The following is a 101,368-nucleotide window of genomic DNA, read 5'->3' as shown; positions in this document are numbered from 1 at the left end:
CGCGGGGTGGAGCAGCCCGGTAGCTCGTCAGGCTCATAACCTGAAGGCCGCAGGTTCAAATCCTGCCCCCGCAACCACTGAAACTTGTAACAGCTTCCAGTCAGCTTCCGCCTCTGCGAGAACAGCACGGAAGCGTTCAAGATACGCCAGCTTCTCCGACTGATCATTGAACTCACCCGCCCTAACCCGGCGGGCGAAATCGTTTCTATGACGCTCAGTCAAACCGGCACTATATTCCTGGAACGCCTGCATCGACGCCAGGACGGCGGCCAGATGGCCGTGAATGGTCAGGTCGGCCGATTTGCCGTCCGCCGATGGCGCGATGACGACCTTCTGAACCAATTGCCTCACGAAGTTGAAATGTCGCTGAACGTCATCGTGTTCGCTTACACCGGTGCGCACCATTGCCGTTAGGGCGTCGATGGCTGCGGAATACATGGATGGGTTCACGACAAAAGTCTTCGGCGGCCCTTTTCTCTTTCGGGTCGTTTTTGCAAGGCTGGCCTCAAGCTCTTCACGCTGTTTCTGGAGGTCATCGAGCATCTTGTTGAAGGCTTCGATCTGCGGTTGGCCATTCATGATGCGCTGGGTAATCTGCCCTGCGACGACATCCTGTTTGTGAGAAATCTCTCGTAGATTGGCGCGCAGCTTTGCCTCATTACGTTCGCCGCCCTTACTGGTAGCTGACAGCTGCCTATTAATCTCGTCCTGGATCGATGCCGTGCTCTCGACTGAAAGCAGACGCGCGGGAATAGCGTCGAGGATTCGGCTTTCCAACTCGTGCCGGCTGATCGTTTTGGAGTTGGTGCAGACGATGTTGCCCTGATGCTCGATCGGTAGTTTCTTCTGACGATTGGTACAGCCATAGCGGTCCTTCGCCATGATAGCGTAGGGTCCGCTGCAATGCTGGCACTCAAGCAATCCACTGAGCAGGTAAGATGGGCGGTGGGTTCGGTTTAGGCGGTTGGTCGTCGTGTGGCTGAAACTTGCCTCGACTTCCAATTGGCGCTTCTTGACCTTCGCCCACAGTTCGTCGGACACGATCCTGAGTGCCGGTACTTCACCGACAACCCACTCGCTCTTGTCATTCATCCGTGCTTCGCGGTTCTCTGTTTCCGGGTTCTTCCGAAAATTGCGCCGGTTGAAGACGAGCCTACCGACATAGGTCTCGTTGTTTAGGATGCCGGCACCTCGGTCTCGGTGACCGCGGATTGCTGTGTCCCGCCACTTTAGCCCTCGTGGGCCTGGAAGCACGGGTGCGCGGTTGTTCAGATCGAAGGCGAGTTCCTTCGGCGACCTCCCAAGTGCGTACTGCTCAAAAATCCATCGGACGATCTCGGCTTGCTCTTCGTTAACCTCGCGGAGCCCGGGAATGCGGTCGCCATTACCGTCATATTCAAGCTTTACTCGATAGCCGTAGGCCAGACAGGTTGTCGCCTTGCCCTTACGAACGGCGGTCTTCATGCCTTCCCGGGTACGGTACCTGATCTGCTCGATCAGTTCCTGGCTCAGGGTGACGCGCAGGCCCATCTCAATGTCCGTTACCGCTGTCCCCCCGTGGACCGTCCATAGTTCGATATCCTCGAACTTTAATCGCTTGAGGAAGCCGTTCCCGTGTTCGGCGTCGCGCGAGATGCGGTCCACCGTGACGCACAGGACAATATCGATATCTCGTTTTTTGGCTCTTGCCAGTAGAGCCTGAATGCCGCGGCGCTTTGTATAGCTCGTACCGCTCACCGCGTGGTCGGTGAAGACTTCGATCAGCTTCCATCCGCGGCTCTGGATGAAAGCGCGGCCGAGTTCGATCTGGGTTTCGATCGACACCTCGTTCTGACGTTCGGTCGAGTAGCGAGCATAAAAAAGGACGTTCTTGGTCATGAAGGCTCTACGAAAGACAATTGTGGACGAAACCTAGTGGGAAATTTTGCCGTTCCAAGCCGGCGCACGAAATTTGTGACGCACCGGCTCGGAGAGGTCTATTGATCAGGGGGCCACGTTACGAAAGATGCCCTGTTCGAAAAGCTCCGGCGTTCCGTAGTGTCGGCGCATGCCCGCCACATCTACGAGGATACCGGCGCTCTTTTTGTTCCGTAGCAGGTTGATGACGAAGTCCGTCTCGAACACGACCCCGAAATACAGATTGTCGGCCACGTCGCGCCATGTGGGATCGATCACCTTTCCATCGGCGTCGACAAGCCAGGCGTGTTGCATCGGAATCCCCAATTCGTCCATCGCATAGCCTTCGGCGTAGTGGATGCTGGTATCGCCAGCATCCAGTCGTTCGATGACAATCCGCGTGACGTTATCGAAGCATTGCTTCGCAGGCCCAAGTGTAAACCAGCTGGGATTGGTGTCCGCCGGCTCGAAGGTCTTTGCGTGTTGCAGCAAGGCGGTTGCCGGTCCGAAGCCTCGCTCCATCTCGGCGTTCATCTGGATGAACGTAAGGAGGTGTTCGAGATAGGGATCGGACGTCGTGTCAATTTGGTGGTTGGGGTATAAGGTGTCAGCCATCGTCGTCTCCCTGCGCATAGCGCATCGTTTGATCTTCGGAATTGTCGGAAAAAAACGATGACGGGACCGTGTGAGCCGGTATTTACCGTCGAGAGCTCTCTGACGCAGGATCGGTTCTCTCTCACGCTCACAACCGCTTGGGACGACACTGTCGTGATTGCTTACATAGCGGTCATTGCTGAAGTTGCAAGCCGTTTCGGACGGTTGATGCCGACCAATCTGATCGCTTGGTTAAGAATGGCCTGCGGTTTCGTTAACCATACCGGAGCTCTTTGTTCCGGGTGTGTTCTAACCGGCTTGCCGGACACGAATCTCCGGGCTATGTCGATGGTGTCAGCAGAAACTGAATGTCTGCAGACACTTAGCGGCCCCCGCCGATGCGCCAACATCGAACGAGGGCCTGACCCGTAACCTTCTTTGGAAAGGCCTTGGGCTATGTCGACCCTTACCTGCTTTGCTTCCGAACGGGAAGCTTCTCCGTCTCCTGATCCTGTTGATGAACGCCTGTCGCCGCAGCGGTGGTTGGCTTCTCGTGTTTTTGGGCGTGCCTCTGCACCGGCAATCGCTTGACCCACTCAACTGATCATCCCTGACTTCGACACGGCTTCGATTGAAGCTTGCTGGCTGCCGGATACGGAAATCATTTCCGCGTCGGAAGCCGCGCGCCTGAAGTCTGCGGGCTGATCGTCATCGTCAGCAGGAGTACTATCATGACGACCATTCTTTCGGGCGCGCCTAGCGCGCCAGCCTATCCGCATGCCGTCGATCTCGACGCCCTGAAGCTTCGCTTCGACATTCTCATTGGCGAATTGTCTGCGCAGCCGTTCTCGGCAGGCGCACTTTCCAACGCACTTGCCGGAGGCGTCAATGAAGCCGCCGCAATCCTGCGTGCCATCCCGATCCAGGAAGGTCGGCTGCTTGAGCGCGGTATCGGCATCATCGCCGGCCTCAACCCCGACCTCGTGGTACTGACGCAAAACCTGCGGCTGCCGGTCACGAAGACGGCGCTTGAGCTCGTCGAGAAAAACGACCCAAAGCACTTTCGTTCCCTCACACTCGATGCAGATACCGGCGGGCGCAAAACCTATACGCCTGATCTGATCCTTGTGAACAGGAAGACGAAGCTCGCGCATGTCATCGACGTAAAACGCAGCCTTGGCTCGTACGAACTCTCCCGCATCAACGACCTCAAATCTCGGATGCTGGCGGCGGCGCTCGTTGTTCCCGATCTTCTGTACCGCGAGCATCATCGGCTCGTGGCCGAAGAAGTCCGCGTCGTCATTCTGAACGCAGAAAACCAGCGCTCCGACATCGACGGTGGTGTGTGGCCGCTGAGTGATCTCGATCATCTCGTCGAGGTTGGCGGGGCCGGTCAGGCGCTTGGCATGCTGCGTGAATGCTTCCATGCCAGGATCGACGAGAACTGGACACTGGCAAGGCATGCCTTGGCCCCAGGAAAGCAACCGGATCACCGCGGTGCCATAGCCGATGTCGCCGAGGGCGAGGGAAACGCGTCGCTGGTCGTAGCAGAACAAGCGGTCACCGAGAACGAAAGGGCTGCTGATCGTGGCCAAATTCGCGTCGGTTTTGCCCGCAGTCCGAAGACCGGCACGGGCTGAGCGGCCCCACCGACCGTCTTTCCACTTTCCGTTTCATCATTCACGCCGGACAGTCAGGTTCGGCGGCAGGAGACGTCTGCCATGCGCCGACCCACATCCAATGTCATCGCTTTCCCCAATACCCCTTCAGAACAGCTATCCTCGACACCCGTGGCATCCAGCCGGTCGAAGCGACTGGCGAAGTTGCAAGGCGCGACCAGCCAGAGTGCGACATCCAGGTCGCAGGCCATTCCTCGGGCGATCGCAATGTGTGCGGCAACGCCAACATCTTTGCCCGATCCGGCCATCGTCGCGCAGGTCGTGATCGGTTTTGCCCGACGCAAGGGCATTGCGATGAGCAGCGTCCCCAAAATCTTCCGAGAGCAACTGCTGGCATTGTGTGCCGCTGGCGATCCAACGGCGCTGATGTTGCGTGACTGGCTGGAGGGCAATCGACAGCTGCTCGCCATCGATGGGGTGCCGGACCTTGGTAAGGCCCGTGGAAACGGGGAGGGCGCATGATGGAAACGCTGACGGATCGTATCACCCGTTATCTGCTGGCCCGCATTCGGCGGCTGTCCATCCTCGATCTCTACGAGCGGGCCGCCGTTGTCGGATTGCTGGAGGCGGACTTCATCATTGAAGGCGATGAAACGTCAGGCACGATCTGGCGCGTCCCTGAACAGTGCTTGCGCCTGCTCGACGCTGAACCTAGCAGAGTGCGGGCCGAACTCGAGCGACGTCTCGGAAAAGCGCCATACAAGACGACAACACTCGACATGCTGCTTCAGGACCTTCCAGGGGAGCCGCCTCGTGAAAAGGCTCGCTCGGGCGGGAATGTCAAAAGCAAACGGAATACCTCGACCGCTGCTGCCCGCCTGAAGCCGACCTCGGGCGATGCAATGTCGGTTCCGGAAAAGTCGTCATCGACGTCCAGGCAATTCCTGGCGCTGCTTCGTCAGCACATTGCGCCGCCAAGCGTTGCCCATGTCGCGGTGGCTCTGTTGGTTGCCCGCGCGGTTGGTACAAGCGTCCCTGACCTGTCGGCGCTGTCAGCCGTTCTTCGGCAGCCAGGAGCCTTCGTGCTGATCAAGGCACCGGTTGGCCGTTTCGAACGGCGTTTCGGCCTGATGCTTGAAGATGGCTTGATCCTGCCCTACTGGACGAAACTCGAAGATGTCCATCGAAGCAGCCCGCTTTCGGACGGATATGGTGATCGCCGCCGCGGAAAGACCCGCAAGACGATCAAGACATTGGCCGGAACAGATGTGCCGAAAGCAGTCGAACGTTCGCTCAGCCGGTTTCTTGTGGATGTCCTGCTTGAGCGCTCGGCACCCGTCGTCCTTGCCGATGAAACGGAGTCAGCGCTTCCGCCATTTGTGTCGATGACGGCCGACATCGTGCTTGAGACTGGTGGGCTCGACCATGAGCTGATTGCCGAACTTCTGCATATTTGTCTCGGCATCGCGCCAACGCAGTCGCTGCGACTGATGGAAAAGATGGCGCTTGACCTGGAAGGTTTGTCGATCGACACGCTGGCACTGGCCATTCGTTCAGGCCACGGTCTCGAACACATCCTGTCGGTCCTCAAGGCTCTCGGTGAGCGGGCACGTTCCAAAACGTCTGACGATGATGACGACGATCGTGGTTCGGGGCGTGGCAGTGACCGATCAGGCCGACCGAAGGTCAAAAGCCGTTTCTTGATCGAGGACGGTGATGATGAACCAAAGTCCTTGGATGGGATCGACGTTGTTCGGCCTGTGAAGCCTGCTGAGGCATCAGAGAATGAAGGCAGCGGCAGCGCATCCGTCGATCCTGTCAATCCGGAACACAGCCGTCTGCGTGCGCTGCGGGTCGAAACACTGTCGGGCTATGGCGAGGCGCGCGATTGGGCGCTCGATCTCAAGACCGACCTTCAGCTATGGCGCGATGGCGGGCTGGCCTGGAGCGAGATGAGTACGAAGCTGATGCTGTCAGGGCCACCAGGCACAGGAAAGACGACCTATGCCCGCGCTCTTTGCAATACGTTACAGGTTCCTTTGCTGGTAACGTCCGTCGCCTCGTGGCTTGAGCCCGGTTATCTCGGTGATGTCCTAAAGCGCATGTCCAGGGCATTTGAACTGGCGCGGGAGAATGCGCCGGTCATCTTGTTCATCGATGAGATCGACAACATCAACAGCCGTTTTGGAGACCGACGGGGCCCAAATGATGACTATTGGCACTCGCTGATCAATCGGCTGCTTGAGCTTCTCGATGGCGCATCGAAGACCGAGGGCGTGATCGTTGTTGCGGCGACCAACCTGCCGGAAAAGATCGATCCGGCATTGTTGCGGTCGGGGCGGTTGGAGAAACATGTGGCGATCCCCATGCCGGACACTGAGGGGTTGGTCGGCATTCTTGCGTACCATCTCGGAGCTGATCTCGCCGACGTCTTGGCAACTGCACCGTCGGGCGGCTCCAGAGCGATCAAGGCCGACCGCCAGCGTCGAGCCCTTGCCACCAGTGATGAGGCCGATGTCATCGACCAATCCAATCGCGGAGTATCCCAAAATGTCTGAAGCCAGTTCCATGACCACACCAAACCAGAATGCCGATCTTCAACGGCTCGCCTTGCTGGCGTCTGGCAGCACCGGAGCCGACATCGAGCGGCTTGTTCGTGACGTCAGACGGCAAACCAGACGGCAGCAGAGGTCGCTCACTTGGAGCGATCTTGAGCAAGCCCTGCTGGCCGATCAGCTGAAACTCTCGGACGAGGTGCGCTGGCGCAATGCCATTCATGAGGTCGGTCATGCGATCGCGTTCTGTGACACCGGGATTGCCGAGGTCATGACCGTCAGTATTGGGATCGGTGGTATGGGGCAAGTGGTCAGCCGGCAGCATCGGCATCTCGTTCAAAACCAGGACTGGTTGATGCGCAGCATCGCCTGCATGCTGGCAGGCCGAACGGCAGAGCTGCTTGTATTTGGCGATACAGTTGCCGGCGCGGGTGGCTACGACGATAGCGATCTCGCACGGGCGACCGACCATGCCGTTGCCGCCGAGACCCGCCTCGGGTTCTCCGATCATCAGCCGCTGCTTTATCGATCCGTGGCTAGCTCGATCAATGAGCTCAGCTTTGATCGGCATCTTGCTGAGCTAGTCAATGCTCGCCTGGTGACCGCCGAAGCGACAGCGCGAAACCTGCTTGAGAACAGACGGGACGAACTCATTACCATCGCCAAACGGCTGAAGGAGGTCGGGGCCATGACCGGTGAGGAGGTCAGGGCGCTGCTCAGGACCTCGAACGAGCCTGAAACCTGACGAAAATGAGCGGAGTGGCTCCGAAACCGCGATTCCGACCGGCGCCACTCCGATTCCGAATTCCCGAACGCCGATTCCAAAATCGCGGACATCGATTCCGATTTACGGAAATGCGATTCTGGCGCCGGTCCCGACGTCGTTCGGGCGTGGTCGGGTGACCCGTCGTCGGTGTGCGTCATCCTGATCTGACGGCAACCGGCTTTACATTGGATGACGTCATCTGCATGTCAGCTCACGTCGGATCAAGGTAGGCATACCCTGTCCTACGTTCCCGGCAATTCGAAACACATTGTCTCAATTTACCCTTCCGCGATTCCTGATCCAATTCTGTCGTTGCCAATGTCCCGAATGCCGATTCCGATGCAAACCACGTTTGCGGAACAACGGTTGCTCGACCGGCGATCCAGATTCCTCCTCCGAAATGTCAACACAGGCAGCCGCGCTTGTTCCTTGCATCGCCGACAATGACGCTGAGGCTCCACAACAAGGAGACAACGCAATGACCAGGAAATCGAAGAAGCAGCGCAATGCCGAGCAGGCGGCACGTCAGCAGAGTGTCAGAGACGAGGCCAAGGCTCGACGCCGGCCATCGCGGGACGATCTCGCGCGAGTGCTTTTGTGGCAAATGATCGTGGCGGCTCAGGGTCGGAAAGATGCACGGCTCGCTCTGGACAAGCTGTCCGAAGCCATCGTCGCTGACTTGGAGCGCCAGGGATTCGATGTCCGAGAGAGCGAGGACGTCTTCGAAGCGCTTACCGATAGGTACTCGGATGGACTGTTTCCGTTCCGGCCCAAATGGCATCTCAAGTCTCGACCTATGGTCTCTCAACCATGATGTTGATGGCACAGTGCAGCGGTGTCAGCTCACATTTCCTTTGCAGGCGTGCAGCATCATTCCGCGAACGGCGTTCCATTATTTCCCAACGTCTTCCCTCCATTACTCCTGATCACGCCGTTTGCAGAGGAATCGATAATACTCAGCAATTCATGATTGCCTGTTCTCTGGGTTGCAATCGCGCTGCGAACACTATTCATATTCGTAATCAATGGGAATGCGGGGGAACGGCAACCGGATGGACAAGCGCTCTTTGACAGAACGCGATATCTGCACGAAATTCATCTTGCCGGCCGTAAAGCAGGCCGGCTGGGATATGATGCTGCAGGTCCGCGAAGAGGTCTTCTTCACCAAGGGCCGGATCACCGTGCGTGGTAAGCTCGTCGCTCGCGGCAACGCCAAGAAGGCAGATGTCGTTCTCTACTACAAGCCGAACATCCCGATCGCTCTGATTGAGGCGAAGGACAACAATCATGCGGTGGGCGACGGCCTGCAACAGGGGCTGGAATACGCCGAGACGCTCGCTATCCCCTTCGTGTTTGCCTCGAATGGCGACGGCTTCGTGTTTCATGATCGCACTGGCCTGCGGGACCTGAAGGAAGAAAATCTCCATCTCGACCAGTTCCCGACGCCGGATGAGCTTTGGCGGCTCTACCGCCGATGGAAAGGTCTGGACACGTCCGCCGAAGCACTGGTGCTTCAAGACTACTATGATGACGGCAGCGGCAAGGCTCCGCGCTACTATCAGGTAAATGCCGTCAATGCCGCGATCGAGGCCATCGCTAAAGGGCAGGATCGAGTCCTGTTGGTCATGGCAACCGGGACCGGCAAGACCTACACCGCCTTCCAGATCATCTGGCGTGTGTGGAAGGCCGGCCGCAAGAAGCGCATCCTGTTTCTGGCAGATCGCAACGTGCTCATCGATCAGACCATGGTCAACGACTTTCGCCCCTTTGGTGGCGCGATGGCCAAGCTCTCCACCAAGTCGAAGACGATCGAGCGCTCGGACGGAACTGAAGTGGATGTGCCGCTGGCGTTGGATCGCAAGCGTCGTATAGACACCTCTTTCGAAATCTACCTCGGTATCTACCAGGCGATCACCGGCCCCGAGGAGCGGCAAAAACTGTTCCGCGAATTCTCGTCGGATTTTTTCGACCTGATCGTCATCGACGAGTGCCACCGCGGCAGTGCTGCCGAAGATTCCGCCTGGCGGGAAATCCTGGAGTATTTCTCCGCTGCCAGCCAGATCGGTTTGACGGCGACGCCGAAGGAGACGGAATATGTGTCCAACACCGCCTATTTCGGCAAACCGGTGTTCACGTACTCCCTGAAGCAGGGCATCAGCGACGGCTTTCTCGCACCCTACAAGGTGATCAAGGTCCATATCGACCGCGACGTTGAAGGGTATCGGCCGGAAAAGGGCCAACTTGACCGTGACGGCGAGGAAGTCGAGGACCGCATCTACAATGCCAAGGATTTCGACCGCACGCTGGTGCTGGACGACCGCACCAACCTGGTTTCTGCCAAGGTGACAGAATTCCTGAAGGAGAGCGGCGACCGATACCAGAAGACGATTGTCTTCTGCGTCGACGAGGAGCATGCCGCCCGCATGCGCCAGGCGCTGATCAACGACAACAAGGACCTCTGCGACGAAAACGGCCGCTATGTCATGCGCATCACCGGAAGTGACATGCTCGGCCAGGCGCAGATCGGCAACTTCATCGATCCGGAATCGCGCTACCCGGTGATCGTCACCACGTCGCGCCTCCTGTCTACCGGCGTCGACGCCCAGACCTGCCGTCTCATCGTGCTGGACCGCCCCGTCGGCTCGATGACGGAGTTCAAGCAGATCGTTGGCCGCGGCACGCGCGTGCATAAGGATACGCAGAAATTTTACTTCACCCTCATGGATTTTCGCGGGGCTACGAACCACTTCGCCGATCCCGAATTTGATGGCGATCCGGTGCAGATTTATGTGGCGGGCGAGAACGATCCCATTACTCCGCCGGATGCGGAGCCTCCCGGCTTCGAAGACAACGACCAGGACGGCTACACCACCGAGCCGCCGACCACCGGTGACGAGGACGTGACGTTCCCGGGCGGAGGCGGTGAACGCCAGAAGAAGGTCTATGTCGACGGTATCAGCGCAAAGGTCATCGCCGAGCGGGTCGAATATCTCGATGCCAATGGCAAGCTCGTCACCGAAAGCCTGCGCGATTTCACCAAGGCGGCCCTTCTTCGGCATTTTGCAAGCCTTGATGATTTCCTGCGTCGGTGGAAGTCGGAAGAGCGTAAGGATGCGCTGGTGAAGGAACTGGCGGCCGAAGGACTGCCACTAGACATGATCGCCAAAGAGCTTGGCATCGACCTCGATCCCTTCGACCTCGTCTGCCACATCGCCTTTGATCGCAAACCGCTGACGCGGCAGGAGCGTGCCGACAATGTGAAGAAGCGCGACGTCTTTGCCCGCTATGAAGGCAAGGCGCGCGCCGTGCTTGATGTGCTCTTGTCCAAGTATGCCGATGAAGGCGTTATGAACCTCGACGACACGAACGTGCTGAAGATACCGCCAGCCAACACGCTCGGCACCGCTATCGAACTTGTCCGCGCCTTTGGCGGCAAAGCCGCATTTGAACAGGCGGTCCATGCCATGCAGGCCGCGCTTTATCATGAAACCGCTTAGAGGGAGGAGCCGTGATGTCTACACTGAGAATTGCTACATACAACATCGAATGGATGAATAACCTCTTCTTGAAAGGTGAAGCTAAGCTTCGAACTGAGCCCGCGAAAGGTATGGGACGCTTCCCGACTGATCCGCGCGGTGTCGCCGAACGGATCGCCGGTGTAATAAAGGGTTTAGATGCCCACATCATTGGCGTGCAGGAAGGGCCTTCGAAACTCAGCCAGATGCAGTTCTTTTCGGACGAGTTCCTGGACGGCCGCTACACAGCGTCGGGAATCGAATCCGGTTCGCAAAGCATCTATGCGCTGGTTCGAAATGATTGCCCCATAAAAGCAACGCCATACGATTCAAGTAGTGTCTACTACAAGAGGCTCTTGAAACCGGTTCAGTTCCAGCCGTGGGGCGAAATGAACAACGCCAAGAAATACAAGATGGCGCGTCCTCCAGCGCTGATCAGGTTGGCAGGCGAAGACGACAACAAGCCGATACACCTTGTCGTCGCCCACACCAAGAGCCAGTTCACCAGCGGCTTTAGCAAGGCGAAGTTTGCTGCGCGAGAGCCAGCAGCAATGCGTGAGGCGATCCTATCACGTCAAAAGCTCAGCGCTGATGTCGCAGCACTGCGACGCCACATAACAAACGTGATCCTGGAGCGGCAGAATGCCAGCGGCGTGATCGTCATGGGGGACTTAAACGACGGCTTCACTCGGAGCGTCTTCGAGAAGGAGTTTCTGATGCAGAGCCTGGTCGACGAGCTGCGTGGCAGCTTTCGTCGGCAGAGTGCTTTGCTCGATCATGTGCTCGATGAGGCGCAGCTCCGCAGCACAGAGGCCTACACCGTCGAGTTCAGAAGTCCCGAAAAGCGCGGCATTACGCGCGAACTGATTGACCACATTCTGGTAACACCAGCGCTTAGAGACCCTGAATTCTGGCTGACGTTGCAGCCGGGCGCGGCAACGATTGCCCACGAAATCTCGAAAGCTCATACCTCGGGCACTGGTGCGAAGGCTGATGATCGACCGAGCGACCATATTCCGGTCTATGCTGATTTCATCGTTACATAGGAGCACGACAGTGTCCTGGGCGGGAAGATTTCCTGCTGCAATCGTAAAAAAGGCTGCGGCCCCCGCGTCGAGTGTGTATTTGTCGCTGCCGGTATCCAAAGTAATCAAAGAGAATAGAAATGTCAGTCCGTAACACCGTCAAATCCATCCAGGATATCATGCGCCAGGATGCGGGCGTCGATGGCGATGCCCAGCGCATCAGCCAGCTATGCTGGATGTTCTTCTTGAAGATCATGGACGATCAGGACCAGGAACTGGAGCTGACTCACGACAGCTATGTCTCGCCGATCCCGGAGAGGTTCCAGTGGCGCAACTGGGCGTCAGACCCGGAAGGCATCACGGGAGAGGCACTGCTGAATTTCGTCAATGGCGAACTCTTCCCGGCGCTGAAAGGACTCCCTATCTCGACGAAACCCGGTGATCGTCGCCGTGTCGTGCGCGATCTGTTTGAAGATGCCTATAACTACATGAAGTCCGGTCAACTAATCCGACAGGTGGTCAACAAGATCAGCGACGTCGATTTCAACAGCCTGGCGGAGCGCCAGCATTTCGGCGAAATCTACGAACAGATTTTGAACGACCTGCAATCGGCCGGCAATGCAGGCGAATATTACACCCCGCGCGCGCTTACATCCTTCATGGTCGACCGCATTGATCCCACACCGGGAGAAACGCTGTTCGATCCGGCCTGCGGCACGGGCGGTTTCTTAACCTGCGCCATACGCCACATGGAAAAACATCACGTTCGCACCCCGGACCAGCGCGAGAAGATGCAGGCCGGTCTGCGTGCCGTGGAAAAGAAGCCGCTGCCGCATATGCTCTGCGTCACCAACATGTTGCTGCATGGCATCGAGGACCCGAGCTTCGTACGCCATGACAATACGCTCGCCCGCCCGCTGATTTCCTGGGGCAAGGATGAGCGCGTCGATATCGTGCTCACCAACCCGCCCTTTGGCGGGCGTGAGGAAGACGGTATCGAGAACAACTTCCCGACCTTCCGCACCAAGGAAACCGCTGACCTGTTTTTGGCGCTGATCGTGCGCCTGCTGAAGGATGGCGGGCGTGCCGCCGTCGTCCTGCCGGATGGATCGCTGTTTGGCGAAGGCATCAAGACGCGGCTGAAGGAGCATCTCCTGGAGGAGTGCAATCTCCACACCATCGTGCGACTGCCCAATTCCGTCTTCAAACCCTATGCCTCGATCGGCACTAACCTGCTGTTTTTTGAAAAGGGCACGTCGACCAAGTACATCTGGTATTGGGAACACCGGGTGCCTGAGGGCCAGAAGGCCTATTCCATGACCAAGCCTATCAGGCAGGAGCATCTGCAAGATTGTGTCGATTGGTGGGGTGGCAAGGAGCGCAAGGGCCGCGAGGACGGCCCGCAGGCATGGCGCGTGAGCCTGGAAGAGGTGAAGGCGCGGGGCTACAATCTGGACTTCAAGAACCCGCACACGGTGGACGATGACCATGGGGACCCGGAGACCCTGCTGGAAGAGCTGACAGCTGCCGAAACCAGTGCGGCCCGTCTGCGCGACCAGTTGAAGAACATCCTGGCCGAGGCGCTGGCCCGATGAACGCCGATCGCCTGTTGCAGCACTACGAACAGATTGCCGATGCCCCGGATGCGATTGCCCGTCTGCGGCGGTTTGTTCTCGATCTGGCGGTGCGGGGCAAGCTCGTGCTACAGGACCCTAAGGATGAGCCGGCGTCGGAGTTGTTAAGGCGGATCGCGGTGGTGAAGTCACTGTCGCCCCGAAAAGAGCGAGCTAAGGGGCGAGAAGAGGGCCTGTCGAAAGGTGGGACAGATTTTCCACTCCCGGTAGGCTGGGCATCAGCTCCGTTTTCCGACTTGGTCGCTGTGCTTAATGGACGTGCCTACAAGCAGCAGGAGCTCCTCAGCGCAGGGGTGCCTGTATTGAGAGTTGGAAATCTCTTCACTTCTGACAAATGGTACTACTCTGACCTTCACCTTCCCGAGGATAAGTACTGCGACAATGGGGATTTGATTTTTGCGTGGTCTGCCTCCTTCGGTCCTTTCATTTGGAGCGGCGAGAGGGTGGTCTACCACTATCATATTTGGAAGCTGGTCCTTCACAGTGAAGCTGATCTAAGCAAGCTCTACTTGTACAATTTCCTCCTGCAAAAGACCCGTGAGATCAAGAATGCCGGGCACGGTATCTCCATGATTCATATGACCAAAGAGAAGATGGAGCAGCTGTCAGTTCCTTTGCCACCTCTCGCCGAACAACACCGTATTGTCGCGAAGGTCGATGAACTGATGGCGTTGTGCGACCAGTTGGAGGCGGCGCGAACGGAGCGGGAGACGAAGCGGGACCGGCTGGCGGCGGCAAGCCTTGCCCGCCTCAATACTCCCGACCCGGAAACCTTCCGCGACGACGCCCGCTTCGCACTCGATGCCCTGCCGGCGCTCACCGCCCGGCCGGACCAGATCAAGCAGCTGCGCCAAACCATCCTCAACCTCGCCGTCCGCGGCAAGTTGGTAGCCCAAGACCCGGCGGATGAGCCGTCAAATAATTTCTTGAAGCGTATCCAATTGAGCAAGGCGAGAAGCCGGAAGCCAACAGCCGAAATCGACGGGAGGAACATCCCGTACGACATACCGAAGACTTGGAACTGGGTGACGCTCGAGCAGATTCTCGTTTTTGGGCCACAAAACGGCATATCGCCACGACCGACAGACCGTGAAGACGCACCGAAGGCGATCACGCTTACTGCTACTACGAGCGGAACATTCAACCCCGCATACTTTAAGCGGGTAGACGGGAAATTTCCGCCAGAATCGGATTTTTGGTTATCTGAAGGCGATCTTCTTTTTCAGCGCGGAAACACTCCGGAATACGTGGGAATGGCCGCAGTCTATCATGGCCCGCCTCAAACATTCTTGTTTCCGGATTTGATTATCAAGGTTCGTGTGTCTGACGATGTTGATCTTTCCTATGTGCACCTTGCTTCAGTATCTCCTTCCAGTCGTCAATATTTGACAGAGAACGCGTCTGGCGCACAGGCTACGATGCCGAAGATCAATCAGACCACGCTTCTATCGTTGCCCATTGCACTTCCACCGCTCGCCGAGCAACGCCGCATCGTTGCGAAGGTCGAACATCTCATGGCGCTCTGCGACCAACTGGAAGTAAGTCTGACGAGTGCTAACGCGACACGGAAAAAACTGCTCGACGCTCTATTGGCCGAAGCGCTTGTGCCGATGCAGGCCGCGACACTTCGGGAGGCGGCCGAATAGCGTGCCGACATCCGCCGCCGAACAAGTCCTCCGTACCAGATTTGGAACTCCTGCAAAGACGGCGACCGAATACGTGATCGGTTTCAAGACCACGGAAGGTCGGGTTCTGGCCCTTCATCGTACCCTTGCGGAGACGACCTTATGGTTTGAGCCTCCGGCACCGCCCGAGATGGATGGGGTGCGACTGTCCGTGGAGAATACTGTCAAGAACGCCAATGGCCAGCTCGTTCAGCGTACCCTGAAAAACAAGGAACTGCGTATGACAGCGCAGCAGCTTGAGGTCCTGATCCGCCAGCTGCTGGTGCAACAGGAAAACAAGTGTGCGCTGACAGGCATCCCTTTCCAGTTTCAAGGGCAGCACGATGACAACAACCTCCTGCCGTCCCTCGACCGGAAAGACAGTAACGGCCACTACGAGGAGGGTAACCTCCAGGTCGTTTGCCAGTTCATAAATTTCTGGAAGGGTGATGCGGATAACGAGGAATTCCGGAGATTGCTGAACGTGGTACGCGGGATCGACGATTGATCATGACAATATTGCTTAGCGACATATGGAACCTCTCAAGACCCGAGGATTACAAGCTTCACTTTGCCCGTTGGAATCAGGCGACCCAGCCTCTCGACGCGTGGGTGAGAGATAGAGACGAGTGGCAGCAGTGGCAGGAATACAGACCAGGACGGGATGATTTCAATCGCCCTTTCATTTTTTCATTGATGCAATTCTACCACCAGCCGGATGCGTGGCTGTTCGGAGGTGTCTTTGAGGTTCTGCAAAGACATCAAGATCGCTACGAGGTGAAACTGACGCAATTAGGGGAAGGTTTCATAGGGCGTTTGAAGATCGGCTCGCCCTACCGGGAGCGTTCGACGCGCGTAAAGTTGGAACAGCACTATTCTGGATTTGTGGTTCAGGAAATTTTACGGGAACCCTATTCTGGTCGGACTTTCCCAGGGTTTGAGAACATCGACCTCTCTTTCGGCGAACTCGAAGCTCTGGCGCGCAACGCCCGCCCGGATTGGAAGGCAGCGCTATCGAGCGTCAAAGGCATCTATCTGATTTCTGATGTTAACACCGGCAAGCGTTACGTAGGCTCAGCCTATGGCGAGTATGGCATCTGGTCACGTTGGGTCGGTTACGCCGCTTCGGGCCACGGGGGCAACGTCGAGCTTCGAAACTTGGTCAGCGACCCAACGCTTGAATATTGTCGGAGGGCGTTCAGATTCTCTTTGCTTGAGCATCGCCCGGTTATGACTCCAGACTTAGCGATTATCGAACGGGAGACATTCTGGAAGCAGATTCTCCTTACGCGCGGCGATTATGGCCTGAATCGGAATTGATGGTGGCCCAGTTCTCCCGCACTATCGGCATCGACTATTCCGGCGCAGCGACGCCGACGTCCAGCCTCAAGGGGTTGCGCGTCTACATCGCATCCGGGGGGCAGCCTCCGTTGGAGGTGCTCCCGCCTCCTTCAAACAAGAAATACTGGACGAGACGCGGACTTGCCGAGTGGCTGGTTGAGACACTCTCGGACGATATTCCCACCATCGTCGGGATCGATCATGCCTTCTCATTCCCGCTTCGCTACTTCGAAACGCATGGCCTTTTGCCGGACTGGCCGAGATTTCTCGAAGACTTCCGGTGCCATTGGCCAACCGATGAAGATCACGCCTATGTAGACTTCGTCCGCGAAGGCGCGCTCGGCAATGGCGCGGCCCGCAGCGGAAATGCTAAGTGGCGGCGGTTGACCGAAGAGCGAGCGCGGGGAGCCAAGTCTGTGTTCCACTTTGACGTTCAGGGATCGGTCGCCAAGTCCACGCATTCCGGCATCCCCTGGCTGTTGTTCATCCGTAAGCAGCTGGGCGAGCGGGTGCATTTCTGGCCCTTCGACGGCTGGGCCATCCCCGCTGGTCGATCGGCGATCGTGGAAGTCTACCCCGTGCTTTGGTCCCGCGAATTTTCGATGAGTGACCGAACCGGTGATCAACACGATGCCTATTCAATTGCGGCCAAGCTTTCTAAGGCTGACAGAGACGGAACGCTTGAACACATGCTGCAGCCAGCGCTTTCCGAGCCTGAACGGGTGATTGCCGGCGTCGAAGGATGGATTTTGGGTGTGTTGGGACAGCGGGCGTAGCTGACGCTCGAGGGCTGTATTCGGTGATAATACTACGTCTCGTAGTCACCATACAGCAGATTGTTTAAATTTGCGTGAGTTGGGCCGTTATCCCAAGACGACCACTGTGTTGTAGCTGCGTTCATAGTCTGCTGCCAGGCCTGGAGTAACTGCTCCGTGACTTCCGTAAGATAAAGAGCGTCTTTTTTCTCGAAGGTCGCCGAGGTGTGCGCAACGACATTTCTGACCTGCGTAACGAGCTTCGACTGAAGCTTTATGATGTAAGCTTTGTCCGAAAGAATGGTCTCGGTTTCGGATTCTGCGAGAAGCGATGGCACAATCACGAGTAACGCCGTAAGATCCAGCTTTTTGCCAGGATAGGCGCGAATGAAGTTGGGATGACGGAGCGCATTGGTCCATTGGATTCTTCCGAGCGGGACGGCCGGATATCATCGAAGGGCCCGGCCGGTGAAAGGGCAGAAGTACGCCGTCATACGACCTGTGCGGCAAGCTTTACGGCATCTGCGCCCGCTGGGATGCGAAACGGCGAGGAGGCATCGGTCACGGCCTGCCAGACCGCTCTTGCCACGTCGCTCGCAGTGGTGATTTCGGTCGGCTGCGGTGGCGTTGCCGAGAACACCTGTTTCGCCCAGCCGGCATAGGCTTCCGGTATGCCGTTCTGCGAGCGATCGCGGGCGGTCGCGCTGAAGGAGGTTTCTGGCGCCCGACCGGGAGTGACGAGCCGCACGCGCACCCCGAACGGTTCAATTTCCAAGGCAAGGTTTTCGCTGAATGCCTCCACGGCTGCCTTGCTTGCCGTATAAGCGGACAACATTGGCAACGGCTTGAGCGTCACGGCGGACGATACATTGACGATCACGCCCGCCCCTTGCGCCCGGAAGCCGGGCATTGCTGCCTGCGACATCGCCATGGTGCCGAACGTGTTCAGCTCGAAAAGCTGGCGTGTTGCGTCTATCGACACGCCTTCCAGCGCACCCATCAGACCGGCGCCGGCATTGTTGACGAGGGCGTCGATTGGCCCTGCTTCATCCAGAGCACGAGCGATGTTGGCAGCGTCGGTCACATCGAGTGCAACGACACGCAGCCGTTCGGATGCGGGCAATAGATCCCCACGAGGCGTGCGCATCGTAGCAATGACAGTCCAGTCGCGATCAAGGAAATAGCGGGCAGTCTCAAGTCCGAAGCCGGACGAACTGCCGGTGATGAGGATGGTGTTCATCTGAAACTCCTGTTTGTGGCGATGCTATAGGGCGACCGTGTAAGGGGTGGATACGTGTTATGGGGGGCGGAGAAGGCGTGTCCGGCGTCTTATTTCGTCTCGACGCTGCCTTCCGGCGCAGAATCCGCTGCCAACGCCGCTACCGTCTCCGAAAATGCGGGGTCGCCAGGATAGAGCGTGCTGCGGAGGAAGGAGCTTGAAAGGCGCTGGATTGCGGCGACCCGCTGGGGCCGTTCGTCTGTTGTCTCGCGCGCCTCGTAACCGGGGATGCCGCCAAGAGCATGCTCGCCGCCAAAGGCCGTAAATAATACCTTGGGTGAGGGGCTCAAATCGTAGGCATCACGCCACCACTCGGCGCCACGTGTCGAAAGCCTGCCGACATCACGGTCGCCGATGATGACCAGGGTCGGCGCCGTCATGGTCGAGAAATCTGGATACATGAATGGGTAGGTACGGGCTGCATATTCGGTCAGGCCATCGCCTCTGCCTGGCGGCGCCAGCAGCACGCCCGCTTTCACGCGGTGGTCCTTCCTGTCGACTACCGATCCGTCGTCGGGATCGGGATGGGTGGTGCCAAGCAAGGTACTGGCGGTCTGGGCGCCCCATGAATGGCCGGCAACCGCGATACGCGAGTGGTCGAGCCGCCCCCGGATCAGCGATGCTTCGTTCTCTATGCGATCAAGCCCGCCGAGAACGGTGGCTAGGTCTTGCTCACGGAAGCGCCAGAGTTGGGGGCGGCGAGGATCGTTCGCGGCAAGGCCGAGCATCCGCGAATCCAGATGTGTCGGCTGGATTACGGCGAAGCCATGTGCTGCCCAATAATCAGCAAGGGGGCCATAGGCATGAAACGACTGGCCATTGCCGTGCGAGAAGATGATGATGGGCAACGTGTGGCCTGAGATCGGTAAGGAAACCCGAACGTGCAGGTCAACGCCTCGTCCCGGCGACGGTAAAGTAATGGGAGAGATCGAAACAATGGCGGGTAATCCGGCAGTGGGCGCGCGGGTTTCTGCGCACGGGCTGGACATGGGACTGCTAACCTCCGAGCTGGAAACCGGATCAATGATCCGCTATACTATAAATACGGATCATTGATCCGTTTATCAAGAGGTGATCGCAAAAATGTTGTCGACCAAACTCCGCAATGCAGGCGAGGCCCCATCATCGGCTCCTGGCGATGCCGAAGTACCCGCACCGCGAATGCGTGCTGATGCTCGCAGAAACGAGGAAGCAGTTCTGGAAGCCGCCAAAATCGTGTTCGCTCGTTCGGGGGTGGATGCTCCCATCCGGGAGATTGCGACGCAGGCGGGCGTTGGGCTGGGTACGCTCTACCGCCGTTTCCCGACGCGTGCTGACCTGGTGGCCGCGGTGTTTCGCCGGGAGGTTGATGCCTGCGCCGATGCGGCAGCGCTGCTTGCCGGTGAGCAGGGGCCAGCCGATGCGCTGGCAGCCTGGCTGAAGCGTTACACGCACTTCCTCGCCACCAAACAGGGATTGGCCGCGGCGCTCCATTCCGGCGATCCGGCATTCGCCACCTTGCCGGACTATTTCCGAAGCCGATTTGAACCGGCTCTGTCGATGCTGCTGAATGCTGCTGCCGCTGCGGGAGAAGTCCGAGCTGACATTGCGCCCTACGATCTGCTACGCGCGATCGGAAACCTTGCCGTGGCCTCGGGGGAGGATGGGCCGGCGCACACCCAACGAATGCTTATGCTGCTGCTGGATGGCCTGCGTTATGGCGCGGCGAAGGCAAAATAGCCGCGACTGCCAAGAAGACGCTCGATAGGGCCGATACCGGTACTCCATCGCCTCTCGGGGGAAACGACTCTCGCCGATGGATGCTTTCGGTGCTCACCCTCCAAGAGAAGCCTTGCTGGTTTCCACCCCATTGCTGTCTTTTTAAGGATCGCCGAACCGCCCAAGCATTTCACACGTAATCGACGAACAAACGCGGCGAGAAAGTAACTCCGCCAATCGAGGTGTACCTCGAACGCTCCCAAGGTCGACTTGCGGAACTTGCCGTTCCCCTTAGCGCGACACAGCTTCGCGTGAACGGGCGCTACCGCAACATAAATGTAAATGGCACTGTCCTTTGAAGCACTGTCCTTTGAAGCACTGTCGTAAGCGGTTTGTGCCTGCCAAAAGATGTGGTCACCGAGTTCGCCGCCGGGATCTGGCGCTTCCAATCGGCGTGGCGCGGCAATCCGTTGGGGCGTCTGGAAAAACGTGGCCGATCCTGGCCGGGTCGTGGGAGGCTTTGTCATCGATAGCTGGATCGAGCGCCAGTGCGGGCACGTACCTGTCACAAACGCAGGCGCGCTGGATCGGGGACTGCTGAATGACTTCAATATCGGTGAGCAACCCCCAAATCGTCCGCCACCTGTGGCGGCCTCTATTGCCAGTTTGAGCGAAGGAACATGACATGAGCTGGAATCCCACACAGAACCCCGAATGCCCTGAGACTGGCAGTCTCGATGCAATCGAGACCCTCATCATCCCGCGCACCCGCGATCTGGGTGGGTTCGAAGTGCGCCGTGCATTGCCCGCTCCGAAACGGCAGATGGTTGGTCCCTTCATCTTTTTCGATCAGGTGGGACCGGCGGAGTTCCTCACTGGCGGTGGCATCGACGTACGCCCGCATCCGCATATCGGGCTGGCGACCGTGACCTATCTTTATGAGGGCGCATTTCACCATCGCGACAGCACCGGGGCCGACCAGATGGTCTACCCCGGGGAGGTGAACTGGATGATCGCCGGTAATGGCGTCACCCATTCCGAACGCACCACCGAAGAGATGCGCAGCCGTCCTGGCACCGCCTTCGGAATCCAGACCTGGGTTGCGCTGCCGGATCACGCGGAAGACACTGCGGCCAGTTTCGAGCATCACGGCCGCGAGGCGCTGCCGTTCATCGAGGATGAAGGCAAGCAGGTCCGGCTGATCCTCGGCTCGGCTTGGGGCGCGCAGGCCCCGGTCAAAACCTTCACTGAGACCTTCTATGCCGATGTCATTCTATCCGCCGGCGCAAAGCTGCCGCTGCCCGACGATCACGAAGATCGCGGTGTTTATGTCGTCGAGGGCAGCATCCTGATTGCCGGAACTCCGTTTGCCGCTGGACAGATGATGGTGTTCCGTCCGGGGGATCGGATCAGCCTGACCGCGGGCGAGGCAGGCGCGCGCCTAATGGTGCTCGGCGGGGAGACAATGAATGGACCACGCTATATTTCGTGGAACTTCGTCGCCTCGTCGCAGGAAAAAATCGACGCCGCGAAAGAGGCCTGGCGCAAGGGCGACTGGGAGCATGGTCGCTTCCGTCTACCACCCGGCGATGAGGCCGAGTTCATCCCACTGCCCAAACAGCTGAAGTGATCGAATGTGATACCAGATTGGCTAACATACCCATCGACAACAATTAAGAGAGAACAAGAAGTGACAAAACCTCAGGCCATCTTTCCGGTCAACAGACACGCTCTTTACGAAGAACATCGCTACTCGGCAGCGATCCGATCGGGCGATCTTCTTTTCGTTTCGGGGCAAGTCGGCAGCCGCGGCGATGGAACACCCGAACCTGATTTCGAATGCCAGGTTCAACTGGCCTTCGACAACCTGAAGGCTGCACTCGATGCTGCAGGCTGCACGTTCGACGATCTCGTGGACGTCACAACGTTCCACACGGACCCGGACAGCCAGTTCGCAACGATCATGGACGTCAGGCAGAGGAATTTCACCAAGCCGCCTTATCCCAACTGGACTGCCGTCGGAGTAAACTGGCTGGCTGGGTTCGATTTCGAGATCAAGGTGATTGCACGCATACCGGAGAGCAATTAAGTCCCGAGGCTTTTCCTCATCCGCCCACTGTAAGGACAGCCTTTCCCGCGAACTTTCTTTTCAGAAGTTCGCGGGCCGTCGCGTCGATGTCGGCCCAAGGTACAGTCTTTCCGATGACCGGACGGAGACTTCCATCGGACAGCTGCCGCGCAAGATCGGCAAGAATGGCCGACGCATCGGCGGCGTGCTCCGGCCGGGTCAGCTCCTCGAGGAGGAAGAAGCCGTAGAGAACCGTTCCGCCATATGCTCCACCGGATTGAAGGCGGAAGCGACGGGCGTCAAAGGTCGTGAGTGTTTCCTCCGAAGCATCGCCGAAAAGAACGCAGACACCGCGCGATGCCAGCCACATCAGCGCCTCGCCCAGAAGCGAGCCTCCGACACCCTCCAGAATGAGGTCGTATGGCCCACCCTTCTCGCCGGCCTCGACGCCGATCGCGATATCGTTCGCGCCAAGGCTGCGCAGGAATTCCGCTGTCGAGCCATCCCGCGTAAAGGCCGTCACGTGGGCGCCTGCAGCCGCTGCGAGCTGGATCGCATAAATTCCGACACCACCCGTCGCCGCCGTGACGAGAACACGGCTTCCCGGACCAATCGCCTTCTTCTGCAGCGCTACGGCTGCGGTCAGACCTGCGACAGGGAGGGTCGAGGCCGCTTCAAAGCTGACGTCGTCGGGAATTCTGGCAAGCCGGCTTGTCGGCACGGTGACACGTTCTGCCCAGCCACCGCTCCATACCAAGCCCACCACGCGATCACCCGGTTGGAAACCCGATCCTTCCGGGGCCGTCTGGACCACGCCGGATAAATCCCATCCGGGTCGATCGCCATCGTTACCGTCATAGAGTGCACCGCGAACCTCGCCGTTGTTCAGCGAGAACGCTCGTACCGCGACGATTGCCTCGTCCGGCGTGGCCCCAGGTTCTGTGTGTTCGGCAAGAACGAGGTGAGTTTCTGCACCTGTCTTCGAAACTGTAACAGCTTTCAATGTGATACTCCCCAATTCAGCATTCGATCAGATTTTGAAGCTGGTTGCGTATCGTGCCACGGGTGGAAATACGCGCAACGGTGGTCGGATATCGACCGAAAGCAGGCTTATTTCGTAGCCTCTTCGATCAGATCTGTCACAACCTTCGAATGCGAGACCATCACGACATGCGATGCCCCCTCGACTACGACCGTCCGCCTGGAGCCTGCACGCTCTGCCATAAAGGCAAGCGCCTTGGCCGGAATGTTCTTGTCGCTGTCGCCATAGACGAAGTAGGACGGCAGCGTTTTCCAGGCCGGTTCGCCGGACTTGTCCGTCAGGGCGGCTTCAGTGATTGGCCGCTGGCCAACGGCCATTAGTGCCGAGGCCTCTGGCGCAACGTCGTGTGCGAACTGGTTGCGGAACTTGGTCTGGTCGATGTAGAGATCGACGCCGCCGTCAGTGAGCTTGACGGGGGCCGCGAGCGCCTCCCCAAGCGTGCCGCCGGGGAACTTGCCCGCGAGATCGGATGCAGATTCGCCAGAATCCGGTGCGAAGGCAGCCACATAGACGAGTGATCTGACGTTGTTGTGCCCATTCGCAGCGTTGGAGATAATCTGGCCTCCGTAAGAATGACCAACGAGCACCACCGGGCCCTCGATGCTTCCGACAACGTCGGAGACGAGGCGTGCATCATTCGAGACACTCCGCAACGGATTGGCGACAGCGACCGTCTTATAGCCGTCCTTTTGGAGGTTGATGATGACGCCATTCCAGCTTGACGAGTCAGCAAACGCGCCATGAACAAGGACGATAGTGGGCTTGACCGGTTGGGCGATAGCCGTATCGGACAGAAGGGCGGTCGCAATAACAACCGTTGCAGCAAGCTTGAGCATAATCACTTCCTACTCATATCTGGTTTTATGAATTCTCGGACGGAGAATCCGAGGTGCGGACGAAGCTGGGCGTCGGAGGCGGTCCGGCTCTCGTTTAGTGGACATCTGCGGACAGATAAGACTGACCGATGTCGACGAGCGCGGCAGACCAGAGCTGCTGCAAGCAGTCATCGTCAGATCCTTTGCTGCCGTGGTGGCATGATTTTTATTGTTTCCGCGCGAGTTTCTGTAGTCCTTTTTTATGAGGAGCTGTGTCGCTGAAACCGGAACGCTGCACTATGCATTCGTCAGCACCTATGGCAGCGAGCACAGTTATTGAGCCTCGGTATGCGACGCTGGCGCATCACTGCAACTGCTGAGGTTTGCTCCTAGCGACGGCACTCGCGCCGGTCGGAATCGCGTCTGCAGCGGTCCCAGCGGGCGCGATCGGCCATATCCTGAGCGTTTCTTGCGATTTCTTGGGTCAAGCGGGTCCGCTCGAGTGATTCCCGTTGCACGTTGTCGCGCCGCGCCTGTTGTTCCAGCATGCAGTTCGCATAAGCGCGGGACCCGTAGGGTGCCCCAAAGCTCTGGCAGGTATTCGCGTCCCTGTACTGCCGTTCTTCGGCGGAGACACACCCTGTTGCAGCGAGGCCGATCAGGGCTATGGAGAATATGATTATCGTAGACCGACGATGTTCGACGGAAGGACGTTGCAGCATTCTGTTGATCTCCTTGAAAAATGAGCGTTGGATGCGTCTTCGGCGACACGAGCAAGGCGGAGCGGTACCCCGCAAGCCCGTCATCACGGCCCCGTGGCCTCAAAAAACAGGCCAACGTTGCGGCAACATTGTCCGAGTTCGAAAAGGGATCACTGAGCGGCCCGGCTGCGGTTCTCAGCCATAGCGGCGTGTTATTACTGCATCGGTGCGAAGCCGAATGCCGACGCGAGGCTGTTCATCCCGTTATAAACGCAGTGCAGGATGACGCAGGGCCAGATCGATCCGGTTGCCCGCAAAAGGATAGCTGCCAGAAGGCCGACCATGACCGCAAGGGGCATGATCACGCTGACGCCATGCGCCAGTCCGAATATGATCGCGCTTAGAACGACGCCCGCAAACGCGCCGTAGCGGTTGAGTGCATTCGCAACGACACCTCTGAACAGGATTTCCTCGCCGAAGGGTGTGAAGATGGCGCCGCCCAGCAAGGACAAGAAAAACGGAAGCGGGCCACCCCGTGCGGCCGCATGCAGGATGCCCTGAGGATCGCCGGTTCCGAACAGGGCCAGATACGCGAACTGTATGATCAGGTTGAGGCCATAGCCGACGATGCCCGTTCCTGCCGCGATCATCAGCCAGCGAGGCGAGACTGATTTGAAGCCGAATGGGCGTAGATTCCGTATTCGGAGGCTATATGCTGCGGCGAAGGCGCCGAGGCCGACGACTCCCCCTGCTGTCGAGCCGATAATTCCCATAAGAACAGGGTCGTTTCCCGGGAGAAATCCCATCAGCACGCCGAAAGAAAGAAGAAGAAGCACGTATGTTACGAGTCCAATGAGTATTTCCGGCCAGCCGGGTCTTGCCCATCGATCATCTACAGTCATCATTAACCTCACCTATCGCAGAGGGCGCCTGTCGGGGTGCCGCGCACGGCAGATGCGAATCGTGGTGTGGACCATGTAACAACCATCAGCCGGATTTATCGCTTCGTCCGGTTAGCTGTGCATGGAAACATTGCCTTAGCATTGGCTGGGGGGCAGTCCCGAACCGCGGGAAATTTCAACCGCATAATTGTTCCCCCGCTGGACGCCGTTGCTATGGTGACGCTGCCGCGGTGATGGATTACGACCTGCTTCACCAGATCGAGACCCAGGCCGGTGCCGGATGAGCGCGGTCGAAGCCGATGAAATGGCTCGAATACACGCTCATGTTCCTCCCCCGGAATGCCAGGACCATTATCCTCGACCTCCAACACGGGTCCGCCGATCCGCACAATGACCTTGTCGCCGCCGTGCTCCACCGCGTTTTGTATGAGATTGGTGAGCACACGTTCGATCGATCCGGCGTTGCCCATGATAGAACCGGGTTGCACGACAACAACTTCGATTGTTTTCCCCGACGCGATCAGCATCGGCGCCAGGTCTCCAGCGACGCTGCGCGCGAGGACGACGAGGTCGGTCCGGTCGCTCGGCGTGCCATTGTCCAATCTATGAAGATCGAGCAGTTGCTCCGAGAGGTTCGCAAGTCGAGACACATCCGGCAAAAGCGAACGCATGCCTTTGTCTTTCGCTGCGTCGATCTTCATCCGCAATATTGCGATCGGCGTCCTCAACTCATGGGCTGCCGATGCGATGAAGCGGTGCTGACGATCATAGCCTTCATCAAGGCGACCTAGAGCTTCATTGAAGGCGCGAACCAACGGGCCGACTTCACGCGGCACCTTGTCTTCGGAAAGGCGAAGACCGCGACGTTCGGCATTGATCCCCTGCGCTTCCTCCGCGGTCTTGATGACGCCGGCCAGGGCGCACTTGACGATCATTGGCGTCGCGACGATGGAGACGAGCGCCAGGGTCAGGAAAATGGTGATGGCGACGATATTCGACGCCAACGTGATCAGCGCTGTGAAAGGTCTGACCCGACCGTGCGCGATGATCTTCATGTCACCTATGGGACCGGATGCCTGTCGCACGATGGTGGAAAGGGTGAATGGTGCGAACTGCCCGCGCATGTCCGCGGAAGCCAGTTTGTCGAGGTGGTCAACAAGGGAGGCGAACTCCGCTGGCACGCGGCCAAAGGTAACCGTATTGCCGTCGCCAAGCCGGGCCGCGAACCAGATGGCCGGCGCTTCGTTTCGAAGTTTAGCCAGCTCCGGCGTCACTTCCACAACCGCGGTTCCGGTCGCATCACGAACGATCGAATCTGCGGCCACTTTTACGATGATCTCCTCGACATACATCCCGTCGAGCGAGGAATTGACGAAAAAGACGATGAAACCGACGGCGGTAGCGGCGATCGCCAGAAATTGAAGGACGAGGTATCCGGTAACAAGGCGTGTCTTCAATGATGACGGGCGGCGCTTCAATCCTTTTCCCTGAGCAGATAGCCCACTCCTCTGACCGTATGGATTTCGACACCGGCGCCCGCACCGCTGAGTTTCCGACGCAGCCGTGAGATATGGGAATCGAGTGTATTCGACTGGATCATGTCGTCGAAGCCGTAGACCGCTTCCTCAAGGGACTCGCGCACGACGATGCGCCCACGCCGGCGCAACAGTGTGGTGAGCACCCTTACTTCCCGTCGCTGCAAATCCAGACGCGCGCCGCGCACCCTGGCCTCGCCATAAGCCATGTCGAACGCGAGGTCGCCGATGACGATCTCGTCTGGCGCAAGGTCGTTCGGACGGCGCTGAACCGCGCGAATACGGGCAAGCATTTCCTCCAGATCGAAAGGTTTGACCAGATAGTCGTCGGCGCCGTCATCGAGCCCGGCCACCCGGTCGGTCAGTTCGCCGCGGGCGCTTAACACGATGATCGGGACGCCCGGAGTGTTGACCCGCAGTTGCGGAATGAGGCTCAGGCCGTCGCCATCGGGCAGCGTGCGATCGAGCAGAACGAGTTCGTGCACGCGCGACCGCGATGCTTCACTGGCGAGCGACAGGCTCGTTACCCAATCAACCACGAAACGGTCGCGTTCGAGCGCGCTACGTAAGGCTTTGGCGAACTCGACCTCGTCTTCAATGAGAAGTATTCTCACGATGGCGCTCCCGCAACGCGGGAAGGCGCGCCTGAATCAGTGACGTGGAACCTCTTGCCGGCGAGCTGTAATGCCCCAATACCGGAACGCCTCATTTTCCCTTGCGGGTTCATGTCTGAAATCTCACAGGAGCATTCGCAGAAATCCGAATCATCAGAGCGGCTTTTGCACGGGTTGAAGGAGCAGCCGGTTGCTGCCCGACATGATGTCCCCATGAACCTGCTCAGACAGGCGCTCGGCATCTCGCCGACGAATGTCGATTATGGCATCTTCAATATCGGCTTCCCCGTAGCCCAACGCCCGCAAACCTTCGGCTCCCAATAGGTAAGCGGATTCGACCGTTTCGCGTATCTGGTAATCGACGCCGGCGCGGATCAGATCTATTGCGTGGTCACGATCGTAGCTGCGGACAAGAAGCTTCGCTTGGGTGAACTCGTGTTGCGCCAGTTCCACGATCTTCAGCGCGGCCTTCGGATCGTCTACGCAGATCATGATTGCGTCGGCTTCCCCCGCACCGGAGTGTCGCAGTGTGTCGAGCCGGGTTCCGTCGCCGAAGAAGACTTTGAACCCATACCGTCCGGCATCGCGGATGCGGTCAGGGTCCCTGTCGATGACAGAAAGCTCGACGCCCTGCGATAGAGGTATTTGTGACGCGATCTGACCGAAGCGTCCGAACCCGATGACAAGGACCCGCCCCTTGAGATCACGAGCGTAATCGACGCCATCCATCGACTCTTCCGTACGAAGCAGAAGGTCGGTCGCTATTGTGAGCAGCGGGGTCAGCACCATGGACAGGATCACGACAGTGGCAAACAACGCGTTTTCCCGAGTGTCGATCACACCGCCTGAGCTTGCTGCCGCATAAAGGACGAAGGCAAATTCGCCACCCTGAAGGAACATGGATGTGCGATGCAGGGCCTGGTGGTTTGAGCCACCGAACAGACGCGCGACCGCATAGACCACGGCGCCCTTCGCGACCGTGAACGTGCCCAGAAGGGCCAGCAGCAGCGGCCATTCGTCCGCGACGATCGAAAGGTTCAGCGACATGCCGACCGCAAGAAAGAAAAGTCCCATCAGCAAGCCGCGAAACGGCTCGATATCGCTTTCGATCTGGTGCCGGTAGCTCGAACTCGAGAGCATCACTCCGGCAATGAACGCACCCATCGCCATCGACAATCCGGCCGCATCCATCAGCAATGCTGCACCGAGTACGACGAGCAGCGCGCCTGCCGTCAGTACTTCGCGGGTGTGTGTGCGGGCCAGCAATGCGAAGAACGGATTAAGACCCCAGCGGGATACGCCGAGAAGCGCGAGCAGCGCCGCAACGGCCACGAAGGCATCAGTCCATTCTGCCTCTCCATGTGAGAGTGGTGAGAGAAACGCGACCACCGCCAGCAGCGGTACGATCATCAGATCCTCAAACAACAGGATAGCGACCGACTTCTGTCCCTCTGCGCTCGAAATTTCCCCCCGATCCTGCAGTACCGATATGATGACGGCAGTTGAGGATAAGACAAAGCCCGCTCCTGCGATGAAAGCGACGGTCGCGGAAAGGCCAAGGAGCAACGCACCTGTCAGCGTAAGGACGGCTGTGGCTGCGAAAACCTGAGCGAGGCCCAGCCCGAAAATCTGGGTCCGCATCGCCCATAACTTCTTCGGGCGCAGTTCCAGTCCTATCACGAACAGGAACATGACCACTCCAAGCTCTGAAAAGTGGAGGATGGACTGGGCGTCTGTGAAGAGGCCCAAAACCGATGGCCCGACAAGAACGCCAGCGGCGAAGTAGCCGAGTACCGATCCCAGCCCCAGCCGGCGGAACAACGGCACAGCGATGACAGCTGCTCCCATCAGGACAACTGCCGGTCCAATCGTTTGCCCCAGGCTTACCTCAGCCATCTATGTGCCTTTCCTGCTTTGCGTTGTTCATGATCGAAGGGCGACGGGGCGGCCGACGATAAGCCGTCGCCCGTGATTTATATTGGGAAGCGGCACCCGGCAGGGTGCCTGCCCCCCATTGCTCATGCCTTTTCACGGCCTTCGATAAACGCCAGCAGATCGGCATTGATCAGCTCGGGATGCGTGGCGAACAGCCCGTGGGACAGGCCGGGATAGGTCTTCAGCGTACCGTTCGGCAGCAGGTCGATCGCCTTGCGAGCCGAAGCGTCGATCGGGACCACCTGATCGTCTTCGCCGTGCATCAGCAAAACCGGCTGCGAAACGGCCTTCAGGTCTTCGGTGAAGTCCGTCTCCGAGAAGGCGGCGATGCAGTCGTAGTGGGCCTTTGCGCCGCCCATCATGCCCTGCCGCCACCAGTTGCGGATCAGTCCTTCGCTAACTTCGGCGCCTTCGCGGTTGAAGCCGTAGAAGGGGCCGGTTGGGACATCGAGGAAGAACTGCGCGCGATTGCGCAGTAGCGCTTCGCGAAATCCATCGAACACCTGCATCGGCAGGCCACCGGGATAACGCGGCGTCGCCAGCATGATCGGCGGCACCGCGCCGATCAGAACGGCCTTCGACACACGACCCGGCTCGCTGCGAGCGACATAACGGATCACCTCGCCGCCGCCGGTCGAGTGGCCGACGTGAACCGCTTCTTTCAGATCGAGCTCCTGGACGAGCTCCGCGACGTCGGACGCGTATGTGTCCATCTTGTTTCCTGTATCGGTCTGGTCGGAGCGACCATGGCCGCGCCGGTCATGCGCGATGACGCGGTAGCCCTTGCCGAGGAAGAACAGCATCTGGTTGTCCCAGTCGTCCGCGCTGAGCGGCCAGCCATGATGGAACATGATGGGCTGCGCGTCTTTCGAACCCCAGTCCTTGTAGAAGATCCGGGTGCCGTCCTGCATTGTAATCGTCGTCATGGTTTCTTTGCTTTCCTTAGGTTTTCGGATGGGAAGACCGGGTTGTCACATCCCGATGGTGAGTAATCGTCGTTGAAGCCTTCTCTGGTTGATCATCGGCACGCGGATGTTCTTGTCGCTTCATTGGATCAACCCAGGCCGACGAGCTGCAGGCGCAGCGTCCGGACCGGTAGAGCATCTCCTCGGTGTCGTGGCATAAGCCCGTCGTTCAGTTGCAGGCTGTAAGCCGTCGTTTGTCGCGACAGGCCAATTCGAAACATGAGCAGCGTGCGAGTGAAGGCCGTCATGTCCCTGCACTCCAAACAGGCGCATTTCGCTCGAAGGCTTCGATCAGCAACTCTGAAAGGACGCGCACCTTTTGTACCGGATGCGGACTGGGCGGGCGCACGACGTGGACATTGCCGACGGGCAGTGGATATGCGGTCATGACCGGTACGAGCGCGCCGGAAGCAAGATAATGTCGCGTGACACAGTCTGGGAGCCATGCGAGGCCAAGCCCGGCCGCGGCTGCATTGGCAAGTGCCATTCCGTTTTCGGTTTTGAACCGTCCCTGTGGCTGCACGGTGACGATTTTGTCTCCATCCATGAACCGCCACGCTTCAGCTCCCACCAAAGCCTGATGAGAGCTGATCTCATCCGGTTTTTCCGGTGAGCCGTGCATCTTGATATAGTCAGGGCTTGCGACCAACTGCCCATAGATATGACCAACTCGCCTCGCGATCAGGTTTGAATCACGCAGTGCGCCGACCCGGATCGCACAGTCAAATCCCTCTGCGATCAAATCCACGAAGCGATCACTGTAGTCGGCCTGTATTTGCAGCTTTGGATAAAGCCATGCCATCCGGGAAAGCACGGGCGCAAAATGCACCGGCCCCGATGTCAGTGGCACGGCGACCCGCAAGCGCCCGCGAAGATCACCGACTGGCAATATCTCGTCTTTCGCCGCATCGATTTCGGCGCAAACCTTCGCCGCATGTTCCCGAAATACAACCCCGGCCTCCGTCAGTGCGGCACCGCGGGTCGTTCGCGCAAGAAGCTGGATACCCAGGGCGTCCTCAAGCCGGAAAAGGCGGCGACTGACCATTGATTTCGATATCCCGAGCCGCCGGGCCGCGGGAGAAACGCCGCAGGCATCGGCGACTTCGACAAATGTCCGCAGATCCTCGATATCCATATGGTCACCCCGCTTCGATTCCGTTTCCCGATCAGATCTTTCCCGCAGCCCTCACAATTGGCGCGACCTCGGTGCCGAGAAGCTCGATCGAGCGTTTCATTGCCGCCGTTTCCAGAGAGGCGGTGCTCATCTGAAAGGTGATGCGCGATAGACCGCCCAGCGCCTTGCTGGCCTTGATCATCTTCTCGGCAACCGTCGCCGGGGCGCCGATCAGGAAGGCGCCTTGGGGGGCCGCCATGTCTTCGAACTGCTGACGCGTCGGGGGCGACCAGCCGCGTTCGCGTCCGACCTTGGTCGTCAGATGCGCCCAGCCCGGGAAGAAGGCGTCCCTTGCCGCCGCGTCGGTATCGCCGACGAAGCCCATGGCATGAACACCCACCTTGAGCTTCTCGGGATCGTGTCCGGCGCGTATGCCGGCCTCGCGATAGAGATCGACGAGCGGGCGAAACCGTTCAAACGTTCCTCCAATGATCGCCACCATCAGCGGGAGGCCGAGCGCACCGGCGCGCGCGAAGGACTGCGGTGTGCCGCCAACGCCGACCCATAATGGCAGTCGCGGCTGGTGTGGTCTCGGAAAGACCCCATGGCCGTTCAACGCCGGGCGGAATTGGCCTTCCCAGACGGGATTGCTTGTCTCACCAAGCTTCAGGAACAGGTCGAGCTTCTCGGCGAAGAGTTCGTCATATGCCCGTGTGTCCAGGCCGAAGAGCGGAAAGGCCTCGCCGAACGAACCACGGCCGACGACAAGCTCGGTGCGCCCTCTGGAAATCAGGTCGAGGGTCGCGAACTCCTGGAAGAGTCTTACAGGGTCGGCGGCGCTCAATACCGTTACCGCGCTCGTCAATCGAATCTGGCTGGTGCGCGCCGCTGCTGCCGCAAGTATGATCGCCGGTGCGGAATCGAGGAATTCGGCGCGATGATGTTCGCCGATGCCGAATACGTCGAGCCCGACCCTGTCGGCGACCTCTACTTCCTCAAGAAGATCGGCCATGCGGTCGGTCGCCGAAGGGAGCTTTCCCGTCGTCGGATCAGGAAGGATCGCGGCAAAACTGTCGATACCAATTTCCATGAAGGCTCCTTCGAAACTCTTTGGTTGATGGGGTGGCCGCGAGGGAAGGGCGCTGCTAAACCGCTCCGGCACCCAATATCTCTCACCGGAATAGCCGTCGCCTTTGCGACCGTCAGTGCCGTTTCACAATGGCCTGCGGCATCGATGTAAACTCCGCCTCGCTGTCAACCGGCGTTGATGAATGCAACGGGGAGGGCGCTTGCGGTTACGCGCCCTTCCCCTTCCCGATAGCCGGTTCGGATCAGGCGGTTTTGCCCGGCACAGGCGTATTGAGAAGCTGCTGCTCCCAGAGGTAGGCGATGCCGCTGCCGGCGAAGTGCTGGATGAGTATCTCGGTCAGCTGCTCGACATGCCCGGTGCGCGCCCAATCGCGTTGCCATTCGCCAGCGAGCGCCATCACGGTCATCGGGTTCGCGCCGGCGGCGATCATGCGCTGGATGGCAACTTCGTGAGACTCCTTCGAAATCCCACCCGATGCATCGGTGATCACGGTCACGTCCCAGCCTTCGCCGGCTGCCTGGATGACGGGCATCGCCACACAGACCTCGGTCCACAGGCCGGCGATGATCAGCTGCTTGCGGCCCGTCGCCTTGACGACGTTCACCACATTCTCGTCCTGCCAGGTGTTCACCCAGGTGCGATCGATGACTTCCTGGCCGGGAAACACGTCGGTGATCTGCTTGAAGAGAAGTCCGCCGCGCCCCGCGATCACGCTGGTCAGAATGGTTGGAACATCGAAGGCTTTTGCCAGCTTCGCCAGCGCGGTCGTGCTGTTGACCACAGCTTGCGGGTCGTGGCTGTTGAGATTTGCGAGCTGATAGGGCTGGTGATCGATCAGAACGAGAACGGAATCTTCGGGTCGTAGAAGCGAATCAAGGCCGTTACGAAAGGTCATGGAAGCATCCTTTGCTGATGTTGAGGCGTGGGGAAGTCGGCAGGCGCGCACTGCCTCTGAGGGCGCCTTGATGGACAGTGTCATTTTCATTTATGATGCGGTAGCGCCCGATCCCGTGAAGCTGTGTCGCGAAACGAGGAACGCCAGGGCCGGCCCCGTTCCTTCTATTTGTGATACGGTCGGAGCGATTCGAGCACTCATCTTTCGTGAATACAGGAACGTTGATTTGGACATCGAAGACCTGCGGACCTTCGTGGAAGTTGCCGATACTGGCGGGGTTTCTCCAGCCGCGCGGCGGCTCGGCATTTCCAAGTCGATGGTCAGCCGGCGACTTATTCGGCTTGAAAAGGATTTGGGTGTGCAGTTGCTCGCTCGCACGACGCGCGGCGCCGCCCTTACGGAGGCTGGGATCACCTTCCGGGAACACGCTGCAAAAGCCTGCGCCGAGATTGACATTGCCAAGGAGACGATATTGCCCGCCGGCGACCTTCGCGGTCGACTAAGAATAGCAGCTCCGCTCACATTCGGTCCAACGCACTTCGCCCCTGTGCTCGCATCTCTGGCGCAGCGCCATCCGGAGTTACAGGTTCACGCCAGCTATACCGATCGGTTCGTTGACCTGATTGCAGAAGGGTTCGACTGCGCGATAAGAGTTGGCCATCTTGCCGACTCGAATATGCTTGCAAGACGCGTCGGCTGGACGACGGCCAAATATGTTGCAACACCGGATTACATCAAAAAGCACGGTTCACCCGAAACGCCAGAGGAATTCCTCACGCATGAGGTCGTCATGCAGGGAACTGAAACCTGGCTGGCGATGGATGGGGATAAGATCATTACGCTGAAGCCGCAGGGCCGATTCAAAGCCGACAATGCCGTGGCTCTTGTGGCTGCAGCACTTGCGGGAATTGGTCTTGCCGGTGTCCCTGACGAATTAATTAAGGAGCATCTGGCTTCTGGCGCGTTGGTCCCGGTCATGACGCACTATCCGCCGCCCAAATTGGGCATCTATGTGATCCGGCCGCCGGGGCAGCACCCCGCACGCAAGATACGGATGCTCACCGAGATGCTGGTCGAGTGTTTTGAAGACTTTTCGACACACCTTGAAAACTAAGGCCCGAATGACGCGGAGCCGCGTGCGGATTCATGACAATCGTGGAGCGCGTGTTGGAAACGTCTCATAATTGAACGGCTGAATGTCGTCCACCACGTTCAATCTCTATGTCCCGGGCCTGACGTGAGCCGGCGTCTACACACGATTTCTCACCGGTCCGCCAATTATGTCAATTAGCGTCAAGAGGGACAATGCTGCCGCCTTCCGCGTGCAACCGGGAGAGATAGGTGGCGTGATCGAGAACCTGAAAAGGAAAATACAGCCCTGCCGGGGTCGGCCTATTACCGTCTAGCCCGATCAGTCGTTCAAGGATCATGCTGACGCCTAGTGCAGTCAAGGGCGCAGCGCCGCCCGGGTGAAACACTGCATAGCGGTTGTAAAGCGGCTGTCCGTCGTGACCCTCGCCAGCCAGTTCGATGATGATCTCCGTCGACTTGGGTTCGCCGCGGCGACGGGACGTACTCACGCCGGTCGCGATGTTGAACTGTACATTCGGCGCCCCGGTTGCTGCCGCCAGGCCGGCAACATCGATAGACGAAAAGCCTGTCGCAGTTGTTCTGGTACCATCGATTGCATGGAACTCGGCCTTGGCGTCTTCTTCACTACGCCAGATATAGCTGCCGTCACGACGGGTGAGGGCGGCGGGCATCATCCGGTTCAGCCGCTCAAAATCCTCGGCGACGGCTGGACCGCCACCATCCTGCTCATCGACAAGGGCACCGATCCTGATTTCGTGAAGTCGGGCAAATGGTTTGGCGCATGTGAGGGTAGCAACGGTTGTGGCGCCGACCAGCCATTCATAGCCAAGGACGACTGCCGCGGCGTCTGGCGCGTGCATATAGGTCGCAACTTCGGGAGCAATTTCATAGACGCCTGAAGAAATCCCCAGATGTGGTACCCTGCGGCTTTGAGCGAAGCGCAGGCTAGCCAATCGTTCGTCAGTGTAAAAAATCGCAACGGCACTTATCTGGCGATCACCGAGACCGAGATCGTCAGCATGCGTGTCGATCAAGACGCCCTCTGCTCGCCCGATCTCACCAGCGGCGCTGCGGCTTTTGAGCAGATCGCGCCCACCGATCAATAAAGGAACATCCGGGTAAACGGAGCGAAGCGCGCGGGCAGTCAGACGCCCGATCGCGCCCGTGCCACCCATCAGGAGAATAGGATGGGAAATCATTGTCGTATGTCCTCACCTGGGATAACCTACAAATGGTAGGCTGTTGTACCTACTAAAAGTAGGTTACGCAAGGACCCCACAGTGACAGGCACTTCCAATCATGTCGGCATACGGACCTCATCACGTAGGCTTTCGAAAGGAGAAAGACGACGGCAACTGCTCGATACTGCATTGTTGATCGTCCGCGATGAAGGTGCAGACCGTCTGACGCTGGGTAATCTCGCCTCCCGTGCCGGAATTTCGAAACCAGTGGCATACGAACATTTCGGTACCCGTTCAGGTCTGCTCATCGAGCTTTACCGGTGGATTGATGAGGAGCGGGTGAAGGCCTTTCGAACCGCGATGGCAGCCGGTGCGCGGAGTCTGGAGGAAACCATTCGTCTACTGGCTGAAGCCTATATCCGTTGCGCAGCTGACATAACGGATGAATTCCATACCATCGGCGCAGCTTTAACCGGGAGCGAGGAAAAAGCCGTCGTATTTAAGGAATTGCTCGACAACTCGGTCCAGATGTTCACTGCAGTCCTTATGCCCTTCGACATTCTCCCGGCAGAAGAATTAGAGAAGCGTTGCATCGGCTTCGTCGGCGCGGGAGAAGCGCTTTCGTCGGCTGTAGTGCGTCAGACTTTGCATCAGAGGGAAGCCGTCGAGGTCTTCGCATCGCTGATTGGTGGTGGAATGGTTGCACCATAAATTATCAGGCTTGGAGAGATATGGACGGAAGTCCCATCCGAGGCAACGGCTGGGAGAAATCGGCGCTTCTGTCCTTCCTTCAACGTGGATCGTCCGTATGTTGTCAAAATGACGAATAACCGCGCTCGAGACCAGGTGACCTTCCTGTTCGCACCGCCCACCGTTCAGACCGCAGGCTGGTCTTGGCGTGCGTCAAAGCTACGCTGACAGTCCTGTATCACATCGATGTTCTCAATGGTCCATTCGAACAGGATCGAGAACGGCTCTTGCAGTGACCTGCCAAGCGGCGTCAGCGCATATTCGACGCCGAGCACGCGTCCATCCAGAACCCTGCGCGTCACCATGCCGTTGCGTTCCAGTTTGCGCAGCGTCTGGGTCAGCACACGCTGGGTGACGCCATCGAGACGGCGTTTGATCGCATTGAAGCGACGCGGCTCGCTGAGCACCGCCAGCACCATCATCGACCACTTGTCGGCGATCTGGTCGAGGATCACCCGGCTCGGGCAGTCGGCACGGTAAACCGGGTCATTTTCACTTCTTGGTTCATCCATCGGTATCCTCCGGCATCCCTGGGATGCTTCAGGTGTGTAATTGACGCTAGGTATCTGATGAATACTTTAGGATCAATGGCGCGAAACACCAGCACCAGAATTTCCCGAAGAACAGAGACCTTACATATGACAGATACAGATTTCCGCCGCCTCCGGATTTCCCGGGCAGACGGTGTTGCGACGATCACCATCGACAATCCGCCGGTAAACGTTCTCGATGTCTCCTTGATGAGCGAGATGCGGTGTTTTCTTCTCGCCATTCGCGATGACCCTGACACGCGCGCGCTGGTTTTCCAGAGCGCAGACCCGGATTTTTTCATTGCCCATGTCGACATGACATTGATCGATGAACCGCACGCCTTCGACGATTTGGTTCGCGAGGCTCCTGAAGGCCTTAACCCGTTCCAGGCGTTCGGCGAACTTCTGCGCGAACAGCCGCAGGTAACGATCGTAAAACTCGCCGGACTGGCACGTGGGGGCGGTGCCGAGTTTGTCGCGGCGGCAGACATGACATTTGCCGCCGAGGGTCGAGCCGGACTTGGCCAATGCGAAGCGTTGATGGGCATCACACCGGGCGGCGGGGCCACGCAATATCTGTCCAGCCGGATGACGCGCGGCCGTGCACTAGAAGTGATCCTTGGCGCCGATCTCATCGACGCGGCGACGGCGGAACGCTATGGCTGGATCAACCGGGCACTGCCTGCCTCGGAGCTTGATGGCTTCGTCGACCGGTTGGCGCGCAATATCGCCGCTTTACCCGAAGGCGTCATCGCCGCCGCAAAAAAAGCGGTGCCGCCCGTAAACCTGCGGGAAGGCTTCAGTCGCGAGCACGACGCCTGGGCGGGGCTGTTCGCACGTCCTGCGGCCGAGAAGCTCATCCGGGGTGGGCTTAAGGCAGGGGCGCAGACCAAGGACGGCGAGCGAAACCTGGAAGGTCTGCTCCGTGCGCTGCGGGCTTAACGCCACGGCTTCGCCAGACGGGCCGCACTTATACGATGTCCGAGGCGGCACTCACCTCTTTCACCCGCGGGCTGTCGCGCTAACTTGGTCCGAACGGCATTACCGTAAACCTAGTGCAACCCGGGTCGGTGAATACCGACGCAAATCCGTCAGACGGTGCGGCCGCCAACTTCCAGCGCAACCTTACGTCGCTGGGATGTTTCGGCGAGCCACGCGAAATCGCGAACCTTGTGGTCTTTCTTGCAAGTCCTGCCGCGAGCCTGATTACGGGCGCCATCCTGACCGCCGATCGGGGTGCGGTAGCCTGACTGTGCTCGATCTTCCGTATGCCGCGGGCGAACCGTGGCTCCACCCGCGGATGATCAGTGTGTGGATAGCCATCCGGAACAGCAGATCGGGACAGTGCACACTCCCGCACCAGATGATCCCGTATCTCCCGGCCCTGCACTGCCGCGCTGACAGTGAAGGGATGTTCCGCCAAGTGGTCAATCCATCTTCGTAGCGTCGAGGCCGGTCCAATGCGCGGCGAATGCCCAGAGGTCGGTGATTTCGTCGATTGCCTTACCGGTGGGTTTCCCGGCACCGTGGCCGGCCCGCCTGTCGACCCGCAGGATCCGCGGTTTGTCGCCGAGGTTCGCTGCCTGAAGCGCCGCGACATATTTGAAGCTGTGGGCCGGCACGACGCGGTCGTCGGTATCCGCCGTCGTGACCAGGATCGCCGGATAGGGCATCTCCGAGCGGATCGTGTGATAGGGCGAATAGGACAGGAGGTTGCGAAAGTCGGCTTCCTTCCCTGGATCGCCGTAGTCCCCGATCCAGAACTGTCCGCCCGTGAAACGGGCGAAGCGCAGCATGTCCATCACGCCGACGCCTGGAAGGGCCGCGGCGAAAAGGTCTGGGCGCTGGTTGGTCACGGCCGCGACCAATAGCCCGCCATTGGATTCCCCCTGGATTGCGATGCCGTGGGCAGCGGCGATGCCTTCGCGCTTCAGATATTCGGCGGCGGCGACGAAGTCGTCGAAGACGTTCTGCTTGTTCGCGAGCCGCCCGGCATCGTGCCACGCTTTGCCATATTCCCCGCCGCCGCGCAAATTGGCGACGGCGTAGGCCCCGCCTGCTTCCACCCATGCGAGGACGGGAGGCGAATAATAAGGGACCATGCTGATGCCGTAGCCGCCATAGCCGTAAAGGATCGTCGGTACCGACGCCTGAACATCTGCGAGGCGCACGACGAACATCGGAATGCGCGTGCCGTCTTTCGATTGGTAGAAGTGCTGTTCGACGGCGATGCGGCCGAGATCAATCGCGACCTCGGGTTGGGCCCAGACTTCGAGCTGTCGGCTGGCAACATCGTAGCGGTAGATCGTCATTGGCGCGTCGTAACCGGTGAAGACGAAGAAGGCCTCGTCGTCGTCTGGACGTCCGTGAAAACCGCCCGCGCTGCCAATGCCCGGAAGTTCGACTGTTCCATCGGGTTTGCCGTCGGGCATGTATTGGTGGATCTCGGTCTTGGCATGGACGAGATAGGTGATGACAAGCCGTCCACCGAGGAGGGCGGCATCGTTCAGCGTAGCGTCGTCTCGCTCCTCGACGAGATCGACGATGCGCAGCTCGGTCGCGGCGAGGTCGAAAGTGACGATCTTGCCACGCTCGGCCCCATGGTCCGTCATCAGGAAGAACCGGGTCTCCTGATTGCCGGCCACGAACCAGTTATGCCCTTGAGTCTCGATGACAGGGCGCGGCGTCCACGTCGGGTCGCGTAGGTCGATGATTGACAGTGTGTTGCTGCCCGCGCCGGGAGTAGAATAGATCACGCCATAACGCCCGTCCGCTGTCACGCCGACGGTCTGTATGAGGAGCTGACCTTCCGCTGTCGCGTGAACGAGCCGGTCGTCAGCCTGCGCTGTGCCGAGCACGTGGAAATAGATGGCGTGCCCGGTGACTGGCGCTTCGAATCCGTTCGCCGCGGGCGGCTCCGGAAAACGGGAGTAGAAGAACCCGGATCCGTCATGTGCCCAAGCGATGGCGGTGAAGCGCGCCCATGCGATTTCGTCGGCAAGGGTGTTTCCACTCTCGACATCGAGAACCCGGATGGTACGCCAGTCAGTTCCACCTTCCTGGCGGGCAAAGGCAACATGCCGCCCGTCTTCGCTGGCGGCCCATTCTGCCAGGGCCGCCGCGCCATCCTCGGCCCATGTGTTCGGATCTATGAGGATATGCTCCGGGCCGTACGCCCCTTCGCGCATGACGAGAACCGCCTGGTCGTCAAGGCCGGGATTGCGGGTAAAGAAATAGCGGTCTCCGCGCTTTATCGGGGCGGTCAGGCGGGCATGATCAAAGAGCGCCGCCAGCCGCTGCCGGAAGGCTTCTCGGCCCGGCAGCCCGGCCAGATGTGTTCGCGCCAGTTCGTCTTGCGCCTGCACCCACTCCGCGACCTCGGGGTGACTGCGTGCATCGCCTTCCAGCCACCGGTATGGATCGGCAATCATGGTGCCAAAATGCTCTTCCATCGCGTCGGTGCGTCGGGTTTCGGGATAGATCATTTTCGGTTCCTTTGCAGCGAAGGGATGGCCAATGGGTTTAGCAAGCGACCGGATCGCAGATCGGCAGGCTGCTTGCTGCGCGAATGGCAGCGGCCAACCGGTCGCAGACTTCATGGTGTTCGAAGTGACGGCCATGGATGAATGTGGCGGTGCATATGTCTTCATCTACAACGCGCACGGCGGCCATTGCAGCTGCAGCGCAGAGCTTGACGTCGAAGTCTTCGGGCGCGCGCCCGGCGCGCTCGGCAACGATCGCAACGAGTTCGTCTTCTGCTTGCGCGCTCGCCATCAGATAGGCGGTGCGGATCGCCGGTTCGGTTTTCAGGCGGGAGATCAGGCGCGCCACGGCTACGCCGTCGCTGATTTCCTGCTCTGTCTTCAGCATCGAGCCAAGTGTATCGTGCAAATAGGCCTCTATCGAGACGTCACGCGGCCAGGCGCGCAACAGCTCAACGAAGCGCAGACCCGTAGCCATGAAAAGCGGCTCGATGCAGGCTTCCTTCGAGCGGAAATAGCGCCAGACCGTTCGCTTGGAGAGCCCTGATGCGGCAGCAATCGCATCGCCGCTCGTTTTCTCGACGCCGTATTTCCAGAACAGATCGGCCGCGTGGCGCGCGACTTCAATTCGCCCCTTCTCAATCTTCGCCAAATTCCGATATCCTCCTGTCACTTAGTGACAGCTGAATATTTGGCACTAAGTGACATTTTGGTCAAGGGGTCGACGGAAGCTGCTTCGCCCGGCGCATAAGCAAGCGGCTGACCGAGGCTGCGCCTAACATTCCTTTTTTGAAAATTCGATCCGATGGCAAGACGCCGGACTCGTTGGCGTTCAAAGCCCCTCAGATAAAGGGAATCGCAGAGTCGCCATGCATAGTCGTCTGCAGGGCAACGCTTGATTGGGAGTGCTTCCCAGAATGGAGCATGACATCCTTGATGGGCCTGCCGTTCGACGTTTTGCAACAACGTTTCACATTTGGGGAGACTATGCTGCTCGCCGATGCAGGACTAACCTCCACGCCACGAAATTCTGATGAAGGCGGCCATTTTTTGGCGGGGCACTTACTGCCGCATCCATAATAACGGTGGTTCGAACCGGATCTGGAACGAGAAAAATAAAACCCGGGAAATCACATGGAAGATTTCGTCCATCGCCTTCATCATGTCGGTGTCGTCGTCAACGACCTGCAGACTAGCCTTGACTGGTATCGGGATAAGCTTGGGTTCGAGCACCAGTACAGTTTCACCTTGCCTGGCGCGCAGGTGGCCATGCTCGTTCGCGATGAGGCTCGGCTCGAAATCTTTCAAGTCGAAGGTGCTGCCCCGGCAGCAAGCGAGCGAGAAGACATCGAAACACTCCTGAAACGCGGTGGCATCAACCATTTCGCGCTCAATGTCGATGAGCTGGAAGAGACCATAGCCGCGCTGGCGGCTAAGGGTGTCGAAATCGTCATACCGCCGTCCTCCGTCCCCAACCATTCCGGCGATCGTTTCGCTTACATCCGAGACAATGACAGGATGCTGATCGAGTTGTTTCAACCGGCGTCCTGAGAATGGGTGCTGCGATATCGGCACCAGAATGCATGCGCGGCTTTCCTCATCGTACAGCACCGCGTTTTGCATATCTGACGAGCGATCCGTCGTCCCTAAATGTTCGGCACGGCTGTGCATTCGCTACCATGAGTATTTCAATTCCGCTCGAACATAGTTGCTGTCGCTGCCTCCGGCGTCGCGAAGTGCCGACCCGACCTGATAATGGACGGCCTCCAGCGACCCCGTGAGAGCGGGAGTAAAGCGGTAGTCCGCCCTGACCTGCAAATAGGCTCCGGTCCACGCCGGCCCCTGACCCGCCGTGCCAGCCACGGGGACGCTTGGCAGGGTATAGACGGCGTCCTGTGTCGTCTGTCGCCAGAGCAGTCCGGCCCCAGCCATTACGGTCAGATCCTCCAGGGGCTGGACGGTGAGTGAGGGCTTCAAGTGGATGAGGTTGGCGTATCCGGTATGACCGCCGAGCGAGAAATAAAAGCCGTTCGGAAACAGCGGATTGAAAGTGCCGAGCGTGCCGTCGCCCGCATCACCGTCACCCGACGCCACGTCGAACTGCAGACCGATCCGCGGCGACCAGGTGATATCCTCGAACGTATATCCGGTCCTCGCCCCCACGGCCCAGGCCAGAATGTCGGCCGAGCCGACCTTGCCGACCTGGCCCATAGCTTCCGCGTCCCAGTCGAAACCGGCATATTTGCCGGCCGTCCGGATATTGAGGATATGCCTGTCCTCCTCACCTGACGCGCTGAGAAAGGTGGCGTCCTTGCGCTGATAAAGCGCATAATATGCGGAGGCCTCGATATCCGGCGACAGCTGCCATTCCACACGAGCTCCGCTAAACATCGCATCGCCACTCGATCGATCATCGAAAGGGCGGTCATCGCGATACTGGACAGGTCGGCTGACAAGACCATAGAAGCGCCACGCATCCGTCTCCCACCCCGCCCAGACAGCATCGAACGACTGACGGACATTCGGCCCATCGCGCGTCGAAACGAACCGCTCCAGGTCGAACGCAAAGTCTTGACGGCCAACCCTTGCCCTGAACGTTCCGCTGTCGGTCTCTTGCGTATAGCCGATGAATGCTTGCCGAAGGTCAAATCGGTTTGCGTCGTTGGGACCGACTACCGTTTTGTTGAACGCACGTACATCCTCGAACTGTGTGAACAATTGCCAGTTTTCATTCAGGTGAACATCAATATGGAACTGCGCGCGCTGCAGCCAATAGGAGTCTCCGGGATTCGCACGCACGGTTCCCAAAGCCGGCGCATCACTGACTTCGAAGATTTCGCGCAGATTGAGCCCGAGCGAGATGTAGCTGTCAGGATTGGAATGAAACAACGGAATGTATTTGAGACTGTCGAGCGGTTCAGTCCGCAGTTTCGGATCTACGAGAAGCGACCAGTCCTCTCGCGACCTGTCGGCTTTTATCGAGGGCCTCTCCTGCTTCAGGTCAGAATCATCTGCCAAGGCGGAGCGGTAGTCCCATTGAGTAAAGGCGAGGGCAGCAAGAGAGAGAAACGGTAATCGCGCCCTGGATACGGACCGAAGCATGGACACATCCTGTATTATTTTCATGAGTGGTCGCCGCCCTCCGTCGCTGGCACGGCGTGCGATGGACGGAGAAATGAGTTGAAGCGGCTACGAAAGAATATGGAATAAATCCTATATTCGCGGTTGGTGCGGTACGTTGCGAAGATGCCCTCCCGGGAAAGACACCGTCGCCGACGTTGTCATTTGCTTCTTCGCCTTGGTAGCCCCCGGTCGTGTGAAGCCGTGTCGCAAAATAAGGAACGCTTTGTGGAAATTGAGGATCTGAGAATATTCGTCGAAGTTGCTGATGCAGGCGGAATATCATCTGCAGCGCTGCGACTGGGCATCTCCAAGTCGATGGTCAGCCGGCGGATCACCAGGCTAGAAGAACAACTCGGCGCACAGCTATTTGCAAGGACGACCCGTGGCATAGCGCTCACGGAAGCAGGGGCCACATTCCGCGATTACGCAGCCAGAACCTCAGCTGAATTGGATCTGGTACGGGAAACGATCCTGCCCGCCGGCAAGCTTCGAGGCCGAATGCGCGTAGCCGCCCCATTGTCATTTGGTCCGACCTGTTTTGCTCCCGTCCTCTCCCGGATGGCCAGCCAACACCCACAGCTACAAATCCTTTCTTCCTATACTGATCGCTTCGTGGATCTTGTGGGGGAGGGTTTTGATTGCGCAATCCGGCTAGGGCATCTGTCGGACTCGAACCTCGTCGCAAGACGTATCGGACCGATCTTTGGCAAGCTGGTTGCAAGTCCTGCCTATATCGAGGCTCACGGTGCCCCCGAGACACCGGATGAGATTGTGAAGCATCAGGTCGTAATGCGGGACGCGGAGAAGTGGCAATTCATGGATGGCGACGAAATCGTCACGGTGCGGCCCCAGGGACGCTTCATAGCTGATAACGCAATGTCTCTCGTAGCGGCCGCTCTGGACGGAGTCGGGGTCGCGTACTTGCCAGAGCCGTTGGTCGCGGATCATATTCGCTCGTGTGCGCTGGTGCCGATCATGACGCGTCATCCGATTCCGCCGGCCGGCATCTTCGTGGTGAGGCCGCCTGGGCAGTACCCTTCTCGAAAAGTGCGAACCCTCACCGAGATGCTTATCGAACGATTTGGAACGCCCTCTGTTAGTGAGGGGAAGTCGGCTGCCGACAAGGTATTTTAACGATCGGCGCAGGGTAGTGACATTCCCTGTACTGAAGCCGTCAGAGCCGACTGAAGCGAAGACGACAAAACCGCTGCAGCAAAGATATTGCATAGTGGTCCCGTTTGGTGTGGAGACCTGCCGGAAACACCAGCGCGGAATCATGACTACCGTCTGCCGCGGCAAGAGAATCCCTCCAGAGGAGGTCTTCACTCCGCTGACAACGAGTGGAGAGACAGCAATGTGAGAACCCGATTGAGGAGATTTCCAAGCTGCCCGCCGAGTTCTCCCGACCACGCGGCCTCGAGCCGTTCTTCGGAGAAATCCCCATCATCGGCCGAACGGATATGGCGGAGCAGGTAATACCGAAGTGCGTCCGGAGTCTGATAGTTTTGAACGAGACCATCGGGATCGATGCCGTTGCCGGCCGATTTCCCGATCTTCCGCCCGTTGGCGGTCAGGTAGCCATGAAGGTAGATCGACGATGGCAGCGGTAGGCCAGCGGAAAGGAGTATCGCCGGCCAGCAGATCGCGTGGAACCTGGATATCCCCTTTCCGACGAAGTGAATGCGCTCGCCTTGCTGCGCCCAATATCGCCCGAACAGGGTTTCGTCGGAGCCGTAGCCGAGCCCCGTTAGGTAGTTCGCCAAGGCATCGAACCAGACATAGACGACCTCATCGCTGCCGGGCACGGGTACTCCCCAGCCGCGTGCCCGTTCGGCACTGCGCGACACACTGATGTCCTCGAGTCCCCACCGCAGCAAGGCAAGTATCTCGTTTCGCCGGTGAGCCGGCACGACCCGAAGCTCCTCGGTCTCGATGAGATGGAGGATGCGGTCACCATATCGAGAGAGGCGGAAGAATCAGTTTTCTTCTTTGATGACTTCAAGCGGGATACCGTGCTCCGGGCATCGGCCTCGTAAGGCGTGGTGTTTCCCATTGCAAGCAACCGGGCGGTACGCGTTCCGCGTTTGGGGACGGAGTATTGCAAATAGCAGGACTACCGAACCTATGACGCCAACGATATCAACCGTGGTGAAAGGTTGCTCGGCAAGTTGGGAGCCCTCTCGGGTCGTCGCCCGGAAGGCGAGCGACGAGGGAGCACTTCGGAAGGAAAGGGAACGTCAGGAGGCTGTTTCCAAGGATGAGAGTGAACAGCAGCAACAGGCACTCGCTCGGCACATCAACGACCGCGAGTTCACGCAGACGGCAAAAGCTATCCGTCGATTCTCAGCACCCCGCCAGAGTAAGCGCTGTGGCAGAGCATGTGACGTACACTGACAATATGTGAGGTGAACAATGAAAGATACTGGATCTGATTTTACCCCGGCTGAGCGCCAAATCGCTGTCGTCATCAGCCGTGCGGACAGGATGTTGGCTGCTGCCGTTTCGGAGGTTTTGGAAAAGGCAATCGAACAGGCTGCCCATGACCTGCGAGCAATCGGCCAGGAGGACGCCACGCCGGTTCTGCAATATTTTGCAAGCGTCGTTCATCAGCAAATGTATTGTTTGATGTGTGGTGCTGACCCGAACACTCTTCAAGGAGGCGACCCGCATATCGCCTACCACGTTATCCGCAACAGCCAGAATATTGCTAAACACTATTGGTCGGCGGACATCGAGCCTTATCCAGCTAAGTGAGAATAGTATTATTTGGCACCGGCATTCGCGATCTCAACGAGGCTTTGCAAATCGTCGATCCTCTCGCTCGCGTTCCTCGTTGCAGGACACAGTTTCGCGCGCGGCGAGACTACAGTGACCCCCGATCGAACGTTAGAAGAGGGTTATATGCTCGGGATTGCTGCACTTCGCACGCGCTACCGATGACCTCAGTAGAAAGGTTGAAAACGGCGTTCCGCGATGATCTGAAGTCACTTCTTCGTCGAAGCCGGCAAAATCTTTCAATTATTACTTAGGGTTGCGTGACCGGAAATCAGTCTACGATCAGGGTGTCGGAAGCAAGCTGATCCGTGTGATGAGGAGCGGAGAGGGTGACGATCAGGCGCTGTCGATATCCAGGTTTATCGCCGGCGGGCAATTCCGTGCCGGCGCAGCCAATATCGATGACCCCCAAGCTCTCGTCGAGGTGCGGAATTCAAACCTCCGCGTGATCGATATAACCAATCTGGCCACGCGGGTGGGAGCCGGCCACGATAGGTTCGCGGCCTTTGCCTCTATCTATGGCCGCCTTCCGCAGAGCTCGGACGGGAGGGTTGCTTCCGACATCGGTCCGGGCGTCTACGAGCTTGATGTCGCTAACAAGTTCGAAACGCTCGACGCCCGACTGGTCCAACAGGTCGCAGATCCAACGACCACCGAGCGCTAGCACTTCGCAGTCACGCAACTGTACGAAATAGTCCGCTATGGTTGCTGGTAGGAAGTGATTTTAGAAGGGCGTGAGACGGTTGCGACGATCGCAAGTTAAGATGAAATCCTGCCCCGCAACCAAAATTTACCAAGAAATTCAACAAAAAAGCCCTCCCTTCGCGGAGGGCTTTTGCGTTTGTGCAGAAATCATGCTGCCCTGTTCTTTTTATTCGAGCCTGCGGGATAAGAGACCATGCGCAGAAGGGTCGGATCTTTTCGGATGAAATGGTGCCATAGCGCCGCTGCCACATGAAGAAGTACAATTCCTGCTGCGAGATACGCCAGAGTAGCGTGAACATCAGTCCAGAAGGCTTCGGATTGGTCGGAGATTGCCATGGGCAACCCCGGCACGACGATGAGATCGAATACATAGCTGGGGATTTGCAGAGGAGATGTCGACGCGACCGCCCAGCCGGCGAGGGGAACAGCCAAGGTGAGGAACAGCAATGCAGCGTGAGCGGCCCGGGCGCCCAACCGGGAAACTGGACCGTCGCTATCAGGTGGCCGTGGCTTTCTGCTGAAAACTGACCAAATGAAACGCGGCACGGCCAGGGCCAGCACCAGAAATCCAATCGACTTATGGTACTGAAAAAGATCAAACTGAAGCGCCGGGTCGATGTTGTCGCGGCTCATCAGATATCCCAGCGCAAGCTGCGCGAAGAATAGGATCGCGATCGTCCAATGGAAGGCGATCGCCACCAGCCCGAAGGACGTAGGCGAATTGCGCCACAGTGGTTTATCCGTCGGTGCGCTATCGCGATGATCCTCGAAATGTGTCATCGGCTAACTCAGCTGTTGATAGGTGTCTTTGGCAATGGCATCCATGCGGTCGGATGGCAGGTTGCCAACCAGGGCGCAGCGGATCGTCTCGTCGTCCCAGGATACGGTTTCCAGCGAGCCGACATTGGAGCGCCGCATGGCGGTGTCGCTCGAGTTGGCCGCAGCCACGATATAAAGAGTGACGCGCTGTCCACTTTTGTCTTCGTACATAAGCTGGGCTGCGGCGCCTTCGGAACTCGGTAGCAACCGGCCGCCGACAAGGGACAGACCATGGCGCGTAAGGTCCGGGATATTCAGTTTGCGATCGAGCCGTTTCGACAGCCATTTCGGCAGATTGGCAGCGTCCTCGCCATCGGCGCGAACCTCCACGGGATGGAGAACGTCGCTCGCGAACAATTGATGTGCCTGCGCTGCATCCGCCACGATGGAACGGGCAGGCTCCGCGACCTGTGATACAAGCCCGCGCCCGAACCAGCCGCCTGTCAGTCCAACAGCCAGAACAAGGATGGATGCCGCGGCCATATTGCGCCAATCGGCGCGCTCTGAGCGCAATCGCCGCTCCATGCCATAAACATCAAGGCGTTCGGGTAGAACGCCTGTATCAAGAGGAGGATAGAGAGCCGTCAACGTGGCATTTTGCTGCTGCCATAGCTCAACCTTGCGTGCGTCAGCGGGATTGGCGGCGAGATGGGTACGAACGGCGTCACGCCGCTGGTCCTCAAGCTGCCCGTCGACATAAGAGATAAGATCGGCTTCTGTTATCTGCGGCTGGCTGCCAGTCATTTTATCACCTTGAGGTTTGGCTGGTCTTCCTGGGTCATTCGGGTCAAGGCTGTTCGGGCTCGCCCCAAACGGGACATCAAAGTGCCCAACGGAATTTCAAGAATCTTTGCCGCTTCCGCGTAACTTAGACCTTCGACGACGACGAGGAGGAGCGCCTCCCGCTGTTCGCCGGAGAGTTTGTCAATAGCGCGGGCCATTTCGGTAAGTGCTATCCGGCTTGTCTGCGCCGCCGGCACGAACAGCTGTTCCGCAACGTCATCAATCGGGATTTGCGACGGCCGCCGATTTCGACCGCGCAGATTGTTGCGGTAGATGTTGATAAGCACCCGGTACAACCAGGGGCGCAACGGACCCTGCGGTCGCCACAATGCCTTTTTACGGATGGCCCTTTCCAGGCAGTCCTGAACCAGATCGTCAGCTGTGTCGCGGTCGTGCGTGAGCGCATTCGCGTAGCGTCGAAGCGCTGGTATGCAACCTGTAATCTCGTCCAGAAAATCCGGCATGGGTGCTATTCCTTGATAATGTGCCAGATATTGCCGACGCCATCATCTGTGACGTTGCCGGGCTTCTCGTTCCTCTCCCAGCGATACGGCGGCTTTCCGCCATATAACCACTGCATCGTCCTATTCTTGCGGGCGATCGGTTTGTCGTCATCATCCGCCGCGTGGGTTTTAGAGGCGGCGCGTGGCAGCCATTTCTTCGCGCAATCATCATAGCCGGCCGACGATCCATCGACGAGATGATGTACACGCATAAGTCAGTCCTTTGAGAGGAACGGATCGGACAACATGTCCGATATTAAACAGAACACCAGCCAGCTGCGCTTAATCCCACGCCACGTTTTTTTTGGCTTTTCGTTTTATCTGACGCCCTTCAAATCTATGTCGAACGTGACGGTATTCGAATAGAGCGGTACGCCGACACCCATGCCATAGGGCATCCGGGGGACATTTCCGGTGACGTGGAAGGTGACGGATCCCTTTTGCTGTTCAACGAATGTTGCATGAAACGTTTCGGGCCTGGATACACCTCTCGCCGTCAGGACACCTTCGATCACCGCGCTGCGCGGTCCGTCCTGGGTAATGCGGCTGGAGCGGAACATGATTTGCGGATAGGCGGCGATATTAAAAACCGCACTGGATCGCAGGAAATTTTCCACGCGTGCCTGCCCCGTCTGGACGCTGGAAGGGTTCAGTTTGATTTCCACGAAGGACCTGGAAGGTTGGTCCGGGTCGATGTCGAAGCGACCGGATATGTCGGGAATGGTGCCCTTGATTCCCGGGCCGGCAACTTGCGCAATTGAAAACCCGATGTGAGACGCGGAATCAATTCGATAATGTCCGGCGGCGGACGAGAACGGATTGGCAGACACGGGCGTGCAAGCCAATGTCACAAGCAAGAAGGTGGCGGAATAGGGGGATTTCACGGCGCAAGCTCCTTTGTACGCGCGTAGTCATACCCAAGAGAACACTGCAGGAAGCTGTTTAATCCACATCCGTTCCGTTGGAGCCATCGGGCCTGATAAAGCTTCAGTCATGAAGCTGCTCAGGGCGGCTTACGTCTGACGTTTCGGGAGGCGGAAAAGAGCGGAGAAATCATTGAGCCGACCCGGTCTGAATGCTCGCGAAAGCCACCGGGATCGGCGGCTCGATGAGTGTGTCGCGCACCGTGCCTAGTGACTCGACGCCGATCCCTTGCTTATGGGCGTCTGCATCGGACATACTGGCACTCGAACCACAAGGGCCAAGGGCAAGACGAAGCCGGCAATGCATTGCTGGATCGCGGAGCCATGCGAGAAGATTTTACCTCATGAATACGCGATTTCTCGAAACCTTCCTCTGGGCTGCACGGTTGAACAGCTTTTCGGCAGCGGCGGAACGTCTGCACACCACTCAGGCGTCGGTGTCCAACCGGATTGCCGCTCTGGAAAGAGAGCTTGGCGTCGTGTTGTTCACCCGCGATGTGCGCTGCGTCAACCTGACGCCGGCCGGTCGTCTGGCGCTGCAGCATGCCGAAAAGATCGTCAACCTGACCGGGGAATTCCGACAGATCGTGAGCAGTCGCGAGGCGCTGAGAGGCACCGTGCGTATCGGCGCCGCGGATACTATTGTCTATGCCTGGTTGCCGCTTCTTATTCGTCGGATGAACGAACAATATCCCGGTGTCAGCCTCGATCTGACCATCGATACCAGCCTGAAATTATCCCAGCGCATTCAGAACGGTGAAGTGGATGTCGGTTTCATCATGGGACCGGTCATGGCTGCGAACATCTATAATTCGCCGCTCTGCACGTTCGAGTCCTGTTGGGTTGGCGCGGTTGATCTGCCATTGCCGGAAACAGGTGTCACGCTCGAAGATATCGCGCATTTTCCATTACTTACCTTCTCGACCGGCTCCCAGCCGCATCAGGCATTGCGTGCGCTGCTCGATGCCCACGGACTGTCTGACAGCCGTATTTATAATTCCAATTCCCTGTCGATCATGACCCGCCTCGTGGCAGCGGCCGTCGGTGTTGGCGCTTTGCCCCGCGTGCTGGTGGACGGCATCATCAAGTCCGGCGAAGCACGTATCCTCGATATCGCGCCTTCGGTACCGCCTCTGACATTCCACACTGTTTATCAGGAACGTGGCGACAACGCGCTCGCCCGGGCCATTGCCGACATGGCGACGGAAATCGTCAGTGAAACCACAACACAATGGATGACCGTTCCCGCCTAAATTTTGCGCTGCAACACGAAATGATTAATCTATAAGCTTACCTTATGGGTTCCGATAGAGTTTTTCCGTTTGTCATGAAAACCGTTCCCGTTCTTAATTCTCCTCGCAACATGAGAGGAGAGCAACGTGAAAGTCTCACTTGTTCAAATGAATACCCAGAACGACAAGGCAGAAAATCTTAAGGTTGCTGCCGATCTTATCGAAAAGGCAGTCAAGGCAGATAATCCTGACCTTGTTGTTCTTCCGGAATACTTTGCATTTCTTGGCGATAATCCTCAGGAGATGCATGAAAGCGGGGAAGAATTTCCCGATGGCGAAATCTATACGCTGCTTTCGGGCCTCGCCAAAAAGCACGCGATCACGCTGCATGCCGGTTCCATCGTCGAGAAGGAAGGCAACCGTTTCTACAATTCGACGCTCGTTTTTGGTCCTGACGGTAAGCAGATTGCCCGTTATCGCAAGATGCACCTGTTCGACGTCGATACGCCGAACGGCATCAGCTACCGTGAGTCCGACTCCGTCGCCCGCGGTGAAGACGTTGTGACCTATAAGGTTGGCGACAAGACGGTTGGTTGCGGCATCTGCTACGATATCCGCTTCCCGGAACTGTTCCGCGCCCTGCGGGACAGGGGGGCGGACGTGATCGTTCTGCCAGCCGCCTTCACCCTTATGACAGGCAAGGACCATTGGGAAGTGCTGGCCCGCGCCCGCGCCGTCGAAACCCAGACCTACTTCCTGGCTGTCGGCCAGATCGGCACCCATGCGGGTGGCAAAAAGGCCTGCTGGGGGCATTCCATGGTCATCGATCCCTGGGGCCACATCGTCGCCCAGTGCTCCGACACGGTCGGGACCGCCGGCGCTGCCCTCGATTTCGACTATTCGGCCAAGGTGCGCGCCAACGTGCCGGTGGCAAACCACCACGTGCTCTGATCGGAGAAAGACTTATGTTTATCGTCAATCCCATGCCGGAGCAGATCGACGCCGATATCGTCGAGCTTCTTGAAAAGGTCGAGGTCGCAACGATCGGCCATGTGCTTCATTCCGGTTTCGTCGATCCGGAAATCCGCGCGGTCCTTCCGGGCAAGCGGGTGGCCGGCACCGCCGTCACGCTGCGCATCCCGAACGCCGATTCGACCATGCTTCACTACCTGACGCAGATTGTGCGCCCGGGCGATATCGTGCTCATCGATCGCTGCGGTGATACCCGCCACGCCTGCTGGGGCGGCGTCATCACCAACACGATGAAAATGGCCGGCGTCAAGGCTGGTGTGGTCGATGGCCCGGCGACCGACTTTTCGGAGTTCGTCAAGGTCGATATGCCCATGTGGTGCCGCGGCCCTTCGCCGATCACCACCAAGATCCTTGGCCTTGAAGGCGCGATCAATGTTCCGATCAGCGTCGGTGGCCAGATGATCAATCCGGGCGATGCGATCCTTTGCGATGAAAGCGGCGTTGTCGCCCTTCGTCCGAGCCAGGCCCGTGCCATGGCCGAGCGCGCCATCGGCATGCAGGAAGCTGAACTCGTGCTTCTGGAGCGTCTGCGCAACGGCGAGAAGTTGCCGGATATTTCCGGCGCCAACAAGCTCGTTCAGGCCAAGCTGAGCGCCTGACACCGCCTTACGGGTGGCGGACCAGTCCGCCACTCCCAACAATAATAGAGGAGAACAGGACAATGAAGAAATCTATACTTCTGAGCGGGATTCTCATGCTTAGCGCGGCTGCTCTGCCGGCGCACGCCCAGCAGACCGTAACGTTCCTCGGCTATAGCGGCCTTTTCCAGGAGCGTTACACCAAGGCCGTCATCGAGCCTTTCATGGCCGCCAACCCTGACATCAAGGTTGAATATTTCCCGCAGCAGGGTTCCGCCGCCATGCTCGGTTCGCTGCGCGCCCAGAAGGCTGCGCCGCAGGCCGACGTCGCGCTGATGGACGTCTCCGTTGCCAAAACCGGGACGGATGAAGGTCTGTTCGACAAGATCGATGAAAGCGTGACCAAGAACGCCGCCGACCTCTATCCTAACGCCCGTTTCGAAGGTGTGGCCGGCGTTGGGGTGACGTTCGACAATCTTGTGCTCATCTATAATACCGATGCGATCAAGACTGCTCCGGACAGCTGGAACGCTCTGAAGGACAGTGCCCTCAAGGGGAAAGTCGCCATGTTGAGCGCGCCCGATATTGTCGGTATCGGCACGACCATCATCATGGACCACATGAATGGCGGCACTGACTTCATCAAGAATATCGACGCCGGCATCAATGCGATGGCTGAAGTCGCGCCAAACATTCAGACCTGGGAGCCGAAGCCGGAAGTCTATCCGAATGTCGTCAACGGCCAGGTTTCACTGGGCGTGGGCTGGAATGCCCGCAGCCAGGTGAATGCCGATGGCTCCAAGGGCAAGATGAAGGTTGCGCTTCCCAAGGAAGGCACGATCCTCCAGATCAATACGCTCAATCTCGTCAAGGGCGGCCCATCGTCGGAGGGCGCGCGCAAATTCGTCGATTATGCGCTGAGCCCTGAAGCCCAGGCTGCCTTCACCGCCGCCATGTATTATGCACCGACCAACACCAAGGCCACTGTTGCCGATGATGTCAGCGAGCGCACGGTCATCAAGGCGATGGACAAGGTTATCCCGGTTGACTGGATCGGCCTTTCAAAGGTCCGCGACCAGATCACGCAGGACTGGCGTCGCAAGGTCATCCCGCTCAGCCGCTAAGGCTCATGCAGAATGGCAGATCTTTCGCATCACCCATGCGGCTGCGGAAGGACAAAAACATTGCATCCCTCTGTCGACGCTCTGGTCGGCGGAGGGGGTGGGTAAGACGGACATGCATTTCCTTTGGCCTCTGACATGTCTGCGATACGGGAAACGCCGTGAAACAGCGCAGCGAAGTTCTGCTGCAACTGTATAGATCAAGGGACAGGCCTAACCGGCCGGACATGTCCTGGAGAAAGGCAAAAAGCCAGAATGGGAACTTCAGACACCATGCAGCCAGGATTCCTCTCGATTCGTTCACTGACCAAGCGCTACGAGACCATGGTCGCCGTAGATGATCTCAACCTCGAGATTCCCAAGGGCGAACTGGTTGCCTTCTTGGGTCCTTCCGGCTGCGGCAAGTCGACATCGCTGCGCATGATTGCGGGTCTCTCTCCCGTCTCCTCAGGTTCGATCTTGATTGGCGGCAAGGACGTGACGCAGCTTGCGCCTTACAAGCGCGACATCGGCCTCGTTTTCCAGAGCTATGCGCTTTTCCCTCACATGACGGTTCTCAAGAACGTCATGTTCGGTCTTGAGATGCGCAAGGTGCCTGCTGCAGAGGCCGAGCGCCGCGCGCGTGAAGCCATTGCCATGGTGCATCTGGAAGGGCGCGAGGACCGCCGTCCCGCCCAGCTTTCCGGCGGCCAGCAGCAGCGGGTCGCACTGGCGCGCGCCCTCGTCATCCAGCCCTCCATCCTTCTGTTTGACGAACCGCTCTCCAATCTCGACGCCAAGCTGCGCGATGAGATGCGGGCCGAAATCCGCCGTATCCAGAAACAGCTCGGCATCACCTCCATCTTCGTCACGCATGATCAGGTCGAAGCGCTCAGCATGTGCGACAAGGTCGCCGTGCTCAATGGCGGGCGTCTGGAACAGCTCGGCACACCGCACGATCTCTATGAGCGCCCGGCGACGGCTTTCGTCGCTTCCTTCGTTGGCCGCACCAACAGGCTGGTCGGCAACGCGGCCGGCGATCGCATCACGGTCGGCGATGCGGTTTTGCGTGCGCCCGGCTCACATGCCGGCAAGATCGACCTGATGGTGCGGCCGCATCGCATGGCCATGACAGTTGCCGGTGACGCTTTGCCTGATTTCGATGGCGCGCCGGTCAACCGCATCGCCGGCGAGGTGCGCGATGTCTATTATGCGGGTGACATCCTGCACTACGAGATCGCCGCGGGCGGGCAGACATTGTCCGTGGAGCGCGCGACATCCGGCGGCGAAACGCCGGTGGCGGCGGGCAGCGCGGTCAGCCTCGTCTGGCGCGTGGAAGATACGCTGGTTTTCGGAGCGAATCCATGACAGCGTCAGTCATGATCACGGCTCCCGGCAGCCGCACCTCGTCCATCGTATTTCTTGCAACCCTCCTGCTTGGACCGATCATCGCAGTCAACGGTCTGGCCTTCGTGATGCCGGTCTTCAACCTGTTGCTGCTTTCCTTCCGTGAAAGCCTTGGTGGCGGCGGTCTCGGGGAGGCCCACACACTTGAAAACTGGTCATCCACGCTTACCGACGGTTTTTATATCGAGTTGATCGGCCAGAGCATCCTGACCAGCCTTATGATCACTGTTCTGACGCTCATCGCCTCCTATCCGATTGCGCTTTACCTCCACCGGGCGCAGGGCCGCTGGAAGACGCTGCTACTGGTGCTGGTCATTTCGCCGCTGCTCACCTCGGCCGTGGTGCGCACCTATGGCTGGATCGCGATCCTTGCGGATGACGGGCTCATCAACAACATCCTCTTTGCACTGGGTGTTGAAAGCGGCGTGCGCCTGTTGTTTAACAAGATCGGCGTGGTCATCGGCCTCACCGAAATCCTGATGCCCTACATGATCCTGGCATTGCTTGCCGGTTTCGGCAGGCTTGATCCGCGGGTCGAGGAGGCTGCCGAAACGCTCGGCGCATCGCCTTGGAAAGTCTTCTGGCGGATTATCGTGCCGCTCACCATGCCCGGCGTGGCGCTCGGTTGCCTGCTCTCCTTCGTTCTCGCCGTCAGCTCGTTCATCACCCCCAAGCTGCTCGGCGGCGGGCGCGTCTTCCTTCTGGCGACGGAAATCTACGATCAGGCCATTGTGACGCTCAACTGGCCTCTCGCCGCGACGCTTTCGATGATCATCCTTGTGATTTTCGGTGCCGCCCTGGTGCTCTATTCCCGGCTTCTACGGGCTGTTCTTTAAAGGAGATCGACGATGGAAGAACGTCCCGTTCCGCTGGCGCTGAAAATTGTCGCCTTTGTCATGTTCCTCTTTCTGCTTGCGCCCGTGGTGCTCGTCGTGCCGATCTCTTTTTCAGCCGACAGCTACATGACCTTTCCGCCTTCCGGCTGGAGCCTGCGCTGGTATATTGACCTCATGCACAATTCCAAGATGATTGGCGCGCTGGGCACCAGTACGCTCCTCGCCGTCATCGTCACGGTGCTGTCGATGCTGATAGCGTTGCCCGCCTCCTACGCCATCGTTCGCATGCGGGTGATCGGTGCTGACGCATTGCTTGCCTTCTTCACTGCGCCCCTGCTTCTGCCGACCATCGTTCTCGGTCTTGCGATCCTGATCGTTTTCGCCGGTGCAGGTCTGCTCGGCACGTTCACCGGCCTGGTGATCGCGCATCTCATCATCGTGCTGCCCTATGCCCTGCGTGTGCTCACCACGTCGCTCGCCGGCCTGCCGCTGATCTTCGAAGAGGCCGCCTCGACGCTCGGGGCATCGCCGTTCACCGTCTTTAGCCGCATCACCATGCCGATGATCGCGCCGGGCGTTGTCGCAACGGCGGCGCTTTCCTTTCTCGTCTCGTTCGATGAGGCCGTGATTTCGCTGTTTCTCACCGGTCCGCGTATCACAACACTCCCGGTCGCCATGTATCAGCATGTCGAGACCCAGGCTGATCCGCTCGTTGCGGCCATTTCCGTTCTTCTGATCGTGCTGACGCTTGCCGTCGTCCTGATCGTCGACCGAACGGCGGGCCTGACGAAGACTTTCGTAAAATAAGGGCGGCAGACATATCGAGAAATATGCCTCGTAAGGCCGATTAAATTCGAAGGGTCGGCGTCAGCTCTGTCTGACTGGCACCAGCGCTAATTTCATTCCCGTTGATGAACGCCTGCTGCATCGGCGCGACGCGTCACGTCTGTTGATTTCGTTTTTGAACCACGAAGGTAAGGGAAGCCAATGGTCCAGAGCCTCTCCACGGAATTCGACGTTGCCGTCATCGGTGCCGGAGTTGTCGGCTGTGCGGTCGCCCGTCGTTTCGCTCTGGCTGGTGCGAAGGTGGTCGTCATCGAGAAGGGCGCTGATATTCTCTCCGGGGCTTCGAAGGCCAACAGCGCCATTCTCCATACCGGCTTCGATGCGCCGGAAGGCAGTCTGGAGCTGGAGCTGGTAAAGGCGGGTCGGGCGGAATATCTGTCTATCCACGGGCGGATGGGCCTCAGCCTTGTCGAGACCGGTGCACTTGTCTGCGCCTGGAATCCGGATGAGGCGGAGAGACTGGGGGCGATTGCCGAGCAGGGGCGGCGCAACGGTATTGCCGAACTCGGCCTGCTCACGGCCCGGCAGGCCCGCGAAACCATGCCCGGCCTGTCCGGCCATCTCACCGCCGCGCTCGAAGTTTCGGGTGAACACATCATCGATCCGTGGTCCGCTCCGCTTGGCTATCTCACGCAGGCGGTGGGTTTGGGGGCGCAACTGGTGCGCAATGCCGAAGTCCTCTCCGGTTCGTTCGATGGCGCGTGGCGGATCGAGACAACGGCGGGTCCGATCCTAGCCGCAAGCATTGTCAATGCCGCAGGGTTGTTTGGCGATATCGTCGATGCGCGGCTGGGTCTTGTCTCCGAATTCACCATCATGCCGCGCAAGGGACAATTCGTCGTTCTCGATAAGGCCGCCCGCCGGCATGTGCCGCGCATCGTCCTGCCCGTTCCCACCGAGATAACCAAGGGCATCGTGGTCTGTCCCACCGCCTTCGGCAATGTTCTTGTCGGCCCGACGGCGGAAGAGCAGGATGATCGCGAGCGTGCGACCGTGGAGACGGCGACGCTGGAAGCGCTGCTGAAGCGCGGCGCGGAGATCGTTCCGGCGCTGGCCTCCATTTCCGTGACCGCCGTCTATGCCGGCCTGCGCCCGGCGTCTGAAAAGAAACATTACCGGATTTCCGTGCGGCCGGACCGCCGGGCGATCACGCTCGGCGGTGTGCGTTCCACGGGCCTCAGCGCTGCGCTAGGGTTGGCGCAGCATGCGTTGACGCTTCACGCAGGTTTCGGTACCCGCTTTGACCTGCCTCTCTCGGTGCCTGACGTGACGATGCCCAACCTGACTGAAACCTGCGAGCGGGACTGGCAGCGTGCTGATCATGGCGAAATTATCTGCCATTGCGAACTCGTCACCCGGCGTGAGATCGATGCGACATTTTCCAGCCCGGTGCCTCCGGGCGATTTCGGCGGGCTGCGGCGGCGCACCCGCGCGGGCATGGGGCGCTGCCAGGGGTTTTATTGCAATGCCAGACTTGCGGCGATGACGGGCGACCGTCTGGCCGTACCGCTCGCGGCCGGCGCGGGAGACGAGCGATGAGTACCGCGCAGCTTCTTCAGCAAGAGCGCGAAGACGCTTCATATGCCGATGTCATCGTGGTTGGCGGCGGCCCGGCGGGCGTGGCGGCAGCTCTGGAGCTGAAAGCCCGTGGCATCGCGCGTGTGATGATCCTCGAGCGCGAGCAGACCCTTGGCGGGGCGCCCCGGCATTGCTCGCACTCGCCTTTCGGCATGCGCGAATTCGGGCGCATCTATTTCGGCCCGGCCTATGCGAGACGCCTTGAGAGGGAAGCGCAGGATGCCGGTGTCGATATCCGCATCGGTCATTCCGTTGTCGAACTCGGACAGGATGGCGCATTGCTGGTCACCTCGGCGCGCGGTGTCGAGAGCTTGAAGGCCCGGCGCATCGTGCTGGCCACCGGCGCACGGGAAAAACCACGCTCGGCGCTGCTTCTGCCGGGCGACCGGCCGGTGGGTGTGATCACCACCGGCGCGCTGCAATCCTATGTTGCCTTTCATGGCATCATGCCTTTTCGTCGGCCGCTTATCATTGGTTCTGAACTGGTTTCGTTCTCTGCGCTTCTGACCTGTCTGGCGCATCGCGCGCGGCCGGTGGCGATGATCGAGCCTGAGCCGGAACCGCTGGCGCGGTCGCCTTTCCAATGGTTTCCGCGACTGGTCGGGGTGCCGTTTCATTGTGGTGCCGTGCTTATGGACATTCGCGGGCGCGGCCGTGTCGAGGAGGTTGACATCCGACTGGCGGATGGCCGTCTCCTTACTGTCAAGTGCGATGGTGTTCTTCTGACCGGGCGGTTCACGCCGGAGGCGGCGCTTTTGAATGCATCCGCGGTCGATGTGGCGGCAGGCAGCGCCGGGCCGATGATCGATCAGGACGGCCGGATGGCCAACCCCATCTTTTTCGCCAGCGGAAACCTGTTGCGGGCCGTGGAAACGGGTGGCTGGTCGTTTCGCGAAGGCCGCCGCGTGGGTGCCGCCGTTGCCGACGATCTCGCCCGCGAACCCCGCAACGACCGGGTGGTACCCGTCACTTTCGCCGACCCGCTCAAACTCGTGGTACCGACCATGGTGCGTCCGGGAGGGCTTGACCGACCAGCTTTTCGCGACTTTCAGCTGCGCTTTACCAAACGTGTTCAAGGCCGGCTTTCGCTTCATCTCGATGGAGCGGAAGTGTGGAGCAAGATCGGCCTGTGGCTGCCGGAGCGCCGTGTGCTCGTGCCCATTCCCCGCGCTGCGTTTGAAGCAAGCCAGATTGCCTTTCACGTTGGAGAGACAAATTGATGCGCATTGCAGCGATCGATCAGGGAACGACATCGACCCGATGCCTTGTGGTCGGCGATGGCATGGCACAGGTCGTCTCCAGCCTGCGCCATGCGCAGTTCTATCCGGCGCCCGGTCATGTGGAGCATGACCCCGAAGAACTGTTGCGCAATATCCGCGCGGTGCTTGCCGCCGCCGGGCCGGTGGATGCCATAGCCATCGCCAATCAGGGCGAGAGTTGCCTGGCGTGGGACGCTAAGAGCGGTGAGGCGCTGTCGCCGGTTATCGTCTGGCAGGATGCCCGCACCGCCGATGCTCTTGCCGCTCTGCCGCCATCGGCGGCGGATCGTTCGAAAGAGATTTGCGGGTTGCCGCTCGATCCCTATTTTTCGGCAAGCAAACTGTCCTGGCTGGTCGAGCATAATCCAGCGGTGGCGCAGGCAAGGGCGGCCGGGCGGTTGCGGCTGGGCACCACCGATGCGTTTTTTCTGGATCGGCTGGCCGGCTGTTTCCGCACCGATCTTGCGACGGCGTCGCGCACCGGGCTGCTTGATCTGGCAAAGGGAGGCTGGAGCCCGGAACTCTGCATGCTTCACGGTGTGCCGCTGGATTGCCTGCCCGCCATCGGCCCTGTCGATGGCGGTTTCGGTGCAATCGAGACAACGCCCGTGCGCGTTTCCATCGTTGATCAGCAGGCGGCGCTTTACGGGCATGGTTGCCGCAAACCCGGTGATTGCAAGATAACCTTTGGCACGGGAGCCTTCCTGCTGGCTGTTGCTGGTAACGAGCGCCCGCTGACGGGGGAACTTTTGCCAACTATTGGCTGGCACAGGCAAGGTGCGCCGGCCGTTTTCGCCATCGAGGGAGGGGTCTACGATGCCGGTGCGGCGCTGGAATGGGCGCGAAAGATCGGCTTATATGCTGATAATGACGAACTCGACGGTTTCGAGGGATCATCGGCCATTCGGCGCGGCCTTGTATGCGTGCCCGCATTTTCGGGCCTTGCGGCACCCTATTGGGACAGACAGGCCGCGCCGCTGTTCATCGGTATGGAACATGCCACTGAGCGGCGCGACATGGTGCGCGCGCTGCTGGAAGGTATTGCCATGCTGACGGTTCGATTGATCGATGCGATGCCGCCTGCAACTCCCATCGATAACACGATCTCCATCGACGGCGGCCTGTCGAATAGTCGCTATTTCGCTCGTTTTCTGGCCGCCGCCAGCGGCCGGACCATCTGCGTGCCGGCCATGCGGGAGTTGACGGCGCTCGGTCTGGCGGAGCTGTGCGGTATCGATGTCGCCGCCATGCGAAACGATACCGAGATATTCACGCCCGATGGGTCGGTTGATGCCGCAGATCATGATCGTTTCGCACGTGCCGTGGACAATGCGCGGACTTGGCGAAACGCCTAAGCTTCCGCGGGGTTTTCGTGGTGCGGGAATCGTAAAGATTTCAGCGGGATCGAGCTGAAACCTGATTTCCATCTTGCCGTCCGCCGATGTCAGGACGATCTTGTCCATCGGCGTGCCTGTCGTGAATTTCCTCTGTCAGACCGAACTGTCGTGTCTTTGAAATGTAAAACTGGCATCATCCTTGCAACCTGGGGAGGATCAGATGCGTCTTGCTGTCTACAACGTTGAGAATCTCTTTGATCGTGCCAAAGCGATGAACCTTGGCAGCTGGGAAGAGGGAAAGCCCGTTCTGGAGCGTTTCGCCGCACTGAACCAATTGCTTGGTCAGGTCGAATATAGTGATGCAGACAAGGTCGCGATCGCCCGGCTCGTCGTCGAGCTGGGTATGGAGCAGTCCGATACGGGGCCTTTCGTCATCCTTCGCCGAAACCGTGGCGGTCTGCTCAAGCGGCCGACGACGGGCGGTGTGGTGGTCGTTGCCGATGGCCGGGCTGACTGGGTCGGGTCGCTGGAACTGCGTGACGAGCCGGTCAATGAGCACGCCATGCGCAATACCGCACGGGCGATGGTCGATCTTGAGGCCGACGTGCTCGGTATCGTTGAAGTCGAGAGCCGCCCGGTGCTTTCCGCCTTCAACCGGGAGATACTGCCGGCGATCGGCGGCACACCGTTTCGGCACGTGATGGTGATCGACGGCAATGACGAGCGCGGGATCGATGTCGGCATGATGACCCGCAAGGGTTATCCCATCGGTGCCATGCACAGCCATGTGGATGATTGCACACCGAACGGTGAGGCGATTTTTTCGCGCGATTGCCCGGAATATGAAATTGCCACGCCCGCCGGCGCACGGCTTATCGTCATGGTCAATCACCTCAAGAGCAAGGGGTATGGCGGGAAAGCCAAGTCGGATGCCAAGCGGAAGGCCCAAGCAAAACGTATTGCCGAAATCTACGAGAAACTGATCGAACGGGGCGTTGAATATGTCGCTGTTATCGGTGACTTCAACGATACCCCCGAAAGTGACCCGCTGGAGCCACTTCTTGGCGGCACTTCGTTAAAAGACATCTTCAAGCATGACGCTTTCGATGATGGCGGTTACCCCGGCACCTATGGCGGGTGCACGGCCTCCAACAAGATCGATTATATCCTGCTGTCTCCCGCCCTTTTTGCAAAGGTCAAGGACGGTGGCGTGTTCCGCAAGGGCATGTGGCCGGGTGTTCGGCCGAAGAAGTGGGAAAGCTATGATGAGGTGAAGCGCCAGGAGGACGCCGCGTCCGACCATGCCGCGCTCTGGGTCGATCTCGACATTTGAATGTTGCCGGGGCGGCACCGAGTGATCTGGAATACCCAATCCGCTGATTGCGGCACCAACCTTGGAACCAGCAAAAGGCCTGCTGTCGCCAGTTCGGCGGTGAAAAGCTGCTTGGCCTGACCCGCTGGTGAACTGCATCAAACACATGGAAGAAATGGCCGCCCCAAGGGGTGGTCATTTTATCCGGCCGGCGATCCGCGGTGCGGCTGATCTGGACGAATTGCCATGCCGGCGATGCCCTTAAGACTGGCTTAAGGTGCGGGCCGGCTATGTGTCGCCGAATAGGAGACACAGCCCAGAATGCACGACATCCCGATATTTACCACCCGCAGAAACCTCCTTGCCCTTGGGTTTGCGGGGCTGCTGGCGGGTTGCGCCACGTCCGGTCAGCCGCCAAAGCCGGCGACGCTGTCGAGGAACGACGAACCCTTGCCCGAGACGCCTGCGCCGGCCACGCCGGCAATGTATGCGGCGCTTCCCGATGAGACATTTCCGATCCCGGCGGTCAACATCAAGCAGGTGGATCCACGCTACTGGCGGCAGGTCGTCGATTATCCGTCCGACGAAAAGCCGGGTACGCTGATCGTCGATACGCCGAACAAATTTCTCTATCACATTCTGCCGGGCGGCAAGGCGACCCGTTACGGGATTGGCGTCGGCCGTGATGGCTTCTCCTGGGCCGGCCGGGCGACGGTTGCCTACAAGCGGGCATGGCCAAAATGGACGCCGCCGGATGAGATGGTGGCGCGGCAGCCCAGTCTTCAGCCCTACAGTATCGCCAATGGCGGAATGCCGCCCGGCCTCAAGAACCCGCTTGGCGCGCGGGCGCTCTACATTCATCAGGGCGGCAGGGACACGCTTTACCGCCTGCACGGAACACCGGAGGCCTTTTCTATCGGCAAGGCGGTTTCCTCCGGCTGCATCCGGCTGCTGAACCAGGATGTCATCGACCTCTTCAACAATGTGAGGGATGGCAGCACCATCGTGGTTATTCCCGACCCCTCGAAACGCCAGCAACTTGGCGTCTGACGATCGACACGGAAAAGAAAGAAGGCCCATCACCATGGCACATGATGTTCGAAACCGTGCGGATGTTTCAGCCCTTGCCGGGCTCGGACGCCGTGCCTTTCTCCTCGGCTCGATTTCGGTGGTCTCGGCCGTCGCATCACCGGCCGCGGCTTCGCCCAACGGTCTGAAGCTCGAGATGATCCTGCGTGATCCGGCGGCACCCGTCTCCGGTAATCCTGCCGGCAAGCTCACCATGGTCGCCTTTCTTGATTATAATTGCCCCTGGTGCAAAAAGACGGCCGTTCCCATGAGCAACGCGGTCTCGGCAGACGGGGATGTCAGGATGGTCTACAAGGACTGGCCGATCATAACGCCTGACTCCGTCGAGGGAGCGCGACTGGCGCTGGCGGCAAAATATCAGGACGGCTACCATATCGTCCATGATGCACTGATGGCGATCAAGACGCCGAAAGTGACGGCCGACGAGATGCGCGACACCGTGCGTGCGACGAGTATCGACTTTGCCCGTCTCGAGCGTGACATGAAATCGAAAGCGGCGGAGATCGATGATCTGCTTGCGCGCAATCATGAACAGGCGATGTCGCTGCAATTGACCGGAACGCCTGCCTTCATCATCGGCAAGTTCCTCGTTCCCGGCGCGGTGCAGAGCGCGGAAGCCTTTACGGATCTTTTCAAGAGAGCGCGTGAACAGGCGTAGCGTTCCGATAATGATGGTTTCAGCCCCAGTCGGACTGAAACCATCGTTTCAGCATTCTGGCCGGGCGTGGCAGTGCCGATGCCCTTTGCCGTATCCGTCCTATCCCCGTGCCTTGGCGATTGCTTCCTTCAGGCCTTTGCGGTCGAGGACACCGGCAAAGCTCGTCGTTCCCACCACAAATGATGGCGTGCCGACGAATTTGAAGGCAGCGGCCTGTATCCAGTTTCGATCCAGCAGGCCGGAAATCCATGCCTGATGCTCGATAACGGCCTTGCCGACACCGTCGAAAGTCAGGCCCGCCTTCTTCAGGGCTTTTTCGACATCGGTCTGCTGCAGCTTGTTCGGCGTGTGAAACATGGCGTCGAGCGTCTTTTCATATTTGCCGAGTTTGGCGCTGGCGAGCACCGCCTGCGCCGCGATGACCGATGCGCCGCCGAAGACCGGCCAGTCCTTCAGCACAAGTCTGACCTTGCCATCCTGTTCGACCACGTCGCGCACCATGCCGTAGGACGATTTGCAATAGGGGCACTGGTAGTCGAAATATTCCACCACCGTCACGTCGCCTTTCGGATTGCCGAGGACCGGGGCTTCCGGATCGTGCAGCACCATCTCCTGGCTTGTCGGGTCTGTCCTGGCAAAAACAAGTGACGGGGGAGCAATGGCGGCAAGGCCGGCCATAGCGACAAGCTGTCGGCGGGTAAGGGTCATTGGCGGGCTCCTGCGGTATTGTCGATTGCCGGTTTTGCAAGCGCCTGCTGCGTTTGCGCTGCCGCATCGATGAGTGAACGGGCCGAAATCTCGCCCACCATGCGGATGGAGGGGAGTTCGGCGCCTTTTCTGTCAAAGAACAGCATGGTCGGCGGGCCGATAACATTGCTGTCCTTCATCAATTGCTGTTTGTCTGGCGTCATGTCCGAAAGATCGACGGAGACGAGGTTTGTATCCTTGAGGCTTTCTGCGACCTGCGGATCGCTCAGAACGGAGCGCTCGATGACACGGCAGGAAACGCACCAGTCCGCGGTGAAGTAGACAAGGCTTGGCTTTCCTGCTTCAGCGACCGCGGCTTTCAGTTCCCCATTGGAACTAACCGTTGCAAAACTCGCCTTTGTCAGGCCGGGCAGGGAGCGGCTGGCGACCGGGCCGCCGGAGAATTGCAGCGGCTGCAGCATGCTGGTGCCGCCGCTTGCCGCGCCGAAAGCGAGAAACGCCCCATAAAGTATGGAAAGAAGGCTGGCCGATTTCATCAGCCGGCGGCCAATGCCGGCCTGTTGCGGCAGCGCGTCGAGAGCACCGAAGAAAACACCGATGGTAACGAGCAGCGCTGCGGCGAGCGCGAGCGTTACAGGCGGAGGAATGAGCCGGTCGATATACCAGATCGCGGTGGCAAGGAAGATGAAGCCGAACAACCAGCGTATCTGTGCCATCCATGCGCCGGCCCGCGGCAGCAATGCCGCGCCGGAGGTGCCAATGAGGATGAGCGGAATACCCTTGCCGATACCAAGCGCAAAGAGCGCCGCTGCGCCGAGCAGCAGGTTGCCGGTCTTGGCGATATAGAGAAGTGCGCCTGCAAGCGGTGCGGTTACGCAGGGGCCGATCAGCAGTGCCGAGCTGAAACCGAGAATGGCAGTCGAGCCGTAGGATCCGCCGCGCGAACGCTGCGATCGGGCCAGCCGGTCGCGAAGGCCGGCCGGAAGCTGGACCTCGACCATGCCGAAACTGGCGATTGCCAGAATGATAAAGACGGCGGCGGTGATGAGAATGGCCGGTGGCGACTGGAGGGCGATCTGGAAGCTCTGGCCAAGCCATGCGGCCAGTATGCCGAACAGGCTGAAGGCGGCGGCAAGCGCGACGACATAGGTTGAGGAGAGGAGAAAGCTGCGACCGGGCGACAGTGAAGCGCCCTGCCGGCCGAGCGTGGCCGCGAGGATGGGGTACATGGGAAACACGCAGGGTGTGAATGCGAGGAGTACGCCAAGGCCCATGAAGGAGGCGAGGAGCAGCACGGTGCCGCCCCGGGCAAGGAAACCCTCCACCATGCCCGGCTCGGCCAGAGGTGCTGGTACGGGTGCGGGTGCTGACTGCTCCACCTTTTCCGGTTCCGCGGACGGCGCGATCAGGGCGAAGGACTGAAATGCGGGTGGATCCTGCGGCCTTATGCCGAATGGCGCCTCCGCTTCGATCCGCAACCCGTCGATGACGACCGTTCTGAATGGATAGCAGATGCCGCCATCCTGGCATCCCTGAAATGTCAGCTTCATCGTCTGCGGCGCGTCGGCAAGCGTGGCGGCGGCTTGCCCGAAATAGACTTCGGTGTTGCCGAAGCCGGGATCATCCTTCATCTCGCCGGCCGGCGTCCTGAGATCAAGCTTCGTTCCGTCGTCAGTGGTGGCCTGCAGGCTCTCCCGGTAGAGATAATATCCCTCGGCGACTTGCCAGCGGAAGGTGGCCGCTGTTCCCGTGCGGTCTATCGAAAGCTTGAACGCATCCGCCATGTCCATCGGTGGACCGAGCGCGAGCGCCGGTCCGCAAATGGACAGCACAACGAGGAGCACGAACGAAAAATTGAAACGCATTCTCTTTCCTTATGGGGTAGGCCTTGTGGGATAAGCCATGGATGGCGCAGGCTTCCGGCTGGAAGCTTAAGCCAGCCTTAAGGTTCGTTTTTCAGGTTCCGCGCATCAAAATACCCGTGTGCCGGAATGATGGAGTGCTCAATGCGTCTGTTGGTGGTCGAGGACGATGATGTCCTGCTTGATGGTCTGCGTGTCGGACTGCAGCTTGCCGGCTTCACCGTCGATGCCGTCATGACCCTTGGCGACGCAAAAATCGCCCTCGAGAATTGCCGTTTCGACGCCGTTGTCCTTGATGTGATGTTGCCTGACGGGTCAGGCCTCGATCTTCTGCGCCACACCCGCAATGAGCGCAACCGGGTGCCGATCCTCCTGCTCACCGCCAAGGATGCGACCACGGACAAGATTTGCGGCCTCGATGCCGGCGCAGATGATTATCTGGGTAAGCCTTTCGATCTCGATGAGGTGGCCGCCCGGCTGCGGGCGATCATCCGCCGCGGCGAGGGCCGTTCCGAGGGCACGCTGTCGGCGCTGGGCGTGACGCTCGATCCGGCGAAGATGGTGGCGAAGAAGGATGACAGTGTCATTGCGCTGTCGCGCCGTGAATTCGCGATCATCCATGCCCTGATGCAGAACCCCGGCATGATCTTTTCAAAGCCGGTTCTGGAAGAAAAGCTCTATGGCTGGCAGGAAGATGTGGAAAGCAACACCATTGAGGTCCACATCCACAAGCTTCGTTCCAAACTGGGCGCCGGTTTCATCGAGACGGTGCGCGGCGTTGGTTACCGCGTCGGGAGGGTTGCGTGATGTCGATCCGGGCAAGATTGTTTACCGTCCTCCTGCTGATGACGGGCCTCGTCTGGCTGTCGGCCTGCGTGTGGATCTATACCAGCACGAAGGCGCGGCTGGAGCATGTTCTCGATGCGCGGCTGGTGGAATCGGCAAGAATGGTCGGATCCCTCGTCGGTGATCGCCCGGTCGATATCCGCCTGATAGACGGCCATTCACCGACGCATGATGAAGACGCAGACGCTGATGCGGCGGCGATACCCTCCTACGAACGCCAGCTCGCCTGCCAGATTTGGTCCATCAGCGGCCGTCTGCTCAGCAAATCGGACAGCGCCCCGGATGCTTCCCTTTCGGATCATGCCTCGGGCTTCCAGAATACGATCATCAACGGCATCGAATGGCGTGTTTATGCGGTCGTGAAGCCCGACCTCGGTGTCAGGGTTCTGGTGGGTGACAGTGTCGAGGTTCGCGACCGGCTGGTTGACGATGTCATCAAGGGGCTTCTTTATCCGGCGCTTTTCATCATGCCGCTGATGGCTGGCCTTATCTGGCTATGTGTTTCCCGGGGGCTTGCGCCCTTGCAAAAGCTCGCAAACGGCATGAAAGCGCGCGACGCGACTGAACTCCACGGCTTTGCCGACAAGGGAACGCCATCAGAGCTTCGGCCGATGATCCATGCGCTGAACAGCCTTCTGGCGCGTGTTCAGGCGACGCGGGAAAGGGAACGCGAGTTCACGACCTATGCCGCACATGAATTGAAGACGCCGCTTGCCGGCCTGAAGACGCAGGCGCAGGTGGCCATGCGTTCCACCGATCCCGAGGTGCAGCAACAGGCGCTGCGGCGCATCGAACAGAGCGTTGACCGGACAAGCCGGATGGCAAAACAGCTTATCGATCTGGCTGCCGTCGACGCCACCGAAGCGCAGGCGGTGAAATCCGGCGTCGACATTCCCCGTCTCGTCCTCGATGTCATACAGGAGCTGGAGCCGCTCAGGCGAGCACGCGAGGTTGAAATTACCTGCCAGCTTTCGGAAGAGGCGGATAGGATCCTCATCGAGGCGGATCGGTCCCTGCTTCGTCTTGCGATCCGTAACGTGATGGAAAATGCCGTACAGCACTCGCCGAAGGGATCAACGGTGGAATGCCGGGCGGAACTGGCAAACGGCAAGGTCAACGTGGTGGTCATCGACGAAGGGGCGGGGATCGCGATGGACGAACAGGAACGGGTGCTGCAGCGCTTCTACCGTTCGCCGCGATCGGAACCCGGTGGAAGCGGCCTTGGGCTTGCCATCGTCAAGATGGCCATCGACCGGCTGGGCGGGCGATTGCAGTTTTCGCAATTCGGTCAGCGGTTCGCGGTATCGCTTGAGTTATGAGGCCGCCACGGGGCGGCTCTCTCTCAGATGTCCTTTGCGAGGCGCAGCGCGTCGTAGATTGCCGCATGGGTGTTGCGCGCTGCAACCGCATCGCCGATCCGGAACAGCCGGTAGGTGCCGGCCGGATTACGCTCGACGGTCTGGGCCGCGCCCGCAATCAGCGCGTCATAGGATATTTCGCCGAGGTTCTTCGAGCCGGGCTTGAGCTCGAAATAAAGCTCGTCCAGCGGGATTGTGCCGTGATTGACGACGATCTGGTCGACGATGCGCTGTTTCGAAACGCCGCCATAATCACTGCCGACATGGGCGATGATCTGGTTGCCGCTTCTTTCCGCTGCCTCCAGCCGGTAGGTGACGGTGAATGTCGTGTCGTGTTTCTGCAGCGAACGCATATAGGGTACGAGATTCATGGCCATGACTTCCGGAGCGAAAGAGCGATCCGGGGTCATGATCTCGACCTTGCCGCCCGCCTTGGCGATGAATTCAGCAGCCTGGAGACCGCTGTGGTCTCCCGCATCGTCATAAACGAGAACATTGGCGCCCGGCTTGACGTCTCCGGAAATGATATCCCATGCGGAAACGACCAGTTCGTTGCCCTTCGAAAGCACCTCGGTATGTGGCAGTCCGCCGGTAGCGATAATCACCACGTCGGGTTTTTCGGCGACAACCGTATCTGCCTCCGCCCAGCTGTTGAAATGGAAGATGACGCCGAGCTTCTCGCACTGGCTCATGCGCCAGTCGATGATGCCGATCATTTCGCGGCGGCGTTCGCTCTGTGCAGTCAGGCGGACCTGGCCGCCGGCGTCGCTGGCGGCCTCGAAGACCATGACCGTATGGCCACGTTCCGCACAGACCCGTGCGGCTTCGAGACCTGCCGGCCCCGCGCCGACGATCACCACCTTCAGGCTTTTCTCAGCCCTGGTGATTTCATGCGGCATGGTTTCCTCGCGGCCGGTTGCCGCATTGTGAATGCAGAAGGCGAGGCCGCCCTGATAGATGCGATCAAGACAATAATTGGCGCCGACGCAGGGACGGATGTCCTCCTCCCGTTTCTCCATGATCTTGCGGACGATATGCGGATCGGTCATGTGGGCGCGGGTCATGCCGATCATGTCGACCTTGCCGGCGGCAATCGCATGCCGGGCGGTGGCGACATCCTGAATTTTGGCGGCATGGAAGACGGGGAAGCTGGTCGCCGTGCGGATTTCGCCTGCGAAATCAAGATGCGGTGCGCTCGCCATGCCCTGAATGGGGATGACGTCGGTCAGGCCGGGATCGGTGTCGATATGTCCCCTGATGACGTTGAGATAGTCGATCAGGCCGCTCTCCTTCAGCCGTCTGGAGATTTCGATGCCTTCCGCCTTGCCGGTGCCGTTCTCGAGACATTCATCGGCGGTATAACGAACCCCGAGGATAAAATCGTCGCCGACGCGTTGGCGCATCGCCTTGAAGACGTCGAGACAGAAGCGCATGCGGTTTTCAAGCGAGCCGCCATAGGGGCCGTCAAGCTCGTTGGTCAGCGGTGAGACGAACTGGTCGATGAGGTGGCCATAGGCTTCCAGTTCCACCCCATCCATGCCGCCCGCTTTCATCCGTTCGGCAGCATCGGCAAAATCCTTGATGATGCGCTCAATATCCCAGTCCTCGATCTTCTTCGGAAAGGCCCGGTGCGCCGCTTCCCGTTGATGCGATGGCGCGAGGACCGGCAGCCAGTCGCCCTTGTCCCAGCGGGTACGGCGGCCAAGATGCGTCAGCTGGATCATGATCGCCGAACCCGCCTCATGCACGGCGTCGGTCATTTCCCGAATCCACGGAACGATTTCATCCTTGTAGGCCAAGAGATTGTTGAAGACGGGCGGGCTGTCTTTCGACACGGCGGCAGAGCCCGCCGTCATCGTCAACGCCACGCCGCCCCTGGCCCGTTCGACGGTATAGGCGCGGTAGCGCCCTTTCGGCATGCCGTCTTCAGGGTAGGCGGGTTCGTGGGAGGTGACGATGATGCGGTTGCGCAGCGTCAGATGCTTGAGCTGATAGGGCTGAAGAAGGGGATCGTTCGACATGTGCCTGCTCCAAAACGGGTGTGAGACAAGGCTAAGAGAAAATGTACATATGTGTCAATTAAGAAAACACTAGTGTTTATGAGTTCGACAAGAGTGTACGCTTTGCCTTGTCGCGCAGGGACTGATTTGCTACGCAATTGTCATGGAAGCGACATTGAACGAAACCGGTTGGCGTGGATCGCAGGAAGGTTGGCTTGAGGCCGCCTACGAGGCACTGCTGGAATCCGGGGTGGATTCCGTCAAGATCCTGCCTCTGGCGAAAAAGCTCAATCTCTCACGCACCAGCTTCTACTGGTTCTTCAAGGACCGGGAGGAATTGCTGGCGGCGCTGTTATCCCGTTGGCGCGAGAAGAATACGGGAAGTATCCTCAGGCAATCGGAGGCCTATGCGGAAACCCTGGCCGAGGCGATGCTGAATGTTTTCGATTGCTGGCTGGATTCCTCGCTTTTCGACAGCAAATTCGAATTCGCGGTGCGAAGCTGGGCGTTGCAGTCTGCTGATATTCTTGCCGAGGTTCGCAAGGCCGACCAGATGAGAATGGAGGCGCTTTCGCGCATGTTCATGCGTTTCGGCCACCCTGAGAACATGGCGGATGTGCGCGCCCGCACCACTTATCTCGTGCAGATCGGTTATATTTCCATGCAGGTCGAGGAAGATGTGGCAGTGCGGATGAGAAGGATTGCGGACTATATCGCGATCTACACCGGTGAGGTGCCGCAGCAGCGTGAGCTTGACCGCTTTTATGCCAGGCATGGATACAGGCCAAACCCCGAGGCCTGACGCCCGTTTGCTGATCACCGCATGCCCGGACGACCCACGGTACGGCAATAAGTGGTGTCGCCAAAACACCTGCGATGCCAGTCGGATTATGTCGGTTGGGGTGGTACAAGAAGAAGGGTCGGCCGCCTGCAATCTACCTGCAACATTCACCGAACAGTGGTGGGGATGGCAAGAGCTCATCTTTGGGGGAAAGTCATTGCGAATCCTGCTTCTTGAGGATGAACCCGAAATGGCGCGTGCGCTGCTCGAAGCCCTGCGCCGGCGTGATGTGCTTGCCGATCATGTCAGCACCATCAGCGATGCCGATGCCCTTGCGCGTGATGGCTCCTACGATGTGCTGGTTCTGGATCGCCGCCTGCCCGATGGCGAGGGGCTGAGCCTCGTATCGTCGCTTCGCCGCCGGAAACATTCCGTGCCGATTTTGGTTCTGACGGCGCTTGGAAGCGTCGATCACCGGGTCGATGGGCTGGATGCGGGGGCGGACGATTATCTCGCCAAGCCTTTCGCAATCGAGGAACTGCTTGCCCGCCTCAGAGCGCTTCACAGGCGCAGCCCTTCGATTTCAGACAAATATACGAGCTTCGGAAATCTCAGTATCGATCCGAAGAGCAATGAGGTCAGCGTTGCCGGTTCCATCCTCGAGTTGCGGCGTCGGGAATATCTGGCACTGGAAGCCCTGATGCGGCGTCCGAACCGCATCGTGACACGGTCCAGCCTGATCGAGTCTGTTTATAAGCTCGACGATGAGATCGAGTCCAATGCGCTTGATGCGCATATTTCGCGTATTCGCAAGAAGCTGGCGCAGGCCGAAGCGACGGTGGAAATAAGAGCCGTGCGCAACATTGGTTATCTCATTCGGGCAAAGACATGAGGCCAGAGCGCAACCGATCCCTGCGATGGGGGCTGATGAAGCGCCTTTTCGCCCTGCAGGCTTTTTTTCTCGTTCTCTTCGTCGTCCTTCTCATCGGCTGGATCTGGATCATCGATCCGCGACTGGAGGGTGCCAATGAAGAGGCTGCCCGCATCATTGCGGAAAGCGTGACAAAGGATGGGCAGGGCCGGGCACAGGTGTCGGCTACGCCCGATCTGGAAGCGCTGAAACAGCGCTATCCTGATCTCTGGTTTGTGGTGCGGGACGCCGACGCAATCGTCCTGCAATATGGGGATATCCCGGCGCCTGCCCTGGCGGCGGTGTTTCCCCCGAGCATCGAGAGGGCGCGTCTGGAGGCGGGGGAAACAGTCCGGGCCACCATGGAAAACCGCGATACACCGGCCGGGCGGCTGCAGTTCATTGCCGGGACGGAAAAAGGCTTCCCGAATGACGGCATCAGTCTCTGGATCAATGTGCAGCTGGATCTGGAAAAGGATGCCAATGGTGCCATTCGCTGGCTGACAGTACTGCCCGGTGTCGGTTTCATCATCCTTGTCGCCGTCGTGCCCATGCTGCTGCTGACGGGTATTGCGACATTGCTGGTGACGCCCCGTGCGGTTGGCCGTTCGCTGAGCGGCCTCATGGAAACGGTCGCCCAGGCACAATCGATCAATTTCGAGAACCGATCCGCCCGGATCGATCGTTCGAAGGTGCCCAATGAAATCATTCCGCTGGTGGATGCCTTCAACGTTGCGCTCTCGAAACTGGACGAGGGTTATAATCGCCGCAACCGCTTTTTGGCCGATGCCGCCCATGAACTGAGGACACCGATCGCGATTGCGCGCATTCGCGCCGATCTTTTGCCCGATGACGCGCTGAGCCGGCAGCTGCGAGCGGATATCGACCGGCTTACCCGCGTCGCGCATCAGCTTCTCGAAATGCAGGCGGTGGGCGCGGTGGAGCTGCCTGCCGAAGAGCAGGATCTGAACGTTCTCGTCGAACGTATCGCGACCGATCTTGCGCCGATTGCGATGGATGCCGGTTATGAGTTCGATTTCGAACCAAGCGAAGGAAAGGCTCTCTTCACGGTTCAGACCTCGATCATCGAGATGGCGGTCGTCAACCTCATTCGCAATGCCATCGATCATGGCGGCGGCGAAGGTGCAATCGTCATCCGGATTGGCGCAGCGGGAACCATAGATGTCTGCGACGAGGGGCCGGGCATACCCGTTGCGGAACGGGAGCAGGTATTTGAACCGTTCCATCGCATCAATACGAACTCTTCCGGTGCCGGTCTGGGTCTCAACCTGGTCCAGAGAGCGGCGGAGCTTCATGGCGGCCGGGTTCAGTTCCTCGACCTTGACCCCGGCTTTGGCGTTCGGCTGGAAATTCGATCGATAATTTTGCGAGATAAGGCTGTTACCGCTGTCTAAAAATATCAGGCATCAGGCTGCGCCGGCATGGGGAAATTCCTTACAATTCAGTTAAGGAATTTCATTTAACTATATTAAATTACTGAATTATTTTTCAACAAATTCGTTTCATGCAATCCAGGCGTAATTCTCGTGGGGAAAATGTCCGTATCTGCTGCGCCCATCCGCACAGGAGATCAACGGGAGCCGGTTTCCGGTTCTTCAACGCGAACGGAAACCCTGCAGCCGTCAAAGCATGGCGCATCGGTTTCACCTGGAGTCATTCATGTCGTTCATCGCAAAATCGCTTGTCACCGTAACGGCTGCCGTCATGGTGGCAACCAGTGCCTATTCGGCTGATCTTACCAACTATAACGCGCAGCAATACGACTATGCCAATCCGCCGGCCTTTTCCTGGGGCGGGGCTTATGTCGGTGCCCATGGCGGCATCGCCTCCCCAAAATTCAATCCGCTGGCGAGCGGCCGGGGTCTGACGGGTGGTGTACAGGCCGGCTATAATTTCCAGTTCGGCTCCGGTGTTGTCGGTGCGGAACTGGAAGGTTCCTATCTTGGAAATGAAGCACGCGTGCCGAACGGCCGGTTGAGAGAGCGCTTCCGGGGTGCAGCCAAGCTGAAGGCCGGTGTCGCGCTCGACCGCACCCTCGTTTACGGCACAGCCGGCCTGACCACGACGAAATTCAAGGATACGAATGGCGTTAACGGTCCCGATGGCTGGAAACAGGGTTATCTGCTGGGAGCAGGTCTGGAACAGAGCTTTGGCGGCGGTCTGTCGGCCAAGTTTGAGTATAATTATGTGAGCACCGGAAATGTCAGCACGACGACTTCCAGCGGGCGGTCAAAAACCGATGTGACCGATCATGTCATCAAGGCCGGCCTGAACTATCGTTTCTGAGACCGATCCGATGACTGATTCCAGGGAGATTTCAAAAGAATACCGCCGCTTTCAGCTTGGGAGCGGCGGTAAAACAATGCATGGCGCGAAACGGGCAGGGCCGGGGGATATGAAATCCCGAAACCATCATTCGCATTCGAGCGAAGGCTGCCGGAAGCTCGTCACATACCATTCGCTCCCGGAACTGCGGGTGTAGAATGTATAGAAACAATTGATGCGTTCGACATAACCCGGCGTCTCCGACACTTCGTAACGCTCGCCATGCCGGGTCGACCGCACTTCACCGCTGGATGATCCGGCAACGACCTGTGTCTTGTTCTTCCGCCACTGGTAAGCCTGCTGGCCAGGACCCATGCTGTAAATATTGTCCGGCGGTCCGTAGTCCAGCATAACGCTGGTGATAGGCGCGCCAATATAGCCTTTCATGACCGTCGAGGCGCAGGCGGTGAGCACGGCCGATACGGCGGCGATGAGGATGATCGCTGCCGGGACTGCAAATGACGATCTGTCGGACATGGGAATTCCTTTCAGCTGCGGTGGATTTTCGCAGGGATAGGAACCGGTCATTGCAAGTACATTGCACGTAAAGATCGTAAGGCGAGCGGGGAGCGGGTGTCAGAGGCCGGCAATATTGCGGCCGATATGCCGCAGGATGCTTTTGAAAAGTTTTACCTCATTGGGATCGAGACCCTCGATCGCGGTTTTTTCGAACATGGCGGCGATGGGCATCAGTTCGTCAGCCAATTCCTTGCCTTTTGCCGTCAGCGTGATGCGCACGATGCGGGCATTGTCGGCCGGTCGCTCGCGGCTGACGAGGTTGCGCCGGACCATCAGTCCCACCAGCCGGGACAGCGTGGAAATCTCCACCGACACCATGTCCGAAAGCTCGGTCAGCGTCTTGCTCTCCTGCTGTCTCAGTGTCGCCAGTACGCGATACATCGGCAGAGTGATGTCATAGGAGGCCAGTCGCAGGGAAAAACGCTCGCCAAGCCGAACGCCCACCCAGTTGAGCAGGTAGGGTACCGAGTCGGTGAACTGATAAGACACGAAGCAAATCCCCGTTTGAGAACCATCTGCGCAGATGCTGATGTGTGCCTATCGGCTGTACCGGCACAATTCATCCGTTTCAATAGCTTCGCTCCAGAAGACCGGGGAATGCGAGGCTGTCTCGTTGCCTGAAATGACAAAAAACATTTGCATTGACAAATGTTGCAAACGCAAATAAATAGGAATGCAGGATTTGGGAGGATCTCATGACATCAGCACTGTTCGGCCTGAGCAACCTTGCACCGGAAGGCGTCGGCCAGACTTTTCGCACGACGATGCGCCGTTTTCCGGCAACCGTGACGGTTATTACTGCCTGTGCTTCCGGCGATCAGCGCACGGCATGACAGTGACCGCTGTCACTTCGGTCTCGATGGAGCCGCCCTCTCTTCTGGTTTGCTTGAACAACCGCACCTTGCTGCATGAATTGCTGCTGTGCCGACCGGATTTCATCGTCAACGTGCTGACGCAGGATCAGACCGCGCTTTCGGATGCTTTCAGCGGCAAGGTGTCGCCGGAGGAGCGCTTCGGTAATGGTGACTGGCAGCGCCACGAAAACGGCGTCCTTTATTTGCCCACGGCCCATGCGGCCATCGCCTGCCGCCGGGTGGCGGCGATGCCCTATGGAACGCATACCGTGTTCATCGGGCAGGTGGTTTCGGCTGACGTCAGCGAGACAACACGGCCGCTGCTTTACGAAAACGCCCAATATTGCGCCGCAAGTCCGGCTGGCTTGCCGGCCTGATATTTCCGGCCAGATAATTCCCGGCCAAGTCACTTCCGGAAGGAGACAATCATGAACGATATGAGCCATGCGCCACAGCCGGCGCAGACGACCCCGCGTGTCCGCCTGACGGGTCGCGTTGCCGAGATAGCCGATCTTTTCCGGGCGAGCGCCCGCCAGACGGAAGAGGCGCGACGCGTGCCCGCCAGCCATATCGAGGCGCTGCGTGGTATCGGTTATTTCGATATCGTCAAACCCAGCGCCTTCGGAGGAAAGGGCGGTGAATTCGCTGAGCTGGTCGAGGCCAATATCGAGCTTTCGGCCGCCTGTGCGTCAACCGGCTGGGTTGCCGGTCTGCTTTCCGCGCATCAATGGCTGCTGGCGATGTTTCCGGAAGAGGCGCAGGCCGATGTCTGGGGTGAAAACCCTGACGCGCTGCTGTGTGGTTCCTACGCACCGGTGAAAATGGCTGATGTGGCTGAGGGCGGTTATCGCCTCAGCGGCAAATGGGCCTTCGCCTCGGGTTGCGAAAATGCGCAATGGTCTCTCTGTGCCGCCATTCTGCCGCCGCAGGGTGAGGGCAGGCCGGTTCCCGCGTTCCTTCTCGTTCCCGCCAGTGACTATGTCATTGAAGATACCTGGCATGTGGTGGGGCTGGCCGGCACGGGCTCCAAGACACTGGTTCTCGATGATGTCTTCGTTCCCAAACATCGGGTTCTCACCTTTCCGGATGCCACCAGCGGCAAGACGCCCGGCGGGCAATATTATGCCGAGGAAGGCCTGTTCAACATGCCGCTTCTGACCGGCATTCCTTCCTGTCTTGCGGCGGCCGGCGTCGGCGCGGCCAAGGGCGCGCTTGCCGCTTATGTCGATCATGTCGGCGGCCGGGTGACGCGCGGTGCGGTGGCCGGTGGCAATAACCGTATGGCGGAATTCCCGACCATTCAGCTGCGCGTTGCCGAAGCGGCGGCGAGCGTCGATGCCGCCTGCGAAATCCTGCTGCGCGATGTTGTCCGTTCACAGGTGCTGGCACAGGCCCGGATCGAAGGCCGGGCGGAATTCACGGTGGATGACCGCCTTTTGAGCCGTCGTGGGCAGGCCTTTGCGGTGTCTCTGGCACTACGCGCCGTGCAGGCGCTGAACGACTCCACCGGCGGCGTCGGGCTTGATCTTGCCAATCCCGTGCAGCGGGCCTGGCGCGATGCCAATGCGGTTGGCCGCCACATCAGCATGAACTGGGATGCCGTGGGAACCATGATCGGCCAGAGCATGCTCGGGCTGGAACCCAAGGGCCAATATTGACCGCCGGTATGGAACGTCTGGCCGGCGGCACATGAACAGCGATTTCGGAGGAAACAACATGCAAGGCAAGGTCGCTCTCGAGGAGCATTTCGCAATTCCTGAAACACTTCAGGATTCGGCCGGTTTCGTACCCGGCGATTACTGGAAGGAACTGCAGCACCGCCTGCTCGACATTCAGGATACGCGCCTGAAGCTGATGGATGCGCATGGTATCGAAACCATGATCCTGTCGCTGAATGCGCCGGCTGTGCAGGCTATTCCCGATAAAAAGAAGGCGATCGAGATTGCGCGGCGCGCCAATGACGTGCTTGCCGAAGAATGCGCCAAGCGGCCGGATCGTTTCCTTGGCTTCGCCGCCCTGCCTTTGCAGGACCCGGATGCGGCGACCGAGGAACTTCGGCGCTGCGTCAACGACCTCGGTTTCGTCGGCGCGCTCGTCAATGGTTTCAGCCAGGAGGGGGATGGCCAGACGCCGCTTTATTACGACCTGCCGCAATATCGTCCCTTCTGGGGAGAGGTCGAGAAGCTGGACGTGCCGTTCTACCTGCATCCGCGCAATCCGCTGCCGCAGGATTCGCGCATCTATGACGGCCATCCCTGGCTGCTTGGCCCCACATGGGCCTTTGCGCAGGAAACGGCGGTACACGCGCTGCGCCTCATGGCGTCGGGCCTGTTTGACGAACATCCGCGCCTCAACATCATTCTCGGTCATATGGGCGAGGGGCTGCCCTACATGATGTGGCGTATCGACCACCGCAATGCCTGGGTGAAGCTGCCGCCGCGCTATCCGGCCAAGCGCCGTTTCGTGGATTATTTCAACGAGAATTTCCACATCACCACCTCGGGTAATTTCCGGACCCAGACCTTGATCGACGCAATTCTTGAGGTTGGGGCGGACCGCATCCTGTTCTCCACCGACTGGCCCTTTGAAAATATCGACCACGCCTCGGACTGGTTCAACGCCACGAGCATCGCGGAAGCCGACCGGGTGAAGATCGGCCGCACCAATGCGCGCCGCCTGTTCAAGCTCGACGGGGTCTGAGCCATGCAGCCCTTCGTCTACATGGCAGCTCCTGCCCGCATCGTCTTCGGCGTGGGCAGCTCAGTGGGGGTGGCGGAGGAAATCCGCCGCCTTGGCCTGTCGCGGGCGCTGGTGCTCTCCACACCACAGCAGAAGGGTGATGCGGAAGTGCTGGCCGCCCGGCTCGGTCGTCTTGCGGTCGGTGTCTTCTCGGAGGCCGCCATGCACACGCCGGTTGAGGTGACGAAAAGGGCGGTCGAAGACTACCGCGCCGCCAATGCGGATTGTGTCGTGGCGCTGGGCGGCGGCTCGACCACCGGTCTCGGCAAGGCCATTGCGTTGCGCACCGATGCGGCGCAGATCGTCATTCCGACCACCTATGCCGGTTCCGAGGCGACGCCCATACTTGGCCAGACGGAAAATGGGGTTAAGACCACCATGCGCGGCCCGGAAATCCTGCCTGAAGTGGTGATCTACGATGCGGAACTGACGCTCGGGCTGCCTGTGGCTATCAGCATGACGAGCGGACTGAACGCCATGGCCCATGCGGCCGAGGCGCTTTATGCCCAGGACCGCAACCCTATCGCCAGCCTGATGGCAGTCGAGGGATTGCGGGCAATGGTCGAAGCGCTTGCCCGTGTGAAGGCCGAGCCAAAGAATATCGCGGCGCGCGAAACGGCACTTTATGGCGCATGGCTGTGCGGCACGGTGCTAGGCGCCGTCGGCATGTCGCTGCATCACAAGCTTTGCCACACGCTGGGTGGAAGTCTCGATCTGCCGCATGCGGAAACCCACGCGGTGCTTTTGCCGCACACCGTCGCCTATGTGGAACAGGCGGTGCCGGATCTGCTCGCGCCGCTTGCCGCACTTGTCGGTGGCAAGGCCGGGGCCGGGCTTTTCGATTTTGCCGCCCGACTTGGCGCGCCATCGAGCCTCGCCGCTCTTGGGCTGCAGCTGGGCGATCTCGACCCCATGGCCGAGCTTGCGACGGCAAATCCCTATTGGTGCCCGCGGCCAATCGAAAAAACCGCGATCCGCGACCTGTTGCAGCGCGCCTTTGAGGGCGCGCGGCCGGAGTGATGGGAGGAAGACATGACGGATACGAAGATGACCAGCGATGACGGCTATTTCGTTGAGGAGCGTTCGGCTGAAACCGTGATTGCCCGTATGCGCGACTGTGACGATCCGCGCTTGAAGGAGATCATGGCGGTCGTTACCCGCAAGCTGCACGAGGCGGTGAAAGAGATCGAGCCGACCGAGGAAGAATGGATGAAGGCCATTCATTTTCTCACCGAGGTTGGCCAGATCTGCAATGAATGGCGGCAGGAGTGGATCCTGTTTTCCGATATCCTCGGCGTTTCCATGCTGGTTGACGCGATCAATCATCGCAAGCCGAGCGGCGCGTCGGAATCCACCGTTCTCGGGCCTTTCCATGTGGCTGACGCACCGGAAATGCCGATGGGCGCCAATATCTGCCTCGATGGCAAGGGCGAGGACATGGTCGTGACCGGTCGTATTCTCGATACCGAAGGTGCACCGGTTGCCGGCGCGCGCATCGATGTCTGGCAGGCCAATGACGAAGGTTTTTACGACGTGCAGCAGAAGGGCATTCAGCCCGATTTCAATCTGCGGGGTGTTTTCGTCACCGGCGAGGACGGGCGCTACTGGTTCCGGGCGACGAAGCCGAAATATTATCCGATCCCGGATGACGGCCCGGTCGGGCGATTGCTGCGGGCCATGGGACGCCACCCCTACCGGCCGGCGCATCTGCATTATATCGTTTCGGCAGAAGGGTTTACCACGCTCGTCACGCATATTTTCGATCCTGATGATCCCTATATCCGTTCAGATGCGGTGTTCGGCGTGAAGGAGAGCCTGCTGGCCGATTTCCAGCGGGTGGAGGATGCGGAAAAGGCCGGGCAACTGGGTTTCACCGGCGACTGGTTCTGGTCGGTGAACCACGACTTCGTGCTGGCCCGATGAGCGGCGGCAACCAGACAGGACTCTATGTGCGTTTTGCCGAAAGCGACCCCGCCGCCGTGGAACAGCGGACGATGCAGATGGACGCTCACAAGGCCTATTTGCGCAGCGAGGAGACCGCGCCCTTGGGGTTCAGGATTCTGGCATCCGGCCCCTTGCAGGCGGAAAACGGCGGGTCATCCGCCGCACTCGTCATTGCCGAAGCCCGTTGCGTTGAAGATATGATTGCCTTCAGCGATGCCGATCCATTCGTCATTCACGGTGTCTATAAGCGCGTTCGTATTCTGCGCTGGACACCGACACTGTCGAGGTTTCCTGGACTGAAGCCTGGCTGACATTTCTGTCGGGTCGTGGGACCTGATAATGATCAATATTGCATTTGCAATTTTTGCAAATGCAATGCTTAATCGAAGACGGGTGATATCGGCGATATGTGTCTTGACAGGAGCGGGACACATATCAGGGTGGAGCAGGCCGGGCACTCGCGGAGCTATCGCCAAGAACGGGAGACGCAATCCATTCCGGATAGCGCGTTCAGGCGTGAAAGGGAGGAAGATGTCCACGAATTATATGAGCGCCGCCTCAGTGCGGACGAAAAACCCGGCTGGCGTCATCGCGACATGCGGTCTGATGATCATGTTTGACGGCTACGATCTGGTCGTTTACGGCGCGGTTGCGCCGGCGCTGCTGAAAGAGGGCGCATGGGCGCTCAATCCTGCCATGGTCGGTCGCGCTGCGGCGCTGACGCTGGTGGGAATGCTGCTCGGCGCGCTGTTTGCCGGCACCATGGCGGACCGTATCGGCCGCCGCAAGGTCGTCCTCATCAGCCTTGCCGGATTTTCGGCGATGATGATCGCCTCTGCCATGACACCGAATTTTCTCGCTTTCGAAATCACGCGCTTTTTCGCCGGTCTCGGGCTTGGCGCACTTTTGCCAACGGTCACGGCGCTGGTGCTGGAATTCTCGCCGCCCAAACGCAGGGCGCAGGCCAATTCCCTATCCTTCCTCGGCTATCTCCTCGGCGGCATCATTTCCGGCCTCATGGGTATTCTTCTGCTGGAGAGCTATGGCTGGCGGCCTCTGATGCTGATCGGCGGTCTGCCGCTTATTCTTCTGCCGCTGTTCATGCGGTTTCTGCCCGAATCGCCGGAATGGCTGGCAAGCAAAGGCCGGCAGGCGGAGGCTGACGGCATTTGCGACAGCTACGGTCTGCAACGCATCGTACCGCATGCGAAAATTCAAAAGGGTGGTGTCGGCGCGCTGTTTTCGGAAGGCCGGCTGCTTTCGACGCTGAATGCCTGGGGCATTCACTTCTGCTCGCTGCTTCTGACCTTCGGTATGGTCAACTGGCTGCCCACCATCATGAACAAGATGGGTTATGATATCAGTTCGGCGCTCAGCTTCTCGATCATGCTCAATGTCGGGGCCGCGATCGGCATCCTCATTGGCGGGCGGTTTGCCGATAAGGGCAGCGTCAAGGTGGTCGTCGCCGTGCTCTTTGCCATCGGCGCCGCCTCTATCTGGGCCCTGACGGTGAACAAGGGGCCGCTGCTCTATCTCTTCGTCGCGCTTGCGGGTGCCGGAACGATCGGCACCCAGATCCTTGCCAATGTTCTGGTTGGACGGCTTTATCCCGTCCATATTCGCGGCACCGGTCTCGGCTTTTCGCTGGCGGTCGGGCGGCTGGGCGGCATTGCCGGCCCCATGATCGGCGGCCTCGTCCTGCAACGGGGGCTGGCTCCAGAGTGGAATTTCTACATTTTCGGCTCGGTCGCGCTGGTAGGCTTGTTGCTGACGGTGTTGACGCTGCTTTACCGCACATCGGGCGACGAGCGGGTTTGACGGACGCGATGCTGGCCGTGGGGTAAAACCTGCGGCCAGCATACCCGAGGAGACAAACTCTAGCCTCTGCGACCACTGCGGAGTTGCGCCAGGGTCGCAAGCGTATTGCCGCTGATCCCTGTGTTGTTGCTGAACAGAGCCATGCGCGGGTCGGAGGTTGAATTGTTCGCTTCAAACATCACCAAAAAGCGGCTGACCAGTTTTTCGACTTCCTTGGGATTCTGCAGGTCCTTTATTTTAAGCCTCTTCTCGATCATCTTTGCCTGCACATCCACCTTGGAATTTGCGGTTTCGGCGGGAATTCCAAGAGCGGTACGGGTGAATTCAGCCAGCGCATTGTCGGCCAATATGTCGTAGGGATTGGAAATGCCGCCGGCCATCCGCTTGAAATAGAGGGCAAGGCGAACGCCGGAATTTTCTTCGCCGACCCGCTCCTCCAGGGTCTGGCGAACATATTTGTCGCGTGTTTCCATGAGGCTGCGGGCATTTTGAACGCTCTGGCCGGCTTTCGCGGCGATATTTCCCTTGGCGTCGAAATTAAACGAGCCGGCAAGCGCACGGAAGCGGGCATCTTTTTCCGTATTGGCAAAGCTTTTTGGGTCTTTGAGGTCGGACTTGAAAATCTTCTTCAGATAATCGGCGGTGACCGATTTGGGGTCGATGCGTTCCGCGACCAGCATGAAATCGAGCAGGCGGCGGTCTGCAAGCAATTGATCGACGGTTTCGAGCGTCTCCATTTTTTCGCGATAGTAGGAGACTTCCTTCTCTCCCTTCTCTCTGACTTTCTTGTCCTTGTCCCAACGGGTGACTTCCGTCAGATAATTTCGCGAAATGCGGGTGATCTCGTTTTCTGCCTGGGCAAGGCGCGGCGAGCCGATCATGCCTTCGGTATTGAAATTATAGGCTTTCGCCAGTCGCACGAACCTGTCGTCTTTCAAATTGCGAACATAGCTTTTCGGATCCGACAGATCGCTTGTAAGAACTTTTTTCAGTTTAAATGTGGAGGCCTCCTCGGGACTGATGCCGAACGCCTTCAGCGCGAAGTTGCGGATAGTGACTGCCGCCTGCGCATTCGACAAAAAATCCTCCAGATTTTTTGTCAGGCCGATATAGCGCCTGTAGTCCTTGATCGCCTTTTCATCGGCGACTTCATCCCTGTCGTCGTAACGGCTGAAATAGAAGTTCATCATCGTGCTCAGTTGAACATCGGTCTGGACCGTCTTTCCCGCCGCAACCTTGCCGTCCTTGCCGAAATTGAAGGCTTTGGCGAGATTGAGAAGACCCTTGTCCCTTTCCTTGTGAAGCCCGCTTTGCGGATCATCAGGGTTTTCGCGCAGAGCCCACTGGATTTTCTTGTCGGTGTCGGCGTCGTCGCGCAGATTGAAGGCGACGATCAGCATCGTCCTCAGGCGGACATTGGTGATCATCTGCTCGGCATCGGTGATGCCCTTCATCTTCTGTTCGAAGAAGTCGCGGTTGAGAACGGCTCCGGTCTGCGTCAGGCGTGGATTTGAGAGAACGTAGGTTTCGTTGATCAACCGCTTCTGCGCTGCCGTCTGCGCCGGCATGCCGGTATCGACGACGCCATCGTCGCGGAAGTTGAACGCCGCCGCCATTTCGAACAGCTTGTAGGCATCGGTGATGCGTTTGTTGTATTGGCTGATCAGATAATCGCTCTTTTCGAGCGCTGTTTTGTCGGTGGAGGGGATTTTCGCACGCTCGATGCGCAGATCGGCCGTTTTTGCCTGCCAGTCAGCGATCATTGGCTTGTAGGTCTTGTTGACGTAGCTATCTGCACTGCTGATATCGCTGGTCAGAACATCCTTGAGATGCTTGTAGCTGAAGGTCCCGGCGTCGATGCCGAAAGACTTGAAAACATAATCCCTAAGCCGCGTGTTTTTGAAGATGTCGTCCACGTGGCCGACCTTGTCGATGACGATATTGTAATAACGCGTTTCCTCTTTAAGTTCCTCATTTCTTTGCTTGACCGTATCGTGATAGGCCGCAACCAGCCGTTCCTGCTGGGATTTGGTTTGAACCGATTTTTCCGCTTTGATACTGCCGAAATCGAACGCTGCCGCGAAGTCGCGGTAACGTGTATCCTTCATCTTGTTGGCGAAACTGTTCGGGTCGTTGAGGTTGCTTTCCAGCACCTTCTTTATGAAGGCGGTGGCGTAGGTCATGTCTTCCAGCCCATAGGCTTTCATGGCGTAGGAATAGAGCTTGTAGTCCTTCAGAAACTCATCGAGGTTTTTAACCTTGCCGATATTGTCCGCATAATATTTGGCGTCTCGCGATACGGCGGAGTCGTTCGCGACACGTTTCAGCGACAGGCCGAGGTCACGATTGTAGAGGGCATAAGTCGTGTATGCGGGCAGCACCATGTGCCTCCGGGAAAATTGTTGTCGAAATCCATGCGTGAACAAATACTATAAATGAATTATCGCAGTATTTTCTTGTGCGAGACTGTATTTAATAAAATTATATTCATAATAAGTATTATGTATTGTTAAATTAGAAAATTTATATTCAGATATAGAGAATTTTTCTTGATGTCACCCCGTGGATTTTCGCGCAGATAAAAACTGCACAAGGCAACAGGCGTCTGAAAGCGGCTGGCGGAAATCCCCGCCGGCCGCACTTCCTGTGCAGTTTTAAGGTGTGCCAGTTTTTTGGGGGGAGCGGCTGCGGCTGCCTTAGGGCTTTTTGCCTGAGACCGGCGCAACGCTCGCCATTTGCTGCAATGTCCGCTCATTCGTGCGCTTGGCGCGCGCCAGCGCGTCGTCGCGATCTTCGGGCAGCGTGTATGTCATGTAGGACAACGAGGTTTCGAGGTCGTTGTTATTGTGTCCCAAAATGGCGGCGAAATAACTGTTCTTGGTGACATGGGGCGGTGCGAAATTGTGATAGGCTACCTCGGCATAGAGGTGCCGCAGGCCATAGGGCTTGGGAAGTTCTTGCCTCGGCCAGAAATCCTCAAACAGGTTAAAGACCGTGTCCCGGAGCAGCAGGCGGGTTTCCGATGAAAAATCATCGATCGACATGCCGTGCCACAGTTTTCCCTGCCCGCTTGCGCGCAGGCGTTCATAGGCGGACAGAATGGTGGCGGAGCGGGCAAGCACCGGGATTTCGTAGGTAATCCCGAATTTCGTTCCTTCGCCCTGTTTCGTCTTGGCCTGGCCGTTGAACAGGATGCTCCATTTGGAAACGCCCTTGCCATAAGGGGCGGGGGAAAATTCGGCCTGGGTAAAGACCTCGTAGGGACGCCGTCCCGTCATGCCGATCAGGCCGATGCCGATCATCAGCGGATCGGCCGACTGCAGGCAATCGGCGCAAATCTTCAGAACCTGCCGGTAGTTTTCGAATGTAATCAGCGCGCCATGCTTGTTGGCGATCTTTTCCATCTTGACCCGGCGGGCGTCGTCATACATCGCGGCATCGCCGGTCGCGATCTTCAGCATCGGATGCTCGTCGCCGAAGGCTTCGCGGATCGCATTGCGGTATTTGGTGATGTAGGAGATGATCGTCGTCTGCGCCCTGTCCTTCATGATGCTGAGCTCAGCATTCCAGAGGGCCTGCATTTCCTCTTTTTTGGCCACGCCATTCATTGCTGCAATGAAATCCGCGATGCGCAGAAGAACCGTCGGCTTTCGTCCTGCGGTGTTGAATTCCGCCCGTTCGATTTTTTCGACGATGGATGTCGCCACGCCGGTTTTCGGATAGTCGGCCCGCTCGATATAGGTATTCAGCCGCTCGCGCAGTTTTTTCATGTTGCAGATGGCAAGCGGTGTGCTCTTTGGGCCGAACTCGGCCTTCAGGGCATACCGATATTTCATGATGTAGAGTTCGAGCGTCTTTTCGGTGCGGCCATTGTCGAAATGGTAGCGGACTTCGGCATCCCACAGATCGCGGATTTTCTTGTTCCGCACAGCGTCGCTGCTTTTCATCGCTTCTCTGACGCCAGCGACGAATTGGTCGATGCGTTCCACGAGGACGGGTGTTTTTGTCTTTCGCTTTAAGGCGGGCATGCGGCGGCTCCCTGAACCGGTCCGAAAATATAAAATCCATGGTTGGCAATCAACAGAAGCATGGTTGAGGAAACGCCATGAACATTCGCCGCCGGCCGGGTTCTTTTGAATAATAATTTAATCGATTCCGCAAGCGCGGGTGTCGATCGAAGACGGGTTTCGAACTGCCGCCGGTCATTCAGGGGAGTCGGAAGGCTGCGGGAGAAGATGTTTCTGCGGAGGGAAGCTGTCAATTTACGTTCGGAGCTTCGGAAATTCTCCCGAAGCCCCCTAAGGTCAAAAATACGCTATTTAGGCAGCCGGGTCTTCAGCGATGTCACAATCCGCTTTGCGAGCGCCTCATAGTCTTCGTCGAAATGGTGACCGCCTTCAATAGCGATCGTTTCCACACCCTTCGCCTTCAGGCTGGGGCAGGGGTCTTCATCCTCTTCCTCCGTACCGTATACGCACTGTACCAGCGTCGGATCGATCTTGGCGATGTCGTCCACCGTCTTGCCGCCCTTGCCTTCGCCCGCCACGCCAAGCCAGCCCTGAACGGAAATTTCGAAATCCACTTCCGTCGACAAACCCAGCAGGGAGAGCTGCACGACGTGGGATTTCGCGCGTTCCGGCAGAAGATTGTAGGTTGCAGGAATGATGTCGGCACCGAAGGAATAGCCGATCAATACGACGTTGCGGACCTTCCATTGTTTGCGATAGGTGTCGATGATGCGGCCAAGGTCGCTTGCCACTTCCTGTGGCTGCTTTTCTTTCCAGAAATAACGCAGCGCATCGACGCCGATCACGGGAATGCCCTGTTTCTGCAGCGCACCGCCCACTTCCTCGTCAAGATCGCGCCAGCCGCCGTCGCCGGAATAGATCACCGCCATGGTGTCCATGACAGGGTTCGTTTCCAGAACCTTGATCGGCAGGCCGAGCGGGTTGTCGGTATCGCCGGCGGCGTCGATCTGGTCGGACAGGGTTTGTGTCAGGATTTCGTCCGCCTTGTCATCTACGTCAGTCACATCGATATCGGGATGCAGCTTGACGAGCGCGTTGATATGGTCGCGGCCCTTCTGATCCGCAGCGGGGGTGAACAGCACGCTGACGGGCGCTGGCAGCGGACCATCGGTCAGGCCATAGACCGTTTCGCCATCCACCTTGTCCTTGGTGGCGGGCGTGCAGAGTATCTTCTCAAGCGGCAGGCCTGCCTTGGGGTCGACGGCAATGGCGTCGCGGATGGTGGAGACCGGGCTTTGCGCGATCATCGCCAGTGCCAGCGTTCCGCCCTTGCCGATGCCGGTGAGAATGGGCTGGCGATAGCTGCTGGTGCCGGCGGTGCGCTGGATCTGCTGCGACAGCGACTCGATGTCCGAGATCATATAGATGCACTCGTCGTCATCGGCTTCGAGCGCCTTCAGATATTCCTTGAAGTCGATGCCGACCACGGCGGCACCCTTTGCAACCAGCGCCTTGGCGCGCTCTTCGTCGGCATTGGTCCATCCGTCCGCGTCGGAAATAAGGAAGACGCTGGCGAGAATTTCGCTGTCGGGCACCATGATGTGCTCGGCCGGGATCATGCCGGTCTCATAGGCCGGCTTGTCCTGCGCAAAAACGGAGGTGGAGGCGAACAAGGCGGAAGCGGCAAGGGCCGCCTTCATCATGGTGGATTTTCTCATTTTCCGATCACTCCTCTGACGCCGCCGCTGATCAGAACCGTTGCGTCCATCAGCGCCAGTGCGGCGTCTGCGCCGTTCTGAACGGCAAGGTAACGCGGTTCCCATTTCGGGTGGAACTTCGTCTTGAACGCACGAAGTCCCTTGAAGTTGTAGAAACGTTCGCCGTGTTCGAACAGCGTGCTGCCAATGCGATCCCAGACGGGTGCTGCATCGCGCTTCGACATGCCGGACATGGGCGCCATGCCGAGATTGAAGCTCTCATAGCCCGCCTCACGCAGATATTGCATGATACTGACGAAGAGGAAATCCATCGCGCCGCGCGGCGCATCCGCCGAAAATCGCATGAGATCGACGGTGGCTTCCTTTTTCGTTTCCGTCACCATCAGATTGGCAAAGGCGGTGATCTTTCCATCTTTCCGAAGAATGGCAACGGGCTGGGAGAGGATGTAGTCCGGTTCGAAGGCGCCGAGGGAAAAGCGTTTTTCCCGCGTGTTGTGGTGTGCAAGCCAGCCATCGGAGACCTGTTTCAACTCATTGAGAATATCCGGCACCTGGGCTTGTTCGACAACCTCGAAGGTCAGCCCGTCGCGTGCGCCGCGGCTCAGGGACTGGCGAAGGGTGGCGAGCTTGCCGCCCTTCAGTTCGAATGCGGTGAGATCGACGAGCGCCAGTTCGCCGAGCTTGAAAGCGCGCAGGCCGGCATCGGCGCAATGGGAGAGCAGGAAAGGTGAAATCTGGTAAAAGGCGGCGCGTGCGCCGGCCGAACGGGCGGCTTCCACGAATTGCCAGACGAGATCGGGGAAATCCTCCTCGTCGCCAACCGGATCGGCAAAGGCGATCCAGGAACGGCCCTGAATGCCGTACATGATGAAGGCGTTGCCGCTCTCGGAGAACATCACGTGTTTGTCGCCCATGCGCACGAGGTTGGCGTCGGCGGCGTCCTGTTTCATGACGATACCGGTTGCGTTTACCACGTCTTCGGCCTCGATCGCATCCGGCCTGTAGGCCACCGGCCGCATGAGGCTGAAGATGGCGATGGTGGATGAGGCGAGCACGAGACCGAGAAGGGCGCGCAAACCGCGCGGTGCTTCTTCGGAGAATTCGAACTGCCACCACAAGGTCTGGCTGTAATCCGTATCGCGATAGACAAAGAGCAGAATGGTTGCCGCGCCGGCGACGATGACGGCCATGGCGGCGAGCCAGCTTGGCCCCAGCGCCTGTTTGACCAGGGAAGCATGGCGGTTGAAGCTGCGCATATTGGCGGCGAGTGCGATGATGAAGACGCCGAGGATCGCGGCTTCAAAGACGGCGATGGCCTTGAGGAGCGAAAGAACCAGCGCCAGCGAGGCGGCGACGAGGGCGATCCACCAGGCGCCGTCCAGCCGCTGCCCGAGGCCACGCGAGGCGACGACGAGCACGAGGCCGAGGATGCTGGTGAGAAAATGCGCCGCCTCGATGATCGGCAGCGGCACGAAATTGGAGAGGAAATCCAGGTTGCTGTCCGGCGTTGGCGTCACGCTCGAAAAGATCAGCATGGTGCCGAGGATCATGGCGAAGGTCGACAGCAGCGGCGGGGCAAGGCGCACGGCAAGCTGGCTGATATCGGAGACAACAGGCTTTGCGGCGAACTGCTTCATCTCCGAGATGAGCATCACCAGAATGGCGACCACCAGCGGCAGGACGTGATAGNAGATCACGCGATAAAGCACAAGGCTTCCGAGCAGCTGGTCGACGCTGATGGCGTTGCCAAGCCCCGCGACCATCACTGTTTCAAAGACGCCGAGACCGGCCGGCACATGGCTGAGGACGCCGAGGCCGACGGCGGTGGCATAGATCGCAAAGAATGTCGGCCAGCCGAGATGGGTGTCGGGCAACAGCACATAAAGCACGGAGGCGGAGGCGGCGATATCGAAAGCCGAGACGAGGAACTGGCGCGACGATGTGCGGCTGTCCGGGAGGCGCAGACGCCATGCGCCAAGCTTGATCGTGTGGCCGTTGCGTCCGACATAGGCCGCAACGACAAGCACCGCGATGACGGCGAGCGCCGCCCCCCTGAGGATCAGGGCGTCGACGCCGATGATGGCGGCGATGCGTGGTGCGACGATGAAGGTGGAGATGGCGCTGACCGAAAGCAGCCCAAGCCCGAAGGATAACGTGACAAAGGCGATGACGCGGGCGATTTCACCGGGCGACAGGCCCATCCGGGAATAGGCGCGAAAGCGGATCGCGCCACCGCTCAAGGGGCCGAAACCGGCAGTGTTGCCAATGGCATAAGCGGCAAAAGCAGTCGCCGCCATGGGCGGAAACGGCAGCTTGCGGCCGATATATTCGATCGCGTTGGCGTCGTAGAATATCAGCGCCAGAAAGCTGAGCGCCGTGAAGAAAATGGCAAGCAGAACCGCAGAGGCGGAGGTCTGCGTCAGTGCGTCGATGACGTCGTCATAACGCACTTCGGAGGTCAGGTGATAGATGGCGAAGGTCATCATCACGAAGACGAGCGTGATGGCGATCGCGGTCAGATAGGGGCGGTTTCGGGCAAGAAAGCTTTCAACCGCGGATTCCGCGACATCGGTTTGTGTGATTTCGCTCTTGTCTGCCATTTGCTTTATCCAGCGCCCGTTCCCAAGCTTGGCGAACCACAGGAATGTGTCGCTAATTCGTTTCGGTTGAGGAAATGTGATTAGCAGAAAAGCATGAAGTGTCGATGTAGAGTTTGGCCCGCTCCTTGGTGAATTTCGCCAATTTCAAGGGCAAAAATGCAACTATGAAATGCATGATTTGCCGGATTGTTCCGAAAGACACAAAATTGACCGCTGCGGTTGCTTGGTGGTTGCGTTTGATGCCATTACACGCTCCTTTTGATTGAAGGAGATGCAGATGAACACGCCCACAAGAATAGCGCTTTCGCTCGTCGTCGCCCTCGCGGCGGGCGGCGGATACATGGCAGTCGACAAGATGCGCGGTGCCGAATGGGTCGTTTCGCCGCAGCAGATTGCCGAGGCCAAGGCAAAAGGGCAGATGGGTTATGAATCCCGTCCGGGCACAGTGACTGTGTTGCCGATCCGCAGCGAGACGGCGGATGTATTGCCGATGAAATGGGCGATGATCGGTGTCGTTGCCGGGCTTCTGGCGTTCCGTGCGAGCGGCAAGAAAAAAGCGGCAAAGGCTTAAGGGCCTGCCGCTTCATATCTCCGGCGCTGTGCGCCGGAGATGGATTTTATGCTGAGCCTTACGCGCCCCAGGTCTTTTCCAGTACGCGGACCCAGTTGCCGTGGCAGATCTTGGCAAGCGCCTCGTCGTCATAACCGCCCTTGCGCAGGGCTTCGACCAACAATTGCAGATCGCCCGCATCCTTCATGGCGGCGGGAATGGTGGTGCCGTCGAAATCCGAACCGAGCGCTACGTGATCGATGCCGATGCGGTTGACGATATAGTCAACGTGGCGGACAAGTTCGCCAAGATCGGTATTGGGGTTCTTCACGCCGTCCTGGCGCAGGAACAAAACGCCGAAATTGATGCCGGCAAGACCGCCCGTGTCGCGGATAGCGTCCAGCTGGCGGTCCGTCAGGTTGCGGCTGTGGTTGCAGATTGCATAGGCGTTGGAATGCGACGCCACCAGCGGCGCGTCTGATATCTTGGCGATGTCCCAGAAACCCTGCTCATTCATGTGCGACAGGTCGACCATGATCTTGAGTTCGTTGCAGGTCTTCACCAGCCGCTTGCCGGCATCGGTGAGGCCGGGGCCGATATCCGGTGTCGAGGGGAAACGGAAGGGAACGCCATAAGCGAAGATGTTCGGGCGGCTCCAGACCGGTCCGAGCGTGCGAAGGCCCGCCTCGTAGAGCACGTGCAGCGCATCAAGATCAGCGCCGATCGCTTCCGCGCCCTCGATATGGAAAACCGAGGCAAAAGCGCCCTCTGCCATGGCGCTGCGGATATCGGCGGCAGTGCGGCAAACCTTGAGCGCGCCGGCGGACTGTTTCTCGGCGCGGAACAGCAGGCCGGCCATGGCGAGCGTCGCCTTCAGCGCGTCGGCTTCTGACGGTGTCGAAAAATCACCGTTCGCATCTTTCTCCATGCTCGGCGACGGCACGTAAATGGCGCAGAGGCCGCCGGCCAGCCCGCCCTTCCTGGCGCGCGGCAGGTCGATGTGGCCGACCGTATCCCCTTCGATGAGAAGCGTTTCGGGAGAAGCGTTGCCCGATCGCCATAACCGCAGAAGCACGTCGTTGTGGCCGTCGAAGACGGGGACGGTTTTTTCATCGGTCATGGTCATTCACCTTCGGAAATGGGTCGGCGCGGGCGCGCCATCGGGGGAGTTTTGGGAATTGGTAGAGGAAAGGTCAAGGCGGGAGCAAATGCAATCCATGCATAGGCTCTGCCAAATTTGGAATTGGTCGGGCCTCGTTTGCTCGTGGTAATCGCGGGAAAACATAAAAAAAATGACTGGATTGGGGCAAACCCACACCGTTTCCGAAAAATAAGGTCCGAAAGGGGATTTTCGATGATTTCAAGACGCAACCTGCTGATTGCCGGCGCTGCCGTTCCGTTCCTGTCCTATGCGCGCATTCCGGCCTTTGCCGCGACGCCCAAGGATATTCTGGTTGTCGCCCAGCAGCTGGACAATATGACGAGCCTTGACCCGCATGAAGGTTTCGAAGCCGTCGGCGGTGAAATCATCTCCAACATGTATCAGAAGCTGGTGCGCGCCAACCGTGAGGATTCCACCAAGGTTGATCCGGTCATCGCGAAATCCTGGGAAGCCGATGCGGACAGCAAGGTCTTCACCTTTGTGATCGGTGACGAAGCGACCTTCTCCAGCGGTGCGAAAGTGACCGCGGAAGACGTTGCCTTCTCGCTGCAGCGCGCCATCAAGATGAACAAGAGCCCGGCCTTCATCATCAGCCAGTTCGGCTTCACGCCTGAGAATGCCGAAACGACCATCGTTGCCGCCGACGACAAGACGGTGAAGCTGACGACGGCAAAGCCGACCGCCATCTCCTTCCTGCTGTATTGCCTCTCCGCCAATATCGGCGCCATCGTTGAAAAGAAGGCGGTTCTCGCCAATGCTTCCGGCGAAGACCTCGGCAATGGCTGGCTGCAGAAGAACAGCGCCGGTTCGGGCGATTTCGTTCTGCAGGCCTGGAAGCCGAGCGAAAGCGTCGCGCTCACCGTCAATCCGAACGGTCCTTACAAGGGCAATATCAAGCGCATCGTGCTGCGCCACGTCACCGATCCGTCTTCGCAGCTCCTGATGCTGCAGAAGGGCGATATCGACATTGCCCGCGACCTCACCTCGGAACAGCTGCGTACCGTCAAGAACGACGAGAACATCGAGCTGGAGCGCAAGAGCATCGCTTCGCTGGTTCTGATCTCGCTCAACCAGGGCAATGAGAACCTCGCCAAGCCGCAGGTCTGGCAGGCGATCAAGTGGGCGCTGGACTATAAGGGCATGCAGGAAAACATCGTGCCGTTGACGCACGAAGTGCACCAGAGCTTCGAGCCGGAAGGCTTCCCGGGCGCCGTCAACGACATTCCGTACCAGCGCGATGTCGAAAAGGCCAAGGCGCTGATGGCCGAGGCCGGCCTTGCCGACGGTTTCGAAATCAGCATGGACCACTATTCCGCACAGCCCTATCCGGATCTGGCGCAGGCCATTCAGGCAAACCTTGCCGATATCGGCATCAAGGTGCGCCTGCAGTCGGCCGAGAACCGTCAGGTCCTGACCAAGATGCGCGCCCGCGAACACCAGATGGCGCTGTCCGCATGGGGCACGGATTATTTCGATCCGCATTCCAATGCCGATGTCTTCAACATCAACAAGGACAATGGCGACGACGCCAAGTCCAAGCCCTTCCTGTGGCGTTCGCGTTTCAAGAACGACGATTTCGCCGCCAAGGCGGAAGCCGCCCGTGACGAGAAGGACCCGGCAAAGCGCGTGGAGCTTTACGAAGCCCTGCAGCGCGAGCACATGGAAAACAGCCCCTTCGTGTTCATGTTCCAGACCACGAAGACGGCGGCCTTCCGCAAGGGCGTTTCCGGCTTCGAACTCGGCGTTCTCTCCGAGGGCAATTCCTACCACGATGCGAAGAAAGCGTGACATTGAACAAGCGCGTTAAAAGCATATCGTCGATACTGGGCAGCGTCATTCTGACGCTGTTCGGTTTGATGGTCATCACCTTCATGATCGGGCGCGTCATGCCCGTCGATCCCGTCATCGCGGCGGTCGGCGACAATGCGCCCGAAGACGTCATCGTGCGGGTGCGGGCCGAAATGGGTCTTGACCAGCCGCTGGTCGTGCAGTTCTTCCATTATGTCTCGCAGGTTCTGCATGGCGATTTCGGCAATTCGATCCTGACCCGCAATCCGGTCTGGATCGATATCAAGCGCGTCTTCCCCGCCACCTTCGAACTTGCCACCGCAGCCCTCATCCTTGCAGCGCTGATCGGCATTCCGCTCGGTGTCTGGGCCGCCGTGAAGCAGGGCAAGCTGACCGACCAGGTCATCCGCGTCGTCTGCCTTGCCGGTCACTCCGTGCCGGTCTTCATGCTGGCGCTGATTTCGCTGCTCGTCTTTTACGCCACGCTTGGCGTCGCACCCGGACCGGGGCGTCAGGACATCATCTATGACGGCATGATCACGCAGATTACCGGCCTGATGACGGTCGACACGCTGCTTGCCGGCGATTGGGACGCCTTTTACGACGCCATCGCCCATATGGTGCAGCCAGTCTGCATCCTCGCCTATTTCAGCATGGCCTATATCACCCGCATGACGCGCGCCTTCATGATCGATGCGCTGAAGGGTGAATATGTCATCACCGCCCGCGCCAAGGGGCTTTCGGCCATGACCGTCATCTGGGGGCACGCCTTCCCGACGGTCGCCGTTCAGCTCGTCACGGTTCTCGCACTCACCTATGCCGGGCTTCTCGAAGGTGCCGTGGTGACGGAAACCGTCTTCAGCTGGCCGGGCCTTGGCCAATACCTCACCGTCTCGCTCATGAACGCGGACATGAACCCGGTCGTCGGAGCAACCCTGTTGATCGGCTTCATCTATGTCGCCCTCAACCTGCTCGCAGACGTGCTTTACAGAGTTATGGATCCTCGCGTTCGATGATGTTAGCTAATTTCAGAAACTGGGCGCTGGATGAGACGCCGCACTCCCGCACACAGGCTGCCTGGGGAAACCGGTACCGCATCTGGCTCAACCTCAAGTCCAACCCGCTGGCGGTGATCGGCCTGACCATCATCGTCCTCTTCATCGCGCTGTCGCTGCTGGCGCCGTTCATCGCGCCTTACGATCCGGCGGCGCAGAACCTCGGCAACCGCCTTGCGTTTCCGGATGCCACGCACTGGTTCGGCACGGATGAGCTGGGACGCGATATTCTCTCGCGCATTCTTTACGGCGGCCGCGTCACGCTCGGCATGGTCATCGCCGTCGTCGTTCTCGTCGCACCGATCGGTCTCGCCATCGGCTGCATCGCCGGTTATTTCGGCGGCATTGTCGATACGGTGCTGATGCGGGTGACGGATGTGTTCCTGGCCTTTCCGCGCCTCATCCTCGCGCTCGCCTTTGTTGCGGCACTGAAGCCCGGCGTTGAAAGCGCCGTTCTCGCCATCGCGCTTACCGCATGGCCGCCCTATGCACGTCTTGCTCGCGCCGAAACCATGACGGTGCGCGGCAGCGATTTCGTTGCGGCCTACCGCCTGACCGGCGCTTCCGCCTGGCGCATCATTGCGCGTCACATCGCGCCGCTCTGCGTGCCGAGCCTTATCGTCCGCATCACGCTCGACATGAGCTCAATCATCATCACCGCCGCCAGCCTCGGCTTCCTCGGCATGGGCGCGCAGCCGCCTTCGCCGGAATGGGGTGCGATGATCGCCACCGCCAAGCGCTTCATCTTCGAACAATGGTGGGTCGCCACCATTCCCGGCATCGCCATCTTCCTCGTTTCGCTCGCCTTCAACTTCCTTGGCGATGGCCTGCGCGACGTTCTCGACCCGAAGGGACATTGAGCCATGCTGGTCGAAATCGAAAATCTGAAGATCGCGTTCCAGACCCGCACCAGCCGTTTCGAGGCGGTGCGTGGTGTCTCCATGAAGCTCGGCACCGAAAAACTCGGCATCGTCGGCGAATCCGGTTCCGGCAAGAGCCTGACGGCGCGTGCGCTGATGAAGCTTCTGCCCTCCAATGCGGATATTCGCGCCGACAAGCTCGCTTTCGACGGGATCGATATACTGTCCGCCAGCGAAAGGCAGATGCGACAGATCCGCGGCAAGCGTGCGGGCTTTATCCTGCAGGACCCGAAATATTCGCTGAACCCGGTGAAGACCATGGGTGCGCAGATCGCAGAAGCATGGCGGGCTCATAAGGGCGGCAGCAAGCGTGCCGCCATGGAAGCGGCAATCGCCCTGCTCGATCAGGTGAAGATCCGCAATCCGCGTCAGGTCGCTTCCTCTTATGCGCATGAGGTTTCCGGCGGCATGGGCCAGCGCGTGATGATCGCCATGATGCTGGCGCCCGATCCGGAACTCCTGATCGCTGACGAACCGACCAGCGCGCTTGATGCGACGGTACAGGCGGAAATTCTGCGGCTGATCGAGGAGCTGGTGTCGGAACGCGGCATGGGTCTCATTCTCATCAGTCACGACCTGCCGCTCGTTTCGCATTTCTGCGACCGCGTCGCCGTGATGTATTCCGGCCGGGTGATGGAGGAGCTTAAGGCTTCCGAGCTTCTGAAAGCCCAACATCCTTACACGCAGGGTCTTCTGAACTGCATTCCCTCGCTGACGCATCCGCGCGAGCGTCTTCCCGTTCTCAACCGTGATGCAGCGTGGTCCAGTCAATGATCGATGTCGAAAACCTCCGTATCAAGTTCGGCGACCGCGAAGTGGTGAAGGGCGTGTCCTTTTCGGTGGAAAAGGGCGGCAGCTTCGGCATCGTCGGCGAAAGCGGCTCGGGCAAGTCCACCATCCTGCGCGCCATGGCCGGCCTCAATGAAAGCTGGGAAGGCCGCATCGCCTTTGCCGGCAAGGATGCGCCGCTGCGTCGCACGCCGGAATTCTTCCGGCAGGTTCAGATGGTGTTTCAGGACCCTTACGGGTCGCTGCATCCGCGCCAGACCATCGACCGTATCCTCAGCGAATTGCCGCTGGTGCACGGTATGGACAATATCGAAAAGCGCATCCAGCAGGCTTTGTCGGACGTCGCGCTGCCGCAGGCGGTGCGTTTCCGCTTTCCGCACCAGCTCTCGGGCGGCCAGCGCCAGCGCGTGGCGATTGCGCGCGCGCTGATCGCCGATCCGCAGGTGCTGCTGCTCGATGAGCCGACCTCGGCGCTCGATGTTTCGGTGCAGGCGGAAATCCTGAACCTGTTGCAGGACCTGCGCGTGGCCCGCAACCTCACCTATATTCTCGTCAGCCACAATCTGGCTGTCATCGCACATCTCTGCCCACAGGTTGGCGTGATGCTGAACGGGGAAATGGTGGAGCAATTGAGCGCGGGCGATCTGCGCGAGGGCCGCACCAAACATCCGCATACGGAAGAGCTGCGCAGCCTGAGCATCCGGCTGGAAGAGCCGGCCTAAGTCCATGTTGCCATAGATCGAGCGGGTGCCGCTCGCTTCTTCTCCCCGCCGGGGAGAAGGTCGCGGCAGCGGGATGAGGGGGCAAGCTCTCCGAAATCCGGCAAGGTTGCCCCCTCATCCGACCCTTCGGGCCACCTTCTCCCCCTTGGGGAGAAGAAACAAGCGGTGACGTCGAGGCCAGCCGCGTAAAAACGAAGATACGAGACCGAACCATGCCACAGCAATTCGACTGGAACGCCGCTTCAACCCTTTCGCAAAGCTTCGTCTCGCAATGGGCGGGCAACGAGCCGGGCGGGGCGGTCATCGGTTTCGATCTCAACGGCATCCGTTTCGCACATGCGGGCGGTGTCGAAAGCCTTTCGACCTTTGCGCCTTTCACGTCGCAGAGCGTGGTGCGTTATGCCTCCGTCACCAAACACGCCTTCTGCGCCATGGTGCTTGCCCATTCCGATCTGATCGGCCTTGACGACCCACTCGGCAGGCATCTGCCGGAGCTGCAGTCGCCGCTCCGCGAGGTCACGGTCGGGCAGGCGCTGGATATGAGCGGCGGCTTGCCGGATACGCGCGAATGTCTCTCGCTGCTTGGTCTTTCCGTCTATACCGAGACGAAGGCCGGCCCGCTTCTCGACTATCTCTCGCGGCTGACGCGGCTGAATTTCGATGCCGGCAATGAGGTGTCCTATTCCAATACGGGTTATCGTCTGGTGGAAGCGGCGCTGGAGCGCCGTGGTTTCCGTTTCGATGATTTCGTGCAGACGCGGATTGCCGGCCCCTTCGGCGTGTTCCTGAAGGCGCCGGATGTCTGGAACGATCCGGTCGATGGCCTCGTGCCGGGTTACTGGAAAGCCGAAGACAACTGGCAGCTTTCGGCCGCCGGTCTGCATATCTCCGCTTCGGGCAGTCTCGCCGGCAGCGCCGAAGCGCTGACCCGCTGGCTGCAGGGGCTGATGCGGGGTGAAGGCAGTTTTGCGAGTGTTCTTGACAGGCTTTCGGCTGAACGGCCGCTCGCCGATGGGCGGATGAGCGAATATGGTCTCGGCCTGCGCTGGTCGCATCTCGGCGGCAGGCGCTTCGTCGGTCACGGCGGTTCGCATCCCGGCTACAAGACTTATTTCCTGCTCGATCCGGAAAACGGCACGGGTTTTGTCGTGGTGTCGAACCGCGAGGATACCAACGGTTTCAAGATTGCGCTGGAAAGCATGGCGGCCCTCACCGGCCTGCCTTTGCCCAAACCCGCCGCCAGCCTGCCGGAAGGCCTCTATGTCACCGAAAGCGGGCCGTGGTGGCTGGAGATCAAGGGCAGCACATCCACCTTCATCGATGGTGACGACACGCTTTATGAAGATGTCGATGGCTGGGTCTCTTCCCGCTCCGCATCCTCTCCGATGCGTCTCAGGCTAGACGGTGACGTCATTGTCGGCGAGGCCGGCCACGCCGCCCGCCGCTTCCTGCCGGTCGGCGATCATGCCGTGCCGAATGATCTTTCGGGGTTGTGGCGCTCGGATGAGGGAGCGGAATTTATCATCAGCGGCTCGTCGCTGACCATGGGCATCGGCCCCACGCGCCGCAGCATGCCGTTGAAGGCGCTCGGCAATGGCCGTTTCCTCTTCACGCTGATTGACGGGCCATGGACGAAGCGCGTTTGCCTCAATCGTCAGGGTGATGATCGGATCGAGCTGGTTTCCAGTCGGGCGCGAATGATCGAATATTCAAGGGCTGTTTAAAAGAGTTTCATTCACGTCCCATTGCTCCTAATAAAGACGCTTTCCGGATAAACGGATAAGTGTTTTTGGTGGGAGTGTGGGCCGTGGAAGTCAAATGGCTCGAGGATTTCCTGGCGTTGGCCGGAACGCTCAATTTCTCGAAGGCGGCGGATGAGCGGCATGTGACGCAATCCGCGTTCAGCCGGCGCATCAAGCAGCTGGAAGCCTGGGTGGGCGCGACGCTGGTCGACCGTGCCTCCTATCCGTCGCGGCTGACCGAGGCGGGCGTGAAATTCGTGCCGGTGGCGCAGGAGACGCTGAAGCAGCTTTACCATGCGCGGCGCACGCTACTTCAGGAAGAGGGGGCGGATGCGAAAACGGTGCGGCTGACGGCGCTGCACACGCTATCGTTCACCTTTTTCCCGGACTGGCTGAAACGGGTGAACGAGACGGCGGGACCGCTGTTTTCGGTTCTGCGGCCGGATTCCGGCAGCATGGAGGAAAATCTCAATTCGCTGGTGGACGGGCAGAGCGATTTCCTTCTGACCTATGCCCACCCCGAAGTGCCGATGCTGCTTGATGCGCAGACCTTCGAGTTCCGTGTGCTGGGTGCTGAAAACATCATTCCCGTTTCAGCGCCGGCCAAAGATGGTTCACCGCTGCATGCACTGGTGGAAAACGCTCGAAAACCCTTCGCCTATCTGGACTATGAAAAGGCCTCGTTCTTCGGGCCGCTGCTGCGCGATCTCTTAAGCGCGCGC

At 59.1% G+C, this 101,368-nt stretch carries 89 protein-coding genes, 1 tRNA gene and 4 pseudogenes (1 of these 94 running past the window's edge); 58 read left to right on the top strand and 36 right to left on the bottom strand.

Features of this window, described 5'->3' with window-relative positions:
* A tRNA-Met gene (locus AKG12_RS07300) sits at positions 1-77 on the top strand.
* Positions 78-207: 130 nt separating this feature from the next.
* On the top strand, positions 208-414 hold the full coding sequence (locus AKG12_RS30985) for a hypothetical protein (RefSeq protein ID WP_052818339.1): 207 nt from the start codon (positions 208-210) through the stop codon (positions 412-414).
* A gap of 348 nt (positions 415-762) precedes the next feature.
* Here AKG12_RS30985 and AKG12_RS30980 read toward each other — a convergent pair.
* Both AKG12_RS30980 and AKG12_RS07285 read right to left on the bottom strand, forming a co-directional pair.
* Positions 763-1,878: pseudogene (locus tag AKG12_RS30980) on the bottom strand (recombinase family protein); the annotation flags it as partial.
* A 105-nt stretch (positions 1,879-1,983) separates the two neighbouring features.
* Positions 1,984-2,511 carry a hypothetical protein gene (locus AKG12_RS07285; RefSeq protein ID WP_052818337.1) on the bottom strand — a complete coding sequence of 176 codons (528 nt, stop codon included), beginning with the start codon at positions 2,509-2,511 and terminating at the stop codon, positions 1,984-1,986.
* A gap of 710 nt (positions 2,512-3,221) precedes the next feature.
* On the opposite strand from AKG12_RS07285, the gene AKG12_RS07275 reads away from it, so the two are divergent.
* The 12 genes from AKG12_RS07275 (at position 3,222) to AKG12_RS07220 (ending at position 17,385) form a co-directional block, all read left to right on the top strand.
* The gene (locus AKG12_RS07275) at positions 3,222-4,130 is read left to right on the top strand and encodes a hypothetical protein (RefSeq protein WP_052818335.1); all 909 of its coding nucleotides are present in this window, start codon (positions 3,222-3,224) and stop codon (positions 4,128-4,130) included.
* Between the two features lie 81 nt (positions 4,131-4,211).
* Positions 4,212-4,631: a hypothetical protein gene (locus AKG12_RS30180; RefSeq protein ID WP_156316033.1), complete on the top strand. Its 420-nt coding sequence runs from the start codon at positions 4,212-4,214 to the stop codon at positions 4,629-4,631.
* The gene (locus AKG12_RS07265) at positions 4,628-6,667 is read left to right on the top strand and encodes an AAA family ATPase (RefSeq protein WP_052818333.1); all 2,040 of its coding nucleotides are present in this window, start codon (positions 4,628-4,630) and stop codon (positions 6,665-6,667) included. The genes AKG12_RS30180 and AKG12_RS07265 overlap by 4 nt, the downstream gene beginning before the upstream one ends.
* The gene (locus AKG12_RS07260; protein WP_052818332.1) at positions 6,660-7,409 is read left to right on the top strand and encodes an ATP-dependent metallopeptidase FtsH/Yme1/Tma family protein; all 750 of its coding nucleotides are present in this window, start codon (positions 6,660-6,662) and stop codon (positions 7,407-7,409) included. The genes AKG12_RS07265 and AKG12_RS07260 overlap by 8 nt, the downstream gene beginning before the upstream one ends.
* Positions 7,410-7,908: 499 nt before the next feature.
* Positions 7,909-8,244, top strand: coding sequence for a hypothetical protein (locus AKG12_RS07255; protein ID WP_052818331.1), 336 nt, complete (start codon positions 7,909-7,911; stop codon positions 8,242-8,244).
* Between the two features lie 238 nt (positions 8,245-8,482).
* Entirely contained in the window at positions 8,483-10,927 is a 2,445-nt protein-coding gene (gene hsdR, locus AKG12_RS07250; RefSeq protein WP_052818330.1) for an EcoAI/FtnUII family type I restriction enzme subunit R, read from the top strand.
* Between the two features lie 14 nt (positions 10,928-10,941).
* A complete protein-coding gene (locus tag AKG12_RS07245) occupies positions 10,942-11,991 on the top strand; it encodes an endonuclease/exonuclease/phosphatase family protein (protein ID WP_052818329.1) in 1,050 nt (349 codons plus the stop codon).
* A 119-nt stretch (positions 11,992-12,110) separates the two neighbouring features.
* Complete coding sequence (locus AKG12_RS07240; protein WP_052818328.1) at positions 12,111-13,565, top strand: type I restriction-modification system subunit M; 1,455 nt, start codon at positions 12,111-12,113, stop codon at positions 13,563-13,565.
* Positions 13,562-15,250 (top strand): restriction endonuclease subunit S, encoded by a 1,689-nt coding sequence (locus AKG12_RS07235; RefSeq protein WP_052818327.1) that lies wholly within the window; start codon positions 13,562-13,564, stop codon positions 15,248-15,250. Before AKG12_RS07240 ends, AKG12_RS07235 begins: the two co-directional genes overlap by 4 nt.
* A 73-nt stretch (positions 15,251-15,323) precedes the next feature.
* Positions 15,324-15,776 carry a hypothetical protein gene (locus tag AKG12_RS07230; RefSeq protein ID WP_197283305.1) on the top strand — a complete coding sequence of 151 codons (453 nt, stop codon included), beginning with the start codon at positions 15,324-15,326 and terminating at the stop codon, positions 15,774-15,776.
* A 2-nt stretch (positions 15,777-15,778) separates the two neighbouring features.
* On the top strand, positions 15,779-16,588 hold the full coding sequence (locus tag AKG12_RS07225) for a GIY-YIG nuclease family protein (RefSeq protein ID WP_052818325.1): 810 nt from the start codon (positions 15,779-15,781) through the stop codon (positions 16,586-16,588).
* Positions 16,588-17,385, top strand: coding sequence for a hypothetical protein (locus AKG12_RS07220; RefSeq protein WP_052818324.1), 798 nt, complete (start codon positions 16,588-16,590; stop codon positions 17,383-17,385). The genes AKG12_RS07225 and AKG12_RS07220 overlap by 1 nt, the downstream gene beginning before the upstream one ends.
* A gap of 469 nt (positions 17,386-17,854) precedes the next feature.
* Here AKG12_RS07220 and AKG12_RS07210 read toward each other — a convergent pair whose 3' ends face one another.
* On the bottom strand, positions 17,855-18,604 hold the full coding sequence (locus AKG12_RS07210; RefSeq protein WP_052818322.1) for an SDR family oxidoreductase: 750 nt from the start codon (positions 18,602-18,604) through the stop codon (positions 17,855-17,857).
* An 89-nt stretch (positions 18,605-18,693) separates the two neighbouring features.
* Positions 18,694-19,491 carry an alpha/beta hydrolase family protein gene (locus AKG12_RS07205; RefSeq protein ID WP_197283304.1) on the bottom strand — a complete coding sequence of 266 codons (798 nt, stop codon included), beginning with the start codon at positions 19,489-19,491 and terminating at the stop codon, positions 18,694-18,696.
* Between the two features lie 313 nt (positions 19,492-19,804).
* On the opposite strand from AKG12_RS07205, the gene AKG12_RS07200 reads away from it, so the two are divergent.
* The 3 genes from AKG12_RS07200 (at position 19,805) to AKG12_RS07190 (ending at position 22,430) form a co-directional block, all read left to right on the top strand.
* A complete protein-coding gene (locus AKG12_RS07200; protein WP_052818377.1) occupies positions 19,805-20,362 on the top strand; it encodes a TetR/AcrR family transcriptional regulator in 558 nt (185 codons plus the stop codon).
* A gap of 664 nt (positions 20,363-21,026) precedes the next feature.
* On the top strand, positions 21,027-21,971 hold the full coding sequence (locus AKG12_RS07195; RefSeq protein ID WP_052818320.1) for a pirin family protein: 945 nt from the start codon (positions 21,027-21,029) through the stop codon (positions 21,969-21,971).
* A 60-nt stretch (positions 21,972-22,031) separates the two neighbouring features.
* A complete protein-coding gene (locus tag AKG12_RS07190) occupies positions 22,032-22,430 on the top strand; it encodes a RidA family protein (RefSeq protein ID WP_052818319.1) in 399 nt (132 codons plus the stop codon).
* Positions 22,431-22,446: 16 nt separating this feature from the next.
* Here the strand turns inward: AKG12_RS07190 and AKG12_RS07185 are convergent, their stop codons facing one another.
* From AKG12_RS07185 to AKG12_RS07135, 10 genes are all read right to left on the bottom strand, one after another.
* Positions 22,447-23,412 (bottom strand): zinc-binding dehydrogenase, encoded by a 966-nt coding sequence (locus tag AKG12_RS07185; RefSeq protein ID WP_052818318.1) that lies wholly within the window; start codon positions 23,410-23,412, stop codon positions 22,447-22,449.
* Positions 23,413-23,519: 107 nt separating this feature from the next.
* Entirely contained in the window at positions 23,520-24,287 is a 768-nt protein-coding gene (locus AKG12_RS07180) for an alpha/beta fold hydrolase (protein ID WP_046802175.1), read from the bottom strand.
* 895 nt (positions 24,288-25,182) lie between these two features.
* Positions 25,183-25,872, bottom strand: coding sequence for a CPBP family intramembrane glutamic endopeptidase (locus AKG12_RS07170; RefSeq protein ID WP_285277728.1), 690 nt, complete (start codon positions 25,870-25,872; stop codon positions 25,183-25,185).
* A gap of 92 nt (positions 25,873-25,964) precedes the next feature.
* A complete protein-coding gene (locus AKG12_RS07165; protein ID WP_052818315.1) occupies positions 25,965-27,347 on the bottom strand; it encodes a sensor histidine kinase in 1,383 nt (460 codons plus the stop codon).
* Positions 27,344-28,018 (bottom strand): response regulator, encoded by a 675-nt coding sequence (locus tag AKG12_RS07160; protein ID WP_046802172.1) that lies wholly within the window; start codon positions 28,016-28,018, stop codon positions 27,344-27,346. Before AKG12_RS07160 ends, AKG12_RS07165 begins: the two co-directional genes overlap by 4 nt.
* A 153-nt stretch (positions 28,019-28,171) precedes the next feature.
* A complete protein-coding gene (locus AKG12_RS07155) occupies positions 28,172-29,914 on the bottom strand; it encodes a monovalent cation:proton antiporter-2 (CPA2) family protein (protein WP_052818314.1) in 1,743 nt (580 codons plus the stop codon).
* A 122-nt stretch (positions 29,915-30,036) separates the two neighbouring features.
* Positions 30,037-30,879, bottom strand: coding sequence for an alpha/beta fold hydrolase (locus AKG12_RS07150; protein WP_052818313.1), 843 nt, complete (start codon positions 30,877-30,879; stop codon positions 30,037-30,039).
* Between the two features lie 283 nt (positions 30,880-31,162).
* The gene (locus tag AKG12_RS07145) at positions 31,163-32,053 is read right to left on the bottom strand and encodes a LysR family transcriptional regulator (protein ID WP_052818312.1); all 891 of its coding nucleotides are present in this window, start codon (positions 32,051-32,053) and stop codon (positions 31,163-31,165) included.
* 31 nt (positions 32,054-32,084) lie between these two features.
* Positions 32,085-33,122 (bottom strand): Atu2307/SP_0267 family LLM class monooxygenase, encoded by a 1,038-nt coding sequence (locus AKG12_RS07140; protein WP_052818311.1) that lies wholly within the window; start codon positions 33,120-33,122, stop codon positions 32,085-32,087.
* A 241-nt stretch (positions 33,123-33,363) separates the two neighbouring features.
* Positions 33,364-34,017 (bottom strand): hydrolase, encoded by a 654-nt coding sequence (locus AKG12_RS07135; RefSeq protein WP_052818310.1) that lies wholly within the window; start codon positions 34,015-34,017, stop codon positions 33,364-33,366.
* Between the two features lie 226 nt (positions 34,018-34,243).
* Between AKG12_RS07135 and AKG12_RS07130 the strand changes: the two genes are divergently transcribed.
* Positions 34,244-35,131 (top strand): LysR family transcriptional regulator, encoded by an 888-nt coding sequence (locus AKG12_RS07130; RefSeq protein ID WP_052818376.1) that lies wholly within the window; start codon positions 34,244-34,246, stop codon positions 35,129-35,131.
* A gap of 169 nt (positions 35,132-35,300) precedes the next feature.
* Here AKG12_RS07130 and AKG12_RS07125 read toward each other — a convergent pair whose 3' ends face one another.
* Positions 35,301-36,308: a hypothetical protein gene (locus tag AKG12_RS07125; RefSeq protein ID WP_046802166.1), complete on the bottom strand. Its 1,008-nt coding sequence runs from the start codon at positions 36,306-36,308 to the stop codon at positions 35,301-35,303.
* Between the two features lie 81 nt (positions 36,309-36,389).
* Here AKG12_RS07125 and AKG12_RS07120 point away from each other — a divergent pair, with 81 nt between their 5' ends.
* Positions 36,390-37,001, top strand: coding sequence for a TetR/AcrR family transcriptional regulator (locus tag AKG12_RS07120; RefSeq protein WP_197283303.1), 612 nt, complete (start codon positions 36,390-36,392; stop codon positions 36,999-37,001).
* A 164-nt stretch (positions 37,002-37,165) separates the two neighbouring features.
* On the opposite strand, the gene AKG12_RS07115 is transcribed toward AKG12_RS07120, so the two are convergent.
* Positions 37,166-37,552, bottom strand: coding sequence for a winged helix-turn-helix transcriptional regulator (locus tag AKG12_RS07115; RefSeq protein ID WP_052818309.1), 387 nt, complete (start codon positions 37,550-37,552; stop codon positions 37,166-37,168).
* 75 nt (positions 37,553-37,627) lie between these two features.
* On the opposite strand from AKG12_RS07115, the gene AKG12_RS07110 reads away from it, so the two are divergent.
* Positions 37,628-38,512, top strand: a complete 885-nt coding sequence (locus AKG12_RS07110; RefSeq protein ID WP_285277727.1) for an enoyl-CoA hydratase/isomerase family protein — start codon at positions 37,628-37,630, stop codon at positions 38,510-38,512.
* A 20-nt stretch (positions 38,513-38,532) separates the two neighbouring features.
* Positions 38,533-38,820, top strand: a pseudogene (locus AKG12_RS07105) (SDR family oxidoreductase); the annotation flags it as partial.
* 177 nt (positions 38,821-38,997) lie between these two features.
* Here the strand turns inward: AKG12_RS07105 and AKG12_RS07100 are convergent.
* The 4 genes from AKG12_RS07100 to AKG12_RS07085 all read right to left on the bottom strand — a co-directional run bounded on the left by AKG12_RS07100 (position 38,998) and on the right by AKG12_RS07085 (position 44,154).
* Positions 38,998-41,055, bottom strand: coding sequence for a prolyl oligopeptidase family serine peptidase (locus tag AKG12_RS07100; protein ID WP_052818307.1), 2,058 nt, complete (start codon positions 41,053-41,055; stop codon positions 38,998-39,000).
* A gap of 37 nt (positions 41,056-41,092) precedes the next feature.
* The gene (locus tag AKG12_RS07095) at positions 41,093-41,704 is read right to left on the bottom strand and encodes a TetR/AcrR family transcriptional regulator (protein ID WP_052818306.1); all 612 of its coding nucleotides are present in this window, start codon (positions 41,702-41,704) and stop codon (positions 41,093-41,095) included.
* A gap of 410 nt (positions 41,705-42,114) precedes the next feature.
* On the bottom strand, positions 42,115-42,723 hold the full coding sequence (locus AKG12_RS31385; protein ID WP_052818305.1) for a hypothetical protein: 609 nt from the start codon (positions 42,721-42,723) through the stop codon (positions 42,115-42,117).
* A 3-nt stretch (positions 42,724-42,726) separates the two neighbouring features.
* Entirely contained in the window at positions 42,727-44,154 is a 1,428-nt protein-coding gene (locus AKG12_RS07085; RefSeq protein ID WP_285277726.1) for an alginate export family protein, read from the bottom strand.
* 246 nt (positions 44,155-44,400) lie between these two features.
* Between AKG12_RS07085 and AKG12_RS07080 the strand changes: the two genes are divergently transcribed.
* A complete protein-coding gene (locus AKG12_RS07080; protein WP_052818303.1) occupies positions 44,401-45,309 on the top strand; it encodes a LysR family transcriptional regulator in 909 nt (302 codons plus the stop codon).
* A gap of 212 nt (positions 45,310-45,521) precedes the next feature.
* Here the strand turns inward: AKG12_RS07080 and AKG12_RS07075 are convergent.
* Positions 45,522-46,211 (bottom strand): annotated as a pseudogene (locus AKG12_RS07075) (class I tRNA ligase family protein); the annotation flags it as partial.
* Positions 46,212-46,587: 376 nt separating this feature from the next.
* Between AKG12_RS07075 and AKG12_RS07070 the strand changes: the two are divergent.
* On the top strand, positions 46,588-46,929 hold the full coding sequence (locus tag AKG12_RS07070; RefSeq protein WP_046802158.1) for a hypothetical protein: 342 nt from the start codon (positions 46,588-46,590) through the stop codon (positions 46,927-46,929).
* A gap of 334 nt (positions 46,930-47,263) precedes the next feature.
* A complete protein-coding gene (locus tag AKG12_RS07065; RefSeq protein ID WP_156316032.1) occupies positions 47,264-47,614 on the top strand; it encodes an alpha/beta hydrolase in 351 nt (116 codons plus the stop codon).
* Positions 47,615-47,802: 188 nt separating this feature from the next.
* Here AKG12_RS07065 and AKG12_RS07060 read toward each other — a convergent pair whose 3' ends face one another.
* From AKG12_RS07060 to AKG12_RS07040, 5 genes are all read right to left on the bottom strand, one after another.
* Complete coding sequence (locus AKG12_RS07060) at positions 47,803-48,435, bottom strand: cytochrome b (protein ID WP_052818301.1); 633 nt, start codon at positions 48,433-48,435, stop codon at positions 47,803-47,805.
* 3 nt (positions 48,436-48,438) lie between these two features.
* Positions 48,439-49,218: an anti-sigma factor family protein gene (locus AKG12_RS07055; protein WP_052818300.1), complete on the bottom strand. Its 780-nt coding sequence runs from the start codon at positions 49,216-49,218 to the stop codon at positions 48,439-48,441.
* Positions 49,215-49,721 (bottom strand): sigma-70 family RNA polymerase sigma factor, encoded by a 507-nt coding sequence (locus AKG12_RS07050; protein WP_052818299.1) that lies wholly within the window; start codon positions 49,719-49,721, stop codon positions 49,215-49,217. Before AKG12_RS07050 ends, AKG12_RS07055 begins: the two co-directional genes overlap by 4 nt.
* A 5-nt stretch (positions 49,722-49,726) precedes the next feature.
* Entirely contained in the window at positions 49,727-49,972 is a 246-nt protein-coding gene (locus tag AKG12_RS07045) for a COG4315 family predicted lipoprotein (RefSeq protein ID WP_052818298.1), read from the bottom strand.
* A gap of 105 nt (positions 49,973-50,077) precedes the next feature.
* Entirely contained in the window at positions 50,078-50,644 is a 567-nt protein-coding gene (locus tag AKG12_RS07040; protein WP_052818297.1) for a YceI family protein, read from the bottom strand.
* Positions 50,645-51,027: 383 nt separating this feature from the next.
* On the opposite strand from AKG12_RS07040, the gene AKG12_RS07035 reads away from it, so the two are divergent.
* The 13 genes from AKG12_RS07035 to AKG12_RS06975 all read left to right on the top strand — a co-directional run bounded on the left by AKG12_RS07035 (position 51,028) and on the right by AKG12_RS06975 (position 64,947).
* Complete coding sequence (locus AKG12_RS07035) at positions 51,028-51,936, top strand: LysR family transcriptional regulator (RefSeq protein WP_052818296.1); 909 nt, start codon at positions 51,028-51,030, stop codon at positions 51,934-51,936.
* Between the two features lie 147 nt (positions 51,937-52,083).
* Positions 52,084-52,866 carry a carbon-nitrogen hydrolase family protein gene (locus AKG12_RS07030; RefSeq protein ID WP_052818295.1) on the top strand — a complete coding sequence of 261 codons (783 nt, stop codon included), beginning with the start codon at positions 52,084-52,086 and terminating at the stop codon, positions 52,864-52,866.
* A 14-nt stretch (positions 52,867-52,880) separates the two neighbouring features.
* Positions 52,881-53,546, top strand: a complete 666-nt coding sequence (locus AKG12_RS07025; protein WP_052818294.1) for an RraA family protein — start codon at positions 52,881-52,883, stop codon at positions 53,544-53,546.
* A gap of 62 nt (positions 53,547-53,608) precedes the next feature.
* A complete protein-coding gene (locus AKG12_RS07020; RefSeq protein WP_052818293.1) occupies positions 53,609-54,649 on the top strand; it encodes an ABC transporter substrate-binding protein in 1,041 nt (346 codons plus the stop codon).
* Between the two features lie 270 nt (positions 54,650-54,919).
* A complete protein-coding gene (locus tag AKG12_RS07015) occupies positions 54,920-55,993 on the top strand; it encodes an ABC transporter ATP-binding protein (RefSeq protein ID WP_046801594.1) in 1,074 nt (357 codons plus the stop codon).
* The gene (locus AKG12_RS07010) at positions 55,990-56,868 is read left to right on the top strand and encodes an ABC transporter permease (protein ID WP_052818292.1); all 879 of its coding nucleotides are present in this window, start codon (positions 55,990-55,992) and stop codon (positions 56,866-56,868) included. The genes AKG12_RS07015 and AKG12_RS07010 overlap by 4 nt, the downstream gene beginning before the upstream one ends.
* A gap of 12 nt (positions 56,869-56,880) precedes the next feature.
* Positions 56,881-57,675: an ABC transporter permease gene (locus tag AKG12_RS07005; protein ID WP_052818291.1), complete on the top strand. Its 795-nt coding sequence runs from the start codon at positions 56,881-56,883 to the stop codon at positions 57,673-57,675.
* Positions 57,676-57,855: 180 nt separating this feature from the next.
* Positions 57,856-59,253 carry an NAD(P)/FAD-dependent oxidoreductase gene (locus AKG12_RS07000; protein WP_052818290.1) on the top strand — a complete coding sequence of 466 codons (1,398 nt, stop codon included), beginning with the start codon at positions 57,856-57,858 and terminating at the stop codon, positions 59,251-59,253.
* Positions 59,250-60,512, top strand: coding sequence for an FAD-dependent oxidoreductase (locus tag AKG12_RS06995; RefSeq protein ID WP_052818289.1), 1,263 nt, complete (start codon positions 59,250-59,252; stop codon positions 60,510-60,512). The genes AKG12_RS07000 and AKG12_RS06995 overlap by 4 nt, the downstream gene beginning before the upstream one ends.
* A complete protein-coding gene (locus AKG12_RS06990; protein ID WP_052818288.1) occupies positions 60,512-61,906 on the top strand; it encodes an FGGY family carbohydrate kinase in 1,395 nt (464 codons plus the stop codon). Before AKG12_RS06995 ends, AKG12_RS06990 begins: the two co-directional genes overlap by 1 nt.
* 202 nt (positions 61,907-62,108) lie before the next feature.
* Positions 62,109-63,221 carry an endonuclease/exonuclease/phosphatase family protein gene (locus AKG12_RS06985; protein ID WP_052818287.1) on the top strand — a complete coding sequence of 371 codons (1,113 nt, stop codon included), beginning with the start codon at positions 62,109-62,111 and terminating at the stop codon, positions 63,219-63,221.
* Positions 63,222-63,521: 300 nt separating this feature from the next.
* Positions 63,522-64,250 carry a L,D-transpeptidase gene (locus tag AKG12_RS06980; RefSeq protein WP_082178726.1) on the top strand — a complete coding sequence of 243 codons (729 nt, stop codon included), beginning with the start codon at positions 63,522-63,524 and terminating at the stop codon, positions 64,248-64,250.
* Positions 64,251-64,284: 34 nt separating this feature from the next.
* Complete coding sequence (locus AKG12_RS06975) at positions 64,285-64,947, top strand: DsbA family protein (RefSeq protein ID WP_052818286.1); 663 nt, start codon at positions 64,285-64,287, stop codon at positions 64,945-64,947.
* A gap of 99 nt (positions 64,948-65,046) precedes the next feature.
* On the opposite strand, the gene AKG12_RS06970 is transcribed toward AKG12_RS06975, so the two are convergent.
* Together AKG12_RS06970 and dsbD are read right to left on the bottom strand one after the other, a co-directional pair.
* Positions 65,047-65,655, bottom strand: coding sequence for a DsbA family protein (locus tag AKG12_RS06970; RefSeq protein ID WP_046801587.1), 609 nt, complete (start codon positions 65,653-65,655; stop codon positions 65,047-65,049).
* Entirely contained in the window at positions 65,652-67,520 is a 1,869-nt protein-coding gene (gene dsbD, locus AKG12_RS06965) for a protein-disulfide reductase DsbD (RefSeq protein ID WP_052818285.1), read from the bottom strand. Before dsbD ends, AKG12_RS06970 begins: the two co-directional genes overlap by 4 nt.
* Positions 67,521-67,661: 141 nt before the next feature.
* On the opposite strand from dsbD, the gene AKG12_RS06960 reads away from it, so the two are divergent.
* Together AKG12_RS06960 and AKG12_RS06955 are read left to right on the top strand one after the other, a co-directional pair.
* Positions 67,662-68,324, top strand: coding sequence for a response regulator transcription factor (locus AKG12_RS06960; protein ID WP_046801585.1), 663 nt, complete (start codon positions 67,662-67,664; stop codon positions 68,322-68,324).
* The gene (locus AKG12_RS06955; protein ID WP_052818284.1) at positions 68,324-69,682 is read left to right on the top strand and encodes an ATP-binding protein; all 1,359 of its coding nucleotides are present in this window, start codon (positions 68,324-68,326) and stop codon (positions 69,680-69,682) included. The genes AKG12_RS06960 and AKG12_RS06955 overlap by 1 nt, the downstream gene beginning before the upstream one ends.
* Positions 69,683-69,705: 23 nt before the next feature.
* Here AKG12_RS06955 and AKG12_RS06950 read toward each other — a convergent pair whose 3' ends face one another.
* Positions 69,706-71,742, bottom strand: a complete 2,037-nt coding sequence (locus AKG12_RS06950; protein WP_052818283.1) for an NADH:flavin oxidoreductase — start codon at positions 71,740-71,742, stop codon at positions 69,706-69,708.
* Positions 71,743-71,884: 142 nt separating this feature from the next.
* On the opposite strand from AKG12_RS06950, the gene AKG12_RS06945 reads away from it, so the two are divergent.
* The 4 genes from AKG12_RS06945 to AKG12_RS06930 all read left to right on the top strand — a co-directional run bounded on the left by AKG12_RS06945 (position 71,885) and on the right by AKG12_RS06930 (position 75,719).
* The gene (locus AKG12_RS06945; RefSeq protein WP_046801582.1) at positions 71,885-72,523 is read left to right on the top strand and encodes a TetR/AcrR family transcriptional regulator; all 639 of its coding nucleotides are present in this window, start codon (positions 71,885-71,887) and stop codon (positions 72,521-72,523) included.
* Between the two features lie 196 nt (positions 72,524-72,719).
* The gene (locus AKG12_RS06940; RefSeq protein ID WP_052818282.1) at positions 72,720-73,394 is read left to right on the top strand and encodes a response regulator transcription factor; all 675 of its coding nucleotides are present in this window, start codon (positions 72,720-72,722) and stop codon (positions 73,392-73,394) included.
* A gap of 35 nt (positions 73,395-73,429) precedes the next feature.
* Positions 73,430-74,827, top strand: a complete 1,398-nt coding sequence (locus AKG12_RS06935) for a sensor histidine kinase (RefSeq protein ID WP_197283302.1) — start codon at positions 73,430-73,432, stop codon at positions 74,825-74,827.
* A 265-nt stretch (positions 74,828-75,092) separates the two neighbouring features.
* Positions 75,093-75,719, top strand: a complete 627-nt coding sequence (locus tag AKG12_RS06930) for an outer membrane protein (protein WP_046801615.1) — start codon at positions 75,093-75,095, stop codon at positions 75,717-75,719.
* A 126-nt stretch (positions 75,720-75,845) separates the two neighbouring features.
* On the opposite strand, the gene AKG12_RS06925 is transcribed toward AKG12_RS06930, so the two are convergent.
* The gene (locus AKG12_RS06925; RefSeq protein ID WP_046801614.1) at positions 75,846-76,235 is read right to left on the bottom strand and encodes a hypothetical protein; all 390 of its coding nucleotides are present in this window, start codon (positions 76,233-76,235) and stop codon (positions 75,846-75,848) included.
* 99 nt (positions 76,236-76,334) lie between these two features.
* The gene (locus AKG12_RS06920) at positions 76,335-76,766 is read right to left on the bottom strand and encodes a MarR family winged helix-turn-helix transcriptional regulator (protein WP_046801579.1); all 432 of its coding nucleotides are present in this window, start codon (positions 76,764-76,766) and stop codon (positions 76,335-76,337) included.
* 206 nt (positions 76,767-76,972) lie between these two features.
* Here AKG12_RS06920 and graD point away from each other — a divergent pair.
* The 7 genes and pseudogenes from graD (at position 76,973) to AKG12_RS06885 (ending at position 83,632) form a co-directional block, all read left to right on the top strand.
* A pseudogene (gene graD, locus AKG12_RS06915) lies at positions 76,973-77,508 on the top strand (FADH(2)-dependent resorcinol hydroxylase reductase component).
* 51 nt (positions 77,509-77,559) lie between these two features.
* Entirely contained in the window at positions 77,560-78,789 is a 1,230-nt protein-coding gene (graA, locus tag AKG12_RS06910; protein WP_046801577.1) for an FADH(2)-dependent resorcinol hydroxylase oxygenase component, read from the top strand.
* Between the two features lie 58 nt (positions 78,790-78,847).
* Entirely contained in the window at positions 78,848-79,831 is a 984-nt protein-coding gene (tsdA, locus tag AKG12_RS06905; protein ID WP_052818280.1) for a gamma-resorcylate decarboxylase, read from the top strand.
* A gap of 3 nt (positions 79,832-79,834) precedes the next feature.
* The gene (locus AKG12_RS06900) at positions 79,835-80,890 is read left to right on the top strand and encodes a maleylacetate reductase (RefSeq protein ID WP_046801576.1); all 1,056 of its coding nucleotides are present in this window, start codon (positions 79,835-79,837) and stop codon (positions 80,888-80,890) included.
* A gap of 12 nt (positions 80,891-80,902) precedes the next feature.
* Entirely contained in the window at positions 80,903-81,793 is an 891-nt protein-coding gene (graB, locus tag AKG12_RS06895; protein ID WP_052818279.1) for a hydroxyquinol 1,2-dioxygenase, read from the top strand.
* Positions 81,790-82,125: a YciI family protein gene (locus AKG12_RS06890; RefSeq protein WP_052818278.1), complete on the top strand. Its 336-nt coding sequence runs from the start codon at positions 81,790-81,792 to the stop codon at positions 82,123-82,125. The genes graB and AKG12_RS06890 overlap by 4 nt, the downstream gene beginning before the upstream one ends.
* A 220-nt stretch (positions 82,126-82,345) precedes the next feature.
* A complete protein-coding gene (locus tag AKG12_RS06885; RefSeq protein ID WP_052818277.1) occupies positions 82,346-83,632 on the top strand; it encodes an MFS transporter in 1,287 nt (428 codons plus the stop codon).
* Positions 83,633-83,691: 59 nt separating this feature from the next.
* Here AKG12_RS06885 and AKG12_RS06880 read toward each other — a convergent pair whose 3' ends face one another.
* The 4 genes from AKG12_RS06880 to mprF all read right to left on the bottom strand — a co-directional run bounded on the left by AKG12_RS06880 (position 83,692) and on the right by mprF (position 91,918).
* Complete coding sequence (locus AKG12_RS06880; protein ID WP_052818276.1) at positions 83,692-86,016, bottom strand: DUF1217 domain-containing protein; 2,325 nt, start codon at positions 86,014-86,016, stop codon at positions 83,692-83,694.
* Between the two features lie 312 nt (positions 86,017-86,328).
* The gene (gene telA, locus AKG12_RS06875; protein ID WP_046801571.1) at positions 86,329-87,660 is read right to left on the bottom strand and encodes a telomere resolvase TelA; all 1,332 of its coding nucleotides are present in this window, start codon (positions 87,658-87,660) and stop codon (positions 86,329-86,331) included.
* 287 nt (positions 87,661-87,947) lie between these two features.
* The gene (locus AKG12_RS06870; protein ID WP_052818275.1) at positions 87,948-89,318 is read right to left on the bottom strand and encodes a virulence factor; all 1,371 of its coding nucleotides are present in this window, start codon (positions 89,316-89,318) and stop codon (positions 87,948-87,950) included.
* Positions 89,315-91,918, bottom strand: coding sequence for a bifunctional lysylphosphatidylglycerol flippase/synthetase MprF (gene mprF / locus AKG12_RS06865; protein ID WP_052818274.1), 2,604 nt, complete (start codon positions 91,916-91,918; stop codon positions 89,315-89,317). The genes AKG12_RS06870 and mprF overlap by 4 nt, the downstream gene beginning before the upstream one ends.
* Before the next feature lie 277 nt (positions 91,919-92,195).
* On the opposite strand from mprF, the gene AKG12_RS06860 reads away from it, so the two are divergent.
* Positions 92,196-92,489 carry a hypothetical protein gene (locus AKG12_RS06860; RefSeq protein WP_046801568.1) on the top strand — a complete coding sequence of 98 codons (294 nt, stop codon included), beginning with the start codon at positions 92,196-92,198 and terminating at the stop codon, positions 92,487-92,489.
* A gap of 58 nt (positions 92,490-92,547) precedes the next feature.
* Here the strand turns inward: AKG12_RS06860 and AKG12_RS06855 are convergent, their stop codons facing one another.
* Entirely contained in the window at positions 92,548-93,588 is a 1,041-nt protein-coding gene (locus AKG12_RS06855) for a dipeptidase (protein WP_052818373.1), read from the bottom strand.
* Positions 93,589-93,822: 234 nt separating this feature from the next.
* Between AKG12_RS06855 and AKG12_RS06850 the strand changes: the two genes are divergently transcribed.
* The 7 genes from AKG12_RS06850 to AKG12_RS06820 all read left to right on the top strand — a co-directional run.
* Positions 93,823-95,418, top strand: a complete 1,596-nt coding sequence (locus tag AKG12_RS06850) for an ABC transporter substrate-binding protein (protein ID WP_052818273.1) — start codon at positions 93,823-93,825, stop codon at positions 95,416-95,418.
* A 2-nt stretch (positions 95,419-95,420) separates the two neighbouring features.
* Positions 95,421-96,434 carry an ABC transporter permease gene (locus tag AKG12_RS06845; RefSeq protein ID WP_046801566.1) on the top strand — a complete coding sequence of 338 codons (1,014 nt, stop codon included), beginning with the start codon at positions 95,421-95,423 and terminating at the stop codon, positions 96,432-96,434.
* Complete coding sequence (gene nikC / locus AKG12_RS06840) at positions 96,431-97,333, top strand: nickel transporter permease (protein ID WP_052818272.1); 903 nt, start codon at positions 96,431-96,433, stop codon at positions 97,331-97,333. The genes AKG12_RS06845 and nikC overlap by 4 nt, the downstream gene beginning before the upstream one ends.
* A gap of 3 nt (positions 97,334-97,336) precedes the next feature.
* A complete protein-coding gene (locus tag AKG12_RS06835; RefSeq protein WP_046801564.1) occupies positions 97,337-98,167 on the top strand; it encodes an ABC transporter ATP-binding protein in 831 nt (276 codons plus the stop codon).
* The gene (locus AKG12_RS06830; protein ID WP_052818271.1) at positions 98,164-98,904 is read left to right on the top strand and encodes an ABC transporter ATP-binding protein; all 741 of its coding nucleotides are present in this window, start codon (positions 98,164-98,166) and stop codon (positions 98,902-98,904) included. The genes AKG12_RS06835 and AKG12_RS06830 overlap by 4 nt, the downstream gene beginning before the upstream one ends.
* 212 nt (positions 98,905-99,116) lie before the next feature.
* The gene (locus AKG12_RS06825) at positions 99,117-100,628 is read left to right on the top strand and encodes a serine hydrolase domain-containing protein (RefSeq protein ID WP_052818270.1); all 1,512 of its coding nucleotides are present in this window, start codon (positions 99,117-99,119) and stop codon (positions 100,626-100,628) included.
* Positions 100,629-100,711: 83 nt separating this feature from the next.
* A protein-coding gene (locus AKG12_RS06820) for a LysR substrate-binding domain-containing protein (protein ID WP_046801611.1) crosses the window boundary here: on the top strand, positions 100,712-101,368 show its 5' portion. 240 nt of this gene lie beyond the right edge of the window; only the first 657 of its 897 coding nucleotides appear in the window; the start codon lies at positions 100,712-100,714; its stop codon lies beyond the right edge, outside the window.

Origin of the sequence: Agrobacterium sp. SUL3 (assembly GCF_001263295.1) — a bacterium.
GTDB lineage: Bacteria > Pseudomonadota > Alphaproteobacteria > Rhizobiales > Rhizobiaceae > Agrobacterium > Agrobacterium tomkonis.
Note: the sequence above shows the minus strand (reverse complement) of the source record. Positions and strands in the feature narration are given on the sequence as shown.

What these genes read in the sequence shown, in the direction of transcription:
- AKG12_RS07140 (WP_052818311.1), bottom strand. Translation starts at nt 33,122, where the DNA reads ATGGAAATTGGTATCGACAGTTTTGCCGCGATCCTTCCTGATCCGACG.
- AKG12_RS07155 (WP_052818314.1), bottom strand. Translation starts at nt 29,914, where the DNA reads ATGGCTGAGGTAAGCCTGGGGCAAACGATTGGACCGGCAGTTGTCCTG.
- telA (WP_046801571.1), bottom strand. Translation starts at nt 87,660, where the DNA reads ATGCCCGCCTTAAAGCGAAAGACAAAAACACCCGTCCTCGTGGAACGC.
- AKG12_RS06870 (WP_052818275.1), bottom strand. Translation starts at nt 89,318, where the DNA reads ATGAGAAAATCCACCATGATGAAGGCGGCCCTTGCCGCTTCCGCCTTG.
- AKG12_RS07060 (WP_052818301.1), bottom strand. Translation starts at nt 48,435, where the DNA reads ATGACACATTTCGAGGATCATCGCGATAGCGCACCGACGGATAAACCA.
- AKG12_RS31385 (WP_052818305.1), bottom strand. Translation starts at nt 42,723, where the DNA reads ATGCACAGCCGTGCCGAACATTTAGGGACGACGGATCGCTCGTCAGAT.
- AKG12_RS07260 (WP_052818332.1), top strand. Translation starts at nt 6,660, where the DNA reads ATGTCTGAAGCCAGTTCCATGACCACACCAAACCAGAATGCCGATCTT.
- AKG12_RS07255 (WP_052818331.1), top strand. Translation starts at nt 7,909, where the DNA reads ATGACCAGGAAATCGAAGAAGCAGCGCAATGCCGAGCAGGCGGCACGT.
- AKG12_RS06975 (WP_052818286.1), top strand. Translation starts at nt 64,285, where the DNA reads ATGGCACATGATGTTCGAAACCGTGCGGATGTTTCAGCCCTTGCCGGG.
- AKG12_RS07100 (WP_052818307.1), bottom strand. Translation starts at nt 41,055, where the DNA reads ATGATCTATCCCGAAACCCGACGCACCGACGCGATGGAAGAGCATTTT.
- AKG12_RS07005 (WP_052818291.1), top strand. Translation starts at nt 56,881, where the DNA reads ATGGAAGAACGTCCCGTTCCGCTGGCGCTGAAAATTGTCGCCTTTGTC.
- AKG12_RS06935 (WP_197283302.1), top strand. Translation starts at nt 73,430, where the DNA reads ATGAAGCGCCTTTTCGCCCTGCAGGCTTTTTTTCTCGTTCTCTTCGTC.
- AKG12_RS07055 (WP_052818300.1), bottom strand. Translation starts at nt 49,218, where the DNA reads ATGACTGGCAGCCAGCCGCAGATAACAGAAGCCGATCTTATCTCTTAT.
- AKG12_RS07030 (WP_052818295.1), top strand. Translation starts at nt 52,084, where the DNA reads ATGAATACCCAGAACGACAAGGCAGAAAATCTTAAGGTTGCTGCCGAT.
- AKG12_RS06850 (WP_052818273.1), top strand. Translation starts at nt 93,823, where the DNA reads ATGATTTCAAGACGCAACCTGCTGATTGCCGGCGCTGCCGTTCCGTTC.
- AKG12_RS07125 (WP_046802166.1), bottom strand. Translation starts at nt 36,308, where the DNA reads ATGATTTCCCATCCTATTCTCCTGATGGGTGGCACGGGCGCGATCGGG.
- AKG12_RS30180 (WP_156316033.1), top strand. Translation starts at nt 4,212, where the DNA reads ATGCGCCGACCCACATCCAATGTCATCGCTTTCCCCAATACCCCTTCA.
- AKG12_RS06945 (WP_046801582.1), top strand. Translation starts at nt 71,885, where the DNA reads ATGGAAGCGACATTGAACGAAACCGGTTGGCGTGGATCGCAGGAAGGT.
- AKG12_RS07085 (WP_285277726.1), bottom strand. Translation starts at nt 44,154, where the DNA reads ATGCTTCGGTCCGTATCCAGGGCGCGATTACCGTTTCTCTCTCTTGCT.
- AKG12_RS07015 (WP_046801594.1), top strand. Translation starts at nt 54,920, where the DNA reads ATGCAGCCAGGATTCCTCTCGATTCGTTCACTGACCAAGCGCTACGAG.
- AKG12_RS07225 (WP_052818325.1), top strand. Translation starts at nt 15,779, where the DNA reads ATGACAATATTGCTTAGCGACATATGGAACCTCTCAAGACCCGAGGAT.
- AKG12_RS06955 (WP_052818284.1), top strand. Translation starts at nt 68,324, where the DNA reads ATGTCGATCCGGGCAAGATTGTTTACCGTCCTCCTGCTGATGACGGGC.
- AKG12_RS06970 (WP_046801587.1), bottom strand. Translation starts at nt 65,655, where the DNA reads ATGACCCTTACCCGCCGACAGCTTGTCGCTATGGCCGGCCTTGCCGCC.
- AKG12_RS06830 (WP_052818271.1), top strand. Translation starts at nt 98,164, where the DNA reads ATGATCGATGTCGAAAACCTCCGTATCAAGTTCGGCGACCGCGAAGTG.
- AKG12_RS06855 (WP_052818373.1), bottom strand. Translation starts at nt 93,588, where the DNA reads ATGACCGATGAAAAAACCGTCCCCGTCTTCGACGGCCACAACGACGTG.
- AKG12_RS07115 (WP_052818309.1), bottom strand. Translation starts at nt 37,552, where the DNA reads ATGGATGAACCAAGAAGTGAAAATGACCCGGTTTACCGTGCCGACTGC.
- AKG12_RS07010 (WP_052818292.1), top strand. Translation starts at nt 55,990, where the DNA reads ATGACAGCGTCAGTCATGATCACGGCTCCCGGCAGCCGCACCTCGTCC.
- AKG12_RS07110 (WP_285277727.1), top strand. Translation starts at nt 37,628, where the DNA reads ATGGCGCGAAACACCAGCACCAGAATTTCCCGAAGAACAGAGACCTTA.
- AKG12_RS30985 (WP_052818339.1), top strand. Translation starts at nt 208, where the DNA reads ATGACGCTCAGTCAAACCGGCACTATATTCCTGGAACGCCTGCATCGA.
- AKG12_RS07025 (WP_052818294.1), top strand. Translation starts at nt 52,881, where the DNA reads ATGTTTATCGTCAATCCCATGCCGGAGCAGATCGACGCCGATATCGTC.
- nikC (WP_052818272.1), top strand. Translation starts at nt 96,431, where the DNA reads ATGATGTTAGCTAATTTCAGAAACTGGGCGCTGGATGAGACGCCGCAC.
- AKG12_RS07150 (WP_052818313.1), bottom strand. Translation starts at nt 30,879, where the DNA reads ATGACGACGATTACAATGCAGGACGGCACCCGGATCTTCTACAAGGAC.
- AKG12_RS06860 (WP_046801568.1), top strand. Translation starts at nt 92,196, where the DNA reads ATGAACACGCCCACAAGAATAGCGCTTTCGCTCGTCGTCGCCCTCGCG.
- AKG12_RS06890 (WP_052818278.1), top strand. Translation starts at nt 81,790, where the DNA reads ATGAGCGGCGGCAACCAGACAGGACTCTATGTGCGTTTTGCCGAAAGC.
- dsbD (WP_052818285.1), bottom strand. Translation starts at nt 67,520, where the DNA reads ATGCGTTTCAATTTTTCGTTCGTGCTCCTCGTTGTGCTGTCCATTTGC.
- AKG12_RS07220 (WP_052818324.1), top strand. Translation starts at nt 16,588, where the DNA reads ATGGTGGCCCAGTTCTCCCGCACTATCGGCATCGACTATTCCGGCGCA.
- AKG12_RS07135 (WP_052818310.1), bottom strand. Translation starts at nt 34,017, where the DNA reads ATGACCTTTCGTAACGGCCTTGATTCGCTTCTACGACCCGAAGATTCC.
- AKG12_RS07045 (WP_052818298.1), bottom strand. Translation starts at nt 49,972, where the DNA reads ATGCGTGTACATCATCTCGTCGATGGATCGTCGGCCGGCTATGATGAT.
- AKG12_RS07240 (WP_052818328.1), top strand. Translation starts at nt 12,111, where the DNA reads ATGTCAGTCCGTAACACCGTCAAATCCATCCAGGATATCATGCGCCAG.
- AKG12_RS07235 (WP_052818327.1), top strand. Translation starts at nt 13,562, where the DNA reads ATGAACGCCGATCGCCTGTTGCAGCACTACGAACAGATTGCCGATGCC.
- tsdA (WP_052818280.1), top strand. Translation starts at nt 78,848, where the DNA reads ATGCAAGGCAAGGTCGCTCTCGAGGAGCATTTCGCAATTCCTGAAACA.
- AKG12_RS06980 (WP_082178726.1), top strand. Translation starts at nt 63,522, where the DNA reads ATGCACGACATCCCGATATTTACCACCCGCAGAAACCTCCTTGCCCTT.
- AKG12_RS07020 (WP_052818293.1), top strand. Translation starts at nt 53,609, where the DNA reads ATGAAGAAATCTATACTTCTGAGCGGGATTCTCATGCTTAGCGCGGCT.
- AKG12_RS07245 (WP_052818329.1), top strand. Translation starts at nt 10,942, where the DNA reads ATGTCTACACTGAGAATTGCTACATACAACATCGAATGGATGAATAAC.
- AKG12_RS06900 (WP_046801576.1), top strand. Translation starts at nt 79,835, where the DNA reads ATGCAGCCCTTCGTCTACATGGCAGCTCCTGCCCGCATCGTCTTCGGC.
- AKG12_RS06885 (WP_052818277.1), top strand. Translation starts at nt 82,346, where the DNA reads ATGTCCACGAATTATATGAGCGCCGCCTCAGTGCGGACGAAAAACCCG.
- AKG12_RS06995 (WP_052818289.1), top strand. Translation starts at nt 59,250, where the DNA reads ATGAGTACCGCGCAGCTTCTTCAGCAAGAGCGCGAAGACGCTTCATAT.
- graB (WP_052818279.1), top strand. Translation starts at nt 80,903, where the DNA reads ATGACGGATACGAAGATGACCAGCGATGACGGCTATTTCGTTGAGGAG.
- AKG12_RS07265 (WP_052818333.1), top strand. Translation starts at nt 4,628, where the DNA reads ATGATGGAAACGCTGACGGATCGTATCACCCGTTATCTGCTGGCCCGC.
- AKG12_RS06825 (WP_052818270.1), top strand. Translation starts at nt 99,117, where the DNA reads ATGCCACAGCAATTCGACTGGAACGCCGCTTCAACCCTTTCGCAAAGC.
- AKG12_RS07145 (WP_052818312.1), bottom strand. Translation starts at nt 32,053, where the DNA reads ATGGATATCGAGGATCTGCGGACATTTGTCGAAGTCGCCGATGCCTGC.
- AKG12_RS06960 (WP_046801585.1), top strand. Translation starts at nt 67,662, where the DNA reads ATGCGTCTGTTGGTGGTCGAGGACGATGATGTCCTGCTTGATGGTCTG.
- AKG12_RS07180 (WP_046802175.1), bottom strand. Translation starts at nt 24,287, where the DNA reads ATGCTCAAGCTTGCTGCAACGGTTGTTATTGCGACCGCCCTTCTGTCC.
- AKG12_RS07035 (WP_052818296.1), top strand. Translation starts at nt 51,028, where the DNA reads ATGAATACGCGATTTCTCGAAACCTTCCTCTGGGCTGCACGGTTGAAC.
- AKG12_RS06985 (WP_052818287.1), top strand. Translation starts at nt 62,109, where the DNA reads ATGCGTCTTGCTGTCTACAACGTTGAGAATCTCTTTGATCGTGCCAAA.
- AKG12_RS07050 (WP_052818299.1), bottom strand. Translation starts at nt 49,721, where the DNA reads ATGCCGGATTTTCTGGACGAGATTACAGGTTGCATACCAGCGCTTCGA.
- AKG12_RS07210 (WP_052818322.1), bottom strand. Translation starts at nt 18,604, where the DNA reads ATGAACACCATCCTCATCACCGGCAGTTCGTCCGGCTTCGGACTTGAG.
- AKG12_RS07275 (WP_052818335.1), top strand. Translation starts at nt 3,222, where the DNA reads ATGACGACCATTCTTTCGGGCGCGCCTAGCGCGCCAGCCTATCCGCAT.
- AKG12_RS06990 (WP_052818288.1), top strand. Translation starts at nt 60,512, where the DNA reads ATGCGCATTGCAGCGATCGATCAGGGAACGACATCGACCCGATGCCTT.
- AKG12_RS07195 (WP_052818320.1), top strand. Translation starts at nt 21,027, where the DNA reads ATGAGCTGGAATCCCACACAGAACCCCGAATGCCCTGAGACTGGCAGT.
- AKG12_RS06930 (WP_046801615.1), top strand. Translation starts at nt 75,093, where the DNA reads ATGTCGTTCATCGCAAAATCGCTTGTCACCGTAACGGCTGCCGTCATG.
- hsdR (WP_052818330.1), top strand. Translation starts at nt 8,483, where the DNA reads ATGGACAAGCGCTCTTTGACAGAACGCGATATCTGCACGAAATTCATC.
- AKG12_RS06880 (WP_052818276.1), bottom strand. Translation starts at nt 86,016, where the DNA reads ATGGTGCTGCCCGCATACACGACTTATGCCCTCTACAATCGTGACCTC.
- graA (WP_046801577.1), top strand. Translation starts at nt 77,560, where the DNA reads ATGAACGATATGAGCCATGCGCCACAGCCGGCGCAGACGACCCCGCGT.
- AKG12_RS07285 (WP_052818337.1), bottom strand. Translation starts at nt 2,511, where the DNA reads ATGGCTGACACCTTATACCCCAACCACCAAATTGACACGACGTCCGAT.
- AKG12_RS07170 (WP_285277728.1), bottom strand. Translation starts at nt 25,872, where the DNA reads ATGATGACTGTAGATGATCGATGGGCAAGACCCGGCTGGCCGGAAATA.
- AKG12_RS06925 (WP_046801614.1), bottom strand. Translation starts at nt 76,235, where the DNA reads ATGTCCGACAGATCGTCATTTGCAGTCCCGGCAGCGATCATCCTCATC.
- AKG12_RS07070 (WP_046802158.1), top strand. Translation starts at nt 46,588, where the DNA reads ATGAAAGATACTGGATCTGATTTTACCCCGGCTGAGCGCCAAATCGCT.
- AKG12_RS07000 (WP_052818290.1), top strand. Translation starts at nt 57,856, where the DNA reads ATGGTCCAGAGCCTCTCCACGGAATTCGACGTTGCCGTCATCGGTGCC.
- AKG12_RS07065 (WP_156316032.1), top strand. Translation starts at nt 47,264, where the DNA reads ATGAGGAGCGGAGAGGGTGACGATCAGGCGCTGTCGATATCCAGGTTT.
- AKG12_RS06950 (WP_052818283.1), bottom strand. Translation starts at nt 71,742, where the DNA reads ATGTCGAACGATCCCCTTCTTCAGCCCTATCAGCTCAAGCATCTGACG.
- AKG12_RS07200 (WP_052818377.1), top strand. Translation starts at nt 19,805, where the DNA reads ATGCGTGCTGATGCTCGCAGAAACGAGGAAGCAGTTCTGGAAGCCGCC.
- AKG12_RS06835 (WP_046801564.1), top strand. Translation starts at nt 97,337, where the DNA reads ATGCTGGTCGAAATCGAAAATCTGAAGATCGCGTTCCAGACCCGCACC.